We start from the raw sequence: 109,863 nt of genomic DNA, 5'->3' as shown, positions 1-109,863 counted from the left end.
CATGATTTACGGCGCATGTACCGCCCTTGTTTTGGTCTTTCTCCTGTGCGCCACAAATCACGCTTGACGCCCCAGTACCGCTCCTGCGCGTCCCCCCTTCCGCGAGTAAGCCCAGTGCGTGATCACAGTGGTCTGCCCGTCCGCGCGTTCCGAGACGGCTTCACAAGGCCGGGAACCCCGGTCCGAAAGGTCACCCGTGGGTGAGTGGGTGAGGGGCGTCAGAGTGGGCGGGTGCTTCTGGGCGGGCGCTCCCGCACCAGAAGCAGGCGGCTTGGGGCAGGGTGCCGCCTATCGGGCGACGCTCGTGGAGGGGGTGTGCAGGGTCGTCCCCGGAAGAGCCGGCGGTAAGACCGGGGTGATCAGTGCAAGCGGGCCGGTTTCCGCCGGCTCTGAGGAGTCGAGCCCGGAGGACCCCCGGGCCGCCATGACACAAGCACTCCCGCCCCGTACCCGCGCCCCGGAGGGGAGCAAACGGAACAAGACCCCGAGGCACCGCAAGGCGCCGAAGGCGCCTGAAAGCCCGCATCCCGGGCAACCCGAACAACACAGGGCACGAGGCGCACAAGAAGAGCCCCACACCCCGGGACCCCGAACGACATGGGAAACGACAACTCACCGCCCACGCACCGACCCGCACCCGCGAACGAGAGCAAGCAAATTCAGCCCCGCCGGCGTTTGAGGCGCCGGGCCCGGAGTGGGTCCAACACTCTGGGACCTACTCGGGCAGCGGACCGCTTCCGCTGGTCATAGGGGTTCCAGCATGGCAACGGCCACTCTCACCGGGTCCCACAGGAATTCGTCGGTCCCTACAGACCGCATGAAGACAATCACTCAGTCGGGTGTGTGCCCGTGCCATGGTCTGCCTCAGGTGGACCTCTTGCTCAGGAAGTCGAAGATCGTCCGCGAGGGTGAGCGCGCTCTCTCGATCCGTGCCCAGGAGGACCGGGGCCGGGCGTGGGCCGGTGAGAACGGGTACTGCGTGCGGAAGGTGTGGCGGGAGAACCTGTCTGCCTGGTCGGATGTTCAGCGGCCCCGGTATGACGCTGCCATGGCGGCGGTGCTGGACGGAGAGGTACCCGCGCTCTGGGTATATGCACTCGACCGGTTCTCCCGCAAGGGCGCCGAAGCGGTCGTACCGATCCTCGGTAAGGCCCGTGTGATTTTCGACTATGAGCGCCTGGACAGCATGGATGAGCGGGACCGGCGGTGGATCATCGACCGGGCCGAGAACGCGCGGGAGTATTCCACACGCCTGAGCTACAACGTGCGCAGCACGAAAGCCAAGCAGCGCAATGAGGGTAAGTGGCTGTCCAAGGCTCCGTTCGGCCTGGTCGCCGACCCGCAGACCCGGAAGCTGATACCCGACACCACCCCGTACATGTGCGTGGTCGCCGAACGGCGCGAGGTCACCCCGTGGGAAATCATCCGGCGGGTGTTCAAGGAGATCAGCGAGGGTGTCTCGTCGCGCGCGTTGTGCCGCAAGTTCAACGGGGAGGGTTTGCGTACCGGTACCGGTGTGCTGTGGCGGGCGGACGCGATCAGGGCCATCATCGTCCACCCCGTGTACGAGGGGTGGCTCACGCACTCGCCCGGGGGCAAGAACCAGAAAGCCCGCGTGCCGTATCTGAATGAGCGGGGCGAGCGGGTGCGGGTGGTCACGGCCGACGTGCTGCCGCAGATGATCCCCGCCGATCTCGCCGCCCGCGCGCGCCGTGTCCTGTCCGGCAACCAGACGATCAGCCTGATACCCGGCAAGGGCCGCGCCACCCATGCGCTCACCGGGCGGATGCGGTGCGCCACGTGTGGGAGCGCCATGATCCTCGGCGGACCCTCGTACACGTGCTCACGGCGCGGTGACGGCCCCGCAGCGTGCCCCAGTCCCGCGACCGTCACCCGCAAAGCGATCGAACAGTACGCGGTCCAGTCGTGGTCCACACGGCTCCATGCCGCTGACGATCACGACCCGCTGCTGATCGCCGTGGCCGAACGGTGGCAGGCACTCAAGCGTCCGAAGGAGACACAGGAAATCCAGGACGCACGGGCCGAACTGAAAGCCGCGAACGCCCAACTCGACAAGTTCATGACCGATGACGCGACCGACTTCTACACGGGCCGTTCAGCACGCTTCCGCATCCCCCACAAAGTCGCTGCGGAGGCCCGCGTCGACACGGCGGAAGCACGGCTGACAGAGCTGGTCGGCGAGAGCGGCAGCGCAGACATCACGTTCCTGATCGAGGGACAGGGTGAGGAAGCGTGGCACGCCGCCGACCCCGTGATGAAACGCGATCTCATCGGGCTCGCCATCGACACCGTGACCGTCACCCGGGCACCGGGGAAGGGCTGCCGCTTCAACGGCGACGCACGCGTGTCCATCACATGGGCCACCCCGGAGAATGCGGAGCCCGACTCAGACGACTACGACCGGGCGGCATAGCGCCGATACGATCGCCCGTAGTCCGTGCCGACATGGGTGCACGGGTCAGGTGCGGTCCCCGGTGACGGGGCGCAGTACGGCCGTGCCGCCCTTACAGCCCCGGTTGGTCCCCGCGATCGTCCGGGGCTTTCACATGCCCGCACAGGGGCCCTCGGAGTGTCCCCGGACCCCGCTCGCCGGCCCGTGGGGGCGAGGCAGCCCGACCAGCGAGGGGCAAGGGTGTCGAGGGTGACGACTTTGACTCTTTTTCAGGTTTGTATAGAAAACCCTAAGGAAAACTGAGATCGCCGTTTACCCGTCACCCCGTCACCCCCGGGGAATCTGCTGGTCCCTACTACTCCCACACCAGAGAGTGAGTACGACCCGCCAACCCGGCCCCAGAAGCGGTGCGGGAATCTGCTGGTCCCTACTACTCCTACACAGAGACACGGGTTTACTGCACACCCGCCCTACAGAGAGACACGGTGGTCTGAGCATCCCAGCCTTGCCGTTGCACCACGCACCCAACCGGGTCGGCCTGGAGAGCGCCGACGGCTTCCCGGTCGCACGGGGCTGTTCCTGATGACACTCGCCGGTCCGACCGGTCTGAAGCTCCACAGCGGGAGGGGTCGGCGGGCCGAGGGATGACGGGATGACGTTTTGGTACTTGTTTTTGATTACACAAAAAAATAGGGAGAAACCACAGAAGCACCTTCGTTCGTCATCCCGCCACGGTCGGGGTGGGGCGGGTCATCAGCGGCCCCTACAGAACCCCGGGGCCGCAACGGTTCTCCGGTACAGGGCCCTGGTCATTACCGGCCCCTACAACGTATCGAGACCGGAATTACCGCACGGTGGTCCGAGTGCCCGGTTCTCGACACCAGCTCTGTCCGCGCAGCACGCACCCAACCGGGTGGCCGCAGTGGTCATGGGGCAGAGCCTGAGCGACTTCATGAGCCACGTAGCTTTCCCATGGGCTGTGAGCGTTCTTGATCCTTTCGAACACTAGGAGGTGATCCCTTGCCCCGTAGGCCCCGCCGACCGTGCACTATCCCCGGGTGCCCGGAGTTGCCCCCCCGGGGTGGTCGGTGCCCCGCTCATGAGCGTGAGGCAACACGGCTCCGGGAGACACCGGGAACGAGTGCGTACGGGCCGCAGTGGCCCGGGGTCCGCAGGAGATACCTGTACGCGAACCCGTGGTGCGTGCTCTGCGGTACCGCTGCGACCGTGGCCGACCATCACCCGGTGAGCCGGCGAGAGCTGGTGGCACGGGGCAAGTCGAACCCGGACGCACCGAAGCATCTACGGCCCTTGTGCACGGTGTGCCACAACCGCGAGACGGCTCGGCATCAGCCCGGTGGGTTCGCCGCTGAACGGCGCTCTCAGCGTGAGGCAAACGAGGTTCCGCCGTTCTGACGCGGTGCCCCCGGGCGGGGTCCCCCTGCCCCTCCCGAGACCGCACGGCAGGGAGGCAAAGAACTCGCGTCGGAGCTGACGCCGTTTTTGGCGACCCCGAAAGATCAGAAAGCGAGGCTGAATGGCCGACAGATACAGACCCAAACCCGCTATCCAGCGTGCACGCGAAGGAAACCCGCCGAAAGGGATCATCACCGAAGGGGTGGTTGTTCCCCGCGCGATCCTCGCTGAACCGAACTGGGTTGAGGTCTTCCGATTCTCGCCCGACCCCGATGTTGAATCGGCAAACGTCCGATGCCGGGATGTTGCCTCGCAGGAGTGACGGCGCATCGTTCCTGTGCTCGAAGTGGCGGCCGGTATCGGCGACGTGAACCACACCACCGTGAAAGATCTCTGTGTCTGCGTCGCGCGCATCGACCAGGCGGAGCGGGACCTTTCCGAGCGTGGACTGATGGTGACCGCTGAACGCGGAACGGTGAAAAACGGGGCCGCGACCATCGCAGCGCAATACCGCACACAACTGGCCCGCTACATCAGGGAACTAGGACTGTCGCCGAGTTCCCGGGCCGCCATCACCGTGCCGGAATTCGATGACGATGATGACGTCTTCGACTAAATGGGCAGTGAAACCAATTGAAGGGAATCCGACTATGGCCGTAACTCTTATTGAATCCGCCAAGCTCACGCAGGACGAATTGCAGAGAGGAGTGATTGAGACATTTATTCAGGAGTCCCCGATTCTTGACCGACTCCCGCTGATTGGTTTCGAAGGATCCGCCTATGCCTACGGCGAGGAGTCCACACTCCCCGGAGTATCCTTCCGCGCAGTGAATGAGCCTTACCCGGAGAGTACAGGTACGGTGAATCAGCGCATCGAGACGCTTGCGATTCTCGGTGGAGATTCCGATGTGGACCGCTTCATTGTCAAGACGCGCGGGAACTTGAACGATCAGCGCGCGATTCATTCGGCGATGAAAATCAAGGCTGCCTCAATCCATTTCTCTGACCAGTTCTTCAATGGTGACACACTGGTCAATTCGAAGGGATTCGACGGTCTCCGAAAGCGCCTCACCGGCCGTCAGGTCATCGAAGCGAACGGGGTGGGCCCCATCGCGAACGGTCATCAATTCTTTGACGCGCTGGACAAGTTGGCCGCTTCGGTACGTGGCATCAACGGCTCGAATGGCGCGCTCTACATGAATACCCAGCTTATCGCCGCGATCCGTTCCGGCTTCAGGCGTCTGGGTGGTAGCGAATTGCTCATGAGTGAAATTCTGGGCAAGTCTACGACTCTCTGGAACGGTATTCCACTGCTTGACGCCGGACAGAAACTGGACGGCACCGACGTGCTGCCACTCGCCACAGGTTCCAACGGGAAGGAAACCGGAGAAATTTACGCGGTGCGCTTCGGGAACTCGGAAGCGGACGCTGCTGTCTCCGGCCTCACGAACGGTGGAATCCAGGCAACCGACCTCCGCGAGGCGCACGACAAGCCCGTCTACCGAACCCGCATCGAGTTCTATTGCGGTATCGCCATATTCGGCGGAAGGGCCGCTGCCTGCCTGAGGGGCGTACTGAACGGCTGACACAGGATCACAGAACCCCCGCGCTCGTCACTCAAATTGGGTGGCGGGTGCGGGCATTTTCGATTTCGGGCCCAAGTATGAATACACGCATACACGCTCGACCATCTCACACTGGAGTTCCGCGCTCCCAGATCTCCTCGGCGCTACTCACGAACTGATCATACAAACCGCGTTCACCCATTCGCCTCAAATGAAACATCGGAGAGTCATGGCCGACAACCGATGCCAGATGTGGAGTCACAAGCGCTTCTGCATCCATGCGGAAAACGCTGAGAGAAACGTGGTTCGTAGCGTCTTGATCCGCGCAGTAGCGTGCTTCAATCTGAGGGATTTCGGCCAGCTTTCGAAGGTTCCCCAACGTGATCTTAATCCGCGTGGACACGGGGAATGAGCTGTCTTCCACTTCCTCCCTCATTCGCGTAATAGGGCTTTCCGGATTTCCAACCAGAAATCGGATTCGACATCCGGAGCGAGCTTTATGCTGCAACGTTTCGGAGAGTTTCGGTTGCTCGGTCCAAAGGAAGTAGTTCGTGTATCCAGCGAAGAACAGGTCATGGCGCGCGCGGTCAATAAGAGTGGTCCAAACCGAATTGGGACACGACGACCTGAAAGGGTAAGCCGAAACAATCTCGCGATCCGGGCCTGCTTTCATTGCCTGCCTTATTGATGTAGGCCAAAGCATCTCAACGGTTACCCCCAATTCTTCCGCCACCCGCACCGCCGTTCGCGTGTGCGGTTTACGTCCTTCATTTGCAACCCATCGTTCCACGGTCTCGCGCGATACCCCAACGCGGGCGCCCAGTTGGCGCGGCGTTAATCCTGCATCGCGTATAGCACGCTCAAGATCTCTATTCAAGAGTTGAACCTCCGACGTTTCGACCACTTCAACCTTAAGGGACGAGACGGCTCAGATGTCTGTGCGGCGGCACTTACCAGCCTGTGTGCAGGGCTGTTGGGTTGGCTGCGTGCGGCGGAGTAGCCGACAGAGAAGGGACTAGGGCGACGAATCATGATCAGTAAGACCCGATATCACGGCGCCGATGAGACACACATTGTCACCTGGTTACGAACACCAGCAGTTACCTGGAGCATCACGCGTACGCGGCGCATCCTGACTATCCGGGCTGGTGAGAACCGGAGACGGCCCCAGTTGCCCTTCCGTGGAGTCCTGTGGTCGCTGACACCTGAGGGTCACGGACGCCGTGCACTCCGGTCCGAGTTACGGCGGCTGGAGTCGGATCCTGAGTTCGCGTCGCGGTGGCGTGCGGAGGTGGCTGCCGGGTGGCGACAAGTCCTGTTCGAGCGCGCGTTGGACGGTCTGCTGCGTGGTCCTGGTGGGGAGGGTTCTCTGTGACCGGGCTGGCCGGGGCGGACCACGGGTACCGGTGCGACGTGATCGCCGAGGGTGTTGTGTACGGCGGTCGGGAATGTGTGCCGTTCCTTCTGGGAACGTTCACCACCATCTCGCCGAGGCTCGCACTGCGCTGGATGCGCGGGCAGGCGCTGCGGGTCGCGGACGGGCTGGATCCCGGACCCGGTTCCGCCACCAGGGCGCGGAAGGCACCAGCGGCGGGGAATCGTCCGGATGGGCCCACCCGGCTGCGTGACTGGTCCCGGGGCGCCGAGGATGTGGCCTTGCGCCTCCAACTCAAGGACGGCGTACCGGTGACGTTCACCGTGGACGACGGCCCGAACGGACGCTTCACCCTCGCTGTTTGGCCTGTGGCCATGCGGGCGGAGCCGGACCCGATACCCGCCGGCTGCCCCGCAACGGCAGGCGCGGCGCTGTGATCACACCCGCCGCACGGCCCGATGACCGGGATGCCACAAGGCGGAGCGTCGCGCTTGCACCCGCCGTGTGCGCGAAGGCGGGCTGAGGGATGCGAGGCACGTACGCCAAGCACCATCTGCATGCGGTCAGCAGAGACAGCCGGGGGTTTATCAACGGGATGGACTGCCCGCACATCCTGTGCGGACGCCCCGCGACCGTCACCGGAAACCGGATCGACGAGCACAACGATCACATGACACAGGCCCGGTGCGCCCTGTCCGGCGCCGAAGTACTCGACACGGCAGGCGACAAGCTCCGCACCGCCCGCGCATGACCACAATTTCCGTCACCGGCCGGGGACCTCCCGAGACCACCCGGTACCCATCACGGCCGGATGCCCAACCGGTGACGGACCGCCCGCCCCCGCACCGACAGCAGCGAGCAGGGTCGGGCCCCCCGGCCCCAACCGGGCCATGGGGTGCAAGGAACGGCGCGGGGACCGAATCCCCGCTGTTCGCAGAGAATGGGATCGTGTCATGACCGAACGACTGGATTTCGAGTTCACCCGGGTGGCTGCCTGCCGTGACCCGAAGGTGAACAACTGCCCGGAGGTGGCGATCAACGTGCCTGGCGTCGTCGCATTCCGCGACAGCGAGCGACCGGACACCGTCGTTACGATGACATCCGACCAGTGGACCACCCTCACTGACGCCGTGAAGGCCGGAGAGTTCGACCTGAGCGCCTGAAAGCAGGCCCGATGGAATGCCCTCGCTGTATGAACGACTGCATCACGGATCCTGAAAGCGGAGTCCGCTGGTGCGCATGGTGCGGGGATTTCATCGGGCTCAAGCCCCCCGAGTGCCGTGGTCTGTGGTGGTGGCGACAGCCGTCAACCCGCGCTCCGTACCGGCCACGGAAGCACTGAACGGGGAACGCCAAGGCTCCGCCCATCTGCCCATCCGAGGTGGGCGGGGCTACCCGTCGCCCTGGCCGCCATCCGTGGACCGGTCCCGGACGAACGAGCCCATGCCGGGAGTGGTGACGATCAGCCCTTCCTCCCGCAGTGCGGCTGTCGCCTTGCGGACTGTCGTCCGGGCCACTCCGAACTCAGTCTCCATCTGCACTTCTGAAACGAGATGCCGCGCGGGGTACTGCCCGCTGACGATGCGCTGTCTGATCACGTCCGCGATCTGCTGCCACTTGGGTCGGGTGGGATCGAACTCCATCACCATCGCAACGTATACATCGCCACACACCAGCACATAGACATACCTGTATACCCCTGTACATAGACAGGTGCCTATGTGTGCCCCTACCTTCGGAAACAACAACGCCCCGACAGACCGATTAGGCCCGGTCCATCGGGGCTCGCCGAGACAGCTTTCTGAGGAGCTGAACCGACATGCGCGACCTTATCGCGTGCGCCCTTACATGGGTGCTGAACCTCTTCCCGTGGACCCGCCGGCCCGAACCCGGACGGCACACCGCCCATTACCTCACGGCACACCCGCAGACCGAGTGCCCCGTGTCGCCGTGGTCCCGCCCGTGGGCCGGGCCGACAAAGGAACAGGCAGCCGCTCGCTTCCGGCAGGAAGCCGAAGACACCCTGAAACTCCGGGTCGTCCAGCAGCATCGCCGCCGCGCTCTCTACTACGCCACCCACGGAATCGACTACCCGTACATCGCCACCACGCGCGTGCACCAGGCACACGGGGCGGTGTCCGCATGACCTACGAATGGATGCGGGAGCACGCCCCGGAGCCGTTCAGCGCCGTGTGCGTCCACTGCGGGCAGAAGTCGTCCGGAGCCGTGGTGGTCGGCCACGTGGACCGCCCGAGCGGCCCCCCGGTGACCCTGTACGCGTGCCCCGACGATGCCGTGCGGTACGACGCAGGACCAAGCCCGTTCGACATGATCCTGTAGCCCAGACAGCAACCAGCCCCGCCCGGAACCTCTCTCCGGGCGGGGCTTTTCTATGCATACCTACTGATTTTTGAGCTACCAGAGTGTAGGGTCCACCGGGGCGGAGCCCCGGAAAGACATCCGCACCCCGGGCGCCCAGAACAACACAGGCGACGATGCGACACCGCCCCCACACCGACCCGCACCCGCGAACGAGGGCGAGCAAATTCAGCCTCGCTGGGGGTACCTCCCAGGCGAAGCCCTGGGGGAGATTGAGGCGCCGGGGCCGGGGCGGAGCCCCGGAAAAGCACCCGCACCACGGGCAAGGGCGCACAAGACTCCGCCCCGCCGGAGGCAGCCGCGCCGGGGCCGGGGCGGAGCCCCGGAAAGGCACCCGCACCCCCGGGCGAGGGCGCACAACACCCCGCCCCGCCGGAGGCAGCCGCGCTGGCTACTGGTCCGAGGAGAAGCGGACAGAGGACGGCGGCAAGTGCGCACCGCACCAGACGCGCGCCCCGTGGAGGAGCTCATTGTCCGCGCCCACCACCGCACCGTCACCGATCACCGCGCCGTCGAGGTGGACCCGGGCACCCACCCGGGCGCCCTCGCCGACGAGGGAGGCGGAGATCACCGCGCTCTCCTCGATCACCGCACCCGCGAGGATCACGCTGCCGTCGATCCGCGCGCCGGAGGCGACCGACGCGCCGGCGCCGACCACCGTGCCGCCGGAGAGCTTGGCGTCGGGGGCGACGGACGCGGAGTCGAGGACCAGCCGGTCGCCTCGGCGGCCGGGTACGGCCGGTGAGGGCGCACGGCCGAGGACGAGGTCGGCGGAGCCCCGGACGAACGCCTGGGGGGTGCCGAGGTCGAGCCAGTAGGTGGAGTCGACCATGCCCTGGAGGTGCGCCCCGGAGGCGAGCAGTTCGGGGAAGGTCTCGCGTTCGACGGAGACCGGCCGCCCGGCCGGAATCGTGTCGATGACGGAGCGGCGGAACACATACGCGCCCGCGTTGATCTGGTTGGTGACGATCTCCTCGGGCGTCTGGGGCTTCTCCAGGAAGGCCGTCACCCGCCCGTTCCCGTCCGTGGGCACCAGGCCGAAGGCGCGCGGGTCGGGGACCCGGGTGAGGTGGAGGGAGACGTCCGCGCCGGAGTCCCGGTGGGTGGCGATCAGGGCCTCGATGTCGAGGCCGGTGAGGATGTCGCCGTTGAAGACGAGGACCGGGTCCTCGGGGCCGGACCTGAGCCGGGCGGCGACGTTGCGGATGGCGCCGCCCGTGCCGAGGGGTTCCTTCTCGGTGACGTACTCCAGGCTGAGGCCGAGCGACGAGCCGTCGCCGAAGTGCGGCTCGAAGACCTCCGCCAGATAGGAGGTGGCGAGCACGATGTGCTCCACACCCGCCGCGCGTGCCCGCGCCAGCTGGTGCGTGAGGAAGGGGACTCCCGCCGCCGGCACCATCGGCTTCGGCGTGTTGACGGTGAGCGGGCGCAGCCGCGTTCCCTTGCCACCGACCAGGAGGATCGCTTCTGTCACCTTGTCGTCTCTGCTTCCTGTTGAGCCGGACCCGGCGGAGCTGGTCATTCGTTCGAGATCGGCCAGTTTATGCAGTGGAGTCGGAGTCGTGTCCCCTTCTCAGCTCCGTCCCTGCAATTTCGCCGATGCCGTGCGGGTGCTGCCGAGGGTGTTGTAAAGGCGCGTACCGGGGCAGTCGGTGAGGAATCCGTCGCGGTGTCCGGAGATGACCTGGAAGCTGACCTTCCGGCCCTTGGCGTACTTGCCGCTTCCCCCGGACGTCAGGGTGACCTTGCCTTTCGGGTTGCGCTTGAAGAGGCCGAGTTTCCAGGCGGTGAGCTTGGCGACCGCGGTCACGGCCGCCGCGGGGGGTTTGGTGGTGCTGTACGTGCCGAGAACGGCGATTCCCATGGTGTTGGTGTTGAAACCCAGGGTGTGCGCGCCCCGTACCGCCTTGGTGACCCCGCCGGCCCGGCCCTCGTAGACGTTTCCGCACTTGTCGACGGCGAAGTTGTAGCCGATGTCCCGCCAGCCACTGCTCACCACGTGGTAGCGGTAGATACTGCGCAGGACGGAGGGCGCCTGCTTACAGGTGTAGCTGTTGCCGGTGGCGCTGTGGTGGACGAAGGCGGCCTTGACCGTCGTCGAGTAGACGAAGCCCTTCTCGCGGAGCGATTCGCTGGCGCCCCAGCCCTTGCGGGTGACGATTTTCGGCCGGGGACCGATGTACGGCTTCGCGGCGGCCTGGGCGGGTACGGCCTCGGGGGCGATCGGGGCGGGCTTGGCGGCCGGTGCCTTGGGGCCGGCGACGGTTCCCATGGGGCCGGTGACGCTGAATCCCGGCACTCCGGGGGGCAGCGGGCCGGTGACGGTGCCGATTCCCGGTGCGGCGGCGGTGACGGCCGGGGCCTCGCCGGGGTCGACGAGTTCCAGCCGCAGCCCCTGGGGCAGCGGTACGGGTCCGGTGTCCGTGCCGGCCCTCACGCGCACCTCGACGCCGTTCGACGGGCCGACCCAGAGGGGGGCGGTGGAGCCGCGCGCGGCGCGGTTCTCCGCGGTGCCGGGGTCGGCGCCGTGTTCGTGGTTGTGGGTCTCGATGCTCCGCCAGCGGGACCAGGCGCCGGTGGCGATGGACCGGGTGCGGACCTGGGCGGTGCCGTGCAGTTCGGCGCGAGCGTCGTCCCAGACGACGCCGACCAGGGAGAAGGGGCTGACCCTGGGGTGGCTCAGGCGGCGTTCGGTGTCGGGTGCGGCCGAGCGGGTCATGGGGTCGGCGGGGGCCAGCGGGAGCGACCGGGTGGAGCCGGGGATGTCCGGCTCCGGTACGCGCGGCGCGGCGGCCGCGCCGGAGGTCAGGAGGGCCGGGAGTACGAGCGCGGCGGAGACCGCGACGCCGAGGGGGGAAGTCAGGTATCCACGCATGGGGAAAATCCTGGTGCCGGCACCCGGATGGCGCCTGCCGGGAAACTGACGCCGTATCGGGCCGACCGGAGGACCCCGGCACCGGAACAACGGCCCCCGCGGGCGGCGTGGCGCGTAGGGTGACGCGGGTGAACGCCAGCGACCTCACCCCTGCCGACCTGCTGCGATCCGCGCTCGCCGCGGACCCCGCGCGTCCCTTGGTCACTTTTTACGACGACGCCACCGGTGAGCGCGTCGAATTGTCCGTGGCCACCTTCGCCAATTGGGTGGCCAAGACGGCGAATCTGCTCCAGGGCGATCTCGCGGCCGGTCCGGGTGACCGGCTCGCGCTGCTGCTGCCCGCGCACTGGCAGAGCGCGGTCTGGCTGCTCGCCTGTTCCTCGGCCGGGGTGACCGCGGCGCCGGGCGGCGACCCCGCCTCGGCGGATCTGGTGGTGAGCGGCCCCGACACCCTGGAGGAGGCGCGGGCCTGCCGGGGTGAGCGGGTGGCGCTGGCCCTGCGTCCGCTGGGCGGGCGTTTCCCGCAGCCGCCCGCCGGTTTCGCGGACTACGCGGTGGAGGTGCCGTCGCAGGGTGACCGTTTCGCCCCGTACGCACCGGTCGATCCCGCCGCCCCCGCGCTGGTGGCGGGCGGTCTGGAGCTGAGCGGCGCGGAGTTGGTGGAGCGTGCCCGCTCGGACGCGGCCGGCCTGGGCCTGACCGCCGGGTCGCGGCTGCTCTCGGGGCTCGGCTACGACTCCTGGGAGGGGCTGTCGGCGGGTCTGTTCGCACCGCTCGCGGTCGGTGGTTCGGTGGTGCTGTGCCGGAACACGGATCAGCTCGGCGCCGAGGGGCTCCGCAAGCGGGTCGAGAGCGAGCGGGTCACCCACACCGTGCGGTAGCCGCCGGCGGGGCGGCCCCGGGAGGATCCCCTCCGGCCGGAAACGACCCCGCCGCCACCGCCCGCTGATATCACCGGAGAAGGCGGTGCGGCCTCGCGGGACGGCCGATGGAGTCCACCCGTGTGGCCCACAGCAGGGCCGAGCCCCCCGGCTCGGGCCCCAACTCCGGTGGATGATCGGCGAAACGCATGTTTCAACGCACAACCATGCGCGATGTTCAGCCGTCTAGTCCTGAGATCGGCGGTCCAGCGCGCCGCCGACGCCATATGAGGATGGACGCAGACGTGACCGAGAGTGCGGGGACCCCGGCCGGGCCGGACGGCCCGGACGAGGACGAGCGCGCGAACGACGCCGGGGCCGGTTCCGGTTCCGGCTCTGCGGCCGGTACCGGGCACGCACCGGACACTTCCGGCACATCAAATGTATCCGGCGGAAAAGACCCGGATGACCCGTCTTCCGGCTCCGAGAAGGAGGGGGAGAAGAGCGGGACGGCCCCGGACGCGGAAGCGGACCCGGAAACCCCCGCGGAGTCCGGCACGGAGGCGGAAACCCCCGCGGAAGCGGAGCCCGGCACCGAGCCCGACGAGGTCAAGACCGCCGCGTCCGTCACCGCCGAGCCGCACCCGGCTCCCGCCCCGGCCGCCTCCCCCGCCCCGCCCCGCCGCAAGCGCCACTGGGTGCGGTGGGCCGCGCTCGGCACCTCCGTGGTGGTGCTCGCCGCGTCGGGGGTCGCCTGGTGGGCGTACCAGAAGCTGAACGCCAACATCACGACCGACACCACCACCGCCGCCGAACTCCGCACCCATGAGCGGGAACGGCCCAGGCCCATCGTGCTGAACGCGCAGAACATCCTGCTCATCGGCTCCGACACCCGCTCGGGCAAGGGCAACCGCAAGTACGGCCGGGACGACGGCGGCAGCCAGCGTTCGGACACCACGATCCTGCTCCATGTGGCCGCGGACCGGAAAAGCGCCACCGCGATGTCCATCCCGCGCGATCTGATGGCCGAGATCCCGTCCTGCCGCGCCTCGGACGGCTCCCGCACCAGCGCACGGTTCGCCCAGTTCAACTCCGCCTTCCAGCTCGGCGGCGCCGCCTGTGCGATCCGTACCGTCGAGAAGATGACCGGGGTCCGCGTCGACCACCACATCGTGGTGGACTTCCGGGGCTTCAAGAAGATGGTGGACGCGGTCGGCGGCGTGGAGATCTGCCTCAAGAAGCCGATAGACGACCCCGACGCCAAGCTGAAGCTCCCGGCGGGCAGGCAGAAGCTCGACGGCGAGCAGGCGCTCGGCTATGTCCGGGCCCGCAAGACCCTCGGGGACGGCAGCGACACCGACCGGATGGCCCGCCAGCAGCAGTTCATGGGCGCCCTGGTGAAGAAGGTGCAGAGCAATGGCGTACTGCTCAATTTCCCCCGGCTCTACCGGCTGCTGGACGCCGCGACCAAGTCGCTGACCACCGATCCCGGGCTGGACTCGCTCCAGGACCTGACCGAGCTGGTGCGCTCGCTCGGCTCCGTGCCGACCGAGAAGGTGCAGTTCCTGACGGTGCCGAGGCAGCCGTACGCCGCCGACCGGAACCGGGACGAACTGGTGCAGCCCGATGCCGGACAGCTCTTCGCGCAACTGCGCGCGGACGATCCCATCACGGTCCTGCCGGACAGCTCCCGCGACTCCTCCGGGGAGAGCGACGAGCCCGACGGCGCCGAGCCGTCGGGGGCCGCCTCGGCGAGTCCGACCTTCCCCGGCACCAACGCGGCGGTGGGCACATGCAAGTGAAGAGGTAAAGCACTGGCCAAGGTCTGGTCCGCGCCCCATGCGGATTGGGTGGATTGCCCGGTTGTCGGCGACGTGGAATATGTCACGTGCGTCGCCGCGTCTTGAACCGGGCGGATAGTGTGACGCGATCCGGTACTCCGGCCCCGCGTCACATCACTGCGGGAATGAGATACCGAGCGCCCGTCGGGGGAGGCGCTTCGCGTGGCAGCGACGGAGGATTCAGACAACCGTGGATGCGCAGAGCCGTGGGCGGGCGGACGATGTCGACCCCGCCGACCAGTGGGTGCTCAACCCGCAGACCGGCAATTACGAATTGCGACTGGACCAACCCGCAGCGCAGCCGGGGCCATCCGTCGCCACTCCCTCCGGTGCGCGGGCCCCGGGTCCGCGCAGTGCGCCGGAGGGCCGGCGCGCGGAGACGCCGGGGCGCGATGTGCCCCCGCAGCGCTCGCGCCGTTCCGGCGGCAGGGGTACGGGCCACTCCGGCGACGCCCCCGGCGGCGGGCCGCCGCCCGCCGCGGGCCGCCGCAAGCGCAGGCCCGAGAAGAAGTCGGGCAAGAAGAAGGTCCTGATCTGGACCGGCGGTGTGCTCGGCTTCGCGCTGGTGGCCGGCTCGGTGGGCGTCTACATGGCCTACGACAAGCTGAACTCCAACCTCAACACGGTCGACGTCAAGGGCGCGGGAACCGGCGGCTTCAGCAAGGACAAGGCCGTCAACATCCTGGTCATCGGCACCGACAAGCGGACCGGCAAGGGCAATGAGAAGTACGGCGACCGCAACAGCCCCGGACATGCCGACACCACGATCCTCTTCCATGTGTCGAAGGACCGGACGAACGCCACCGCGCTCTCCATCCCCCGGGATCTGATCACCGACATTCCCGAGTGCGAGACCAGCGCGGACGGCGGCAAGACCATTCCGGGCAACCGGGGCGTGCGGTTCAACGAGAGCCTCGGCCAGCAGGGCCGCGATCCCGGCTGCACCATGCGCACGGTCAAGGAGCTGACCGGACTCACCGTGGACCACTTCATGATGGCCGACTTCAACGCCGTCAAGACGATGACCACGGCGGTCGGCGGGGTCGAGGTCTGCCTCGACAAGGACATAAACGACGTGGACTCCAAGCTCGATCTACCCAAGGGCACCCATGTGCTGGAGGGCGAGCAGGCGCTGGCCTTCGTCCGCACCCGGCACTCGGTGGGCCATGGCGGCGATCTGAGCAGGATCGAGATCCAGCAGCAGTTCCTCAGCTCGATGATCCGGAAGATGAAGTCCGGGGACACCCTGACCAGCCCCGCCAAGCTGTGGGATCTGGCGGAGGCGGCCACCAAGGCGCTCACCGTCGACACCGGCATAGGCAGCATCAACAAGCTCAAGGACCTGGCCCTGGAGCTGGCGAAGGTCAATCCGAAGAACATCACCTTCCTGACCGTGCCGGTGGTGGACAACACCGACAAGGCGACCGTGCTCCTCAATGAGAGCCAGGCCCGGCCGCTCTTCTCGATGATCCAGAACGACATCTCGCTGACCGAGGTGGAGCAGAAGGAGAAGGACGCCAAGAAGCGGCAGCAGGGGCTGCTGAAGGGCGCGCGCGCCGATGCGGCCGACATCCGGGTGAAGATCTTCAACGGCAGTGACACCCAGGGCGTCGCCCTGGCCACCCTGAACTGGCTCCAGAATCAGCAGGGCGTACCGAAGTCGAGCAATGAGGGCAACGCCCCGCAGAAGCTCCCGAAGACCACGCTGGAGTACGCGCCCAACCAGGCCGACCAGGCCCGCAAGCTGGCGGATCTGATGGGCCTGCCGGCCGCCGCGATGAAGCAGGGCACGGCCGACGCCGAGGGACTTGAGGCGATGACGCTGACCCTCGGTTCCGATTTCAAGGGCGCGGGGGTGCCCATCACCGGACCGGCGAAGGCGCCGGCCGGAGTGAAGCAGGTCGAAGCAGACAAAAAGGTATGCGCCAAGTGACCCGGCCCGGTCCGGCCGTCCGGCGTGCCTGACAGGGGGAATTGACGGTGGCACGGAACACTTCACGGGGGAGGCGGACACCGGACGGGGTCTCTGCCGGCCGCGAGCCGGACCGGCACGACGGCAGGGGCCGGCACGGCGGTACGGACCGGCACGGCGGTACGGACCGGGCGGCGGACGCGGCCCATCCGGACGACGACGCGGCACGGGTGCCCCGGCAGCGCCGGAGCCGGGGCGGCCCGCCCGGGGACGGCCCCGCGCGCGAGGGCGGCCGGGCCGCCGCGCGCACCGGCCGGCGGCGCACCAAGGGCAAGCGCAAGGTGCTGCGGTGGAGTGCCGCCGTGCTCTCGGTGCTCATACTCGGGACGGCCGGCGCCGGATATCTGTACTACGAGCATCTGAACGGCAAGCTCAAGCGGGAGGATCTGACCCTCGGCCGGAAGATGGCCGAGCACAAGCCCAACGCCAAGGGCCAGACCCCGCTCAACATCCTGGTCATCGGATCCGACGCCCGGGACTCCAAGGCGAACCAGAAGCTCGGCGGGGCGAAGGAGACCTTCGGCGGCAAACCGCTGGCCGATGTGCAGATGCTGCTCCACATCTCGGCCGACCGCTCCAACATCTCCGCGGTGAGCATGCCGCGCGACACCATGCTGAAGATCCCGGAGTGCACGGACCCGAAGACCGGGAAGGTGCACCCCGCGTCCGAGCTGGCGCAGACCAATGAGTCCCTGGGGCGCGGCGGGCCGGGGTGCACGGTCGCCACCTGGCATGAGCTCACCGGGATCACCATCGACCACTTCATGATGATCGATTTCGCCGGTGTGGTCTCCATGGCGGACGCCATCGGCGGTGTCCCGGTCTGTGTCACGGACAATGTCCACTCCCTCAACTCCAAGGGCGAGGGGTCGAACCTGAAGCTGCGGAAGGGCACGACGCCGGTCAAGGGCGAGCAGGCGCTTCAGTGGCTCCGCACCCGGTACGGCTTCGAGGACGGCACCGATCTCGCCCGCGCCCGCGGCCAGCACATGTACATGAACTCGATGGTGCGCCAGCTGCGGAAGAAGGCGACCCTCAGCAACCCCAACGAGCTGCGCAAGCTGGCGACCGCCGCGATCGACTCGCTCACCGTGGACAAGGGCATCGACCTCCCCCGGCTCTACGAGCTGGGCGAGGAGCTCAAGAATGTCCCGGCCGACCGGGTCACCATGACGACGATGCCGAATGTGTACTCCACCCGGCCGGGGCTGACCAGCAAGGTCGAGCCCATGCCGGGCAAGGCGGAGAAGGTCTTCCGGATGATCCGCGAGGACATCGCGCTGGACGGCAAGGGCAAGCCGAAGAAGAAGGCCGCCCCCAAGGTGTCGGACGACCCGGCGGCGGCGCCCGCCGAGATCGCCGTACAGGTGCGCAACGGCACGGCCGGCGACGGCGTGGCCGCCGAGCGCGGCCGGGCCGGCGCGGTCGCCGGAGTGCTTCGGGGCAAGGGCTTCGCCCAGGCCGTCGCGGACACCTCCGCCACCCCGTCGGCCAAGACGGCGATACGTTTCTCCAGTCCCGAACTGGAGGGTGACGCCCAAGCCGTGGCCACGTCCCTCGGCATTCCGTTCTCGGCCGTGAAGCAGTCCGCCGAGGTCACCGGGGTCACCCTGATCGTGGGCGCCGACTGGCGGCGGGGCGACACCTTCCCCAAGCCGCCGAAGGACGACGACACCACGCCGAAGGACGCGAACCCGCTGAACGGCGCGAGCGTCCCCTGCATGAAGGTGCAGCCCGAGTTCATCTGGTAGCCGGACCGCCCCCGGCGGACGGTACGCCGACGGGGCCCGGGAAGGTGATTCCCGGGCCCCGTCGGCGTATGGACGTCCGGAGCGGTCAGGCCGAGGCGGTCGTCACCGGCGGGCGGCGGCTGGCGATGACCTTCCGCGCCAGCGAGCGCGGGCTGGTGAGGAAGCCGAAGCCCCACGACATGTGCATGGTGGCCAGCGCCACCGGGATCCGGACCCGGGCCCTCAGCGGCAGTCCCCGGCCCGCCGGGACCGAGCCCGCCGTGATCGCCGCCAGATAACCGCCGGGGATCACCAGCGCCCAGGGGGTGACCAGGGCGCCCGCGATCAGGCCCGCCACGATCGCGCAGAGCGCGACCGGCGCGGCGAGATACCGCGGATTGATCGAGCCCCGGTGGTAGCGGGCGACCACATGACGCCAGCGGCCGTAGTCCTTGTACTGCTTGGCCAGCGCCCGCACCGAGGGCCGGGGCCGGTACTGGACCCGCAGCTCGGGCGAGAACCAGATCAGCCCGCCGGCCTCGCGGATCCGGAAATTCAGCTCCCAGTCCTGGGCGCGGATGAACTCCACGTTGTAGCCGCCCTGGAGCTCCAGCGCCTCGCGCCGGAAGACACCCAGATAGACGGTCTCGGCGGCGCCCGCCGCCCCGCCCGTGTGGAAGGCGGCGTTGCCCACGCCGATTCTGGAGGTCATCGCGGCGGCGACGGCGTGCTCCCAGTCCGTCTCGCCCTCGGCGTGCATGATGCCGCCGACATTCTGCGCGCCGGTCTCGCCCAGGAGGCGGACGGCGGTGGCGATGTAGTTCGCCGAGAGCATCCCGTGACCGTCGACGCGTACCACGATCGGGTGACGCGACGCCTTGATGGCGGCATTGAGCGCGGCGGGGGTGCGGCCGGTGGGATTGGGCACGGTGTGGACCCGGGGGTCCTCGCGCACCAGTTCGGCGGCGATCTCGTCGGTGCGGTCCGTGGACGGGCCGAGCGCGATCACCACCTCCATTTCGCCGTCGTACTCCTGATCGAGGATGTGACGGACCGAGTTGCGCAGATGCCGCTCCTCATTGAGGACCGGCATGATCACGGAGACAGGGGGCATGGCGTTCATCGGTCGCCACGTTACCGCGAATGGGGGATATGGACGCGCGGCGGCCGGTCGGCGGCACCGGCCGCCGATCGTATGGGCCTACGGTGTGCTCGTTCCCCCGTCCGCCGTACCGCTTTCCGCCGTACCTGTGTCCGCCGTACCGCCGTTCCCGTGTGCCGGCCCGCCGGCCGCCTCCGTACGCCGGCGGCGGGCGGGACATCGGGCCGGCCGCTCCCGTACCCCGTCCGTCCCTCGCCGCCCGCGGAGGTGCCCCGTCGTGTCCACGCCGCCCCGCTCCCCCCGTCCGCCCCGGCCCCGCCCCGGACCGCGGACCAGACGGCCCGTGGTCACCCGGCCCCGGTGGGGAATGCGGCTGGCGACCGGTCTCTCCGTCCTGGTGCTCGGCGCGGGCGCGATCGGCCACGCGACACTGACCAGCCTGGACACCGAGATCCGGCGGGTGGACCCGTTCAAGGACATGAAGAACCGGCCGGAGGCCGGGCACGGGACGAATCTGCTGCTCGTGGGCACCGACGGCCGGGAGCGGATCGGGCCGGAGGAGAAGCGGAAATACCGGCTCGGCGGCGCCCCCTGTCACTGCACCGACACGATCATGCTGGTGCACATCTCGCGCGACCGGGACCGGGCGAGCGTGGTGAGCCTGCCCCGCGACAGCTGGGCGGAGCTCCCGGAGCACACCGACCGCAACACCGGCGAACGGCACCGCCCGCACCCGGTGAAGCTGAACGCGGCGTACGCGGAGGGCGGCCCGGCGCTCACCGTCCGCACCGTGGAACAGATGACCGAGGTGAAGATCGATCACTATCTGGAGGTCGACTTCACCAGCTTCATGAAGACGGTGGACGCGATCGGCGGGGTGGAGATCTGCACCACCGAGCGGATGAAGGACCGCTACACCGGTCTGGATCTGCCCGCCGGCACCCATGAGCTGGACGGCGGGCAGGCGCTCCAGTACGTCCGCTCCCGCCATGTGGACGTGGCGTCCGACCTGGGCAGGATGCAGCGCCAGCAGCGATTCCTCGCCGCGCTCATCAAGAAGGCGACCAGCGGCGGGACGCTGCTCAACCCGGTGAAATTCCAGGCGGTCGGCCGGGCCATGCTCTCCTCGGTCCGGGCCGACGCGGGCTTCGGCGCGGACGAGATCCTGGCGCTCGGCCGGGCGATGCGCGGCTTCTCGGCGGCGTCCTCGGAATTCGCCTCGGTGCCGGTCGTGGCGATGGGCCCGGTCAAGGGCATCGGATCGGCGGTGAAGTGGGACGCCGAGAAGGCGCGGCGGCTCTTCCGGATGATCCGCGAGGACCGGCCGCTGGCGGCGGCCGGCCCGCGGCGGGCGAAGGCGAAGCTGGTGGAGGTCTCCCCGCAGCAGATCCGGGTGCAGGTCTACAACGGCACCGCGGAGCCCGGACTCGGCCGGAAGGTCGACGCGGCGCTGCGGGCGACCGGTTTCGACACCACCCGTGCCCCGCTGAACGCCCTGAGCGGGCCGAGCCCCCGGCCGGTGGAATCAACCCTGGTCTCGTACGACCCCCGCTGGGACCGCTCGGCCCGCTCGCTGGCGGCGGCCCTGCCCGGCTGTGTGCTGCGGCCGGTGGCGGGCCAGGGCAGGACGCTGCGGGTGACGGCGGGTACCGGATACGACGGAGTGGTGCCGGTCCGGGCCCAGGACGCCTATCAGGGGGAATTCGGCGCGGTCACCGGGGATCAGGTGACCTGCCCCTGAGCGGCCGGGCCCGGCGCCGGGGAGCGGATCAGTCCAGGCCCTCGGCGGCGCGCTTCTCGCGCAGCTCCATGATCGCGCGGCGGCGGGCCAGCCGGTGGGTGCGCCGGATCTGGGCCTCCTGGTAGCGCCGCTGGTCCCGCTCGCTCTCGGGTATCACCTGCGGTACGGGGCGGGGCGTGCCCTCACCGTCCACCGCGGCGAAGACGAGATAGGCCGAGCCGACCTGCTGGGCCGGGGTCGATTCGTTCCAGCGCTCGGCGAGCACCCGCACGCCGACCTCCATCGACGATCGCCCGGTCCAGTTGACCTGCGCCTTCACATGGACCAGATCGCCCACGCGGACCGGCTCCAGAAAGACCATCTCGTCCATGGAGGCGGTGACGGCGGGTCCGCCGGAGTGCCGGCCGGCGACCGCGCCCGCCGCGTCGTCCACCAGTTTCATGATCACGCCGCCGTGCACGGTGCCGAGGAGATTGGTGTCGCTCCCCGTCATGATGTGGCTGAGAGTGGTGCGGGAGGCGGAGGTGGGCTTTCCCGGGATCGCCGGGTCCGGCCGCTGAGGCTGATCTGTCATGCTCCCCAGCGTAGGCGGGCGCGGGCACCCGCCCCGGGTCCCGGCCCCGCCCCGGTGACCTGCCGGAGGTGCTTCCGGGGCATTGCATCAGCTTGGCAACAGGCCCGCCCCGATTCCCCACCCGCCCTGTCGGGGCGCGGGTGTGACCCGGCACACTTGCGCTCATGAACGATTGGCCCGAACGATACGGACGCGGCAGCCGGGGCTCGGAGCCCGAGGGCGCCCGCGGGATGCGTCATGTGCAGCGGCCGCCGGTTCCGCAGCAGCAGTCGCAGGGGTACGAGGACAGCTACGCCACCGCTCCGTACGACAGCGGCTACAACACCGGCCAGGTCTACGGAGCGCCCTCCGGCGGGCAGGGCGGGCAGCCGCCCCACAGCGGCCAGGGCGGCTATCCCCCGCCGCCGCCCGCGGGCCCGCCGCGCGGGGCGCCCGACTGGCGCCGCCGGATAAAGATCGGTTCGATCGTGCTGGTGGGGGCGCTGCTGGTGACCTCCGTATCCACCTATTTCTGGGCCGACGGCAAGGTCCGGCGCGAGGTCGATCTCTCCAAGGTGATCGAGCGGCCCGGCGAGGACGACTGCACCACCTATCTGATCGTCGGCTCCGACAGCCGCGAGGGCATGTCCTCCGACGAGAAGAAGCGGCTGCGCACCGGCTCCGCCGAGGGCAAGCGCACCGACTCGATGATGATCCTCGCCGACTGCTCCGGCGGGACCACGATGATCTCGCTGCCGCGCGACTCGGATGTGGAGATCCCCTCCTTCAAGGGCTCGGAGTCCGGGAAGCTCTTCCCGGCCGCCGGCCGCCGGGTGAAGCTCAACGCGGCGTACGCGGAGGACGGCCCCGAGCTGCTGGTGCGCACCGTCGAGCACAACACGCATCTGCGGATCGACCACTACGCGGAGATCGGCTTCGCCGGCTTCGCGAGCATCGTGGACGCCATCGGCGGCGTGGAGATGGACATCCCCAAGGCGTTCAAGGACAAGAAGTCGGGTGCCGACTTCACCGCGGGCAAGCAGACCCTCGACGGCGAGCAGGCGCTGGCGTTCGTCCGGACCCGGTACGCCTTCGGCGAGGGCGACCTCGCCCGCACCAAGAACCAGCAGAAGTTCCTCTCGGCGCTGGCGAGCCAGACGGCGACGCCGGGCACGGTGCTCAATCCCTTCAAGCTCTATCCGGTGATGGGCGCGGGGCTGGACACCCTGATCGTGGACAAGGACATGTCCCTGTGGGATCTGAGCCAGATGTTCTTCGCCATGAAGGGGGTCACCGGCGGTGACGGGAAGTCGATGAACATCCCGATCTCGGGCAGCCGGGGCGGCAATCTGGTCTGGGACAAGACGAAGGTCGCGGAGATCGTGAAGCAGATCCGCAATGACGAGAAGGTGACGGTGCCGGGCAACTGACCCGCCCCGGACCCACGAGGCGACGGGCCCGCCCCCTCCTTTGTCACGGAGGGGGCGGGCCCGTCGTTTCTGCCCGGCTACGGCAGATTGCGCGCCATCACGATCCGCTGGATCTGGTTGGTGCCCTCGTAGATCTGGGTGATCTTGGCGTCGCGCATCATGCGCTCCACCGGGTAGTCGCGGGTGTAGCCGTAGCCGCCGAGGAGCTGTACGGCGTCGGTGGTGACCTCCATCGCCACATCGGAGGCGAAGCACTTGGCCGCCGCTCCGAAGAAGGTCAGATCGCCCTCGACCCGCTCCGACTTCGCGGCGGCGGCGTAGGTGAGCTGGCGGGCCGCCTCCAGCTTCATCGCCATGTCGGCGAGCATGAACTGCACGCCCTGGAAGTCCGCGACCGGCTTGCCGAACTGCTTGCGCTCCCGGACATACCCCTTGGCGTAGTCCAGCGCGCCCTGGGCGATGCCGATGGCCTGGGCGGCGATGGTGATCCGGGTGTGGTCCAGGGTCTTCATGGCGGTGGCGAAGCCGGTGCCCTCCGCGCCGATCATGCGGTCGGCGGGGATGCGGACCCGGTCGAGGTAGACCTCGCGGGTCGGGGAGCCCTTGACGCCGAGCTTCTTCTCCGGGGCGCCGAAGGAGACGCCCTCATCGGACTTCTCCACCACGAAGGCGGAGATCCCCCTGGTGCGCTTCTCCGGGTCGGTGACGGCGAGCACGGTGTAGTACTCGGAGACCCCGGCGTTGGTGATCCACCGCTTCACGCCGTTGAGGATCCAGTGGTCGCCGTCGCGCACGGCCCTGGTCCTCATGCCGGCCGCGTCCGAGCCCGCGTCCGGCTCGGAGAGGCAGTACGAGAACATCGCGTCGCCCTGGGCGAGCGGGCCCAGATACTTCCGCTTCAGCTCCTCGGAGCCGGAGAGGATCACCGGGAGCGAGCCGAGCTTGTTGACGGCCGGGATCAGGGAGGAGGAGGCGCAGACCCGGGCGACCTCCTCGATCACGATCACGGTGGCGAGCGCGTCGGCGCCCGCGCCGCCGTAGGACTCGGGGACATGGACGGCGTGCAGATCGCCGGCGACCAGGGCGTCCAGCGCCTCCTGCGGGAAGCGGGCCTCCTCGTCGACCGCGGCGGCGAACGGAGCGATCTTCGCCTCGGAGAGGGAGCGGACCACGTCGCGGAGCGCGTCGTGCTCCTCGGACAGGCGGTACAGATCAAATCCCGCGTTACCGGGATTTCCGGACTTTCCGGCCACGTTCTCACTCCCCAAGTGTGCTAACTACCGTTAAGTAACCAACTGTAGAGGGCGGATCGCTCCGAGGTATACGTGAGCTTGGCGACAGCGGTAAACGTGCCCCGCCGAGGGCCCGGATATGCTCGTCGGGCCTCTCCCCTGACCTCACTGGAGCACCGTATGGCCCTCAGGATCACCGTGATCGGCACCGGCTACCTCGGCGCGACCCATGCAGCGGCCATGGCGGAGCTCGGGTTCGAGGTGCTGGGACTCGATGTCGTGCCCGAGAAGATCGAGACGCTCTCGGCGGGCCGGGTGCCGATGTACGAGCCGGGCCTGGAGGAACTGCTGGCGAAGCATGTCGCGGGGATCGAGGGGTCCAGCGGACGGCTGCGCTTCACCACCTCCTGGGAGGAGGTCGCGGAGTTCGGCGATGTCCACTTCGTCTGTGTGAACACCCCGCAGAAGCACGGCGAGTACGCCTGTGACATGTCCTTCGTCGACGCCGCCTTCGGCTCGCTGGCCCCGCTGCTGACCCGCCCGGCGCTGGTCGTCGGCAAGTCGACGGTCCCGGTGGGCAGCGCGGCCCGGCTGGCCCGGCTGCTCGACGAGGAGGCGCCCGGCGAGGTCGAGCTGGCCTGGAATCCGGAGTTCCTGCGCGAGGGCTTCGCCGTGGGCGACACCCTGCACCCCGACCGGATCGTGGTGGGTGTGGCGAGCGAGCGGGCCGAGAAGGTGCTCCGCGAGGTCTACGCGACCCCGATCGCGGAAGGGTCGCCCTTCGTGGTGACCGACTTCCCGACGGCGGAGCTGGTGAAGACCTCCGCGAACTCCTTCCTCGCCACCAAGATCTCCTTCATCAACGCCATGGCCGAGGTCTGCGAGGCCGCCGACGGCGATGTGGTGAAGCTGGCGGAGGCGATCGGCCACGACGAGCGGATCGGCTCGAAGTTCCTGCGCGCCGGCATCGGCTTCGGCGGCGGCTGTCTGCCGAAGGACATCCGCGCCTTCATGGCCCGCGCCGGCGAGCTGGGCGCCGACCAGGCGCTGACCTTTCTGCGCGAGGTCGACTCGATCAACATGCGCCGCCGCGGCCACATGGTCGAGCTGGCCCGGGAGGCCGTGGGCGGCACCTCCTTCCTCGGCAAGCGGGTCGCGGTGCTGGGCGCCACCTTCAAGCCGGACTCCGACGACGTGCGGGACTCCCCCGCGCTCAATGTCGCCGGCCAGATCCACCTCCAGGGCGGCCAGGTCACCGTCCACGACCCCAAGGGCATCGAGAACGCCCGCAGGCTCTTCCCCACGCTGGCGTACGCCGAGACGGCCCTGGAGACGGTCCGGGGCGCCGATGTGGTGCTCCATCTGACCGAGTGGCGCGAATACCGCGAGCTGGACCCGGCGGAGCTGGGCGGGGTCGTCTCCCACCGCATAGTGCTGGACGGCCGGAACGCGCTGGACCCGGCGAAGTGGCGCGAGGCGGGCTGGACGTTCCGGGCGATGGGGCGGCCGAGGGCGTAGGGCTTCGGGGGCGGGGCGCGGGCCGGACGGCGGCGCGCACCCCGCCCCGCCGGTTCAGCCGTCGAGCTCGGCCAGGGTCGCGTTCGACGGGCCGCGCCGGGCACGCTCATCGTTCGCGACCGATTCGGCGTCGCGGAGCACCCGTACCGCGTTGGACCAGGTGAGCTTGGCCAGATCGGCCTCCGACCAGCCGCGGTGGAGCAGTTCGGCGATCAGGTTGGGATAGCCCGCCACATCCTCCAGCCCCGCCGGGGTGAAGGCGGTGCCGTCGAAGTCGCCGCCGATGCCGATGTGATCGACGCCCGCGACCTCCCGCATGTGGTCGAGATGGTCGGCGACCGTGGCCGCGGTGGCGATCGGACGCGGATTCGCCTCCTCGAAGGCGGCGTGCAGCTTCATCGCCTCCGGGGAGAGATCCAGGTGGTGGAAGCCGTGCCGGCGCAGATTCTCGTCCGCCGCCATGGTCCACTGGACCGCTTCCGGGAGGATGAACTTCGGCACGAAGGTGGCCATCGCGACTCCGCCGTTGGCGGGCAGCGACGCCAGGACGTCGTCCGGGATATTACGGACGTGATCGCAGACCGCCCGCGCCGAGGAGTGCGAGAAGATCACCGGGGCGCTGCTCGCCGCGATGGCGTCGCGCATGGTGGACGGCGCGACATGGGAGAGGTCGACCAGCATGCCGAGCCGGTTCATCTCCCGTACGACCTCGCGGCCGAAGGCCGTCAGACCGCCGGCGCTCGGCTCGTCGGTCGCCGAGTCGGCCCAGGGGACGTTGTCGTTGTGGGTGAGCGTCATATAGCGCACCCCCAGCTCGTACAGGGCCCGCAGGGTCGCCAGTGAGCTGTTGATGGAGTGGCCGCCCTCGGCCCCCATCAGCGAGGCGATCCGGCCCTCGGCGCGGGCCGCCTCCATGTCGTCGGCGGTCAGGGCCGGCGCCAGCTCGGCGGGGTAGCGGGCCAGCAGCTGGCGCACTCCGTCGATCTGCTCCAGGGTCGCGCTGACCGCGTCGTCGCCGGCCATTCCGCAGCGTACGTAGACGGACCAGAACTGCGCGCCGACCCCGCCCGCGCGCAGCCGGGGGAGGTCGGTGTGGAGCCGTCCGCTCTGGTCGCCGGAGACATCGAGGCGGTCCAGGTCGTAGCGGACGTTCTCGCGCAGGGCCCAGGGAAGGTCGTTGTGGCCGTCGACCACGGGGTGGGCGGCGAGGATTTCCCTCGCCCGGTCCAGATGCCGGGAAGCAGATTCCATGGCGGGTTACTTCCCGAAGCCGAAGGAGCCCGCACCCTCGACCTTGGCCCGAAGCCGCTTGCCCTTGTCCGTCGCCTGCTCATTGAGCTCATGCTGGAACTCGCGCATCCGGTTCAGCAGCTCCGGATCCCGGGTCGCCAGAATGCGGGCCGCCAGCAGACCGGCGTTGCGGGCACCCGCCACCGAGACCGTCGCCACCGGCACACCGGCCGGCATCTGGACGATGGAGAGCAGCGAGTCCATGCCGTCCAGATACTTCAGCGGCACCGGGACACCGATCACCGGCAGCGGGGTGACGGAGGCGAGCATGCCCGGCAGATGGGCGGCCCCGCCGGCGCCGGCGATGATCGCCCTGAGGCCGCGCCCGTCCGCGCTCTCCCCGTACGCGATCATCTCGCGCGGCATCCGGTGCGCGGAGACCACATCGACCTCGAAGGGGATCTCGAACTCGGCGAGGGCCTGCGCGGCGGCCTCCATCACCGGCCAGTCGGAGTCGGAACCCATGACAATGCCAACAAGCGGGGTGGTGCTGGTCATTCGGTGATCGTCCCTCTGAGGTAGTCGGCCGCGTGGCGGGCGCGCTCACGGACATCCGCGAGATCATCACCATAGGTGTTGACATGACCCACCTTGCGGCCCGGTTTCACGTCCTTGCCGTACATATGGATCTTCAACTGCGGGTCCCGTGCCATGCAATGCAGATACGCCGCGTACATGTCGGGATAATCGCCGCCCAGCACATTGCACATGACCGTCCACGGCGCCCGCGGGCGGGGATCGCCGAGCGGGAGGTCCAGCACCGCCCGCACATGGTTGGCGAACTGCGAGGTGATCGCGCCGTCCTGGGTCCAGTGACCGGAGTTGTGCGGGCGCATCGCCAGCTCATTGACGAGGATCCGGCCGTCGGCGGTCTCGAAGAGCTCCACGGCGAGATGGCCGACCACGCCCAGCTCGGCCGCGATCCGCAGGGCGAGCTGCTGGGCGGCGCCCGCCGCCGCCTCGTCCAGACCGGGGGCCGGCGCGATCACCGTGTCGCAGACGCCGTCGACCTGGCGGGACTCCACCACGGGGTAGGCGACGGCCTGGCCGTGCGGGGAGCGCACGATGTTCGCCGCCAGCTCGCGGACGAACTCCACCTTCTCCTCGGCGAGGACCGGCACACCCGCGCGGAACGGCTCCGCCGCGTCCGCCTCGGAGCGGACGAACCACACGCCCTTGCCGTCGTAACCGCCGCGCACGGTCTTGAGGATGACCGGGAAGCCCCCGGCCTCCTCGGCGAACGCCGTCACATCGGCCGGGTCGCTCACCAGCCGGTGCCTCGGGCAGGGGGCGCCGAGCTCGGTCAGCCGGGCCCGCATCACCCCCTTGTCCTGCGCGTGGATCAGCGCGTCCGGCCCCGGGCGGACGGGAATGCCGTCCGCCTCCAGGGCGCGCAGATGCTCGACGGGGACATGCTCGTGATCGAAAGTGATCACATCGCACCCCCGCGCGAACGCACGCAGCGTGTCCAGATCGCGATAGTCCCCGATCACGACATCGCTCACCACTTGGGCGGCGGAGTCCTGGGGAGTGTCGCTGAGGAGCTTGAAACGAATGCCGAGGGGGATGCCCGCCTCGTGGGTCATACGGGCGAGCTGACCGCCGCCGACCATGCCGACTACCGGGAACGTCACGCTCCCAGGGTATCGGGCGCGCGCCCGGAGGCCCTTCCCGGGCGGGCCGGGGCGCCGTACGGGACCGGCCGGGGCCGCTCCGGCTCGCCACACCATCACCGCCGTCCCCGGGCAAGGGGGCGTACCGCTGGTTAGCATGGCTGGGTTGCCGATGCCGATCTGATGGGGCTGGACTCTCACTATGAGTGAACGAGGCGGAGCGCTGCGCGGGCAGCTCGACCAGCTCATGCGCGAAGTCGCCAAGTTCGGGGCGGTGGGAGGCGCGGGTGTGATCGTCAACCTCGCCGTCTTCAATGTCGTGCGCGCCACCACCGAGCTGCCCGTGGTGCGGGCCTCCCTGGTGGCCAACGCCGTCGCCATCCTCTTCAACTACCTCGGTTACCGCTACTTCACCTACCGTGACCGCGACAAGAGCGGGCGGACCCGGGAGCTCTCGCTCTTCCTGCTCTTCAGCGTGGTCGGCATGGTGATCGAGAACGGCATCCTGTACGCGGCGACCTACGGCTTCGGCTGGGACAGCACGCTCCAGAGCAACTTCTTCAAGTTCTTCGGCATCGGCGTCGCGACGCTCTTCCGTTTCTGGTCCTACCGGACATGGGTCTTCCGCGCGATGCCCGCGCGGGAGGCCGTACAGACCGCGGAATCGTTCCTGGCGCAGGACGAGAAGGGTGTACGCGCACCCCGGCCGGACGCGGTGGGTCCGCGGCACTGACCATCCCGGCTACCGGACCGTCGGCGGTTCCTCCCGGCGCTCGCGCGCGGCGCGGCTCAGGAAGAGCGCGAACACCGGGGGGTGCTGCTGGAGCAGCTCCAGCCGGCCGCCGTCCGCCTCGGCCAGATCCCGGGCCACGGCCAGGCCGATACCGGTGGAATTGCGCCCGCTGATGCTCCGCTCGAAGATCCGCGCGCCGAGATCGGCGGGCACTCCGGGGCCCTCGTCGGTCACCTCGATCACCGCCTGATTGCCGGTGACCCGGGTGCGGACCGCGACGGTGCCGCCGCCGTGCATCAGCGAGTTCTCGATCAGCGCGGCCAGCACCTGGGCGACCGCGCCCGGGGTGCCGACCGCCCGCATCCCCTGCCGCCCGGACGCCACGAGCGCCCGGCCGTGGCTGCGGTAGGCGGTCCGCCACTCCGCCATCTGCTGCTTCACCACCTCGTCCAGGTCGAAGACGATCGCGGAGCCGGTGCGCGGATCGCGTGAATTGGTGAGCAGCCGCTCCACCACGTCGGTGAGCCGCTCGACCTGGGCCAGCGCGATGTTCGCCTCCTCCTTCACCGTCTCCGGGTCGTCGGTCGCGCAGATCTCCTCCAGCCGCATGGAGAGCGCGGTCAGCGGGGTGCGGAGCTGGTGCGAGGCGTCGGCGGCGAGCCGCCGCTCGGCGGTGAGCATCCGCGCGACCCGGTCCGCGCTGGCGTCCAGCACATCGGCCACCCGGTCCAGCTCGGGCACGCCGTAGCGGCGGTGGCGGGGCCGGGGGTCGCCCGAGCCGAGCCGCTCGGCGGTCTCGGCGAGATCGGTGAGCGGCGACCCGAGCCGGTTCGCCTGCCGGACGGCGAGCAGCACGGCGGCGATGACCGCGATGACCGCGACGCCGCCGATGATCAGCAGGCTCTCCCCGACCTCCCGGGTGATCAGGGAGCCCGGCTCCTCGACCACCACGGTCACCTGCGCCTTCCCGGTGGCCTCCCCCTTGATCGCGCCACTGCCCGGCCGCTTGCCGATCTCGATGGGCTGCCGCCCCGGGATCTCGATCCGCGCGTACTGGGGGCCGCCGCCGTTGTGCTCGGCGAGCTTCTCGGCGGTGATCGCCTCGCCGTTGCCGAGCAGGACCTCCACGGAGCTGGCGAGCTGTACGGCGCTGGCCTTGACGGTCTCCTCGGCGCTCTGGGTGATGGTGCGGGTCTCGACGATGACGAGGGACACGCCGAAGACGGCGATGACGACCAGGACGACGGCGAGAGTGGAGTTGATGAGTCGTCGACGCACGTGCCCTCCGGGCGGGGGTGGGGTTTCCGGCGCGCCGAGCCTATGCGGGTCGGGGCACCTGCGGGCGCCCTTGCCCGTGGTGCGGGTGTCTTTCCGGGGCTCCGCCCCGGCCCCCGCGCCAGGGTGACCAGAAACCCCGCCCCGTCAGCTTTTTTCGAAGCGGAAACCAACACCCCGCACCGTCGCGATATACCGCGGGTTCGCCGCGTCATCCCCCAACTTCTTCCGCAGCCAGGAAATGTGCATGTCCAGCGTCTTCGTCGAGGACCACCACGTCGTGTCCCACACCTCCCGCATCAGCTGATCGCGGGTGACCACCCGCCCCGCGTCCCTGACCAGCACCCGCAGCAGGTCGAATTCCTTCGCCGTGAGCTGGAGCTCCTCCTCGCCCATCCAGGCGCGGTGGGATTCCACGTCGATGCGGACGCCGTGTGTCGCCGGCGCGGGCGCGGGCTCGGTCGCGCCGCGGCGGAGGAGGGCGCGGACGCGGGCGAGGAGCTCCGCGAGGCGGAAGGGCTTGGTGACGTAGTCGTCCGCGCCGGCGTCCAGGCCGACCACCGTGTCGACCTCGTCGGCGCGGGCGGTGAGGACGAGGATCGGGACGGTGTGCCCCTCCGCGCGGAGGCGTCTCGCGACTTCGAGGCCGTCCATGCCGGGGAGGCCGAGATCGAGTACGACCAGATCGACGCCGCCCGCGAGACCCGCGTCGAGCGCGGCCGGGCCGTCCTCGCGCACCTCGACCTCGTACCCTTCCCGGCGCAGCGCGCGGGCGAGCGGTTCGGAGATGGATGCGTCGTCCTCGGCGAGCAGTACACGCGTCATGCAGTGATGGTAGTCCGCGAGAGGTAGGCATCGGGGCGTGATCCACAAGCCCTGCGGGTCCCACAGTCAAAGAGGCGTACGACCTTCGATTCAGGGCACGCGGTTCCCTGGCTGCCTGTGATCCATATCTCAAGTCCTTCCATATCCGACAGTGTCATGTCGTATGGTGTCGAGTACGCCTGTAGCACTACACGGAGACCTTTGGCCTGCCGCGCATGCGATGAGCAGTGAGAGCAGCAGCGGTGGCGTGCCAGGGGTCTCTTGTGTGTGCGGGGCCGGAGCGTCCGGTCCCCCCATCGACAGTGAATGACCTGTGGGCCGGGCCCCGGACGCGATGAAGCGGCCGGGGCGTGGATCCCGGTGCGGTCTTGTTCCCTCGTCCCGGCAGTGCCGGGACGGGCCTCCCGGGCGTGAGGTGGGGCAGTTCCCGCGCCGGTGCCGGTCACCCCCACCGGGCGCTCAACCGCTCATCACGCGGTGCGTCCCGACAAGCAAGGATCGACCATGGCGTCAAGCCTGACGAAGGACTCCACGGGCCGCCCGGCCGGTGAGAGGACCTTCTTCGGCCACCCCAGCGGACTGGCCTTCCTCTTCATGACCGAGATGTGGGAGCGGTACAGCTTCTACGGCATGCGGGCCCTGCTGGTCCTGTACTTGTCCACGGAAGTGGCCAAGGGCGGGCTCGGCATCGATTACGCGACGGCGGTGGCGATCTACTCGGTCTACAACGCCATGGTCTATCTGCTCGCCCTTCCGGGCGGATGGCTCGGCGACCGGGTGTGGGGCGCGCGCAAGGCGACCGCGATAGCCGGCGTGATCATCATGGCCGGCCACTTCATGCTCGCCGTTCCGGCGGACTGGATGTTCTTCATCGGTCTGGCGGTCGTGGCGGCGGGTTCGGGTCTGCTGAAGGCCAACATCTCCACGATGGTGGGCCAGCTCTACAAGGACCCGAACGACCCGCGCCGCGACGGCGGCTTCACGGTCTTCTACATGGGCATCAACATCGGCGCCTTCGCGGCTCCGCTGACGATCGGCACCGTGGGCCAGCAGGTCGACTGGCATCTGGCCTTCGCGATGTCCGGTGTCGGCATGGCGATCGGTCTGCTCTTCTTCTTCCTGGGCTTCCGCCACCTGAGCGAGGAGTCCAGCAAGGTCCACACCCCGCTGCCCGCCGCCGAGCGCGACGCGCTGATCCGCAAGGCTCTGTTCTGGCTGGCCGTCACCGGTGTCGCGTACGCGATCGTCGGCCTGTCGGGTGTGTTCACCAAGCAGTGGGTGCTGACGCCGCTGTCGATCCTCGGTGTGGCGGTGCCGGCCTGGTACCTGTTCAAGATCCGCCGGGACAAGGACCTGACGCCGGTCGAGCGCTCCCGGATGTCCGGCTACAGCTGGTTCTTCGTCGCCGCCGTCGCGTTCTGGGCGATCTACGACCAGGGCGGCTCGGTGCTCTCGCTCTTCGCGAACGACCACACCAACGGGGTGGTGTTCGGGTGGACGTTCCCGACCACCTGGTACCAGTCGCTGAACCCGCTCTTCGTGATGGCGCTCGCACCGCTCTTCGCGATGGCCTGGGTGGCGCTCTCCCGGCGGAACCGGGAGCCGAGCACCCTGTCGAAGTTCTCGCTGGCGCTGGTCGTCATCGGTCTGTCGTTCTTCGTGATGACCGCGGCGCAGGGCATTGTCGAGGGCGGCTCGAAGGTCTCCCCGATGTGGCTGGTCAGCGTGTACTTCATCATGACCTTCGGTGAGCTCTGCCTCTCCCCGGTCGGGCTGTCGCTGACGACCAAGCTGGCCCCGAAGAAGTACTCCTCGCAGATGCTGGGCATCTGGTTCCTCGCGATCTCCGCGGGCAGCTCGATGATCGCTCTGCTCCAGGCGGTGGGCACGCCGTCGAACTCCCCGCTGTGGTTCGCCTCGCAGGGAGCGATAGCGGTCATCGCCGGTGTCGCGATCTTCATGTTCCGCCGGAAGGTGAAGCCCCTCATGGGCGGCGTGAACTGACCCGCGGCACTCCCGCACGACACGGGCCGTGCCCGCCGGACCTCCGGCGGGCACGGCCCGTTCGCGTGCGCCGGAGCGGGGGCGGGGCGGACCGGGGCCCGGCCGGTGCGCCGAGGGGGCCGTACGGAAACGGCCCGCACCCCGCCGGTCGCGGCGGGGTGCGGGCACGGGAGAAGCGCGGGGTGGCTACACGGGGGCGGCGAGCTCCGCCCAGACCGTCTTGCCGGGGGCGCCGGGCACCCGGGTGACGCCCCAGTCGACACAGAGCCGCTGGACGATGAACATGCCGTGGCCGCCGGGGCGCCCGGCGCGGTGGGGGGTGCGGGGTGCGGGCTGGCCGGCGCCCCGGTCGGTGACCTCCAGGCGCAGTACCCTGCCGTCGCAGCCGACCCTCAGCTCCTCCGGGCCCTCCGCGTGCAGACAGGCGTTGGTGACCAGCTCGGAGACGACCAGGAGGACGTCCTCGGCGGCGGCCCGGCGGTCGGCGGTGGCGGCGGGCAGCCAGCCCCAGTCGTGGAGCGCCTGGCGGGTGAAGTCCCGGGCGAGCGGCACGATGCCGCTGGCGCTGCCCAGGGCAAGGCTGCGCACCGGCCCGCCGGGCACCCCCGATGCCAGGGGGCCCCCGGGTGGAACGACGTCGACGACGTCGTTCGGCTCGGGGCCGAGATCGCCCGACTTCTGTGGCCGGGTGGTGCTCATCAGCGCCTCACCTCACCGATTCACCGGTTCACCATTGCTGTCACTGTCGTGTGCCGGCGCCTGTTGCCGCGCCGGCGGCTCCAACGCCACTGCTCGTCCTTCAGCGTGCCGGTCCACCGCCCGGAGGAGATGGGGACACAGGAGTTCTCCTGCCCTGACACGTGGTGACAACACTCACTTCGCCCACAGCAGAGCGGCTCCGCCGTCCTCAGGGACGGCCGGTCAGCCGGAAAGGGCTTCCTCAAGGGTCCGGTGGACGGTGAAGACCGCCTCGGCCCCGGTGATCTCCAGCACCCTCGCCACCACGGGCTGCATCGCGGCCAAATGGACCTCTCCCCCGGCCGCTTCCGCCTTCAGCCGGGCGGCGAGCAGCACATTGAGCCCGGTCGAGTCGCAGAACTCCAGCCCGGAGCAGTCAACGACCAGACGCGAGCGCCCCTGCGCGAGCGCTTCGTCCAGGGGTGCGCTCAGCAGCCCGGCCGTGTGGTGATCGAGCTCACCCATCGGCCTGACGACTTCACTCCGACCCTCGGTCCGAACCTCGACCTGAAGGCGGCCCCGGTTCGCGCTGCCGACCGTCCCGCGGTCCATGCCCGTTCCTCTTCATTCGCCGTGTCCTGCGCGTGGTGTGGGGATGGGGCGGATTCCGCCGCGATCCCCACGGTGACTTGCGTCGAACATTACGCCTTCGATAGAGGGGCGGCCAGCAGAACTACCCAATAAAACAGACATATAGGGTAATTGACACTTGCGGTGGCGCGGTTGGAGCGGGTAGGTCTGGAGAGGACACGGAAAGCACACCCCAATCTCCCGACCGGCTTCGGAGGCGCCGCTCACCGCAGAGCACACACGGGCATCGGCAGCCATATGCCGAAAACGATGGAGGAGACGCATGTCACCCCGCCTGGACCACACCCCCACCGCCCCTATGTCCCGGCACCCGCATCCCGGCCACGACGCCGGCCGCGAGAACGGCCCCGCCGACCGCCGCGCGGCCGATCACACGAAACCGGAGGACGACTCCGGAGAACCCGCCGGACAACTCGCGGAGGACACCCCGGAGGACCTTCCCGAGCGGCTTCCCGAAGACCTTCCCGGATCCGGACGGAGCGGCGACATCGCCCCCGCCGACGCCCGCGCCCTGTCGAGGACACTCTTCGCCCGGCTCGAACTCCTCGAAGAGGGCACCCCCGAGTACGCGTATGTCCGCAACACCCTGGTCGAACTCAATCTCGCCCTGGTCAGATTCGCCGCCGCGCGCTTCCGCTCCCGCAGCGAGCCGATGGAGGACATCATCCAGGTCGGCACCATCGGCCTGATCAAGGCCATCAACCGGTTCGAGCCGGGGCGCGGACTGGAATTCCCCACCTTCGCTCTGCCGACCGTGGTCGGCGAGATCAAGCGCTTCTTCCGCGACACCAGCTGGTCGGTCCGGGTCCCCCGCAGGCTCCAGGAGCTCCGCCTCGCCCTGGCCCGCGCCGGCGACGATCTCTCCCAGCGGCTCGACCGCTCCCCCACCGTCGCCGAACTCGCCGCCCATCTGGGCATCGACGAGGACGAGGTGGTGGAGGGCATGGCCGCGAGCAACGCGTACACCGCGGGCTCCCTCGACGCCCGGCCCCCGGGCGGCGGGGAGAGCGGCGACGATCTGGGCAACACCCTGGCGGAGCGGCTCGGGCAGGAGGACCCCGCCCTGGAGGGTGTGGAGTACCTGGAGTCCCTGAAGCCGCTGATGGCAAGTCTTCCGCCACGGGACCGTAAAATTCTCGCCCTCCGTTTCGTGGCCGACATGACCCAGTCGGACATCGGGGAGGAGCTGGGAATCTCGCAGATGCAGGTCTCCCGGCTGCTCTCGCGCACCCTGATCAAGCTGCGGAAAGGTCTCACCTCTCCGGAGTGAGACGGCGGCGCGCGGGCCGGGCCGGCCCGTGCTTCTCCGGGGCTCCCTCCCGTGCCGGAGGGGGCCCCGGAACGCTGTTGACGGGCCGATTCGGGTGGTCCACATTGAGCGCGGGGCAACCGGGGGGACAAAATGGCTCGTGGGGAGGGCTGCCCGTCCGCGTACACGGCATCGGAAGAACTGTTGCGCCGGCGCCCGGGCAGAGAATTTCTGTATGTACCGTCATGCCGTCCGGGGCTCCTCGCGGCCCCGCGCCACCGGTGTCCGCCGGGTGGGCGCATGCTGATGCCACCGGTCCGCGGCCGTGCCCTCCTCCGCGCGCTGCCCACCGCCGGGGCCGGCGGAGGCGGTTTCCGCACGGCCGCCGGCCCGCCGCCGCAGGGAGGAGCGGAGATCCGCCGGCCGAAGCGGCCGGGCGGGGCACGTCCGCGGCGCCCCGGGACGCCGCGATGCGAGACGGCCGCCCCGGACGGAACCGGAGCACATACCTCCGCGTCGTACGGAACCGGACCGGAATCCCGGCCCGGCATCCCCCCGAACCCGACAGGCGAACCAACCACCTTGCGCATCCGCACCCTGCCAGGACACCCGGCCGGCGGCACAGAGACGGGCACCCGGAGCGGGGCGGCCCGCCACACGGGGCGGGAGCGGTGACGGACACCACGCGGCTGCGGAAACTGCCCGACCCGCACGGAGAGGACCCGCCGGCGGATCCGGACACCGCGGACACGGCGGCACCGGACGCCGACGAGGCGGAGCACGGCGGCGACTCCATGTTCCGCAACGCCTATGCCCTGATGCTCTCCACGGGTGTCTCCGCCGCGCTCGGCCTCGGTTTCTGGCTGGTCGCCGCCCGCTACTACAGCAAGGACGCCGTCGGCGAGGGCTCCGCCGCCATCGCCGCGATGCGGCTGATCGCCTCGCTCACCGCGACCACGATGATCGGCGCCGTGGTCCGGTATGTGCCCCGGGCCGGCCGGGCCACCGGCCCGCTGGTCTGGCGGACCTATCTGGTGAGCTCCGCCGTGGTCTGTGTGGCCTCGGTGGTCTTCCTCTTCACGCTCGATCTGTGGGGCTCGTCGTACGCCCCGCTCCAAGGGCTGTGGCCGGGGCTGTTCTTCATCGCCGCCTGTGTCGGCTGGGCGCTGCTCACCCTCCAGGACGGGGTGCTGACCGGTCTGCGCCGGGCCTTCTGGGTGCCGGTGGGCAATGCCGTCTTCTCCATAGGCAAGCTGATCCTGCTGGCCGCCTTCGCGACCGCCCTGCCGGTCCTCGGCATCTTCGTCTCCTGGGCCGCCGCGATGGTCCTGTCCGTGCTGCCGCTGGCCTGGCTGATCTTCCGGAAGCTGATCCCCGGCCAGGCCGCCGCCGACCGGGACCGCGAGCCGCCCCGGATGAAGGAGATCGGCCGGTTCCTCGCGGGGGACTCGGTCGGCGCGCTCTTCTCCCTGGCGATGATCAATCTGCTGCCGGTGATGGTCGCCGTCCACTTCGACGCCGAGCACAACGGCTACTTCTACATCGCGTACACCGTCGGCGGCACGATGGAGTTCATGGCCATCAACATGGCCTCCTCGCTGACCGCGCACGCCTCGCACAGCCCGGAGTCGCTGGCCGCGGGGGTGCGCGGCGCGCTGCGGCGGATGGCGGTGCTGCTGATCCCCGTGGTGCTGATCCTGGTGGTCTTCGCCCCGCTGATCCTGGCCCCGTTCGGTGCCGCGTACGCCGAGAACGGCACCACCGTGCTCCGGCTGCTGGCCGCCGCCGCACTGCCCCGGGTCGCCGTCGAGCTCTACATCGGGGTGCTCCGGGTCCAGGGCCGCACCGGCATGCTCGCCCTGCTCCAGGGCGGGATGTGCCTACTGGTGCTGGGCAGCGCGCCGGTCCTGCTCTCCGCCACCGGGATCGCCGGTGCGGGGTGGGCGATGCTCGGCTCGATGACGCTGATGGCGCTGGTCGCCGCGCCCGGTCTGCGGGCCGCCCTCTCCACCCGCGAGCAGCAGCCGTCCAGGCTGGCCAGCAAGCTGCTGCGGGGCCGCCGCAGCGAGGACGAGTACGGCACCAACTGGGCCCGCAAGGCCGCCGAACGCCAGGCGAAGGTGGAGGAGTACGCCCAGGAGTACGGCGAGGACTGGGCCCGCCAGACCGCGTATCTGCGCGGGGCGCACGACGACGCCACCCCGGCCTTCGGCATCCCGATGTACGTGCCGACCAGCCGGGCCGCCGAGCGGGCCGAGCAGGCGGAGCGGGCCCGGCAGCGGGCCGCCGCCGAGGAGTCCGCCTCGGTCGAGGGGCGGATAGCGCTCACCCTCTGGCTGCTGCTGGGGCTGGCCGCCGTGCTCTTCTGGCTGCCGCTGGCGTACGCGCCCGACATCCCGTTCTTCACCCTCTCCGGCGCCGAGCTGATGCGGGCGCTGCCGCCGGTCACCGTCACCGCCGGGGTGCTGCTGATCGTGGTGCAGTCCGCCGCGCTGTCGCTGCTGCGCCCGCGCCCGGCGCTGCTGGGCGCGGGCACGGTGGTCACCTTCGCCGCGCTGCACACCGCCCCGGCCGCGCTGGGCTGGGAACCGGAGCCGGTGAGCGGCGCGTGGTACGAGGCGCTGGCCGGCTTCCTCGCCTCCGCCGGCGGCCTGGACGGCGTCGAGCTGCCGCTGCGCTGGCTGCCCGCGGTCTGCCAGCTCTTCGCGCTCGCCTCGGTGCTGCCGATCGTCCGGGCGCTGCGGCTGCCGGTGCCGGCGCAGTGGGGTCTGATCTGGCTGCTGGCGGTCTGCGGCTGGGCGCTCCAGCGCCCGCTGGCGCCGTACGCGCTCTCGCTGCAATTGGGCCTCGCCGGTGTGGCACTGGCACTCGTCCTGATACGCATGGCGCGTACCGCGTCGTCGAAGAACTGAGCTACCTGGGGTGAAGCGTGCAACCACCATCCGCTGATTCCGGGAGATCCGGCGCGCCCCCCGGAGCGGACGGGCCGAAGGAGCCGGGCCGGCGCACCGTGCCGGAGCCCGGGGTCGATCAGCCCACCGTGACGCTCTCCGTCGCCGAACTCCGCGCGGCGGAGGCGAGGCGGGCCGCCGCCGCGGGCTCCGCCGGGCCGGCCGGCGAAACGGGACCGGCCGGCGGGACGGCACGCGACGGCGGGACGGGACGGGCCGCCGAGCCCGGCCGGCCCGGCGGACGGCGCCGGCGGGCCCCCGGACCGGGTGGACCGGGTGAGGCGGAAGCCGCGGGGGACACCGGCGCCGCGCCGGTGACCGGCACCGGTCCGGCCGCGGGCAGGCGTTCCCGGCGCCGGGGTCCGGCCGCCGATGAGCAGGCCCCCGGCGGACCGATATCCGGCGGCGCGACCGCGCCCGCCGCCCCCGCTGTGCCCGACCAGGCCACCATGGGGCTCTCGGTCGCCGCCCTGCGCGCCTCGGCGGGACGTACCGGGACGCCCGCGGCCGGCTCCGTGCGCGCCGCGCCCGTTCCCGTAACGGATCAGGCCACCATGAGCCTCTCCGTCGCCGCGGGCCGTGACGGCGCCGCGGGCCGTGACGGCGGCCGTGACAGCCGGTCCACGCTGGTGAAGCTCGCGGCGCCGCTCGCCGCCGCCATGGTGCTCTGGGCGATCGGCGTCGCCCTCACCGACCCGTCGGATCTGGGCGACTACGGACTGGTCGCCGAGCTCCCGGTCTTCTTCTGGCTGGGACTGGTCACCCTCGCGGTCGGCTTCTGGTTCTGTGTCCGCGACCCCGCGCGCAGCAACTGGTGGCCCTTCGCCTACACCGCCGGTCTGCTCGTCATGGAGCGCGCCACCCAGGCGGTCGTCTACCCCACCCCGCTCTACGCCTGGGGCTGGAAGCACGACGCGGTCATCGAGCATCTGATCGACGCGGGCCGGCTCCAGCGCGGGGCCGAGCTGGGCGATATGGCGGTCTACGACCAGTGGCCCGGATTCTTCGCCGCGCAGGCCGCGTTCGTACGGCTCACCGGGGTGGAGAACGCGCTGGCGTTCATGTCCTGGTGGCCGCTCTTCTCCAGTCTGCTGCTGCTGGGGCCGCTGCTGCTGATCTACCGCACCTTCACCCAGGACCGGCGGCTGATCTGGACCGCCGTCTGGCTCTTCTATGTCGCCAACTGGGTCGGCCAGGACTACTTCTCCCCCCAGTCGCTGGCGCTCGCCCTCTATGTCGGGGTGATCGCGGTCGCCCTGCGCCGGGCCGAGCGCCGGACGCCGGGCCGGCGCTCCCGGCAGCTCGTGTGGACCGCGCTGCTGGTGCCGCTGATCGCGGCCGTGGTCATCTCGCACCAGCTCACCCCGGTGATGCTGACGGTGGCCCTGGCATCGCTCTGTCTGATGCGGCGCTACCGGGACTGGACCCTGGTGATCGTGCTGCTGCTGGTCTTCGCCTCGTGGAATCTGACCGCGTCGCTGCCGTTCCTCAGGGAAGCGGTGCCCGACATGATCGATTCCTTCGGCAAGGTGGCGAGCAATCTGGAGCGGGGGTACGGGTCGAAGCCGACCGGCTCCGCCGTGCTGCTGATGTCCTGGTGCTCCCGGCTGCTGTCGGCGGCCATCGTGGTGCTGGCCTTCGTCGGGGTGCTGCGCGGCGGACGGCTGCTGCGCCACCGCGCCCGGCCGCTGCTGCTGCTCGCCGGGGTGCCGCCGCTGATGGCCATCGCCAATGGGTACGGCAGCGAAATGATCTTCCGGGTGCTGATGTTCATGCTGCCCGCGCTGGCCTTCTTCGCCGCCGCCGCGCTGCTCCCGGCGGCCCGCCCGCTGGGCGCCGAGCCCGGCGGCCGGGGAGCGCCCCGGCCCGCGAAGGGCATCCGGTACGCGGTGGTGCCCACGGTGGTGCTGACGGCCATGACACTGCTGTTCGTGCCCAGCTACTCGGGCAAGGACCGGCTGAGCTACTTCCCGCCGGAGGAGGTCGCCCTGGTCCAGAAGCTCTTCGACCGGGCCCCCGAGGGGTCCCTGGTGGTGGCGGCGCACCGGAACTACCCGCTCGCGTACGCCTCGTACTGGGATGTCGACCACTACTGGTTCCTGGACGACGCCAAGGTCCATGTCGAGAAGATCGTGAAGGACCCGGCGGGCACCCTGGCGAGCGACATGGGCGGGGTGAAGGCGCCCGGCGAGGCGTATCTGCTGCTCACCCAGGGCCAGATCGCCCAGTCCGAGATGAACGGCATGCTCACCGGCGACCAGCTCCGCGGGATCGAGCGCTCGGTGGCGGCGTCCCCGCTCTTCGAGCGGATCGGCCGCAACAGCGCCGGGGTGGTCTACCGGCTGAAGAAGCCGCCGGGGAGCGGGAAGCCGGCGGAGGAGCCCGGGAAAACCGAGAAGAAGTCCGGGGAGAAGACCCCGGACGGCGAGACTCCGGACGGCAAGACTCCGGACAGCAAGGCTTCCGGCGGGGAGCGGGCGGAGAGAAAGCACTCGCGGCCGGAGAACCCCGCCGCCGGGAACCACACCAGCGACTCCGCGGGGAGGACGGCATGAAACAGCTGCTCACGACATACCGGGCACACATCATCCGGACCCTGCCGCCCGTCGCGGGCCTGATCGCCATGGCCGCCACCGCGCTGCCCGCCGCGTCCGTCTTCCGCTTCGTGCCCGTCGCGCTCTTCCTGCTCGCCGGGCCCGGGGCGGCGATCCTGCGGGTCTGCACCCCCGCCCTCAACCGCCGCCGCGCCGTCGGCCCGGCGGAGAGCTGGGACAGCGGCTTCGAGCGCGACTCGGACCGGATCGAGCAGGTGGTGATCGTCGTCCTGCTGAGCATGAGCAGCGCCGTCATCTGCGCCACCGGGCTGATCGCCGCCGAGCAGTTCAGCGGCCTGCGGGTGCTCGCCCTGCTCACCGTCCTCACCATGCTCGCCGCCTGCTGTCCGCAGCTGCCGGCCGGCAAGCACCGACTGCCGGCCACCACCGCGCCGTCCAGGAAAGGCTGATCCCCGTGGAGCACCCCGAAGGCACCGGCACCCCCGGGGCACCGGCCGGATCCGCCCCGCGGCGCGGCCGGCGCCGGCTGCTGGCGGTCACCGCCGCCGTCGTGGGCGCGCTGATAGCGGGCACCCTCGCCTTCCGCGCGGCCGTGGCGCCGGACCCCGGCGCCGCGGACTCCCGGACCGCGAAGAGCGATCCGAAGTGCCGTCCGGGCCCGCTGCTGGTGCCCACGTGCGGTGCCTGGTTCGGCGCGTACGTCCGGCACGAGAAGCCGGATCTGGAGGAGAAGGTCCTCGCCTACGAGAAGCGCATCGGGCGGAAGCTCGACATCGTCTACGCGTACCACGACATGTCCGACAACATCGAGGGCACTCTCCTGACCGACCAGGAGCGCAGGGTCGGCGAGGAGCGGATGCTGCTGCTCTCCTGGGAGAGCAAGTGGTGGGGCGGGACGGCGAAGCAGCAGCCGAAGTGGCCGCAGATCGCCTCCGGCGCGCTCGACCGGACCGTGATCGACGTCCAGGCGAAGCGGATCAAGGCGTACAAGAAGCCGGTCTTCCTCTCCTTCGACCTGGAGATGGACACCCGGGTCCCGGCCGAGGGCACCCCCGCCGAATTCGTCGCCGCCTGGCGGCACATCCACGACCGGTTCGCCGAGCTCGGGGTCGACAACGCCGTCTGGACCTGGACCATCACCGGCTATCCGGGCTACAACAAGCTCTTCCCCAAGCTCTACCCGGGTGACCGCTATGTCGACTGGATCGCCTACAACCAGTACAACTACTACCGCTGCCACAAGGCGCCCTGGATCTCCTTCGAGGAGACCCAGACCGAGCCGCACCGGTGGATCCGCGAGAACATCTCCGACACCAAGCCGCTGATGCTCTCGGAGTTCGGCAGCGCCGACGATCCGACCCGGCCCGGCCGGCAGGCCGAGTGGTACGCCGAGGTGCCCCGGGTGGTGAAGAAGCTCGACGGGGTCAAGGCCGCGCTCCAGTGGAACTGGCGCGACCCCGGGCCCGGGTGCGATCTCTCGCTGGCGCGGGACTCCTCCTGGAAGAGCCTGCGCGAGGCGGTCGCCGACCCGTACTTCAACCAGCGCCGCCCCTGGTGAGCCCCGCCGGCGTGCCCCGTCAGCCGGCGAAGACCCGGCCCCGCACCAGCGCGCGGGTCCGCCGGTACAGCCGCCATCCGGCGGTGGCGGGTGAGTCGCGGAACGGCGCCACCCGCGCGCCGCGCCCGTCCAGCCACTCCTCCACGTCCCGCAGGGTGTGGGTACGGCGCAGGATGAGCCGGGAGATCCGGTACATCTCGTCCGACTGCGAGGTGAGCGCATGCCGGACCGCGACCGCCGAGGCGTATCCCTCGCGCAGCGCCGCCTTCCGCACCCCCCGGCTGTTGTAGCCGTGCGGATAGGCGAGATGCGCCACCTCGTGGCCGAGCAGATCCTCCAGGACCGCCTTCGGCTCGGCGAGTTCCCGGCGGAGCGCGGCGGCGGGGAGGGTGTCCAGCTGGGCATGGGTGACCGTGTGGGTGCCGACCTCCATCCCGTACTGCTCCAGCAGCGGCACCTGGGAGAGGGTCATCATCGGGGCCGGGGGCAGCAGGCTGCGCAGCCCCGGGGTGATGGCGCCGGTGGTGAGATACGCGGTCGACGGCAGCGAGCGGACCGCCAGCGCCTCCGCGGTCGGGCCGGGCAGATCGGCGAATCCGTCGTCGAAGGTCAGCACCACCGGCCGGGGGGGCAGTTCGCCGCCGCCCCGGAGGGCGGCGACGAGCCCGGAGACCGTCACGGGGGTGCGCCCGCTCGCCACCACGGCGTCGAGCTGGGCGAGAAAGTCCTTCGGGGTGACCGTGAACTCGGCGATCCACTCCGGCGGATCGTCCATGACGGCGTGGTAGAGCAGTACGGGAATGGGGGGCTCCGCTGCCCCTCCGCCATCGTGCATGCCGATCCCTCTTACGCGTCCGTGCGGCCGGCCCACGGCGGCCGTACGCCGCGGACCCGGCGGCGTGCCTTGGCGTACCCGATCGGTCCGGCCAGCATTCCCCGGCGCTCCAGGCGGGAGAGATGGCGCGGCCACGGGTAGTCCTGTGCTCCGTGTGCCCCGGGTACGGCCGTCTCCGCTGAGTCCCGGTGAGCCGTGATGCTACGGGCATATGCCAAACCGCGGGGCAGCTTCCGCAGCAGGGAGGGCAGCAGCGCGGGGCGGCGGACCAGTACGGCGGTCAGATAGGCGGTGAGCCCGGCGCCGTAGCCGTACGCCTGGTTCCGCAGATCCTGCCAGGTCTCCCGGTGGTGGTGCCAGACCAGCGCCTCGGGGGTGTAGCGCAGCCGGTGGCCCGCGGCGAGCACCCGGACGAAGGCGTAGAGGTCGTCGCCGCCGCGCGCGGGGGTGCCGGTGCCGGTGGCGGGGTCGAAGCCGCCCGCGTCGCGGAGCACACCGGCCCGGAAGGCCATGTTGGCGCCGGAGCCGAAACTGCCCGCGGTGAAGGGGAAGAGCGGTTCGCCGGCGGGCGGGGCGGCCGGGTCCCAGGTGCGGGGCGCGAAGCCCTTGGCGAAGCCGCCGTGGCTCTCCAGCAGGATCTGGGCGGGGGTGCCGAGGACCGCGGGGAGGATGAGTCCGGTGGTGCAGCCGAGACCGGGGTCGGCCGAGAAGGGCTCGGTGAGCGCGGTCAGCCAGTGCGGGTCGGCGATCACATCGTCGTCGGTGAAGGCGATGATCTCGCCGTCGGCCACCGCGACGCCCCGGTTGTGGGCGATGGCCAGACCGGGGACGTCCTCGCGGGCGTACCGCACCCGGCCCGGGTACTTCCCCTCGACCAGTTCCCTGGTGGCGGCGGTGAGGGGGGCGTTGTCCACGACCACGACCTCGAAGTCGGGGTGGTCCTGGGCGAGGACCGAGTCGAGGGCGCGGGCGAGCTGGTCGGCGCGCTCCCGGGTGGCGATGACCACGCTGGTGCGCGGCGGGCGGCCGAACCCGGGCCCGGGGGGCTCGGGGGCGGACCGGGCCAGCAGCGCGCGGGCCTCGGCGGCGACGGCGTCGGCGGCGTTCTTGCCGGGCGGGATCCGGCAGACGACGGTGGCGACGGGCCGGCCGCGCAGCCGCACCAGCGTGTAGACCTCGCCGCCGCCGATCTCCACCCCGGGCACCGTCGCGGGCCCGAACCCGAGGACGGTGCCCTCGGGCCCGTCCAGATCGAGCTGGGCGACCTGAAGGGGCGGGATGCTGGGTGGGTTCTCCATGGCGGTTCCTTGTTCGGTGGGGAGGGTCGGCGCGCGCGGTCGAGGGTGTGCGGCGCGATCACGGATACGGGGGCGGGGTGCCGGACCGCGGCGGTACGCGGGTGAGCGGGACCCGGGTACGGCGGACGGCGGCGGGGCGGGCGGGAGACGTCCTCGGACAGGACCCGGACGGGGATCAGTCGCCGCGGAGCCTGCCCACGCGGTTCAGGGTCCGCCGGCCGTACTCGGCGAGTCCGGGCCGGCTGCGGACGAAGTGCTGGGCGCGCCGGGAGGGCTCACGGCTCACCCAGTACAGCGCGGCACCGGCGCCGGGGCGGACCGAGGAGCCCTCGTGGACACTGAGCCGCCCGGTCTTGAGCGAGTCCTTGTACTCGGCGGCGCCCCGGCCCATGTCGAGCATCCCGATGCCCTCGGCGGCGGCGGCCCGCGCCATCCGCAGATGGAGTATCAGCCCCGGCGAGTACTTCGCGTACGCGGGGTCGTACGCGGGGAACCAGCAGGCGAGCACGGTCGGCGAGCGGAGGCCGAAGTGGGCGGCGACGGGGCGCCCGGCGGCGTAGAGCACGGAGAGCACACCGGAGCAGCCGGGGGTGCGGGACTCGTGGAGCAGCCGGACCAGGGTGGTGATCCACTCCTTGGCGAAGCGGTCGCGGCGGCCGGTGCGGCGGTACTGCGCGGACTTCCACTCCATGAGGGTGCGCAGGGCGGCGGGGTCGCGCTCGTCGAAGACGAAGCTCACCTCGCCGGCCTGTCTGCCGAGTCTGCGCTCCTTGGCGAGGGTGGTCCGGAGGAATTTGGGCGACTCGGCGCGCAGGGCTTCCTCGTACGCCTCGTATCCGCCGGCGACCTCGATCACCGGGGACTCGAACTCCTCGGCCGCCTCGGGGGTGAAGAGTTCCTGTCCGGCTTCGAGATTGTCGAATTCCCAGGCGGAGAGCGAGCAGGCGCGGAGCAGTTCCCGGGCGGTGATGTCCAGGCCGGGGCGGATCACGGCGCCCTGGCAGTCGGAGACCCCGAGCCCGATGGCCCGGCCCTGCCCGAGCGGGCCGCGCTCGAAGGGGAAGAATCCGGCCCGCTCGCCGTCCTGGTGCAGTACCGCGACCCGGGCGGCGGGGCGGACCCGGCCCACCGTGAGGGTGAACTCCGGTTCCATGAAGGGGCTGGCGGGGACGTCGGCGCCGGCCCGGAGTTCGCGCCAGGAGCGGATGTCCCGCTCGTCCAGCTCACCGGGTCTGACCACCCGGACGTGTACGTCTCCGCCGCCGGGGTGCGCGTCCCCGTTCTGGGCACCGCAGTGTTTGTCGCCGCTCAATTCGACCCCCCGGTCGTCCCCCGGGACCTGCCCGGCCTTCCTCTTCACCCGGGCGGGTCCGGTTTCCGTGCTTCCCCGGAGAGGACGGTACCGGCCGAAATCGCGACAGGGTAGGGAAGCCCGTGCTTCCTGTGGCGAATTCGTGGAGCTATGGGGGACGAGATGCTGGTGTTGTTGATGTTACGCGTGAGGCATAGCACGAATCCGGCATCGGTGCAGCATCAATCTGATGTGAGTTGGCCAACTAATATTCGAACGCGCTCTGTTGATCGTAGGATTCCAACTGCTCTCGAACCCGTGCGGGAGTCCGGTGTGTCCTGGTAGGACTCAGTCCTCGTGAAAGGCTCGGTCTTCGTGGTCGTGGTCTATGTCGTGGTCTCCAGAGACGGCAGGTCGAGAGGGCCGACCGGGCCCGGGCGGTCGCGCGAACCGGGCGCGTCCGGCCCGCCACTGGGCGATTCGAGCGATTCCTCCCGCCCGCCCCGGCCCTTCGCCCGCCGCGCGGCGCACCGCACGGGAACACCGTGCTGACCCGGAGAAGGGCCCGGGGCCGGGCCGCCCCTCCCCGTGAGGAGACCCGCGAGGAGCCCGGCGCGGAGACCCGTGAGGAGCCCCGCCCGGGGGCCGGTGGAGAGTCCCGGGGAGAGCCCCGCGGCCCCTCCCTCTGGTGGCCGTCGGCGGCCTCCGCCGCCATCGCCGGGGCCGCCGTCCTCGCCGACCACCAGACCCGGGCCGGCTGGCGGCAGATCCTCGCCTGGGCCTGCGCCGCCGTCGCCGTACTCGCCATCGCCTGGTCACTCGCCCTCGCCCGCCGGCTGCGCGCCACCCGCGCCCGGTCCGAGAGACACCGCCGCACCGCCGAGGCGCGCGCCGCCGAGGTGGACCGGCTGGTCTCCGTACGGCTGCCGGCCATCGCCGGGCGTCTGCGCGCCGGAAAGCGGCTGGAGGGAGTTCCCGGACCGCTCGCGCCGGCCGCCGACACCGGCGCCGAGTTCGCCGGGGCACTGGCCGCCGTGGTGACCGCGCTCGGCTCGGACGACGCGGTGCGCCGGGAGCGCGCCCTGCGCGACTCCGTCCAGGCCGCCTTCGAATCGGTCGCCCGCAATATGCATGCCATGGCCACGGTCCAGCAGCAGGTGCTCGACCGGGTCGAGCAGACCATCGAGAACCCCCGGCTGATGGCCGAGGTGATGAAGGCCGACCACGCGGCGGCGCAGATGACCCGCAAGGCGCAGACCCTGCTGGTGATGTGCGGCATCTGGCCCGCCCGCCGGGAGACCCGGCCGGTCTCGCTCTACGACTGCGTGCGCGGGGCCCAGTCCCGGATCGTGGAGTTCAACCGGGTCGAGGTGCACGGCGGCCAGACGCTGTACGTGGTGCCGCCCGCCGTCGAGGGCCTGATGCACGCCATCGCCGAACTGCTGGAGAACGCCACGGTGTTCTCGCCCTCCCGGACCAAGGTCATGGTGACCGTGCGCGAGGTCGGGGCCGGCGCGGTGGTGGAGATCGACGACGCCGGGCTCGGCATGCCGCCGGATGTGCTGCGCCAGTCCACCGCGCGGCTCCGCGACGAGCTGGACCTGGCGGAGCTGGGCGCGGTGCCCCGGCTGGGGCTGTCCTGTGTCGGCCGCTGGACCCGGGAGCTCGGCTTCAGTGTGGAGCTGACGGGCGCCTCGGCGTACGGCGGCACCCGGGCGGTGACCTTTGTGCCCTACCGGCTGCTGACCGAGCCGCTGTCGCACTTCGCCGCCGGGCACGGGGAGATACCGAGGCGCCGGCCCCGGGAGCGGGCCGAACCCCCTGCGCAGCAGGAACGCCCGGAGCCGCGGGGCCGCCACAGCCGTACCGCACCGGCCCGCCGGACCCCGGCACCCGCTCCGGCGCCCGCGCCCGCTCCGTACGAGAACGGCGCCGGCGACACCGGCGACGGCTACGGGGGCTCGGCGCGGCACCGCGCCGGACACTCCCCGCGGATCCCGGCGGGGCGGCCGGAACCCTCCGGGACGCCCGGCGGATCCGGCACCGCGCCGTACGGAACACCCCCCGGCCCGGCGGGCGCCGGCGGCTACCGGGGCACCGGGCCGGCCGTCCCCCCGGACGCCCCGCAGCACTCGGCCGCCCACCGCGAACCGGCGCGCCCCTTCGACGCGTACGGCGCGGCACAGCACCCCTCGGCCCCGCAGGACGACCGGGCTCGGGAGAGCGGGGCGCCGGGGGCGCTGCCGCGCAGACGGAGCCGGCGGGGGGCCGCCGTGGAGGCCGCCGCCCAGCAGGCGCTCCAGCCGGCGCCGCCGGCCGCGCCCGTGCTCCCCGCCGGCCGGCCGGAGTGGACTCCGGAGGCGGCGCGGGCGTCCATCACCAGTGTGGTGACCGGCTCCCGCCGGGGCCGCGCGGCGGTGGCGGGAGCCGGCTCCGGCCCCGCGCCCGGCACCGGAGCCGATCCAGGACCCGGCGGTGTCACCCGTGCCGATCCCGGACCCGGCGGTGTCACCCGTGCCGGCACCGGGTCCGCCGCGCCGGCCGGCGGCTCACGCCCGGTCCACCCGCAGGCCCACCCCCACCCGCACCACACCGCTCCCGAGAATCCCCCTCGCCCCACGCACCCCACCGATTCCGATCTGCACCATGGAGGCCGGCCGTGACCGGGACCATCACCAGACTTCCCGACCTGGGCTGGATGCTCCGCCCGCTGACCGAGATCCCCGGTGTCCGCCACGCCGTGGTCGTCTCCGAGGACGGTCTGCGGCTCGGCCACGCCTCCGCGGAGAAACTCACCGGTCCCGTCGCCGCGCTCAGCGTCGCCGAGGCCGAGGCCCTCTCCGCCGCCTGCGCGGCCATGACCATGACCGGACGCTCCACCGCGGCGCTGCTCTTCGGCCGGGGCGCGGGCGTGCGCCAGCTGATGCTGGAGTCGGAGCACGGCTTCGTGCTCTTCACCCACGCCGGCATCGGCGCACAGCTGGGCGTGGCCACCGACACGGACGCCGATGTCGGCCTGGTCGCCCAGCAGATGCAGCTGCTGGTGGCGAAGATCGGCGCACACCTGAGCAGCCAGCCCCGGGATCCGGTGACCGATTCCTCATGACCGACAGTCCGGAGGATCGGACCCCATCGGCGGTACGCCCGTACGTGATCACCAGGGGACGCTCGGACACCGGCAAGGAGCCGCTGGCCTGGGAGACCCTGGTGATGGCGACGGACGCGGCGTTTCCGCCGTCCCTTCAGCCGGAACACCACAGGATCCTGACCCACTGTCAGGGTCTGCTGTCGGTTGCCGAGGTCGCCGCGCATCTCGGGCAGCCGCCCTCCGTCGTACAAGTGCTGCTGTCCGACCTCGTCGAGTGGGGGCTGATCGTGATCCGCCCGCCCATTCCGCCGGCCGGACACACCGATGTGACCATGCTCAGAAAGGTCCTCCATGGCCTCGAAAGCCGTCTCTGACGCCCCGGACGGGGCGTCGGGACAACCGGGCCCGCACCGAGCGCCGGGCCCGCGCTCCGGCGGCGGGAGCGCGCCGCCGGACCCCCTCCCGGGTCCCCTCCCGCCCGCGCTGCCGGGGCCGCTCCCGGCCGAGCGCCCCGCCCCGGCGCCCGGCGCCGGATCCGCGCCGGTGCCCGTCACCGTGACCGGCCCGGGCGCGGGCACCGTGAGCGGCACCGGCACGGGATCGGGCCTCCAGCCCGGCAAATACGTCAGCGGTACGGTCGCGGGCGCGGCGAAGCTGCTGATCGTCGGCCCGCTGGGGGTCGGCAAGACCACCCTCATCGGCACCGTCTCGGAGATCAAACCGCTCTCCACCGAGGCGATGATGACGCAGGCGGGCGCACGGGTGGACACCGTCGCCGACAGCGGGAAGACCACCACCACGGTGGCCCTGGACTTCGGCCGGATCACCATCGACGGCGCGCTGGTGCTCTATCTCTTCGGCACCCCGGGCCAGCAGCGTTTCCTTCCCGCCTGGCGGGATCTCGCCAGAGGGGCGCTGGGGGCGCTGGCCCTGGTGGACACCCGGGATCTCGCGGCCTCCTTCGACGCGCTGGGCAATCTGGAGGATCTGGGGCTGCCGTTCGCGGTGGCGGTCAATGTCTTCCCGGGGAGCCCGGGATACGCGGAGGAGGAGCTGCGGGCCGCGCTCGATCTGCTCCCCCGGACCCCGCTGGTGACGTGTGACGCCCGGGATCTGCGCTCCTCCGTGCGGGCGCTGATCGCCCTGCTCGGCCATCTGATCGACAGCGCGGAGGAGCCGGGAGCGCCCGCGCCCGCCGCCGGGGAGTCGCCATGACCGTCCAGCACTCCCCCACGGGCCGCTGTCCCTCCCCCGCGGCCCTCTACGGCCCGGATCTCGACGGCGACGCGATGCCCGCCTTCTACGAGCGGCTGCGCCGCGCGCACGGCCCGGTGGCCCCGGTGGCGATAGCCCCCGGGGTGAGCGCCTGGCTGGTGATCGGCCACCGCGAGCTGCTCCGGCTGACCCGGGACGAGCAGGACTTCTCCCACGATCCGCGCCGCTGGTCGCTGCTGCGCGAGGGCCGGGTGGCCCCGAACGCCCCGATCATGCCCATCGTCGGCTGGCGCCCGGCGCTGCTGTACGCGGACGGGCAGCAGCACCGCCGGATGCGCACCGCCGTCTCCGACGCGCTCGACCGGATCAACGGCCATGAACTGCGCCGTACGGTACGGGCCGCGGCCGAGCGGCTGATCGGGTCCTTCGCCGCCCGGCGCGGGGCCGATCTCGTGTCGGAGTACGCCCGCAGGCTGCCGGTGCAGGTCATCACCGGTCTGCTCGGGCTCGCGGAGGGCACCGGGGAGCAGCTGGCCCGGGCCATCGCGGGTCTGGTCGCCGCCAGCGCGGACTCGGTGGAGGCGGGGAAGCGGATGGACGCGATCCTGCGGGAGCTGATCGCCGGGAAGCGGAGCCGGCCCGGCGAGGACATCACCTCGGCGCTGCTGCACCATCCGGCCGCCCTGACCGACGAGGAGGTGCTGCACAACCTGGTGGTCATGTTCGTGGCCGGCCAGCAGACCACGGTCAACTGGATCTCCACCACCCTGCGGGTCCTCCTCTGCGACCCGGCCTTCCGCTCCTCCCTCTCGGTCGGCCATCTCTCCGTGGACGACGCGCTCGACCTGGTGCTGTGGCGCCATCCGCCGACCCAGAACTTCCCGGCCCGGTACGCCACCCGCGATCTGGACTTCGGCGGACAGCGGGTCCGGGCCGGGGACATGCTGCTGCTCGGCCTGGCGGCGGCCAACCAGGACCCGGAGGTACTGCCGGACGACGGCACCCCGGTCATCGGCAACCGCTCCCATCTCGCCTTCGGCGCCGGTCCGCATGCCTGCCCGGCGCAGGACCCGGCGCGGCTGATCACCCGTACCGCCGTGGACACCATCCGGCACCGGCTGCCCGATCTGGAGCTGGCGGTGCCGGAGTCCGAGCTCTCGTGGATCAAATCGCCGTGGAGCAAGGGCCTCGCCGCGCTGCCGGTGCGTTTCACGGAACCCCAGCTGCCGTACGCGACGGAGGCGTGAGCACGAGGCGCGCACGAGGAACGGCGGCACCAGACCTTTCCCCTGTCAGGAGAAGCCGATGAACACCTCGCACGACCCGCAGGCTCCCGCGGCACCCCACCGGCTGGACCGCGCGGGCGGCTGCCCGCATGCGGACAATGCCCGGCTGCTCGCGGCCGGTTCCGTGGCCGATGTCGTACTCCCCGGCGAGGTCCCCGGGATGGTGGTGCTGGGGCAGGAGGCGCTCAGGGAGTTCCTCGCCCACCCCGATGTCGCGAAGGACGCGGTCCACTTCACCGCATTGCGGGAGGGCCGGATCCCGGCGGGCTGGCCGCTGGCGACCTTCGCCACGGTGCGGGGGATGACCACGGCCGACGGCGACGATCACCGGCGGCTGCGGTCACCGGTGGCGAAGGCGTTCACGGCCCGCCGGGTGGCGGAGCTGCGGCCCCGGGTGGAGGCGTGCACCGACCGGCTGCTGGACGGGCTGGCGGCGGCGGCCGACGCCGGCGGCGGGGTCGCCGAGCTGCGCCGGCACTTCGCGATGCCGCTGCCGATGGGGGTCATCTCCGAACTCCTGGGCGTGGCCGAGGAGCACCGGGAGCGGCTGCACGAGCTCACCGAGCGGGTGGTGGACACCACACTCGGCCCGGCGCGGGTGATAGCGGCCAACAAGGAGATGGCGGAGTTACTGGAGAAGGTCGCCGCGGCCCGGGCGGCGGACCCCGGCGACGATCTGATCAGCGCGCTGATCGCGGCCCGCGACGAGGACGGCGGCCGGCTCGGCGAACAGGAGCTGACCGGCACCCTGATCCTGCTGATCATCGCGGGCCACGAGACGACGCTCAATCTGATCAGCAACGCGGTGCGGGCCCTGTGCACCCACCGCGACCAGCTCGAACTGATCCGCTCGGGCCGGGCGGAGTGGGCCGACGCGGTGGAGGAGACGCTGCGCTGGGACAGCCCGGTCAGCTACTTCCCGTTCCGCTACCCGGTGCGGGACATCACCCTCGACGGCACGGTGATCCCGAAGGGCACCCCGGTGCTGGCCGGATACTCGGCGGCGGGCCGCGATCCGGCCGCCCACGGCCCGGACGCCGGCCGCTTCGACATCACCCGCCGGGCGGGGGCCCGGCATCTCTCCCTGGGGCACGGCGCGCACTTCTGTCCGGGGGCGCCGCTGGCCCGGATGGAGGCGGCGGTCGCCCTGGAACGGCTCTTCGGCCGCTTCCCCGCGCTGGACCTGGCGGTCCCGGAGGCGGAGCTGGTCCGGCACCGGAGCTTTGTCGGCAACAGCGTGGACGAGCTGCCGGTGCGCCTGGAGCCGTGACACCTCCGGCGGGGCGCGGGCGGCGGGCTGGGTACGCTGAAGGGGTACCCGGCGCCCGCGCGGCGCACCCCGCTCCGGTCCTCCGCCGGCCTCGTGACACAAGGACCGGTATGCCGACCGCCCGATGGGAAGCGCTGCGCCGCGCCCGCCCCGCGCTCCTCGTCTATGTCTCCATACGCGCCCTCGGGCTGGCGGTGCTCTTCCTGTGGGCGCATCTCGCCGGCCGGGACGCGTGGCAGCTCCTCTCGGAGCGGTGGGACTCCCTCTGGTACGTCCGCGTCGTCGAACACGGCTATGACTTCACCCTGACCGCGCCCGACGGCCGGGTCCTCTCCGACATGGCCTTCTTTCCGCTGCTGCCCTGGCTGGAGGAGGGCCTGTCGGCCGTCACCCCGCTGACCCCGCCCGCCGCGGGCCTGGCCGTCAGCGCGGTGGCCTCGGTGGCGGCGGCCTGGGGGATCTTCCTGCTGGTCGCCGAGGTCTGCGGGGACGACCGCCCGGCCCTGTTCACCGTCGCGGCCTGGGCGGCGCTGCCGGTCGGCATCGTGCAGTCGATGGCGTACAGCGAATCGCTCTTCGTGGCGCTGTCGGCGTGGTCGCTGTACGCGGTCGTCCGCCGGCACTGGCTCTGGGCGGGGATCCTGGCCTCCCTCGCGGGCCTGACCCGCCCGGTGGGGCTGGCGGTCGCGGCGGCGCTCTGGCTGGCGGCGCTCACGGCGTGGCGCCGGGGCGGCGACCGCCGGCGGATGGCCGCGGGGATGGTGATCGCGCCGCTGGGCGCGGCGGGCTACATCCTCTGGGTGGGCGGGCAGGTCGGCGGGGTCTTCGGCTATCTCGATGTGCAGGGCGCCTGGGGCAATGGCTTCGACGGCGGGGCGGCCTTCGCCCGCTTCATCGGGGAGCTGCTGTTCAGCCCGGCCTTCGCCGCCGGGGCCGGGCTGCTGGCCGGTGTGGTCCTGATCGCCTGGCTCTTCGGGCGGGGAGTCCGCCAGGGCCAGCCGCCTGCGCTGCTCGCCTACACCGCGATCGTGGTCGTACTGGCCCTGGGCGCCTCGGGTTACTTCGGCTCGAAGCCCCGGCTGCTGATGCCCGCCTTCCCGCTGCTGATCCCGGCGGCGCTGGCACTGGCGCGGGCGCGGCCGGGGGTCGCCTGGACGGTGATCGGCGCGGCGTCGGCGGTGGCGGCGGTGTACGGGGCGTTCTGGCTGCACGGCTCGGGGCCGCCGTAGCGGATACGCCCCCGGGGACGCGGCTCCCGGAGGCGTGCGCCCGCCCGCGAGGCGGGGCGCGCCGGGTCCGTGCCGGAGATCGTCCCCGTACCGGACGTACTCGGGCGATTCGCCAACGCCGGGGCGCCGCGACGGCCGCCGGCACCGCGGGGCGCAGGCCCCGGGGGCGCGTCCGGCGACCGGCGGCGCCCGCCCGCGCCGGGCCCTCCCGCGCCGGAGGCGGTGGGCGCGCTAGCGGAGCTTGCGTCCCCGCCGCCAGACGTCCGTCACCAGCGGCACCCCGGGCCGGTAGGCCAGATGCACATGGCTGGGCGCGTCGAGCAGGGCGATGTCGGCGCGGGACCCGGGGGTGATGCGCCCGATGTCGGTGCGCCGGAGGGCCGCGGCGCCGCCCGCCGTGGCGGACCAGACCGCCTCGTCCGGTGTCATCCGCATGTCGCGCACGGCGAGCGCGATGCAGAAAGGCATGGACGAGGTGAACGAGGACCCGGGGTTGCAGTCGGTGGAGAGCGCCACGGTCACCCCGGCGTCGAGCAGCCGCCGGGCGTCGGGCCACTCGGCCCGGGTGGAGAATTCGGCCCCGGGCAGCAGGGTCGCGACGGTGCTGCCGCTCGCGAGGGCGTCGACGTCCGCGTCCGTGAGGTGGGTGCAGTGGTCGGCGCTGGCGGCCTCCAGCTCCACGGCGAGCCGCACGCCGGGGCCGTACGTCAGCTGGTTGGCGTGCACGCGCGGGATGAGCCCCTTCGCCCGGCCGGCCAGCAGCACGGCCCGCGCCTGGTCCGCGTCGAAGGCGCCCTTCTCGCAGAAGACATCGACCCAGCGGGCGTGCGGGGCGCAGGCGTCCAGCATCTCGCCGGTGACCAGTTCGACATAGCCCGCCGGGTCGCCGTCGTACTCGGGCGGCACGATGTGCGCCCCGAGATAGGTCACCTCCTCGGTGTGGCGCGCGGCGATCTCCAGCGCCCGGGCCTCGTCGCGGACGGTGAGGCCGTACCCCGACTTGGTCTCGAAGGTGGTGGTGCCCTGCCGCAGCGCCTCGTCGAGATGGCGCACCAGATTGGCCTCCAGCGCGGCATCGGAGGCGTCCCGGGTGGCGGCGACGGTGGTCCGGATCCCGCCCGCGGCGTACGGCTGTCCGGACATCCGCGCGCTGAACTCCCGCGTCCGGTCCCCGGCGAAGACCAGATGCGAGTGCGAGTCCACGAATCCGGGGACGGCGGACCGCCCGCGCGCGTCGTGCACCGCGTCCGCCTCGGGCGCCCGGCCGGCGGGCCCCGTCCAGGCGACGTGTCCGCCGTCGATGACGACGGCCGCGTTCTCGATCAGCCCGAGCGGTGAGCCGTCGCCCCGGCCGGGGTCGTTGGTGACAAGAGTGCTGATGTTGGTGATGAGGGTGGTGGTCATGGGGTCCTCCCGGCGGGGGTGCGATGTCCCCTCCCGCCACTTCCCGGTGCACATCGGTGGGCGCTTCGGAGGGTAGCGACCCGGTCCGGGGGAGATCGCACCGGATGCCGGTACGGAGCGGGGCGCGGCGGTCCCGCTCCGGCCGGCCGGTGTCACCGGGGCGTCGGCCGGGACCAGTCCGCCAGGCCGGCGGGTTCCCGCACCGAGACGCCCATGGGCCGGTCGTCGCCGACCGGGAGGGAGTGGTCGCGCAGGGCCCAGAGAGGTCCGGCGAGGGCGAGGACCGCGAGGGCCACGAAGGCCAGCGCGCCGCTCTCGAACCGATGGTCACCACAGTCGAGTTGTCGGGGCATGAGAACTCCTCTCGGGTGATGATCGCGCCCCCTCCCGCCGGTGGGCGGAAGGGGGCGCGACCTGGGGGTGGCCCCGGGTCTGTGCCGCCCCTGGCGCGGTCAGTCCCCCGGGGCCGTTCCCGGCCGCGGAGCGTGATGAGCGGTGGCCGCGGCCGGGAGTCTCTTCCGTCCGGTGGCTCAGGTCGCCCGGCGCAGGGCCTCGGCGATCTGTTCCACGGCGTCGGGGCGGAGCATCCCGAGATGCACATAGGGCGTTCCGGCCCCGGTGACGACCGGGCTGATGGAGCGGCAGTCCCGCTCGGGAACACCGAGGTCGGCGAGCGCCTCCCGCAGCGCCTCGGCCGCGTCACCGGCCGCCGACCGCTCGTCGCGCCAGTTCTGCATGTCCATCACCCCCGGCCCTTCCCGGCGAGCCGGCCGTGCCCCCGCTCGATCAGGGCGCTGACCGCGCCCGTGTCGCAGAGAACGGCCGGGTACGTCATCGGCACGCACCAGTGCAGACCCGTGTGCCCGGTCAGATCCGGCCTCGGCACACCCACCCAGGCCCCGCGGCCCAGCCGGCGCACCAGGCCGGAGGGCCACATACCGGTGGAACCCGGCGGCAGCAGCGCGTAATACCAGTGCCCGGTGTCGCAGATCACCGGACCGGCCAGCCCGCCCGTCAGCCATGCGGCGACCCCGTCGTGAACACTGTCACCGACCACCGCATGCACCAGCTCGCCCGAGATGCGGACGGCGTCGAACCGCACGCCCGCCGGCAGCATCGCGAACGAGCCCGACCGCCACTCCCCCCACGCGACACGCGGATCCGCGAGGGATTCCGCGAGCCATTCACCCATCGCGCTGTCGGTTATGGTCGTCATCGCAGCTCCAAGACGCCCGTGGAAGCGATACCGGCCCCACCACACCGAGGGGACTCGGTCCGGCTCGCTCTCTCCACGACCACGGTAGGCGCACTCAGAGTCACACCCCAGTGACACACTGTCCCACTTTGTGGATCAGGTGGGGCGCTGCGTCCTACCTCATCAGGCCCAATCGGTCGGCAAGTCCCAGTACGGCCGTGTCGCGGCGGGGGGCGCGCTCGCTCAGTTCGGCGACGAGCCGCCGCGAGGTGGAGTGGTAGCGCATCCACTCCGGCGCGCTGTCCTCGGCCCGCAGCAGGGCGCGTTCGGCCATGCGGTCCTTGCCGAGGTCGGTGTAGGCGAGGGCGCGGTCGACATGGAATCGCGCCTGCCAGGTGGGCGGCAGCGAGGCGAGATCCGGGATGGAGCGCGCGGCCCGGACCGCGTCGGGCGCCCGCTCCATCTCCACCAGGAAATTGACCTCGGCCACGCCGGTGTTGGTCGGGCCGAAGGGAGTGGCGTAGATCAGCAGGTCGCGGCCCATCATCTGGGCCGCCCCCTTGGCTCTTCTGAGCAGCTCCTCCACCATGCCGTGCTTCTCCTGCCGCACGGCGGCGGCGGCGGCCCGGAGCAGCAGAATGCCCCAGAGCGCGAGATCCTCGGCGTCCGACCGGAAGCCCGGTTCGATCTCCTCGGCGCGGGCCAGGGCGATGCGTTCCGCGTCGGCCAGCCGCCCCTGCTTGGTGAGCACCCAGGCCAGCGTGGAAGCGGAGAGCGTCACCAGGTTGGGATCGTCGCTCTCCCGCACGGCGGCCATGCCCCGCTCCAGGGCGGTGAAGGCGGCGTCCTCCTTGCCGAGCGCGGTCAGGGTGGTCGCCGCCACCTGATAGGCGACGGCCAGCACCGAGTGGGCCGCGGCTCTCTCGGCACCCGTGAAGGCGTGCGCGGCGGATCTCGCGTCCCGGATCAGCTGCGGCAGCAGGACCCCGATCTCCCCCAGCCGCCCCTCGCGTCTGATGCTCTCGGTGGAGTTGAGCGCCGCCCGCAACTCCCGGATGGTGGGCGGGTCCTCCGGGTCCGACTCGCCGCCCAGGATGTCGGCGACGGGCGAGACCGCCTGACGGAGAGCCAGTATCGACGGCCGCCCGCTCCCCGCCGCGCCCGGCACCTCGAAGGTGTTCGGCTGGCCGACGAGATGGCTGGGCTCGGTGTCCAGCGCGCGGGCCATGGCATTGATGCTGGAGAGCCGGGCGGTCTTGCGCCGTCCCTGCTCCAGTTTGCGGACCACGTCCACGGACAGGTCGGAACGCTCGGCCAGTTGCTCCTGGGTCATGCCTCGACGGCGGCGGAGCAACGCGATCCGGTCGCCCATTCCCGATTCATAAGCGTTCACAGCCAGCCACCCCGGGGGAAGAGGATCGAGTCTCCACCGTACGCCTGGGCTGGAGGTCACCACATTCGGTCTACTGCCAATATTCGGGCCCCAGTTGGCTATTCCCGGGCGACCCCGGTGGATCCTCACCCATCCTGATGAAGCACCGGACCGCTCCCTCCCGCGCCGCGCGCCCCACCCGCCCTGGCGCACTCCCGCACGCCCCGCGCGCACCCCTTGGACCGGGGCCGTCACCGCGAGGCGGGCACGGGGCCGGGCAGGCGGGTGTCGAGCGCGGTGGGCAGATGATCGGACGCGGCGCGCGTGTCCGGGGTGTCATGAGTCCAGTAGGCATCGGCGGGAAGGCCGCGGACCAGGATGTGGTCCAGGCGCAGGGGTACGGGCTCGTTGGCGTACGCGTATCCGACTGTGGCCGCCCGCTCCTGCCCCGTACGGGCCCGGGGGTCGGTCCAGCCGGAGTTGATCAGCGCGTGGAAAGCCCGGCGATCGGTGGCACCGAAGATTCCGTCCGGAGCGATGTACCGGTACCGGGAGTGGAGATGGCGCGCCACGAGAGAGTCCCAGTCGGGTTCGGTGTCGTGGATGCCAAAGCAGTTGAGGTCGCCGAGGAGGAGTGCGCGGCCGGGGGTGCCGGGGAAGTGTCCGGCGTAGTCGGTGAGGTGGCGGGCTTCGCGGAGGCGGGTTTCGCCGTCGGTGTGGGTGAGGTGGGTGGCGAGGGCGAGGAAGTCCCGGCTGTCGTCGTTCGCGTCGGCGTCGGCGGGTCGCAGCCGGGCCCGGATGAGGGCGTGCCGGAAGACCCGCTCGCCGATGTTCCGGCGCCCGATGAGCCGGAGCCTTGTGGGGCGGTGGAGGAGGGCGGTGAAGTTGCGCCCGTCGCCGACATGGGAGTGGGCCGTCATGGCGCACGCCATCCCCAGTTGGTGGCAGAGCCGCAGCAGCCGCCGCTCGTCCTGCTCGTCCCAGTGCGTGCACTCCTGAAGAGCCAGAATGTCCGGACGCAGTCCGGCGAGGATCACCGCCTGCGCCCACAGGCGTTCCTCCGAACCACCGTCCAGACCGCCATCACGGAGATTCCAGGTCACAGCCCGCAGGAACTGATGCTGTACGGGCACTGGCTACTCCTCGCCGGAATTCCGCTCGGCCACGCGCTGGTCCTGTGCGGTGGGCCCCGGCGACCGGCCATCACCGATCGGGACGACGTGGTCCCGCAGGGCCCAGAGGGGCCCGACGAGTCCGAGCACCGTGCGGGTGACAGGAACGAGCGAGCTGGTGCCGTGCTTCCGCTGTTCGGCCATGAGGGCACTCCTGATTCGGTGTGGTTCCCGCATCAGCGGGGTGTTCGCACGCAGGCGACGTGCAGATGTGGCTTGACGTCACTGCCGTGCAGGAGCCTGACCGGCTCTCCGGCCGGATCGGCCCACGGCGGCGTGTCCCAGCGGGTCCCCTGCGAAGGAGGCAGGGCAACCCATTGCTCGGGCCCGGTCCGGACATCCACAGCAGCAGCGGATCGGATCGTCAGCGCATGACGCCCCGTACCGGGAAGCACCAGAAGAGCTGCGGCCGCCTTCCCGAACAACAGACAGGGCACCGGTACAGGAGCTTCGGCGTCGAGCCTGACCATGGCGGTCATGCACACTGCCCTGGGCATCACGAGTGCGTCGAAGACCACTGTGGACGCGATGAGTCCCGCGCCCGGCTCGTTCTGGATCGCCTCGGCAACACCCTTGGGGAACGAACTCGCACCCAGAATCGGATGGGCACCAGGGAAGGGACAGCCGGATTCCCCACAGGTGCACCCGGCCCGGGGCCGGTAGCGGTGACCAATGGTCAACGGCCACTTGAGGGTCTGGGTGTAAACACGCGCAGCGGTTTGCGGATCGCGGACGTTGATCGGCTCCATTGCCGGCCCCTTTGTGATCGCTCGTGTACATCGGGTGACTTCCGAGCGTGGGGCAAGGGGTTCAGCGCAGCCCCAATTTTTTCCAGGGGTGTTCCGCGGAGCGCCTCAGTGAACCAGCTCCATACTCCTGACCAGGTACGACAGCGTCGACGCCTGTGACGGCACACCAACACGTGCCATGTCCGCCACTGCCGCCCGGGCCATGGGATCTCCGAAGACATACTGAGGCGCGCCGGCTGCCGCAGTGCGCAGCTTCAGCACAGCGGCGCCATTGCGCCCCATGCGGTGCAGCGCGCGTGCCTCGTCGATCGCATAGTGCGTCCGACGCTCCTTGCTCGGCACCGTGGCGACGTTCACCTCCGGGACCGTGGTGAGTCCGGCCTCGGGCTGGTCGACCTCCACCCCCACTTCGGCCGCATGCACTGCCACCGTGCCCCGGCCGAACACGGTCTGCGCCTCCAGGTCGTAGAAGTCGGGACCGAGCCGATCCGCGTCCTCAAGCGCCGCACCGATACGGGCCCAAGCGCTCGGACCCTGGGCGGCCCGGGCATGAGCGACAGCGCAGCGCAGATGCAGAGCTCCACGCAGCGATACTGCCTCCGGCTGCGGTTGCGACGCGGCGGCCAGTGACTCCAGATCGCGCAGTGCCGCCTCGGCGACGACCACGGTCTCCGACAGCGACGCCTGGTGGAGCAGTGCTCCACAGCGGTCCCACGCTACGGCGGCTTTGGTGATCGGATCGTCCAGTTCGGTTGCCGCGCCTGCGGCCACTTCGGCGGCGGACCACGCCAGATCCGGGTAGCCGAAAGCGTTCAAACACATGCGTGCCGTGCGGGCGGCGTCGACCATCAGTCGCAGTGCCTCTTCACGGGTACCGCCCTCGGCGAACAGAAGGGCAGTGTTCAAGTCCTCGATCATGTTCGGCAGCAGAGTCGCGAGCCGGGGCAGATTGGCGGCCTGCCGAGCCCGGTTCGTCTCCCATGACTTCGCGTGTATCGAAGCCAGTTCCGGAAGGGCACCCTGTGGTGCCAGCCCGGGATGGCCGGAGAGAATCAACCCCGCTCGGCGCAACCCGGCACGCAGGGCCGGCACATGGGCATGGGCGATTGCCCCGCTGTGGTGTTGAAGCCGATAGGGCTGGCCAAGAAGCCAGACGACATCCACGTCGCATTGGTCCGCGACCGCTGTGATGACCGAATAGCGGTCGAGTGGCTGACGGCCGGACTCGACATTGGCCATCCAGGACTCGGTGCGTCCGAGGAAATCGGCGAGCTGCACTTGCGACAGCCCGGCGGCATTCCGGGCGATACGCACGCGGGTACCGATGTGTTCATGGGCAGGAAGAGACATGGCGGAAAGCTCCGTTCTGACCTGGACTCTCAGAACGTACCCCCACCCCGGGCAACACGTACCGCCATTCACCCTCGGCGCTCAGCGTCATGCGCACACCGCCTCGGCACTCACGCCCGGAGCTACGCCGCAGCGGCCGGCACATACACATCGCCCGCCCACAACAGCCGCCACAGGGGCGTGCACGTCATCATGCGCGCCTTGGGCGGGCTCACTCACGCCGGGCCGGCAGAGGCGGGCGCCGGGAACTGTCCGCCCTATGGTGTGAAGCGGCAGGGGCCCGCCGACAGCAGGAGGAGATCGGATGCCCGGGAAAGAACATCACCTGACCATGTATATGACCGGCGGCCCGGTGCGGGTACCCGGCACGATCCGCGGAGTCCGGGAGGCTCTGCCCGAAGAGGTTCGCGCCGCGTTCACCGCGGAGATCGAGGATGCTCCGGCCGAGGAGCTCCGCACAGTTCTCGTCCGGTGGGCGATGAACATTCCCACCGAGCACGACGCGGCGGAAGAGGCCGTGATCGAACGTGTCCGCGCCGGCGACTTCACCGGCGTCACCTTCGCAGAAGACCTCGAAGACCTCGGAGACGACGAGTACCGGAGCGCCGGATGAGCTACCGCGTCGTCTACACGGACATGGCCGAGGCGGGGCGGGCATCGCTCTCGCCCATGGACCGCAAGGTGTTCGACACCAGAGTCGCCGCCATCGCCCGTGACCCGTACGGCTGCGGATCAAGCACAGTCGGAACCTCCCGGGACCGGCGGGACGCCGCGATCGGCAGCATCGCGATCATCCGCTACGAGGTCAGTCCCCGCGTGGTCACCGTCACCATCCTGCGCGTCGTCTGACCTTCCGGCTCTCCGGCACAACAAGCGGCCCTGTCCCGCCGGGCGCGCGGCCGGGCGGGACAGGGCACGGGACGAACAGGCTCCGGAGGTCAGTTCACCAGGGAGAAGCCGAAGTACGAAAGACCCGCGACGCCGCCCACCGTGCGGGCGTTGAAGGAGCTCGCGCCGGCCGCCGTGACGCCGCTCGACGTGGACTTGAAGCGCCAGACGGCGCCCGCGCCCTTGTCCTCGGCGTACGCGCCGACGACCAGTTCGGCGCGGCGGTCGTTGTCGCTGTCCACCAGCTTGACCGCGGCGCCGAAGTGGTCCTCGGTCTCGTCGGTGCCGGGGACACCGGGGGTGGACTGGGTGAGGACCTTGGCGCCGGTGCCGGTCAGGCCCTTGGCCGAGCCGCGCAGGACGGTGACCGCGCCGGTCCGGCGCTTCGAGCCGGTCATCTCGCCGGGGGCGCCGACGGCGACATCCGCGTAACCGTCGCCGTTGGTGTCGCCGGCCGAGAGGGACCAGCCGAAGCGGTCGTTGGCCTTCGCGGTGCCGGGGATTCCGGCGGTGTTCTGGTTGATGTGGGTCTTGGCGCGGGTGCTCAGGCCGTTCTTGGCGCCATGGGTGACGATGATGCCGCCGCCGGGGGCGCCGAAGGGCTCGTCCGCGGACTTCTCCATGAAGTTGCCGGTGATGACATCGCCGAAGCCGTCCTTGTCGATGTCCCCGATGGCGGCCTCGTAGCCGCCGGGCAGCGTGCCGGTCTTCCGGACCGTGTTCTTGGGGCCGGCCGACAGAAGCGTTCCGCCGCCGGGGCCGAAGGCGACCAGTTCCCTGCCGGGACGGCCGTCGACGTCCCCGGCGACCAGGTACTCCGCGTTCAGGCCCTTGCGGTCGAGGATGTCGAGATCCTGGCGGCCGGCGGGGACACCCTTGCGGCTGATCGGGCCCTTGAAGACATGGAGGCCGTCGACCACCATGTTGATCGCGGCCAGATCGGGCTTGCCGTCGCCGGTGAAGTCGCCGACGGCGACGTCCCAGCCGAGTTCGTTGTGGTGCTCGGGCAGGTGCGCGGAGATGTCGGCGCCGCTGGTGAGGCCCTTGGCGCTGCCCCACAGGATGGTGACGGAGCCGTAATCGTCGGTCTTGCCGACCCGGTCGGCGTGGACGCCGACCACCAGGTCGGTGTAGCCGTCGGCGTCGACGTCGCCCGCGGTGAGGCGGTCGCCGAAGTAGTCGCCGGCCTCGGCGACACCGGGGACGCCCGGGGTGTTCTGGTGGATCAGGGCGCGCTTGGCGGTGCTCAGACCCGACTTGGTGCCGTAGACGATGGAGATGGCGCCCGCGCCGGTCTTCCCGCCGACCTCGGCGATGGGGGCGGCGATCGCGACATCGCGGAAGCCGTCACCGTTGAAGTCGCCCGGGAGGCCGGAGGGCGCGGCCGCCGCGGGAGCCGCCGTCGCGACGACGAGCAGGCCGCCGGTGACCACGGCCGCGGTCGTCGCCGCGACAGCGGTACGAAGAGTCTTGTGCAAGAGGATTCCCCACTCGAACGGTGCGCTCCCCGCGCACCTCAAACGGATCCGCGTACGCGGATCGCGTCATCGTCGCACCGGATTCGAACAGGTTCAACTTACATATACCGGCTCTCGCCGACCGGCCCGGCTCACTCCCGCAGTGCCGCCACCGCCGCCGCCAGGTCGCCCGCCGGGTCCGCGATCAGGGTGTGCGCGCCGTCGCGGACGACCCGGCGGCCCGCCACCACCACCTCGCGGACGTCCGCCGCCGAGGCGGCGAAGACCGCCGTCTCCGCGGCCAGTCGGGGCACCGGGCCCGCCGTGCGCACGGAGGTCAGCGAGACCGTGGTGAAGTCGGCGGGGGCGCCGGGCTCCAGGATGCCCGCCCCGGGGCGGCCGAGTGCGGCATGGCCGTCGGCGGAGGCCGCGCGGAGCAGGGCGGCGGCCGTCCAGTGGCCCCGGACCCGGGTGCGGAGGCGTTCGTTCAGCTCCATCGCGCGGGCCTCCTCCAGGAGGTCGATCACCGCATGGCTGTCGCTGCCGAGCGAGAGCGGCGATCCGGCGCGCTGGAGCTCCCGTGCCGGCCCGATGCCGTCCGCCAGGTCGCGTTCGGTCGTCGGGCACATGCAGACCCCGGCGCCGGAGCGGCCGAGCAGGGCGATGTCCCCGTCGGTCGGATGGGTGGCGTGGACGGCCGTCACGGTCGGCTTCCAGAAGCCGGCGCTCTCCAGCAGCCCGGCCGGGGTGCGGCCGTGGACGGCGAGGCACGCGGTGTTCTCGGCGGGCTGTTCGGAGAGATGGACATGGACCGGTACGCCGTCGGTGCGGGCCGCGAAGTCCGCGAGGACGTCCTCGGCGGAGAGGGCCCGCACGGAGTGGACCGCCGCCCCGATGACGGCGTGCGCCGCGGGCTTCAGCCGGGACCAGCGGTCGTGCCAGCCGTCGAGGGTGCCGTCGCCGAAGCGCAGCTGCGGGCCCTTCAGCGGCTGGTGGCCTTCGGGGGTCAGCCCGCCGTGGAGATAGACCGTGTCGAGGAGGGTGATCCGGATGCCCGCCTCGGCCGCCGCCGCGATCAGGGCCTCGCCCATGGCGTTGGGGTCGGCGTACCGGGTGCCGCCCGGCGCGTGGTGGAGGTAGTGGAACTCGCCGACGGCGGTGATCCCGGCGAGCGCCATCTCCGCGTACACCGCGCGGGCGAGGGCGTGATACGTGTCCGGGGTGAGCCGGGAGGCCACCGCGTACATCGTCTCGCGCCAGGTCCAGAAGGTGCCGCTGCCGACCTGGACGGTGCCGCGCAGGGCCCGGTGGAAGGCGTGGGAGTGGGTGTTGGCGAGGCCGGGGAGGGTGACGCCGCGCAGGATCTCGGCGCCCGGCGGCGGGGCCGGGACTCCGGTGCGGACGGCCGCGATCCGGCCGTCGCCGCCGACGTCCAGGACCACGCCGGGCTCGGTGCGGTCGCCGAGATGGGCGTGTTCGGCCCAGTACGCGGTCGTCAGCGGCATGCCAGCCCTTCCAGTACGGCGGCGAGCGCGCGGACCCCCGCCACGCAGTCGTCCTCGGCGGCGAATTCGGCCGGGGAGTGCGAGATACCGGTGGGGTTCCGCACGAAGAGCATCGCGGTGGGGACGGCGGTGGAGAGGATGCCCGCGTCATGGCCCGCGCCGGTGCCGAGGACCGGGGCGGGGGCGGGGAGCCGGGCGGCCAGGATGCCGGCGATCTCGTCGCGCAGGACGTGGTCGAACTCGACGACCGGGGTGAAGGATTCGCGTACGACGGAGAGATCGAGGCCGTCGCGCCGGGCGCACTCCTTCGCGGCCTGTTCGATCGCGGCGACGACGGTGTCCAGGCCGGCCTGGTCGGGGGCGCGGGAGTCCAGCCAGGAGCGGATCAGGGAGGGGATCGCGTTGACGCCGTTCGGTTCGACGGCGATCTTGCCGAAGGTGGCGACCGCGCCGGCCGCCTCGGCCTCCCGCCGGGCGGCGAGGACGGTCTCGGCGTAACCGAGCATGGGATCGCGGCGGTCGGCGAGCCGGGTGGTGCCCGCGTGGTTGGCCTCGCCCCGGAAGTCGAACCGCCAGCGGCCGTGCGGCCAGATCGCCGAGGCGATGCCGACGGGGTCGCCGGTCAGATCGAGGGCGCGGCCCTGTTCGACATGGAGTTCGACATAGGCGCCGATACGGGCGAGGCGTTCCGGGTCGGGGCCGATGGCGGAGGGGTCGTGTCCCGCCTCCTCCATGGCCCGCGGGAGGCTGATCCCGTCGGCGTCGGTCAGTGCGTGGGCCGCCTCGCGGCTGAGCACTCCGGCGGTGAGGCGGGAGCCGACGCAGGCCAGGCCGAAGCGGGCGCCCTCCTCGTCGCCGAAGTTGGTGATGGCGAGGGGGCGGGTGAATCGCGCCCCCTCGCGGCGGAGCTCGTCGAGGGCGGCGAAGGCGGAGACGACACCGAGGGGGCCGTCGAAGGCGCCGCCGTCGGGGACCGAGTCCAGATGGGAGCCGGTGACGACGGCGTCGCCCTGTGCCGGGTCGCCGAGCCAGGCCCACTGGTTGCCGTTGCGGTCGGTCTCGTACGCCAGACCGCGCGCCTCGGCCTGTTCCCGGAACCAGGTGCGGCAGTCGGCGTCGGCGCCGGTCCAGGCATGGCGGCGGTATCCGCCGGTGGCGGCCGCCCGCCCGATGGGGCGGAGATCGGCCCACATCCGGTGGAAGGAGTCCCCCTCGGCGGGCGATGTCATGATTCCTCCCGCATCGGCACGCGTACGCCCTTGTCCTCGGCGACCGACTCGGCGATGTCGTACCCGGCGTCGACATGGCGGATCACGCCCATGCCGGGGTCGTTGGTGAGCACCCGGCGGATCTTCTCGCCGGCCAGGGGGGTGCCGTCGGCGACCGTCACCTGTCCCGCGTGGATGGAGCGGCCCATGCCCACTCCCCCGCCGTGGTGGATGGAGACCCAGGATGCCCCGGACGCCACATTCACCATGGCATTGAGCAGCGGCCAGTCGGCGATGGCGTCGGATCCGTCGAGCATCGCCTCCGTCTCGCGGTACGGGGACGCCACCGAGCCGCAGTCCAGATGGTCCCGGCCGATGGCGAGGGGGGCGGCGAGCTCGCCGCTCGCCACCATGTCGTTGAAACGCTCCCCGGCCCGGTCGCGTTCCCCGTAGCCCAGCCAGCAGATGCGGGCGGGCAGGCCCTGGAAGTGGACGCGTTCGCCGGCCAGGCTGATCCAGCGGCGCAGGGATTCGTTCTCGGGGAAGAGTTCGAGCATCGCGCGGTCGGTTCTGGCGATGTCGGCCGGGTCGCCGGAGAGCGCCGCCCAGCGGAAGGGCCCCTTCCCCTCGCAGAAGAGGGGGCGGATGTAGGCGGGTACGAAGCCGGGGAAGTCGAACGCCCGGTCGTAGCCGGCGGTCCTGGCCTCGCCCCGGATGGAGTTGCCGTAGTCGAAGACCTCCGCGCCCGCGTCCTGGAAGCCGACCATGGCCTCCACATGACGGGCCATCGACTCGCGGGCCCGCTGGGTGAAGTCGGCGGGCTTCTCGGCCGCGAAGGAGGCCATCTCGTCGAAGTCCACGCCGGCGGGGAGGTAGGCGAGCGGGTCGTGGGCCGAGGTCTGGTCGGTGACGATGTCGATCGGCGCGCCCATGGCGAGGAGCTCGGGCAGCAGCTCGGAGGCGTTGCCGAGGACGCCGATGGAGAGCGGGCGCCGGGCGTCGCGGGCCTCGGTCGCCAGCCGGAGGGCGTGGTCGACGGAGTCGGCGCGGACATCGAGATAGCGGTGCTCGATCCGGCGCTCGATGGCGCGCGGATCGCAGTCGACACAGATCGCCACGCCGTCGTTCATGGTGACGGCGAGCGGCTGGGCGCCGCCCATGCCGCCGAGTCCGGCGGTGAGGGTGATGGTGCCGGCGAGGGTGCCGCCGAACCTCTTCGCGGCGACGGCGGCGAAGGTCTCATAGGTGCCCTGGAGGATGCCCTGGGTGCCGATGTAGATCCAGGATCCGGCGGTCATCTGGCCGTACATGGTGAGTCCGAGGGCTTCGAGCCGCCGGAACTCCTCCCAGTTCGCCCAGTCCCCGACCAGGTTGGAGTTGGCGATCAGGACGCGCGGGGCCCATTCATGCGTCTGCATCACGCCGACGGGGCGGCCGGACTGGACGAGCATCGTCTCGTCCTGCTTCAGCGTCCGCAGGGTGCGCTCCATGGCGTCGAAGGAGCGCCAGTCACGGGCGGCCTTGCCGGTGCCGCCGTAGACGACCAGCTTGTCGGGGTGTTCGGCGACCTCGGGGTCGAGGTTGTTGCGGAGCATGCGCAGGGCGGCCTCCTGCTGCCATCCCAGGGTGCTCAGTTCCGTACCGCGCGGCGCCCTGACGGGACGGGGGCCCGACGGTCCCGGTGTTCCTGGCAGTCCTGGCATGTGAGGGCCTCCTCGCGGCGCTCACACGGCGGTGCGCCGTGTGGATGGATGGGTCTGGTGAGACGCGCGATATCAGGGGATGCCGGGGATTACGGGTGGTGAAGGACGGCAGCCGCTTCCGGTGCCATCCTGTTGATATCGCTATTCACATCCTGGCTACATGAATACTCCTAGTCAACAGGTGCGCCGCGCACACCCCGGATGATTGGCTGGCGGCATGACTGCCGACCGACGCGATCAAGCCGTACGAGCCGCTCTCGCCCAGGGGCTCCTCACCGAGGACCAGCCCGTGGCCGCCCTGCTGGACGTGGCCGGGATCCGCGCCTCCGCCCGGGCTCTGCGGGCCGCGTTCGCCGCCGTCACCGATGCGCCGGTGCTGCATGCCTTCGCCGTCAAGGCGGCGCCGCTGGTGCCCGTCGTCGCCCTGCTGAACGAGGAGGGCATCGGCGCGGAGGTCGCCAGCCCCGGCGAACTGGCACTGGCGCGCGCGGCGGGCGTGCGCCCCGGGGACACCGTCCTCGACTCCCCGGCCAAGACCCGGGCGGAGCTGGCGGAGGCGCTGGAGCTGGGCATCGCCGTCAATGCCGACAACCCACAGGAACTGGCCCGTCTCGACGCCCTGAGGGCGGCCGCGGACAACCCGTCCGCGCCCATCGGGATACGGGTGAACGCGCAGGTGGGAGGCGGCACCATCGGTGCGCTGTCGACGGCGACCGCCACCTCGAAATTCGGGATCGCGCTCCGTGACGAGGGCGCGCGCCGGGCGGTCGTGCGGATGTGTCTGGACCGGCCCTGGGTGACCCGGCTGCACACCCACTCCGGCTCCCAGGGCATACCCCTGGAGCGGATGATCGAGGGGATCCGGGAGGTGTACGGACTCGCCGAGGAGATCAACGCGGCGGCCGGGCGCCGGCAGATCGACACCATCGACATCGGCGGCGGACTGCCCGTGAACTTCGCCTCCGACGACCACACCCCGAGCTTCGCGGAGTACGCGGCGCTGCTGAGGATGCGGGTCCCGGGACTGCTCGACGGGCGGTACGGGCTGGTGACCGAGTTCGGCCGGTCGCTGCTGGCGAAGAACGGACTGATTCTGGCCAGGGTCGAGTACACCAAGGTCTCCGGCGGACGGCCGATCGCGGTGACCCACGCGGGGGTGCAGGTCGCCACGCGCACCGTCTACGACCCGGCCTCGTGGCCGCTGCGGATCGCCGCGTACGACGGGAAGGGCCTGCCCAAGGCGGGCGAGCCGGTGGTGCAGGACGTGGCGGGGCCGGCCTGCTTCGCGGGCGATCTGCTCGCCGAGGGGCGGGCGCTGCCGCCGCTGGAGCCGGGTGACGTGGTGGCGGCGCTGGACACCGGGGCGTACTACTTCTCCAACCACTACGGGTACAACAGCCTGCCCCGGCCGGGGGTGTACGGCTTCTCGTCGCCGGCGGGCGAGGGCGCGGCGGACGGGCGGGAGGAGACGGTGTTCGCCCCGGTGCGGGCTCCGCAGACCGTGGCCGAGATCGTCGCGGAGTCGGGCGGGGAGCTGGCCGGCGCGCTGCTGCGGGGGGAGTGAGCGGGCCGTGAGCGCGCCCCGGAGGACCGCCGTCCGGCGGCCTTCCGGGGCGATGGGCGGCCTTCCGGGAGCGATTGTCAGAGCCTGCTGCTTCCCTTGAACCATGGCGAACACAAGTGTGGTGGTCGAGCGCCGGATCGCGGCTCCGGCGGACCGGGTGTGGCGCGCGCTCACGGATCTGGAGCGCGCGCCGGCCGTGCTGAGCGGGGTGGACTCGGTCGAAGTGCTCTCCGACGGCCCGTTCGGGGTGGGCACCCGATGGCGTGAGACACGGCGGATGATGGGCCGGGCGGCGACCGAGGAGATCCAGGTGACGGCCGCCGAGCCGCCGCTGCGCTATGTGGCGGAGGCCGATTCCCGGGGCGCCCACTACATCTCCGAGTTCGTGCTGACCGAGACCGGCCCGTCGACCACGGATGTGCGGATGACCTTCTCCGCCCTCCCGCCCGAGGGGCTCGTCCCCGGGCTGCTCGCCAGGCTCTTCGGCGGGCTCGGTGCCCGGATGGTGGCCAGGACCATCGCCGCTGATCTGGCCGATGTGGCGGCGGCGGTGGAGGCCGGGGAGTAAGGGCGGCCCCGGGGGGGCGGGATGCGGGGATCAGGCTGCGGGAGGGGGCGGGATGCCGGGTCAGGATGCCGGGGTCGCCGGCCTGGGGAAGATCAGTCCGCGCAGGTCCTCGATCTGCTTCGGGGTGGCGACCAGGTCCAGGGTGTCGAAGGAGAGATCCCATCCGGTCCGGCCCCGGCCGTCCCGGGTGAAGCGCTCGACGATGCCGAAGCTCACCTCGCGCCCGTCCGAGCGGACGATGGCGTGCCCCACCCACTCCCGGTGGGTCGTGCGGCCCTCGCGCACGGTGTTCCCCGGCTCCAGCTCCAGGTCACGGACCTTTCCGAACAGCTTGCCGAGATAGGCGCGGGCCGCCTCGGGGCCCTTCAGCCCCTTGGCCGCGCCGGGGCCGGTCAGCTCGGTCAGCCGGTTCACGCCGTCCACGAGCGCGTCGATGTCCTGGGTGTTCCAGGCCCGCTTCCGCTCCCGGACACTCTGCTCCGGGCGGGCCGGACCCGGGCCGGCCGAGGTGTTCCGGTCCGGACCGGCGAAGAGGTCGGGCAGCTTCGGGTCCAGCGGGCGGAAGAGATCGGTCTGGTCCCAGAACCGGCGGCCCTGCTGGACCTGCGCGCCGCTGAGCTCCAGCCGGTGCATGGTCACATAGTCGACCGCGACCGGCAGCCCCGGCCCCACCGGGTCCACGATGCCGGTGTTGCGGGCCTTGACGAAGGCCACCCGGCCATCCGGGGAGGCGGACACCGAGAGCGGCTCGAAGCGGTACTTCTCCACCCGCTTCACGACATTGGTGATCTGCGCCTCGATGATCTCGCGGCCGATCGGCTCCGCCAGACCGGTGTCCATCAGCGTGCCGGTGGGCGTGAACAGAGCCATGTACTTCGGGATGTCGGCCGGTGCCTCGCCCCAGGCGCAGTACGCCCTGAGGAACGCCCGCACCTTCGGGTGCAGGGCGCCATGGGCGGAGTGTTCCGGCGCCGGGGCCGTCGCGACGGACGCGCAGAGCGACGGCTGCGCGGACGCCGAGGCGGTACCCGAACCGATGGGCAGCAGAGCGGCGGCGGTCGCGACGACGATCAGGGGGCGGATGCGCTGCACGGCGTACTCCGGATCTCTTCGAACGAGTCTGTTCCGGGGGGCTGTTCGCCTCCCTGCCCAGGAGTCTGCCGGGGGCGTCCCGGGGGCGCGATTACGTGCGGGGTAATGCCGCCGGGGCAGTGCGTCCCGCCGGGCGCGCGGCCGGACCGGTGGGCGGCAACGGCCCGCCGGCACGCGGAATGGACGCATTTCCCGCACATTCGTCCAGGCATCACCGCTCATCGCCGGGGCAGTCCTCCTCCCACACCGCATCCGCACGGACTCTTGGGAGAGCCTCACTTGACCAGCCCGTCCACCGCCCCCTCCGCACCCGAGCCGTCCGGATCGTCCGCGTCGTCCGTACCGCCGTCGTCGCCCGTACCGCCGTCGTCATCCGTGCCACCGGGGGCTGCCGCACCGCCCGGGGCTGCCGCACCGCCCGGGGCTGCCGCACCGCCCGGGGCTTCCGCACCGCCGGGGGCTTCCGCACCGCCCGGCGGCGAAGGGCCGCTCAAGAGAGCCATCGGGCCCAAGCTGCTGATCCTCTTCGTCATCGGCGACATCCTCGGCACCGGCATCTACGCCACCACCGGCAAGGTCGCGGGCAAGGCCGGCGGCGCGCTCTGGCTCCCGTTCCTCATCGGATTCATCGTCGCCCTGCTGACCGCCGCGTCCTATGTGGAGCTGGTCGGCAAGTACCCCAAGGCGGCCGGGGCCGCGCTCTACACCCAGAAGGCGTTCAAGGTCCCCTTCCTCACCTTCATCGTCGCCTTCATGGTGATGTGCTCCGGGCTCTCCTCCGCGAGCGCCGCCGCCCGGGCCTTCAGCGGCGACTACTTCCAGGAGTTCACCGACGCGGTCCCCGCCACCCTGATCGCGATTCTCTTCATCCTGGCCCTGGCCGCGCTCAATCTGCGCGGGGTCTCCGAGTCCGTGAAGACCAATGTGGTCCTCACCATCGTGGAGCTCACCGGTCTGGCGATCATTCTCGCGATCGGCGCGTGGGCGGTCCTCTCCGGCGGCGGCGAGCCCTCCCGGCTCACCGACCTCGAGTCGAGCGGTACCGGATACGCCCTGGTCACCAGCATGCTCGGGGCCACCGCACTCGGCTTCTTCGCCTTTGTCGGCTTCGAGGACTCGGTCAACATGGCCGAGGAGACCAAGGACCCGGTCCGCACCTTCCCCCGGGCCATCTTCATCGGAGTCGCGGTCACCGGCACCATCTATGTCCTGGTGGCGCTGGTCTCCTCGCTCCTCGTCGACCACCGGACCCTGGAGCGGTCCAGCGGACCGCTGCTGGAGGTGGTGAAGGCGGGCGGTGTCGGCTTCCCGCCCGAACTCTTCGCCCTGATCGCCCTCTTCGCGGTCACCAACTCCGCGCTGATCAACATCATGATGGCCTCGCGGCTCTGCTACGGCATGGCGAACGAACGCATTCTGCCGAAGGTGATGGGACGCGTCCTGCCCGGCCGGCGCACCCCCGTCGTCGGCATCGTCTTCGTCTCGGCGCTCGCGATCGGGCTGGTCACCACCGGCGAGATCGAAGGGCTCGGCGACACCACCGCCTTCCTGCTGCTCTGCGTCTTCGCCATCGTCAACATCGCCGTACTGGTCCTGCGCCGCGACCCGGTGGGCCATGCCCACTTCCGTACGCCGACGGCCCTTCCGGTGCTCGGCGCGATCACCGCACTCGTCCTGGCGAGTCCGCTCGCCGACCGGGACGCCGAGGTCTACATCCGCGCCGGGGTGCTGATCGCCATCGGCATCGGGCTCTGGGTCGTCAACAGGGCGGTGCTGAGGGCACGCGGGGAGGACACGGCCTGACCTCGGGCGGGGGAGCGGGGAGGGGTCCGGCGGGCGGCCCGGCCGGCGGCCGGCGCGGGGTCGGTGGGCGGACCCTATCGGGGCCGGGGCATGTTCCGTTGGAAAATGCCAGAAGTCTCATCACTCCCAGCCACACCACCTAGCCTTTCCGTCACCGACGACCGCACACCAGTGCGTGGGAACACCAGGGCGGAAAGGGGGCCCGCATGCCCGGAATCGACGAGTCTCTGCTGGAGGCCATGCTGGTGCCCGGAGCGCGCGGCGCGGCGCTGGTGGACTGGGTCAGCGGGCTCGCGCTCGGCACCATCGGCGAGGCACCCGGCGGGGACCACGAGGCCGGTGCCGCCGAGCTCGCCGAGCTGGCCCGGATGACGGGTGAGTACACCGCCTTCGCCGCGACGGGCGGAGCGAGCGGGACGGCCGGAGCCGGCGGGACGCGCGGAGCCGGCGGGACGGGCGGGACGGCTCCCGAGGACGCGGGGGTTCCCGAGGACCTCATCGTCACCACCCCCACCTGCTACCACCTGGTCCGTTTCCTCGGCCCGGTGCTCGACGGCGGAGTCGTCCTCCATCTCTGGCTCGACCGCGACCTCGGCAATCTCGCCCTGGCCCGGATGCGGATGCGCGACCTCGCCGGGCGGCTGGTGCTCTGATGGCGACCGCCCTCTCCCCCTTGCTCACCCGGCTCACGGAGGAGCGGGCCACCGGTGTGCTGATCCGCGAGCACGGCGCGCTCTATCTCACGGACGGCCGGGTCGTCCACGCCGAGTCACCCGCGGCGCCCGGACTCGAAGCGCTGCTCGCCGCGCGAGGAGCGGCGGAGGCCGGCGCGCCCGCCGGTCCGGCCCCCGGCCCCCCGCACACCGGCCGGGTGATGAGCGCCGGCGGCGGACGGCTGGAGATCCTGCGGCTGACCGCGCTGTTCGACGCGGCCTACTTCGCGCTCGCCCCCGCCGACGGGCCGACCCGCTTCCGCTCCGGCGCCGCCCACTGGCGGGTCCCGGTGCGGCCGGTGGAGCCCCGGGCGGTGGAACGCGAGGCACTGCGGCGCGGCAGGCTGCTCCAGGCGCTCTGGCCGCATCCGGCGGTCGACACCGCCCCGGTGCGGTGCCGTCCCCGTCCGGAGGGCCGGGCGGTCACCGCCCGCCGCCGGTCGCTGCTGGCGCTGGCCGATGGCGTACGGACCCCGGCCGCGATCGCCCACGCGCTGGGGCGGCCCGGGTTCCACACCCTGATCGAGGTGCGGCGGCTGGCCGCCGAGGGGTTCATCGACACCCCGGCGAGCGCCCGGGTCGCGCCGGTTCCGCTGCCGGCGTTCCCGCCCGAGGGCGCGGAGGGCCCGGGGTCCCCGGCCGTACCCGGACCGGCGGAAGGACCGGAGCGGCGGAACGGGGGCGGACGGGCCCGGCCGTGGGGCGCCTTCACCGCACCCGACACCGCGCTGCTCCGGCGGATCCGTGACGCGCTGGAGGGCCCCGGGTGAGTGCGCACCCGCCGCCGCGCCCCGCGCCGGGACCCGCCCGTACGGCGGGAGACGGCCGTACGCCGGGATCCGGCCCCCCATCAGAAGGCGCGCGGGCAGCCCGCGCGCCGGGCAGGAGAGAGCCGATGACCAGCGAGGCGGATGTATTCGCCGAAGTCCTCACCGAACTGAGACGGCTGCGGGCCCGCATGCCGCAGCTGACCGGCGCGGTCGCCGCGAGCGTGGACGGTCTGGTCCTCGCCTCCGACACGGGCATGAGCATGGGCGGCGCGGGCCCGGCGGCCGGACGGGGCGACGGTACGGAAGGTACGGAACCGGGTCCCGGTACCGGCCCGGATCCGGGTGCCGCCGGCCGGAGTCCGGGCCGGGGCTGGTACACGGACGCCGCGCGCGCCCCGTCCGCCCGTACGGCCCGCGTCCCCGGCACGGGCCCGGGCTCGGGCTCGGGCTCGGGCTCCGGCGAGGCGGCCGGAGCGGACGACTCCCGTCCCGGCGCCGAGAGTCTCGCCGCGCTGACGGCGGTCGCGCTCGGGGTCGCCGTCCGGCTCACCGAGACCACCGGACAGGGCGGCCTGTGCGAGCTGCTGGTCCGGGGCGAGCACGGCTGTGTCGCGGTGTACGGGGCGGGCTCGGCCGCCGTGCTCACCCTGCTCGCCGGACCCCGGGTGAATGTCGGACGGCTGCATCTGGAGGGCCGCCGCTCCGGCGCGCTCATCGGCGAACTGGTCGACGGCGCTCTGAAACGTCCCGGGACCGCCCCCGGCCCCTCCCCCGCACCACCCGTTCAGGAATGACCAGCACCCAGGAAAGGGAACCCTCATGCCCGGCACCGAACACGCCCTGAAGCAAGCCACCACTCTCATCGAGGGCGCCATCGGCGCCGCACTCGTCGACTACACCAGCGGCATGGCCCTCGGCACCATCGGCGGCGGCAAGGATCTGGATCTGGCCGTGGCCGCCGCGGGCAACACCGATGTGGTGCGCGCCAAGGTGCGCACCATGGAACAGCTCGGCCTCAAGGACTCGATCGAGGACATCCTGATCACCCTGGGCAGCCAGTACCACCTGATCCGGCTGCTGAAGGGGCGGGGCGCCGACGGGCTCTTCCTCTATCTGGCGCTCGACAAGGAGCGGGCCAATCTCGCGATGGCCCGCCATCAGCTGCGCCGGATAGAGAGCGAACTGGAGGTCTGAGCCGGCCCGGACGCGGACGCCGCCGGGCCCGGGTCCGCGTCCCCGTTCCGCTTCCCCGTTCGCTTCCCCCGTCAGGACCGGCGGCGCCGTGCCCCGCCGGGTGCGGCGTCCCCGGCCGCGATCCCGGTGGTCCGGTACTCCCCGGCCCGCTTCCCCGCCGCTCCCCCGGCCATCCGGTCCACCGGCAGCCAGTACAGCCGCTCCCCGGCGTGCTCCAGCCGGCCGATCCAGACCGCCTTGGCCCACAGGCCGGCCCCGGCGCCCGCGAGCGCCAGGCCGGCGGCGCCCGGCAGGGCGAATGAGGAGGCGATGGAGACGAGCGCGGCGAGCAGCATCGGCAGGCGGCGGGCGCGCCGCCGGACCCGCAGGGTCACCCGCCGGTCCTGGAGCCGGTCGGTGCGCCCGGCGCGGCCGGCCGCCTCCGCGTACCGCCGGTAGCGGCCCCGGTGGACGAATGCGGTGACGGCCGCGGTGACCAGGAAGAGCGCCGCACCGGTCAGCAGTCCGATGCGGCGGCCGGTGAGCCCGGGCAGCAGCGCGCCGATCGCCGCCGTGACCAGCCCCAGCCACCACAGGGGTGCCGCTCTCGCCCGTACCACCACGGCCACTCTGGCCAGCGACTCCGTACCGCGTCCCACCTCTGTGCTCCCTCCGTGTGCCCCATGGTTTTCCGGCAGGGAGGATAGCCGCGGTTTCTGAGTGCCGGCTGAGTGCCGGCCGAGTGCCGGGGACGGTTCCTGGACGGGTTCGGGGACGGTTCATGAACGGGTTCGGGGAGGGCCGGGGTCCGGTCCTCGCCGGCTCACTCGGCGAAGAGCCCCCGCGCCGCCGCCCGGGTGTCGAACTCCTCCAGCCGGGCCTGCGCGTCGGGGAGTTCGTCGCACATCGCCTCCAGCAGCACCCGGCCCAGCAGCATCGGCCCGCACGGGGTGTCGAAGGCGAGCCCGGTGCCGACGGCGGCCGGGATCAGCAGGTCGCTGTGGCCCGCGACCGGGGCGAAGGCCGAGTCCGCGACCGTCACCACCGTCAGCCCGGCCGAGCGGGCGTACGCCAGGGTCTCCACCACTTCCTTCGGGTGCCGGGGCAGGGCGAAGCAGAGCAGCGCGGTCGCACCCGCCCGGCGGGCGGCGTCGATCCGGTCGGGGAGCAGGGTGCCGCCCTCGTCGAGGAGCCGGACATCCGGGTGGACCTTGGCGGCGAAGTAGGCGAAGCCGCGGGCCTGGGCTCCGGCCGCGCGCAGGCCGAGGACCGGCAGCGGCCGGGAGGCGGCGAGGAGCCGGCCGGCCTGTTCCACGGGTGCCGGGTCGGCGAGGAGTTCGGCGAGCCGGCGCAGATTCTCGATCTCGGCGTGCACCGCCTGCTGGTACTCGTTGGGGGTGTCCTCGCCGGTCTCCGGGCTCTCCGGGGGAGCGAGCTCGCGCAGATGCTTGCGCAGGGCGGGATAGCCGTCGAAGCCGAGGGCGACCGCGAACCGGGTCACGGACGGCTGGCTGACCCCGGCGACCTCGGCCAGCTCCACACTGGACAGAAACGGCACATCGGCGGCGCGGCGCACCATCGTATGGGCGATCCGCCGCTGGGTGGGGGTGAGCCGGTGGCCCTCGAAGAGCTGTTGCAGCCGCGCGGCAGGGCTGGAGCTCATGCCGTCCCCCTCGGATATTCAGTCGCCAAGAACTCTGCATGACAGTATGCAGCGGGTTGGCGGACCCGTGCCCGCCGGGTACGGGCGGCGCCGCGGCCCAGCAGGCCGTACGGGTGGAAAGAGGGGGGCTTTCCCCAGTGACCGCCCGGTGCCCGTCCTCGTACTGTCACCCGCATGGAAGCCCGCGATCCCGAGTTGAAGAAAGAGCTGGACGCCACTCTGCACGCCCGGAAAGAACTGGGCGACGAGTACGAGTCCGCGCTCATCGAGTCCTTCCTGGAGAAGGTGGAGAACCGGCTGGACGGCACGGTGGACCGCCGGGTGCGCCGTCAGCTCGCCGAGCGGCAGATGGTGGTGGCCCGGGGCACCCGCCCGCCGCAGGAGCTGTCCGATCCCAATTTCGGCGAGCGCTTCGGCTTCGGCATCGTCTCGCTGATCCTCGCCGTGCCGCTCTCCGCGATCGGCGCGGTCAACGCCGATCTGCCGGGGCTGGTCGTCGTCTGGGCCGGAATCGTCGGAGTGAACGCGGTCCACTCGGGGATCGGCTTCTCCTGGCTGCGGCGGGGCGGCCGGGCGAAGCCGGAGGACCGCTGGGAGGACTGACCGCGCCGGGCCGGATCGCGCGGGCACCCGATCGCACGGGGAGGACCGGGGGAGAGACCTGAGGAAACCGGCCGGCCGCGAGGGCCGGGGAGAAGGGTGACGCGGGGACCGCCGCACCCCCGGCCGCCGGCCGGAGGGCGGGACGACGGCGGTCCCCGCGTGGGACACGGTCCCGGGTCAGGGCCGGTCGCCGCGTCCTGGCGTCATGGGTCCGGGAGCCGCTCCGGATGTCCAGGACGCCGTTCGTGGATGCCGGCCGGTCCCCTTCCGGAGCGCCTGCCGACATCCACCACTGTGCCCGACGAGTGTTAAGCGAGTGCTGCGCGGACATGTCGCGCACGTACCGTTCGCGAGAATGCGGCGGACGGCGCGGCGGCGGGCACGGGAGCCGGCGGGCTACAGACCCGCGCCGCCCGCCCCGCCCTTGCCGCCCGCGAGGAAGGCCAGCAGGTCCTGGCGGCTGATCACACCGGTGGGCTTCCCCTCCACCAGCACGATCGCCGCGTCGGCCGTGTCCCCGAGCACCGCCATCAGGTCCGACACCGGCTCACCGGAGCCGACCTGCGGAAGCGGCGGGCTCATGTGCTTCTCCAGCGGGTCCTCCAGCGTCGCGCGCTGGGTGTAGAGCGCGGCGAGGAGCTCCCGCTCCACCACCGAGCCGATGACCTCGGCGGCCATCACATCAGGGTGACCCGCGCCCGGCTTCACGATCGGCATCTGGGAGACGGCGTACTCGCGCAGCACCTCGATGGCCTCGCCCACCGTCTCCTCGGGGTGCATGTGCACCAGGCTCGGGATCTCCCCGCCCTCCTTGTGGCGGAGCACGTCCCCGACCGATGCGGCGGGTCCGGACTCCTCCAGGAAGCCGTAGTCCGCCATCCACTCGTCGTTGAAGATCTTGGAGAGATAGCCGCGCCCGCTGTCCGGGAGCAGGACGACCACCACATCGTCGGGGCCGAGCCCCTCCGCCACCCGCAGCGCCGCGACCACGGCCATTCCGCAGGAGCCGCCGACCAGCAGTCCCTCCTCCTTGGCGAGGCGGCGGGTCATCTGGAAGGAGTCCTTGTCCGAGACGGCGACGATCTCGTCGGTCACCGTCCGGTCGTAGGCGGTCGGCCAGAAGTCCTCGCCGACGCCCTCCACCAGATAGGGCCGCCCGGAGCCGCCGCTGTAGACGGAGCCCTCCGGGTCGGCGCCGATGATCCGCACACCGCCGTCGCTGACCTCCTTGAGATAGCGCCCGGTGCCGGAAATCGTGCCGCCGGTGCCCACACCCGCGACGAAATGGGTGATCTTTCCCTCGGTCTGTTCCCAGAGTTCGGGACCGGTCGTCTCATAGTGCGAGCGGGGGTTGTTCGGGTTCGAGTACTGGTCGGGCTTCCAGGCATCGGGGATCTCGCGCACCAGACGGTCCGAGACGTTGTAGTACGAATCCGGGTGCTCGGGGTCCACGGCGGTGGGGCAGACGACGACCTCGGCACCGTACGCCCGGAGCACATTGATCTTGTCCGTGGAGACCTTGTCCGGGCAGACGAAGACGCACTTGTAGCCCTTCTGCTGGGCCACGATCGCCAGCCCCACACCGGTGTTGCCGCTGGTGGGCTCCACGATCGTGCCGCCGGGGCGGAGCGCTCCGCTCTCCTCGGCCGCCTCGATCATGCGCAGCGCGATGCGGTCCTTCACCGAACCGCCGGGGTTGAAGTACTCCACCTTGGCCAGCACGGTCGCCTGGATGCCTTCGGTGACGCTGTTCAGTTTCAGCAGCGGCGTATTGCCGACGAGACTGATCATCGAGTGATGAATGCGCACAATGTGTCTCCGGGATCTCCGTAGTGAATGCGGTCAGAGTATGCCGACCGGGGCGGGATTGGGCGACCGCGGCTACGGGGCAGTTAGCAGGTGAGGAGAGGAGGGCCGGACGGTGTCGAGAGCGAGAGTGGCACGGCGCATCGCGGCGGGCGCGGCCTACGGCGGCGGAGGCATCGGCCTGCTCGGCGCGGCGACCGTGGGCCTGGTGCTCGCGGAGGTGCAGCTGGCGAAACGGTCCGTGGGCGGGGGCACCGCACCCGTACCGCCGAGGGGTGACGGGCTCTACGGGCTGGCCTTCGGGCGCACCGATCCGCTGCTCCTCGGGATGCTGGGCGACTCCACCGCGGCGGGCCAGGGCGTGCGGCGGGCCGGGCAGACGCCGGGGGCGCTGCTGGCGTCGGGGCTGGCGGCGGTGGCCGAGCGCCCGGTGGAGGTCTGCAATGTGGCTCTCCCGGGGGCCCGGTCGGACGATCTGGAACGCCAGGTCACGCTGTTGCTCGCGGACACCTCGCGGATGCCGGACATCTGCGTGATCATGATCGGCGCCAACGATGTCACCCACCGGATGCCGCCCACCCAGTCCGTGCGCCATCTCTCCTCGGCGGTGCGGCGGCTGCGCACGGCGGGCGCCGAGGTGGTCGTGGGCACCTGCCCGGACCTGGGGACGATCGAGCCGGTGTACCAGCCGCTGCGGTGGCTGGCCCGGCGGGTGTCGCGCCAGCTCGCGGCGGCGCAGACGATCGGGGTGATCGAGCAGGGCGGGCGCACGGTCTCGCTGGGCGATCTGCTGAGCCCGGAGTTCGCGGCCAACCCGAGGGAGATGTTCGCCGCCGACAACTACCACCCGTCGGCCGAGGGGTACGCCACGGCGGCGATGGCGATGCTGCCGACGGTGTGCGCGGCCCTGGGGGCGTGGCCGGAGTCGGACCACCCCGAGGCGGCGCGGGACGAGGGAATGCTGCCGGTGGCACAGGCGGCGGTCACGGCGGCCCGGGAGGCGGGCACCGAGGTCACCGGCGCCCGCGCGCCCTGGGCACTGCTGAAGCACCGCCGGCGCAGGCGGCTGCCCGCCTCGGCGCACCCCGCCGAACCGGCGACGGACGAGGCGGACCCGGGCGAGGGCCCGGACGCGCCGGGCGCGGGGGGCTCCGGAGCGGACGGCCGCCCGGCGGCGTCACCCGCCACGGGGGCGAGGCCGCGCTGAGGGCGCGCGTACGGAGGACGGGCGCGCGCCGAGGATGCGCGTACGGGAGACGCCACGACGGCGGGGCCGGGCCCGGGAGGAGCGGGGCGCGGCCCTTCGCGCGCCCGCCGGCCCGAAGGGCCCCGGCTCCGGCTCCGCCCCGGCCCCCGGCTCCGGCGCACTCCGGCCCACTCCGGCCCACTCCGAAAAAGTGAGCGCTCGCTTAGAATTGAGTCGCTCGTCACACGCGGATACCCGTGACCGCGTCCCTACCTCGCGGTAACTTCCCAACCGGTCCACTCTCTCGCCCTCATGGAGCCGTGATGCCCGAAGCCGTGATCGTGTCCACCGCCCGCTCCCCCATCGGCCGGGCCTTCAAGGGCTCCCTGAAGGATCTGCGCGCGGACGATCTCACCGCGACCGTCATCGAGGCGGCCCTCGCCAAGCTTCCCGGCCTGGACCCCCGGGACATCGACGATCTGATGCTCGGCTGCGGCCTCCCGGGCGGCGAGCAGGGATTCAACCTCGGCCGGATCGTCGCCGTGCGGCTGGGGATGGACCATCTCCCCGGGTGCACGATCACCCGCTACTGTTCCTCGTCGCTCCAGACCTCGCGGATGGCGCTGCACGCCATCAAGGCCGGTGAGGGCGATGTCTTCATCTCCGCCGGCGTGGAGATGGTCTCGCGCTTCACCCGGGGCTCGTCCGACAGCCACCCGGACACACAGAACCCGCTCTTCGCCGGCGCCGGGGCCCGTACCGCGAAGGCCGCCGAGGGCGGCGCCGACTCCTGGCACGACTCGCGCGAGGACGGCGAGCTGCCCGACGCGTACATCGCGATGGGCCAGACCGCCGAGAACCTCGCCCGGCTGAAGGGTGTGACCCGGCGCGACATGGACGAGTTCGGCGTCCGCTCGCAGAACCTCGCCGAGGAAGCCATCCGCAACGGCTTCTGGGAGCGCGAGATCACCCCGGTCACCACCCCGGACGGCACCGTGGTCAGCAAGGACGACGGCCCCCGGGCGGGGGTGACGCTGGAGGGCGTCGAGGGACTGAAGCCCGTCTTCCGCCCCGACGGGCTGATCACCGCCGGCAACTGCTGCCCGCTGAACGACGGCGCCGCCGCACTGGTGATCATGAGCGACACCAAGGCCCGCGAGCTGGGCCTGACCCCGCTGGCCCGGATCGTCTCCACCGGCGTCTCGGCCCTCTCCCCGGAGATCATGGGCTACGGCCCGGTCGCCGCCTCGCAGCAGGCGCTCACCAGGGCGGGCCTGACGATCGGCGACATCGACCTCGTGGAGATCAATGAGGCGTTCGCGGCGCAGGTGATCCCCTCCTACCGGGACCTCGGCATCGACATCGACCGGCTGAACGTCAACGGCGGCGCGATCGCGGTCGGCCACCCGTACGGCATGACCGGCGCGCGGATCACGACGACCCTGATCAACAGCCTGCAGTTCCACGACAAGCAGTTCGGCCTGGAGACGATGTGCGTGGGCGGGGGACAGGGAATGGCGATGGTCATCGAGCGGCTGAGCTGAGGCGCAGTGGAGGGTAGGGGTCGTCCGAGGAACGAGGACGGCACCTGCCCGCAACGAAGCCGAGGCTCAACGCGACCAGCCCACACCGAGCGGCTGAGCTGAGGCGCAGTGGAGGGTAGGGGTCGTCCGAGGAACGAGGACGGCACCTGCCCGCAACGAAGCCGAAGCACAACGCGACCGCTTGAGCCGAGCCCGGCTCCACGCGCTCACGATCACAGCGCGACCGCACCGCGCTGAAATGTGCGACAGATGCCGTGCGCCTCTCCCCCGGGGCGCGCGGCATCGCCGCACCACCGCGCACCCGGCCGGAGGCCACCCCGCGGGCGGGTGTGCCGAGTCGTGACCGAATATGCCCCAGGATGTGATCCAGCCCTCAAGTAAGCGGTATCACCGCAGGTCAAAGCGGTTGCCAGGTAAACGCCAGGCCAAAAGTCCTGTCCATTTCGTGACGTATTGCACTGACAGGGGACGTGGGCTCATCGCAAGCTGATGTTAGGAAGTCGGGGGTGTCGACGAAACCGGGAGTACGTCAGTGAGCGCCATGTCTCTTGCCCTGCTGCTGACCACGGCCGCCGCGACGGCGGTGGGCACCGCCGCCCTGTACGCCGTCCACGGCCTCCGCAGGCAGGTCACAGCCCTGCACACCGAACTCTCCGCGGCCGTCGAGGCAGGTGCGGGACCGGTCGCCGCGGTGCCCCACCAGGCCCGGCCGACCCCCGCCGCCGAGATACGCACGGCCGTCGCCGAGGCGCTCGCCGAGGAACGCGAGCGGGAGCTGGCCGACGCGCGGGCGTTCTGGGCCGCGCAGGAGACCCGGGACGCCGCCGACGCCACCGCGCGGCTCGGCGGGGAGCCGCCGCTGCATCTGCTGGGCGGCGTGGGCGCGGCCGAGGAGGAGCTGCCGTTCTATGTGCCGCGGCAGAGCGATTTCGCCGGGCTGGAGGCGATCGACCTGGAGGCCGTGGAGGCGTTCGAGGAGCTCGCCGATCTCCCCGAGGCGACCGAGTTCGCCGAGGACTCCCCGGAGCTGGCCGCGGCCCGGCGCCGGCACCCCTCGCACCCGGACTTCGTGCCGGTGCAGTCCCCGCTGATCACCGACCACGAGCGGACCGTGTCCCGGCTGGAGGAGCTGGCCGAGGCGCGCACCGCGCTGGCGGATGTGCGGCCCGGACCGCTCGGCACGCTCGATGTCTATGTCTTCGCGGACGGTACGACCCTGTGCCTGACGCCCGGCCACCGCGAGACGGCGGAGCGGCTGGGGCAGGCGCTGCGCGCCGGTGACACTCCCGTACTGCTGGGCGGATCGAGCATTTCGGGCGCGTACGCCCTGACCTTCGTCTGTGGTGACGAGACGGTGTATCTGCTCGCGGACCGGGTCATCACCTCGCTCTGAGCGCCGAGCGCCGAGCCGTGAGCCGCTGAGCTCCCGAGCCGCCCGGCCCCGAGCCGCCCGCACGGCTACAGACCGGAGCGCTCCACCGCGGCGCGTACCAATTCCACGGCCTCGTCCACCTCCGCCGCACGGCGGGGCGGGGCCGTTCTCAGTGCTTCGGCGATATCCGCTCCGGCCACGGAGAGTTGGTCGGCGACCGCGAACACCCCGGCGTCGGGCATGATCACCGGCGTCCGGTCCGGGTTCTCCAGGAGCTGGGCACGGCGTGCCAATTCCCTGGCCAGGGCGAGTGCCCCGGCGGCCGCGCCGCGTTCGAGGCGGCTCTGCGGGGCGGCCCGCAGCCGGTCGGCGAAACGGTCCACGGCGGCGGTCAGTTCGGTCGTATCGAGCACGGGACGACCCTACGCACACCCCCGGGAGTGTTGCCAACGCGCCCGGCCTCAGGCACGGTGGCGGGAAGGAGCACACGCGCGACGCGTCCGGAGGCGCCGATGTCCCAAGTCTTCTCCGAAGAGACCCATCGAAATCTGCTCTCCCGAATCCCCCAACGCACCGGTCGTGAGATCTCCGACTGGCTCCGCACGGTCGAGAACGGTCCGTCTCTCTTCCGTTTCGAGGAGAAGGTCAGCTGGCTCCGCAGTGAGCACGAGCTGTCGTACGGCCACGCCAAGGCGATCATCCACGAATACGACCTGAGGCGAGCGGCCCGCAAGCTGCTCTAGCCCCGCCCGCCGAACGGGCACAGCCGCGGGCCGCGGGCTCTCCGACCCGAGCCGTGCGACCGCGAGCGCCGGCCCCGCCGGGGCCGTCCCCCGATCTCTCCCCCGAACCCCACCTGACCACGACGGAAGCCGAAGGGCCCGCAGGCTGCTGCCTGCGGGCCCTTCGGCGTGTGCGTCACGCCTCACCGCTCACGCGGGGGAGTGTGAGCGGCGTGCTAGTCGTTTCCGGAGATGATCGACAGCACTCGCAGCATTTCCAGGTAGATCCACACCAGGGTCAGGGTGAGGCCGAAGGCCGCCAGCCAGGACTCCTCGCGCGGAGCACCGTAGGTGAGTCCGTCCTCGACCTGCTTGAAGTCGAGGGCGAGGAAGCAGGCGCCCAGGATGATGCCGATGACACCGAAGAGGATGCCGAGGCCACCGCTGCGGAAGCCGAGACCGTCGCCTCCGCCGATGGCGGCGAAGAGCAGGTTGACCAGCATCAGCAGCAGGAAGCCGACCGCCGCGGCCATGACGAAGCCGTAGAAGCGGCGGTTGACCCGGATCCAGCGCATCTTGTAGGCGATGAGCACGCCGGCGAAGACCGCCATGGTGCCCAGGACCGCCTGCGGGACGACACCGGCACTGATGTGGGTGCTGACCGCGCTGGAGATCACTCCGAGGAAGACACCCTCGAAGGCGGCGTACGCCAGGATCAGCGCGGGGACGGGCTTGCTCTTGAACGCCTGGACCAGCGACAGGACCATGGCCACCAGGGCGGCGCCGATGGCGATGCCGTAGGACTTGCCGACGTTGTCCGTGTCGACCGGCAGCAGGAACCAGGCGAGCGCGGCGGTCAGAACGACGGTGCCGAGCGTCATCGCGGTGCGCGCGACGACATCGTCGATCGTCATCACCCGGCGGGCGGGTGCCTGGGTGCCCTCGGCGAGCTGGGCCTCGGGTGCGTAAGGGTTGGTCGCGTACGGGTTACCGGTGCCGGTGCCGCCCTGGGCGTACGGGTTGCCTGCGACGGGGCCCCCGGCCTGCGGCTGCGCGTTGAAGCCCGCATAGCCGTTGTCGCGGCTGAACCCCCGTCGCGAGAAGACCGGGTTACTGCTCCTCATCTCACTCCTCCATGGCCGCACTGCGCGGCCTTGCGTCAAGAGTAATGCGGGAGCAAATAAAGCACCCTAGTGCCAGGGGAGGATCTTTCCGGATCGTGACCCTTCCCACGGTCTTGTTCCCATCGTTCCCCGCGTCCGGGCGGCCCGCGTCCGTTCCGCCATCCGCGCGGGGGCGGGCGCGTCGGCGGGAGGCGCCGACGGGAGGCGCCGACGGGAGGGCGGCGCCGGGATCACGACCGCGGCCCGATCAGGGTCCGGCGGAATCCGGTGGGAAAGGTTCCGTATAGGGGTGTGCAAGGTGGGGCAGAAGTGCGAGCATGTGCGCCAGTGGCGGTCAAGTATTCAACCACTATGAGTCGACGGCCGGGCTACAGAGAGTGCCCGGAGCCGGACTCGAACCTGATCTGCCGAATCCTTTGACCTGCGAATACGCCCTGACCTGCGGTGCAGATCAGGGCTTCAGTCTGTCTCGGCCGGTCTTGGCCGGTTTCAGGGGGGGGCCGTGTTCCCGGCGGGAACACCAATTCTCACGCAACGTGAGCAGCAGATCCTGACGGAAACTCGCCGCCTACCCGACCTCTCGGTTGTTGTTACGCGAACCGGATCCACCACGGTGTCGTGGCGGTAGCCGGTCGCCCAACTGCCTGAACACCTCGTCCTGCACGCGCGCAGGTAGGCCCGCGATGATGGTGAGGATCGCGTCCACCCGCTCGTCCTGGCCGGGAGCGGGTTCGCCCGGCGCTCCAACGTCGAGCGGCACCGGATCGCGGCCGGCCTGAACCGCATCGACACCGCCGGGCTCCCATCTCAGTGCTTGGTCGATGCCCCGCTTCGTCAGCGCGCTGGCCGTGACCTCGCCCTTGCGGATCGCCCGCAGTGCCTCGTACGAGACCTTTGCCGCCACCGCGACCTCTCGCCACGTGAGCCCAAGGTCCACGCGACGCTCATCCATCACGCGATCCAGTCGCGTCGGCTCCGGCATCGTTTTACCCCTTCATGGATCCGCCACCCTGACGCAGATTAACGCAACATGCCGCAACTGCGCTTAGGGGTGCCTCACTTCGAGCCATGGAGCCACAGGACACCACAGACCTGTTGCCTACTTGCGCCAAGCTGCGTTAATCTGCGCCGCATGGCACAGATGCACGCAGGCATAGTTCGAACGCGTCGCGTTGGAATGGGCCTGACCCTGGTCGACCTCGCCGAGAGGTGTCGGTCGGAGGGGGTACCGGTCCACCACGCGCACCTGAGCAAAGTTGAGCGAGGGATCCACCCGCCAGGGCCGCATCTCAGGGCCGTCCTGGCCCGGGTGCTGAGTATCACGCCGCATGAGGCCGACGCCTCATCACAGCCACATGTCTGTGAGGCACGCGAGTGAGTATCCAGAACTACAACGTGGCCGAGGCCGCGGAGATGCTGCGGTGCAAGCCCTCCTTCCTGGAGGAAAACCTAAAACGGTTCCCCCACCAGAGGCTGGGGCGATCCGTGGCATTCGACGAGACCGAGCTGACCGCGATCAAGAACATGTGTCGCGTCCTCCCGGTTGAAAACGCCACCCCCGCAGATTCCACACCTGAACTCACCTTGGCGACCATCCAGCCGAAACAGCGTCGCAGCCGCACGGGCTGAGCGGGGCCACCCGGGCCGGGCATGGTCCGGGCGCCCCTCCGTATCGCCCATCCCTATCCGATCGGCACACGATCAGCAGAGGAGGGGACCCATGTCCCCATCATCCCATCCCGCACTCCCCGCTCCGCCGCCTCCGGCGACGGTCGTTCTGTCCGACGGCGCCCTGCGCCTGTCCGGCTGGACTCTCACCGAACTGGAGCCCGACTACTACGGCAGGGTGTTCATGCGCCTGGCCGGCCAGGTGGCCGAGGCCCCGAGGGTCGGCCAGACCACGAACCACATGGCCGACGCGCGCCTGCCCGGCCTCGTGAGCCCGGCCCCGATCAACGTCCAGGTCGCAGTACACGCGGCCGGGGATCACTGGACGGTGGAGATCGAATGGCTCCCCGCCCCGCCCGTGACGGTGTTCACCAGGACGTATTCGGTGAACGGCGCGCCCGTGGATCTCACCGTGCCGCAGGTCGACGCTGTCGGCCGGGAGTGGCAGTGGACCGGGGGAGCCGACGAACGCGGGGTGCCGGTGATGGCCGACGAGACGCTGTCTCTGTGCGCCCTGGATGAGCTGCATGAACTGCGTGGGCCGCTGATCCCGGCGCCCCGCCCGCCCCGGCCCTCGGCCGGGACCGGCGCCGCTCAGGTGACACCGCCCGCCGATCCGCCGGCCCCCGCGTCCGCGCGCGTGCACGTGCCGTCGCTGTACGCGCGGTCGCTCGCCCGTCTCGGCCGGGGCGGTGCCCGATGACCCTGGATCTGAGCGTTGCTGGTGTGCAGGGGACCTACCTGGGCTGGGACCTCCCCGCACACCGCGCGGGGTGCGAGCGCACGGAGTGGACCGTGGATCTCCGTACGGAGCACGGCGCCTACCGGCACCCCATCCAGGGCCGCCCGCATGACTGCCCGAACGAGCACTGCGACCACAGCACCACACTCACGCGCGTGGTGGTCCGTCTCCTGTGCGCGGACTGCGGCACGGTGGAGACGATTGACGCCGCCGACCCGCTCCGGGAGCGGACCACCACGGCCCGTGGCGGGTACGGCATGAACCCGCGCCCGATGTACGGCCTGTACCTGTACCCGGGTGCCCCCTGGCTCGACTTCGGCCGCCGGGGCACCCCCACCCCCCATGACTACCTGGTCACGACCACGATCGTGGACCGCCTTGAAGCTGAACACGTGGTCGGGCAGATCACGCAGGCCCTCGGGAAGCGGGGCGCGGTGCGGTGGTCCGCGACCGCGCTGCCCCGGCCGGACGGCCCGATCCTGGGGCACGGAGCGCTGCGGTGGTCCGCGCTCCGGGAGGGGATCTCCTCGGTCGGGTCGGCCGCGAAGTGGATCCGCCGCCAGGTCGACGCCGCGGCGGGCGGTGACACCGCATGACCACCCCGCCCACGGCCACGCCGCCGTACGACGAGCAGCTGCTGTCCTTCCTGCGCCAGTCGGTTGCCGATTTCCAGTGGATGCCGGGTGCCGGGACTCGGCCCCGCCCGCTGGACCCCGAAAGCCTGGTGAAGCATCTGGCGCGCGCGCTTTCCGGCCGCCCGGCGGTGGTGTTCCGCGCGGAGCACCACGGTTTCCCCGTCGGCCGGTACAAAACCCGCGCGGCCGCGCAGGCGCACATCGAGCACCTGCTGATCCGCGATGGCGGGGAGTCGGTGCGGGAGCGGATCGTGTGGTCCGCCCCGCCCTCGGAGGATGAGGCGGTGCCGGTCTGGGACGTGTCCCTGCGGAACGCTGCCGGGTCTCCGGTCCCGACCGGCCACATGGTCCTCGCCATCCCCGTGGACGCGGAGTTTGTCCCGGACACGGACCCCATTCCGGTCCCGGTGCCGTTCGTGCTGACGGAGTATGCCGGTGCCGTGCTGGCGGGGAAGGACACCCGCGCGTCGGGCGAGTCCACCCCGCCCGCGCCGGCGCAGGTGTTCCTCGTCGGGCATATCGCGGATGAGATCCCGGTCCAGTACGGGACGGAGGCCGAGGCCCGCGCGCACGCGGAGACTGCCGCGTCCGCCGCGTACCCGGACACCACGGCGGTGCTGTGGAACTGGGTCGGCTGTGACGGCGGACTCAGCGAGCTGGTGTCCACGGCCGACGGTGGACCGGAGCGGTCCACCGGATACGTCGTGGTCACGAAAACCCACACGGACTCCGAGCCGGGACGGGACGGTGCCTGGTAATGGCCGTGGCCGCTCTTCTCCTTGTTCTGATGGGGGCCGCCGGATGGGCCACTGTGTCCGGCGCGGACCCCGTAGCGGTGACCGGGGTGGTTGTCTCCGTCCCCGTCATCCTCTGGGCACTGGCCGCCGGATGCGCCCGGGCCACCCGGTGGGACCCTTGCGCCGCCGCCGGGCGCGCCCGGGCCTGGATTGCCGCCCGGTGGTGGGTGCTGGTCCCGCCGCGCCCCTACCGGCCGCGTCGTCTCTCGGCGCTGCGCCGCAGGCCGCTGTGATGGCCGGCTGGATGCCCTGGCTGGTGATCAGTCAGTGGGCCACCGGGCTCATCGTCCACGCCATCGCCGTCGTCCTGGCCGTGGTGCTCCTCGGCCGGTGGGCCGGGCGCGCGGCCGCCGCCGTGTGGCGCAGGTGCGGGCGCACTCCGGCCCCGCCGGGCCACCGGGCGGACGACGCACCCGGCGCCCGGGCCGTCTGAGCTGCCGGTGGGCGGGCGATGACACCCCCATCCCTCTCCCGCCCACCGGCCACCCCTACTTCCTCTTTTCCTGCCTGTCTGGAGTTCCGAATGCAGCCCAAGACCCTCGCCCGCCCGTGGCATGTCACCCTGACCGACTCCGCCCGCGCCCTCGGGGAGAGCGCGGAGGAGTACCGCCGGGCCATTCAGGCCGGGGTGGTCCTTCAGCTGTCCGTTTCCCCGCTCCTGCGGAACGTGATCACGGGCCAGGCCGGGGCGCTGCAGGCCAACGGCCGCCCCCACCCGTTCCATCCTCACGAGCAGTCGATTTTCCGTCTGGACCGGGCGTACGGACAGCAGACCGGCGAGATCCGCGGGTGGTATGCCGATGCGGCGCTCCTCTACGCCTCCGGTGTGGCGTGGGCGATCCGCGAGGTACAGGCCGGCCGGACACCGGACGTCGTCTGTTTCCCCACGGACCCGGCCGGGCACCGTGTGGAACACGACCGGATGGACGTGGACCCGGGGCGGGCGAGCACCGCTCCGCTGATCGCCGCGGCCTATCAGCGGCTGACGGCCTGCACGGACGCTGCCGGTGTGATGCTGCCCCACTGGCAGCGGGAGGGTCTGGCCGGTCGTCAGGCCCGTGACAGGAACGCCGGGCTCAACATGGCCGGAGATATCGCGGATGCCGCGTACGCCTACGGCCGCACGATCGAGGGCCTGCTCCGCTCCGTGATCCGGGACGCCAACGCGGCCGCGGCCGCCCCGGCGCCGGCCCCGGCCGGGGAGTCCGGCTGATGGGCGGGTCTGCGGCGGGCCGGTCCGCCTCGCCCGCTCAGTACACGTGGAACCGCGGCATGGCGGGCCGGGCCCGGCCCGGGCAGCCCGTACAGGGCCCGGGCGGGTGCGACACCCCCGGGTGCGGCAGTCCGGCGACGCGCCGGGAGCGGCCCGCCGGATGGGTACGGACCCGCGTGTACGGATCGACGGAGCCCGCCACCGACTGGTGTTCCGGCCAGTGCGCGCACCACGGCATCGCGCTTGCGGAGCTCCGTGTCACCCGGCCCGCCCCGGACCCGGGCCCGTGATCCGGCGGCCCGCCCCGACCCCGTCCCGGGGCGGGCCGCCATGACCAGCCCTGGCCGGTGGCCACCCCGCGACGCGTTCTTCGGCCTGTACATCGACGCCGGTCACAGCCTCCGGGGCGGTGTCTGGCTGCGGCCGCCGCACGCGGAGCTGATCTGCCGCGCCGGATGCGAGCACTACGCCTCCGGCGCGGCCGAGGTGATCCGGTTCCTGGCCACCCTGCACACCCTGCACGACCCGCCCCCGCCGGGGGCAGCACATGAGAGGACCCCCGATGGCCCCTGACTCGCTCACTCCGCCCCCTTCGGTTTTGCAGCCCTGCTCCCCGGAGCCCTGGCACTACCTGGATGTGTCCGGGGATCAGCTCTGGATCAGCGGCAACGTGAGCCCTCCCGGGCCGGTGCTGGTGGTCCAGGCCGAGCAGGACCGTCACGACCCGGAGACCGGGGAGGACCGGACCGAGGACGCGACGGTGCACGTCCGCCTGGACGACGTGGCCGAGCTGGTGGACGCGATCCACGCCGCCGCCGCACACACGGGCGGCAGCAGCTCGTTCTTCCTGCCCACCGTGACCTACACCTCCCCTCCGTGGCGGTTCCAGTGCGCCGGGATCACCGTCTCGCCCCACTCCGGCCGCCGGGTGGCGATCGGGTGGGCCACACTCGGCTCCGGGGCGCCCTTCCTTCAGACGATGCCGGAGGAGGAGTGGGCACGCGGCTGGACCCGGGTCCCGGCGGACACGGCGCCCGAGGGCGGTGTGTCCCGGTGACCCGGCGGCCGACACCGCTGGACATGGCGAACCGGCGCAACCCCGCCCCTGCCCCCGCCCCGGCTCCCGTGCGGCGTACACCGCCCCGCGGCCGTGTCCGTGTCCCGGCCCCGGCCGACATAGTGCGGACCACCCTCGGGGCCGTGGTTCCGGCCGGCCCCGCATGGCCCGACATTCACGGCGGCGGTCTGCCGTTCCGCCAGGTGTGGGAGCGCGGCATCACCCGCACCCCGCTCACCGCCCACACCCGCCTCGTCGCCCTGGCCCTGGCCACGCACGCGGACTACACCACCGGCACCATCCCGGAGCCGGTGCAGCCCTACCTGGACGGTCTGTCGGCGGCGACCGGCCTGGAGGCTGGCCGCGTCGTGGTCGCCCTCAACGTCCTCCAGGCCCGGATGTGGATCCGCCGCACCCACCGTGAGGAACGCCCGTACGAACAGACCGTCCTGGAGCTCACGGTGCCCGCGCCGCTCCTCCCGGCGCTCTGCCGGCCGTCCGCGCGCGAGATGACCCTCACCGCCCGCCGGGCCGGGGCCGATACCCCGCCCGCCACCGCCTGACCCGCCCCCCCTTTACAGAGAGAGGTTGTCCCGTATGTCCGCCGCCGCAGCACTCGCCGCCCCTGTGGCCGGCGTGCGCCCGGGCGGCGGACTGCGGTACAACCAGCCCCGGCGCCGCAGCGCCCAGACCGTGTGGGTTCCGGAGCAGATCTACCGCGGCGCGCACTACTGCGACGAGGCCGTTGCCGTCTACATCAAGGTCGCCGCGCTGGATGCCCGCCGGTCCTGGCTGTACGCCCGTCCCGACGAGCCGCCGTGCACCGCCTCGGTCGCCGAGCTCGCCGGGATGCTGGGCATGTCCGTGTCCGCGGTCGAGCGCGGCCTGCGTCCGCTCAACGGACCGGCGCCGGACGGCGGTATGTCGTGGATCAGCACCCGGCGCCGTACCCACCGCGGGGGTCTCGGCCGCACCGCGGAACGCCGCGCCCGCCTGACCACCACGGCGGAGCCCGGGATAGAGGTGCCCGTGCGGCTGGCGGACGCGCTCCCGGTGCGCCGTCTGCGCGCGTGGCTGCACCTCGCCCGCGCCACTGACCTGCGCATACCCGTGACCGCGGCCGAGCTCGCGGGGGAGCTGCGCCACCACACCGGGAAGCGCGCCGGGGAAACGCTCTCCGCCCGGGCCGGGCTGCGGCTGATGGACGACCTGGAGGCGGGCGGCTGGATCGCCCTTGACCGGCGCGCCGGCTACCAGGGCCGCCACCTCGTCACCGTGAACCGCACCCCGTTGCGCACCGCCGGGGCGCCCGCGGCCGCCTCGCCCGGTCCGGTCATTCATGACGGGTCCGGCCCGGCCGATCATGACGGTTCCCTCACGTCTAAGGAAGACACCAGCTCTCCCACTGACGGGGTTTCGCGGGGGGTTGATTCTGGATCCCGCCGTAGGCGTCTGCGGGTGGTAGAGGGTGCACAGCCTGTGGATAACCCGGTTCCGGGCACGTTCCGCGCCGCGGGTGGCCGGGGCACAGGCGGCGGCTACAGCCGGAGCCCGCAGGACGGTTCCGGTGCGACGCTGACCGCCCGTGAGTGGGAACTCCTCGGCCCGGTACGGCATCTGCTGTCCGGCGCGACCGGGTGGGAGACCGCCCGGATCCAGACGGAGATCCGCCGACAGCTGGCGGCCGGCGCCGGGGCGCGGCGCATCACGCAGCGCCTGCAGCGCCGGTACGCCGCCCTGCACATCGGCGAGATTCATGACCCGGTCCGGTGGGTTCTGGGCGTCGGTCTTCCCCGGGTGCCCCGCACGTGGCGGGGCTGCGGTCTGGACGTGTGTGAGGACGGGACGATCTGGCACACCGGCCATGAGTGCGGCGTGTGCGCGGATATCGCGGCCGCCGCCCGTGCCGCGGCCGCGCGGGATTCCGCCGGCGACACCCCGCCCGAGCCCGAGCTCGACCCCGCACCCGAACCGGCCGCGCCGGAGCCGGAGCGGATGTTCGTCGCCGTGCCGCCGGACGCGGCGGCCGGGCCGGAGCCGCCGCCGCTCACCCGCCGGGAGCGCCTGGCCCTGCGGGAGCACGCCACCCCGGCCGAGGTGCGGGCCGCGATCCGCCAGTGGGGCCGGTCCGCCGCCGGACACCTCTACGGCCTGACACGCACCGCTGCCGCCATCACCGCCATGGAGAACGGAGAACACGATGCTGAGTGAGTACGACGTCGTCGCGTGCCGACGGTGCCGGGCACCGATCTGGTGGGCCGTCACGGCCGCCAAACACCGCCAGGCCGTGAACGCGGTCCCGGTGGACGCGGAGCCGGACCCGGCCGGGCGTCTGGCGCTGTACCGGGACGACACCGGCCGCCTCCGGGTCCGCACCCTCACAAAGGAGCGGGCGGAGCTCGAACACGCCGAGGTCCGGGGCATGGCACACGCCGCCACCTGCGGCCGGCCCACGGCCCCGGTCGCGGTCGCGGAGCCGGAGCCGGAGGCGGCGGCCTCGGCCGGGCGCCTGGTCCCGGACTACATCGTGGACATCCCGATCCGCTGGCACAGGTAGGAGTTCGAGTGACGCCCCGCGTGTTGCTGCCCACCGGACCCGGTGCCGTGCCGGACGCGATCGCCGCCGTCATCGCCGCGGCCGCGGAGACCGCGTGGGCCGAGCGACCCCCGGCCGCACCCGAGCCGGACGCCGCGTACTGGACCGCCGTCGGCCACGCCGTGCTCCCGGAGCTGCGCCGGGCCGGATGGCGCATCACCCCACCACCACCGCGTGAGGAGAACCCGATATGAGCACGCCGCCCGACGATGGTGTGCCCGACGGCTACTTCGCCATCCTGGATCCGGCCGACCCCGCCGTGATGACGTACTGGCGCGTCACCGCCGGACGCGTCACGCCCTGGCCGAGGAAGGCATGGTGGGGCCCCGCCCGGCCCCTGAAGCGCGATGCTCCGGCCGGCATGGAGGAGCGCATCGCGTGGATGCGGTCCTGGCAGACCGCCTACCGGGCATGGGCCGCGACCGTCCACCAGCTGCTCGCCGCGGACCCGGGTCCGGCGCGGCGCCGGTTCGCGGAGCTGACGACCCGCTGCTGCGACTGCGGCCGTGTCCTGCACGACGAGACGTCCAAGACCCTCGGCATCGGCCCGGACTGCCGCGACGGGATCAGCCCCGCCGCACTCGCCGCGCTTTTCGCCCCGGCGGTGTCCGCCGCCCACGCCGCGCAGGCCGACACCCCTGTGACCCGTACGGAGAGTTCCCGATGACCGGACTGCCGCTCTGCCCCGGGTGCCGCACCCGTACGCGCCGGCCCGGCGCCTATCTGTGCTCCCCGTGCTGGGGCGCTCTCTCCCCGGCCGCCCGCGGTCGTTTGTCCGAGCGCGGCCCGCGGGCCCTGGCACGCCTGAGGGCTCTTCATGCCGCCCTGGTCGACGGCGTCGCCCTGGGACAGATCCGGATCCGCCCGTGACGATCCTGCGCACCGTGCTGTGTGACCGGGCCTGGCGCTACGGCTCCTGCGGCGCCCGGCACGTCACCGCCGCCCCGACCGACGCCGAGGCCCTGGCCGAGGCCGCCGCCCGCGGATGGGCGGTCGGCACCGGCCCTGGTGCTCTGTGCCCGGTCCACTCCGGCCGCACCCCCACCCGGCCCGCTCCCGTCCGCCCCTCCGAAAGGGCTCACCGTGATTGACCGTGTTGATCTTCTGTTCACGGCCGGGTGCTTCGCCGTCGGCTTCCTCGGCTCCTGGACGGGTGACCGCGCGGCGCGGCACCGGCCCGCCCGGACACAGGACTGTCCCTCCGGGGAGTGCGGCGACCGGACCGTGTTCCCCATCGGCGGCCGGTCGGCCGAGTGCGTGCTGCGCTCCCGGCACCCGGGCTCCCATGCGGACGGGCGCGGCAACACCTGGACCCGCATCACCACCGGCGCCGCCCCCGCCCGGTGGGCCATCTGCCTCGCGTGCGGGGCCTGTGTGCCGTCCACGCACATCGACAAGCACCACCAGCGGGAGCACGGCCCGGGGGCCGGCTGGTGACCGCCGCCCGCTCCCCGCCGCCGCGCGGACCTGAACACCCTCCCCACCACACAGATCGCATTCCACCTCTGCCGAAAGGTCCCCATGTCCTTCACACGCCTGACTGATCTGAACAGGGTCCTGAACCGGGCCGCCCGCGCCGTAGCGGTCATGTACGCGGCCGTCGCGGTCCTGTGCGCCGTACAGGCCGTTCCCCTTTTCCGCAGCGGTGACGGCGCCGGCTGGCCGTGGCTGGTAGCGGCCCTGGGCTGGTCCCTGGGCGGCGGGATGTGGGCCGCGTCCAGCTTCCGGACGGGGGCCGGGAGATGACCGTGGACACTGTGCTGGCGTGCCTGGGCGCGTCCGTCCTCGTCGGCATCCTCGCGGGCCGGGCCGGCGCCATGTGGGCCATCCGGTCCTCCGACCGCCGGCGGGCGCTGCGCGAGGAGCGGGCGGCCCGCCCCTACCCCGGCCGGACCTGGGCGCAGGACACCGCGGCGATCGCCGCGGCGACGCTCGACTCCCCTTGCTGTGAGCGGTGGTGGGTTTCCGTGGGCGCCGAACACCACCCCGAGTGCCGGTCCGCTCCGCGCCGCAGGGACCACGGTCATGGGTGAGCAGACGGTGTTCCACCGGGCCGACGGAGTGACCCTGTACGCGGCGGACTGCATGGATGTGCTGCCGACGCTGCCGGACGCGTCCGTCACGGCGGTCGTCACCGATCCGCCGTACGAACTCCGCTTCATGGGCAACGCCTGGGACTCCACCGGCATCGCCTACGACCCGCGGGTGTGGGCGCAGTGCCTGCGCGTCCTCACCCCGGGCGGGCACCTCGCCGCGTTCGGGGCCGCCCGTACGTACCACCGGATGACGGTCGCGATCGAAGACGCCGGGTTCGAGATCCGCGACGGTCTGATGTGGCTGTACGGGGGCGGGTTCCCGAAATCGGTGGACGTCTCGCGGGCGATCGACAAGCGGGCCGGCGCCCGCCGCGCGCAGGTCCCCACAGCGGGCGGCCTTCACAGGAACCGGACGCTGAACGCGCCGGGGGCCGGATGGGCGAAGCTGGGCGCGGCGGAGCCGGAGATGGACGGCCCGGACCCGGTGACCGGTGACGCGGCGCGGTGGCAGGGGTGGGGAACCGCCCTGAAGCCAGGCCATGAGCCGATCGTCCTGGCCCGCAAGCCGTTCCCGGGCGCGGTCGCCGCCACCGTTTTGGAACACGGCACCGGCGCCCTGAACGTGGACGCGTGCCGGGTGGGTACGGAGTCGCGGGTACTGGCCGCGGGCCAAGGCCACGCCCCGGGCGGAGTGGGCCTGAACATGTCCGTGCAGGGCCGGCCCGGCCGGGCGGAGGCGAAAACGGTGACCGGCCGGTGGCCGCCGAATGTGGTCCTGTCACACTCGCCGCTCCTCGATGAGTGGGGGGATCCGGTCGGGGACGCCTGCGCGGCCGGGTGTGTGCCCGGGTGCCCGGTCGCGGCCCTGGACGGCCAGAGCTCCGCACGGCCCGCCGGCGGCGAGCCGCGCGTGATCGTGAATCAAGCCTCGGGCGCGGACCGCGCGGGCAACCGGGGTGCGGCCTGGGGCACGGAGTCCCGTCCGGCCGGTTCCGTGACCGGGGTCGACCGGAGGGACGGCGGCGGACCATCGCGGTTCTTCCCCAACTTCCGGTATGAGGGAAAGGCGCCCGCTCGGGAGCGTCCGCGGCTTCCGGACGGCACGGCGCACCCCACGGTGAAACCCCTTGAGCTGATGCGGTGGCTGGTCCGCCTGATCGCCCCGCCCGGCGGCACCGTCCTGGACCCGTTCGCCGGGTCCGGGACGACGCTCCAGGCGTGCCTCAGTGAAGGCTTCGACGTGATCGGGATCGAGCGGCATGGGCCGTTCGCGGACCTGTGCCGAGTCCGCCTGGAGCGGCCCATCGCCCCCGTCATCGGCGGCACCTGACCCGGACAGCACGAAGGGGCGCCCCTACCGTCTGGCCAGACCGGGACGCCCCACGCGGTGTGATCACCCTACGCACCTCAGGAGACACCCGCCATGAGCAACAACACCGTCACCACCACGGCGGCCGCCGATCTGCAGCACGTCATCCACGCGTGGCCGCTGCTGCGCGCGCTCCTGGACACGTCCGGCCCGGACACGTGGCCGCCGCAGCGCGCGGGGGCCGAGTACCTGCGCGCCCTGGACCGGCAGGACGCCGCCGACGCCGCGGCCGGGGCACTCCACCCGCAGACGCTGACGACCGGCCGCCACGAGAACGGATCCATCGCGTACTGGTGCGCGTTCTGCGAGCACCACGGCGGCGGGGCGCACACGCACCCGGTGCGCCCGGACCGCGACCCGGACCAGCTGGGCGAGCGGCCGGCGCCGATCCGGCTCCATGTCCACGACACCATGCGCACCATCGACATCGGCCTGTCCCGGTGCGCCGGCGACATTGCCGCCGTCTCGCAGCGCCCCCCGTCCATGGTGCTGGTCCCGCCCGTGCCGGGCTGGTCCGCCGCCGAGGTCCGCCACCAGGGCGAGATGATGGCCGCCCGGGACGCGGCGGACCCGTCCCGGTGGCGCGGCGGGATCCGCCCCGCCCCGGACGCCGCCGCGTGGCTCCTCGCCCGCGTGTACGAGCACCCGGGGCCGTTCCGGCCGCTCGACGACGACCAGCTGCTGCGCGTCGCCCGCCACGCCCAGGACGCCCGGCAGCGCATCGACCGGATGACCGGGTCCGCGGTACGGTCCGCGCTCATGGACGGCCGCCCGTGCCCGTGGTGCGCCGGAGATCTGTGGATGCACGTCACCCCGACGGAGACGAGCGTCACCTGCGCGGCCGTCCCCGGCACCTGCGCCGCGCCGGTGGGGTACGACGCGGACCGGCACGCCCGTGTCTGGTCCACCCCGGCCGAGCTCGCCGCCCTGGAGCGCGCCCTGTCCGCGGCCGAGGCCGCCCGCCGGGAGGAGCGGGACCGGGTCCGCACGGCGGAGGCACGCCGCCTGGTGCGGGCCGCGGAGAGGGAACGGCGTGCCCGGGCGTAGGCGCCCGCGCGCGCCGGCCTGCTACGGCTCCGGGTCCGGGTCCGGGTCCGGGCCGGGGTCCAGATCGGTGCGGCGGCCCTGCGTGATCCCGGCCTGGCGGGCCGCCCAATACGCGTCGAACCACGCGACGGGATACCGGGGCCGGGACGACCCGGGTTTGAACACCGGCTGTGGCCACCTTTGGCCGGGATTGGCCGCCAGGCGGTGGATGAGTGTCCGTGACCGGCCGGCGCGGCGCGCGAGCTCCGGAATGGTCGCCGTCTCGGGCTCCTCCGCGGCCGCCGCCGGGTCGTTCGGTTCGGTCATGACGCGATCCTCTCCCGAAGTGTGGACAATGTCCACACTTCATGGTTACGGTCGTACAGCAGCACAGAGCCCCGGCGGGAGCGGCTACTCCCACCGGGGCGAGACCCCTCCCGCTACGACACGACAAGGGGCCCGCCATGGAGCCTACCGACCCGCAGTCCACCCCCTCGTCCGCCGCCATCGCCGCCGAACAGGCACCCGCGCTCCTCGCCGCGATCCGCCTGCGCCTCACCACCACCCGGCCCCACCGGCAGATGACCGACGACCGACGGCGCGCGCTCGCCCTCACCTACGCCACCGACGCCGCCGGATACCTCACCAACGCGTCCGCCGCACTCGAACGCGCTCTCCTCGCCGCCATGCCGCCCGTCCAGCACAACACCCCGATCACCCGCGCCGCGTACGCCAAGACCATCCACACCACCGGAGCCTGACCCATCCCACCCCGGCCGGGCCCGCTCCCACACCGCGGGCCCGGCCCCCTACCGGAGGCACCCGTGCTCCGCCAGCACCTCACCGCCTGGGCCGTCCACTACCCCTGGCACACCGCCGCCCTCACCGCCGGCGCCCTGGTCCTCACCGCCACCGTGCTCTGGTGGGCCATCCACACCATCCGTACCTGGACCTGGCCCCCCGGCTCCGTCCTCACCGCCGCCGCCGGCGCCGCCGTCTGCACCCTCTACAGCGGCGACACCTCATGGCGATTCGCCGAAACCGGCCTCGGCATGATCAACACCACCGAACGCATCACCATGTTCGCGGCCGGCGAGCTCGCGCTCCTCGCCTGCGCCGTCATGGCCCGCGCCACCAAACGCGCCACCACCACCGAAACCACGGCCGGCTCCCCCGGAGTCCCCGGAGTCCTCGTCTGGATCATCACCGCCGTCCAGGTCATCCCCTGCTACGCCACCTCGGGCATCCTCGGCGGCACCGTCCGCGCCACCTTCGGGCCCGTCATGGCCGCACTGCTGTGGCACCTCGCCATGGGCCTGGAAATCCGTGTCAGCCGACCCGCCGCCCTCTCCACCGGCCTGGCCGCCGTCCTCGCCCGCGAACTCCGCCAACGACTCCTCTCACACCTCGGTATCGCCGCCCCCGACCGCACCGCCGCCCAGATCACCCGCGACCGCGCCACCGCCCGCGCCGTACGCCTCGCCGCCCGCCCCCGCCTCCACACCTGGGGCCAGCAGCGCCTGGCCGCCGCCGTCACCCGCTCCGGCGCCGCCACCAACCCCGCCCAACGCCACCAACTGCTCCAGGAACTTGCCGCCCGCCGCTCCGCACCCCAGCTCGCGACCATCGCCCTCCCCTCCCCCTGGACCGCGCCCGACCCCGCCCCGGACCACTCCGGAACGCTCCTCGCCACCGCCGGCGCCCACCTGCGCACCCTCCACCCCATGGACGCCATCACGCACGTACACGCGTCCCAACCAACCGCCACCCCAGAGGAGATCGCCTCCATCACCACCGCCCACGGCGTACCCGTATCCCCGACGCAAGTCGGTATCGCGCTCCGCGCCACCACACGGACCGACACCACCACGGCGACCCCCGACGACTTCGCCGAACTCCTGAACCGCGCACGCGACCTTCCCAACCCCACCATCCGCACCCTGCGCAGCACCCTGCGCATCGGACAGCGCAAAGCCGAGGCCATCCGCGACGCACTGAACACGCCCGCCCCGGACCCCGACCCCATCCGCGAAACCGGCCATCAGCTCACCCTCACAGACGGGACCATCACCCCATGAACACACCCTCGTTCCCCACGGACGTACCGCACGCCGCCTACGCAAAAGCGATCATGACCGCTCTGGGCAACCTGGCCGACCCGGACAGCTGGGCCGAATTCTCCTCCGACAACGGCGAGGTGATGCTCATGGAAATCGTCATCACCATCGACCCCGCCCGCGCCGCCGCCGCAGGCTGGCACCACGGACTCATCCTCATCTGGGACCAGACCATGGGATGGGAATGGGCCTACAAGACGGCACAGGACGGCCGGAACAGCGAACCGCGGGTCCTGGTGTACGGCCCCCCGGTCATCGACCCCGTCCACATCCGCGACGCCGTCGACATGCTCCTCTCCTCCGGGGGCGAACGGATCCCCACCGGCAAAGGCCCGCGGCAGGGACTCACCGCCACCCTGACTCCCGCACTGATCAAGGCCATGGAAGACGGTGACATCGACCGCCAGGCCGCGCTCGACCTGGCCGTCTACGCCACCCCCTGACCAGCCCCACCACCCTGTCCGCAGCCCGGCGAGTTGACGGCCGGCGGACAGGTGTCGCATCCTGGGGTCCGACCGGCGTGCCCGGAAACAGACGTCAGACGAAAGGCCCCCTCACCACGAGGGGGCCTTTCGCCGTTCCCGGCCCGCCCCACCACTCCGCCGGCCCGGGAGGCCCCGTGCACCTGCACATCACCCACGGAACCCGTTCCGTCACCATCACCACCGACCACCACGAGAACCGTGACCAGCTGGGCGCGTACGCACTCCGGCTCCTCTACGCCACCCCGGAAACCCCCGCCACGGACACCACCAACGCCCAGGCCCCGCAGGATCCCGCCCTGGACACCCTGGAGTCCACACCGGTCTGGCTGACGGCCGATGACGTGCACCGGACGCAGACACAGCAGGACATGAGAGAGAGCGCGTACGCGGCGCTCATCCGGGAACTGCTGCCGCCTCCGGTGGCCACCGCCCCGGCTGACGTCCTCCCGGCGGACACTCCCCGCCCGCCGCAGGCACCCGCGCCGATCTGGTGACCCGCCACCCCGCCTGGAGCCGACCGTGCGTCTCTACCTGACCGACGGCACCCGCACCGTTGACATCCGCGCCCACGACCGCACCCCCCTCGCCGACCTGGAGAGCACGGCCCACCGCCTTCTCACCGCGCTCCGCCCCGACCCGGACGAACCGCCGAACCCGATCGGATTCGCCGGCGCCCGCAGGATCGTTGACCTGTACTCGGGTGTCAGCCTGAGCAGCGACACCGAACGCGCTCCCGACCCGGACGACGAGTACGACCCGGACGACGACGAGTGAGCGGCGGATGGGAGGGCAGCAACAGGCGGGCCGAGCTCCCTCCGAACTGGTACAGCGAGATCCGCCCGGAAGTCCTCCGCCGCGACCGGCGCCGATGCCAGTGGCCGCAGCCCGCCGGCGGAATCTGCGGAGCACACGCCAACCAGGTGGACCACATCGGCGACGGCGACGACCACCGCCCCGCCAACCTCCAGGCCCTGTGCGAGACATGCCACCGCCGCAAAACCTCGGCTCAGGGCAACACGGCCCGGTGGGCGGAGCGCGCCCGGCGCCCTCCGGAACGTCATCCCGGATTCATCGACCCGCCCTGAACATCCCGCCCGGCGCCCGGCAAGGGGGTGGGGGAGGACTCCCTCCCCCACCCCCTTGCCTGCCCGGGAGGTGCTGCGGGCCGCAACTTGTACGGGTCTGGGGATTTCAGCCCCGGGGACCGTCCTGGGCGCCCCTGAGGCCGCCCACGGGGCATTCGCCAGGGTGATTCGGTCCCCCGGAGGCAATGCCCGCCAGAATGCCACCGAATGCCCCACCCAATGCGCCGAATGCAGCGAATGTGCAGGTCAGAGCCCTGTAACCGTTACATCTGCGGTATCATGGGGGCATGACGACGCGCACCTGCGAGCACTGCACCGGCCCCATGCCGCTCATGGCGCGCGCCCATGCCCGGTACTGCTCCGGGAAATGCCGCGTCGCCGCCCACCGGAGGCGCCGGACCATTCCCGCGGAGCTCACCGCCCGCCCGCGGTGGATCCGCCACACCGCCCGCAAGGTCCCGCTCACCGTGGCCGGCGCTCCGGCGAGTGTCACCGACCCGGCCCACTGGTCCCGCCGGCGGGACGCCGCGGCGAGCACCGCCGGCGCCGGGGCCGGGTTCGTCCTGAACGGCGACGGCATCATCTGCATCGACCTGGATCACGCGCTCGACACCGACGGGTCCCCGCTGCCGTGGGCGCAGAACATCCTCACCGCGGCGGCCGGCACCTGGGTTGAGGTGTCCCGGTCCGGCCGCGGACTCCACATCTGGGGCCACGGAACCCTCCCCGGCGGCGACGGCCGCCGCATCCCGGTCGGCACCGGCTCCGCGGAGCTGTACGCCACCGGCCGCTACATCGCCGTCACCGGGCGCACGTTCGGCGACACGCCGACCCGCCTCGGCGACGTGCAACCCCTCATTGACGCACTGCTGTAGACGCCCGACACGGGCGCGCGGCAGCGCACCCGACACGGGAGACACAGCAATGACCCGAATCCAGATACTCGAACTCCCCCAGGGCGACAACGACGACCGGCCCCCGTTCGTCCTCGTCGTGGACGACTACACCCCCACCCGCCACGTCACCGCGGCGGGGCAGCACCTGCGCCTCCGCGACGACCTGAATGCCGTCGCACGACAGATCGGCGCGGCAGGCGTCCTGACATTCGCTGAGATGGTGGAGATCCCCGCGAACGAAGTGCCGGTGGGGCCCGACGGGTACCCGGTCCGGCTCGCGGTGGAATGGGACCTCGGAGACCTCGGGTCCCAGGTGGAGGCGCAGACACGCGAGGCACGCGCCCGTGAGCGCACGGCCGACCGCGTCCGCGAGGAACTGCACTTTCAGGGGCACCAGTTCGGCGGGCCCGGGTTCACCGATCCGATGCGGTGCTCTGTCTGCCACGTTGACCAGACGCGGTGGATGCGCCTCGCCAGCACGTACTCCCCGTGCCCCGGTGTACCGCAGGACTACGTGTACGACGAGGCCGAGGACCACCCGCTCATGGTGCAGGCGGTGCGCGATCGTCTGTTCAACGGCCACCGGTTCGGCGAGCCGGGGTTCAGCGATCCGGCGCGGTGCTCCCGATGCCACACCGCCCGGCGCACTCCGGAGCTCCCCCACACGTACGCGATGCCGTGCCCCGGTGTACCGCAGGATCAGGAGGAAGACCAGGCGGCCATGGCCCAGGCTTTCAGCGACCGCCTGTTCAACGGCCACAGCTTCTCCGGGACGCCGCTCCGGTGCTCCCGCTGCCAAACCGACAAGAGCGACGCGGAGAGGTCGTCCGGAACGTACTTCCTGTGCCCCGCTGCCCCGCAAGCCATTCTCGACCACGTTTTCAAGGCGCACAGCTTCGGTGGGCCCGGATTCCGTGACCCGATCAGGTGCTCACGCTGCCACACCGCCCGGCGTACTCCGGAACTGCTGCACACGTACGCGCCGTGCCCGGGTGTGCCGCCGGTGACCGGCTGATGGCCGGGACACGGTCCGCCCTGCGCAGGATCGCGGTCCGGCTCGGGTTGTGGTGGTTCCGGCGGCCCGCTCTTGTACGGGGCGTGGGCCTGCGGACCGAGGGGGACTCGATCGTCGTCTCCGTACGCCGCGGTGGTGAGTGGCGGGACGTGATCACGGAGCCGTGGACGATCCGCGCCGACGACGGCTCGATCGGGCACAGCGTGACGGCCGGAGGGATCCGGGCCCTGACCCGGGAAGGGGTGATCTGACATGGCGGGTATGGGGCCGGCGCCGAAACCGGAGGGGAGACGCGCGCGCCGGAACAAGGACACGGTGCCGCAAACGATTCTCCGGTGGGAGCAGGCCGATGCGCCGGAGCTCCCGGACTTCCGGATCGAGCGGGACGGTGAGCTGGTCGACTACATATGGCCGGAGCGCACCCGGGAGTGGTGGGCCGTGTGGGCCGAGTCTCCGCAGGCGGAGCATTTCGGCACAACGGATTGGCAAGTTCTGATGGAAACCGCGCTGGTGCACGCGCGGCTGTGGAGCGGTGACCTCACGGTTGCGGCCGAGCTCCGCCTGAGGGTGGCGGCGTTCGGCGCGACCCCGGCCGACCGGGCCCGGCTGCGGATGGTGTTCGCGGAGGCGGACGGCCTGGACGGCGGGCGGGGAGCCTCCGGCGCGCCGACGGCCCGGGAGGTGTACGGGAATCTCCGGATGATGCCCGGCGGGGGCGGGGGTGGGGCGCGTGATGCCGCCGCGGGGTCCTGAGCACGGTGAGCGGCCCGCCCTGGGGCGGTCCGTCCTGGGGCGGTCCGTCCTGGACTGGATGCGGGCGCACCTCGCCCCGCCCGGCCAGGACGCGCCCGGGCCGTTCGCCCTGACAGAGGAGCAGACCCGGTTCCTGCTGGCGCACTTCGAGCCGGACCCGGTCACCGGGCGCCGGATCATCCGGCGCGTTGTTCTCGCCCGTCCGCGCGGATGGGCGATGCCCGCCGGCGGGGGCGGCGGTCAGGAACGAGGCGGAGGGGCGTAGCACCCCATCGGCGCCCGGGGTCCGCGCGGTGAGCGGGCCCGGCGCGGGAGTGGGGGCGCGTGATGCCGTGGCGGGGTCCTGAGTACGAGGGTGAGCGGCCCACCCTGGGGTGGTACGTCCTGGACTGGATGCGCGTCTATCTGGCGCAGCCCGGCCGGGACGACTACGCGCCGTTCACGCCGACACACGAGCAGGCCGAGTTCCTGCTCGGGTACTACGAACTGGATCCGGTCACCGGTCACCGGATCATCCGGCGCGGTGTCCTGTCCCGTCCCCGAGGGTGGGGGAAGTCGCCGTTCGTGGCGGCGATCGCGCTCGCGGAGGCGTGCGCCGATGTGGTAGCGGACGGATGGGACGCGGACGGGGAACCCGTCGGCCGGCCGTGGTCCTCCCGCCTCACCCCGAAAGTCAGGATCGCGGCGACCACGGAGGCGCAGACCTCCAACACGTGGCATCCGCTCCTGGAGATGGCCAAGGGCGGCTCCCTGGCCGGGGAGTACGGCCTGGAGGTGCTGGACACGGTGATCTATCTCCCCCGGGGAGAGATCACCGCCATCACCAGCTCCGGCGACTCGATCAAGGGCGACCCGGCCGTGTTCGCGTCGCTGGATCAGACGGAGACCTGGCGCGACGGCAACGGCGGCACAAGGCTCGCCAAAACCTTGCGGTTCAACGCGGGCAAGCTCGGCGGGTCGCTGATCGAGACACCGAACGCCTACACCCCGGGCGAGGAGTCGGTGGCGGAGCGGTCCGCGGCCGCGTACCTGGCGATCCGGGAGGGCCGCTCCCGCGCGACCGGCATCCTGGTGGACCACCGCGAGGCGCCCGGGACGACGGACCTGGACGACGAGGCGTCGCTGATCGCCGGGCTGCGGTACGCGTACGGATGCTCCTCCGGGCACCCCGACGGCTGCGTACTGCACACCCCGCCGTGCGCGCCGGGCTGGTCCCCCATCGGCCGCCTGGCCGCCGATTTCGCCGACACGTCCAACGAAGTCCAGGATCTGCGGGCCGACTACCTCAACCAGATCACTCACGCGGCTGACGCATGGCTGGCGCAGCCGGAAGTGCGTGCGGTCATCTCCGGTGCGCGGCCGCAGCCCGGTGACCGCATCACCCTCGGCTTCGACGGCTCCCGGAAGCGGGAGCGCGGCATCACGGACGCCACCGCGCTCATCGGGTGCCGCCTGAGCGACGGTCTCCTGTTCACCATCCGGGTGTGGGAGGCACCGGACGGCAAAGCGGGTGAGAAGTGGGCGGTTCCGGTCCTGGAGGTGCTGGCCGAGGTCGCCTCCGCGTTCGCCACGTACGACGTCGTCGGGTTCTACGCCGACCCCGCCAAATGGGAGTCCCACATCGCGGACTGGGAGGCGACATACGGGCCGCGGCTCAAGGTGAAATCCAGCCGTCAGCACCCGGTCGAGTGGTGGATGACCGGCGGCCGCGCCGTCCTGATCGTCCGCACACTCAAGGCGTTCCACACCGCCCTGGTGGAGCGGGAACTCACGCTGGACGGGTCGGCGGTCCTGATCCGGCATCTGTGCAACGCACGCCGCCGTGAGACCCGGTCCGGGCTGCAGATCATGAAGGCCACCCCCGACTCCCCGCACAAGATCGATGCGGCCGTCGCCGCGGTGCTGGCGTGGCAGTGCCGGCGGGACGCCATCGCCCAGGGCGTGGCCGTGGTGGAGGAGCCGATGGCCGGGTTCACATTCTGAGAAGGGAGGGGAGGGGCCGTGCTGGATGAGACACCCGAGGCCGACAACCCCGATTACTGGCTGCTCAGGCTCGGCCGGGCCAAACGGAAACGCAACGGGCAGCACGCGCAGTGGTGGTCCTACTACAAGGGTGTGCCGCCGCTGCCCGCGCTCCCGAAGAACGCGCAGGAAGGGTTCATGGAGTTTCAGCGCAAGGCACGCACGAACGTCGCCGCGCTGATCGCCAACTCCTCCGTGCACCGGATCACCGCGCTCGGGGTGCTGGACGCGAACGGGAACCCGGACGATGTGGCGATGCGGTGGTGGCAGCACAACCGGCTCGACTCCCGGCAGAAACTGCTGTGGCGCCTGGCCATGTCACTCGGCACCGGCTACATGATGGTCGGACCCCACCCCACCCGCCGCGAGGAGAACGGCCGGCCCTCCCCGCTGATCACGGTGGAACACCCCCGGGACTGCATCCTGGAGACCGACCCGGAGACCGGTGAGCCGCGGGTGGGCCTCAAGACGAAATTCGACGAGATCAGCGGGTACGGGTTCGCCCGGATCCTGTACGACGACACGTCGTACCCGTACCGGACGGTGAGGCCGGTCGGGTCGGGTGCTCTGTCGTGGGGCCCGGACAACTGGCAGTACATCGGCCCGGGGGACAACGGCGAACCGCATGATCTGCGCCGGATGCCCATGGTCGAGTTCGCGCGGATGCCCGACCTGGGCGAGGAGCCCGAGCCGGAGTTCGCCGGCGTCATGGATGTGCAGGACCGCATCAATCTGGGCGTCCTCAACCGCATGGCCGCCAGCAGGTACAGCGGGTTCCGCCAGAAGTGGATCAAGGGTCACAAGTTCGCCAAAAGGACCAACCCGGTCACGGGGGCGATCGAGCTGTTGGAACAGCCGTTCATCCCGTCCCCGTCCGCGGTGTGGGCGAGCGAGGGAGAGAACGCCCAGTTCGGGCAGCTGGACGCCACCGACCTGACCGGCTTCCTGAAGGAACACGCCTCCGATGTGCGAGACGCCCTGATCCTGTCCCAGACCCCCGCGTACTACTACGCCGGCGACCTGATCAACATCGGCATGGACACCATCGGGGCGCTGGACATCCTGCACGTGGCCAAATGCCGCGAGCACATCACCACCTTCGGAGAGTCCACGGAGGCGGTACTGGAACTCGCCGCCGCGCAGGCCGGTGTGCCCGAGGACTACTCCCTGGCCGAGGTGCGGTGGGCCGACCCGGCCCACATCAGCCTTGCCGTCAAGGCCGACGCCGCCACGAAACTCGGCTCCGTCGGATACCCGCTCGAAGTGATCGCGGAGAAGATGGGCGAAAGCCCGGCCATGGTCCGCCGCATCACCGCGGCTGCGGCCGCGCGGGACCTCATGGCGGCCGCGGTCCTCCCCACACCCGGAACCACCGGGGCAGGCACAGGCGTCCCGGCGGGCACCGGGAACACCGGTGGCTGAGGCATTCCAGGCCGCCCTCACCGACCGGTACACCACTCTCACGCAGCTGCTGCGCGAGCGGCTGATGGCATTTGTGCAGGCCGCGTTCACGGGCATGGCCGCGTACCGTGACGCGGACGCCGCGGCGTTCACCGCCCAGGTGCTTCCCGTGGTCCTCGGCGCACAGTCGCAGATGGGCGCGCTCACCGACGCCTACCTCACCGCCATGGTCGCGGACATGCTCGGCACGCCCGTTCCGGCGGCCGGAGTGGTGCTGCCCGAGGCGCTCCGCGGCACCCCGCCGCAGGAGGTGTACGGGCGGCCGTTCGTCACCGTCCGCGCCGCCAT

At 71.6% G+C, this 109,863-nt stretch carries 115 protein-coding genes and 1 pseudogene (1 of these 116 running past the window's edge); 78 read left to right on the top strand and 38 right to left on the bottom strand.

What is annotated here, in order from left to right:
* Positions 1–868: 868 nt before the first annotated feature.
* From AAFN69_RS21515 to AAFN69_RS21505, 3 genes are all read left to right on the top strand, one after another.
* Complete coding sequence (locus AAFN69_RS21515; RefSeq protein ID WP_347730246.1) at positions 869–2,434, top strand: recombinase family protein; 1,566 nt, start codon at positions 869–871, stop codon at positions 2,432–2,434.
* A 1,723-nt stretch (positions 2,435–4,157) separates the two neighbouring features.
* Positions 4,158–4,445 (top strand): P27 family phage terminase small subunit, encoded by a 288-nt coding sequence (locus AAFN69_RS21510; RefSeq protein ID WP_347730267.1) that lies wholly within the window; start codon positions 4,158–4,160, stop codon positions 4,443–4,445.
* A 34-nt stretch (positions 4,446–4,479) separates the two neighbouring features.
* Positions 4,480–5,415 carry a major capsid protein gene (locus AAFN69_RS21505; protein ID WP_347730245.1) on the top strand — a complete coding sequence of 312 codons (936 nt, stop codon included), beginning with the start codon at positions 4,480–4,482 and terminating at the stop codon, positions 5,413–5,415.
* Between the two features lie 106 nt (positions 5,416–5,521).
* Here AAFN69_RS21505 and AAFN69_RS21500 read toward each other — a convergent pair whose 3' ends face one another.
* Entirely contained in the window at positions 5,522–6,298 is a 777-nt protein-coding gene (locus tag AAFN69_RS21500) for a helix-turn-helix transcriptional regulator (RefSeq protein WP_347730244.1), read from the bottom strand.
* Positions 6,299–6,846: 548 nt separating this feature from the next.
* On the opposite strand from AAFN69_RS21500, the gene AAFN69_RS21495 reads away from it, so the two are divergent.
* From AAFN69_RS21495 to AAFN69_RS21485, 3 genes are all read left to right on the top strand, one after another.
* On the top strand, positions 6,847–7,206 hold the full coding sequence (locus AAFN69_RS21495; protein ID WP_347730243.1) for a hypothetical protein: 360 nt from the start codon (positions 6,847–6,849) through the stop codon (positions 7,204–7,206).
* Positions 7,207–7,295: 89 nt separating this feature from the next.
* Positions 7,296–7,520 (top strand): hypothetical protein, encoded by a 225-nt coding sequence (locus AAFN69_RS21490; RefSeq protein ID WP_347730241.1) that lies wholly within the window; start codon positions 7,296–7,298, stop codon positions 7,518–7,520.
* A 202-nt stretch (positions 7,521–7,722) separates the two neighbouring features.
* Positions 7,723–7,932, top strand: coding sequence for a DUF397 domain-containing protein (locus AAFN69_RS21485; protein WP_347730240.1), 210 nt, complete (start codon positions 7,723–7,725; stop codon positions 7,930–7,932).
* 228 nt (positions 7,933–8,160) lie between these two features.
* Here AAFN69_RS21485 and AAFN69_RS21480 read toward each other — a convergent pair whose 3' ends face one another.
* Positions 8,161–8,415, bottom strand: coding sequence for a GntR family transcriptional regulator (locus tag AAFN69_RS21480; RefSeq protein WP_347730239.1), 255 nt, complete (start codon positions 8,413–8,415; stop codon positions 8,161–8,163).
* Positions 8,416–8,588: 173 nt separating this feature from the next.
* Between AAFN69_RS21480 and AAFN69_RS21475 the strand changes: the two genes are divergently transcribed.
* Both AAFN69_RS21475 and AAFN69_RS21470 read left to right on the top strand, forming a co-directional pair.
* Positions 8,589–8,915 (top strand): hypothetical protein, encoded by a 327-nt coding sequence (locus tag AAFN69_RS21475; protein WP_347730238.1) that lies wholly within the window; start codon positions 8,589–8,591, stop codon positions 8,913–8,915.
* A complete protein-coding gene (locus AAFN69_RS21470; RefSeq protein ID WP_347730237.1) occupies positions 8,912–9,109 on the top strand; it encodes a hypothetical protein in 198 nt (65 codons plus the stop codon). The genes AAFN69_RS21475 and AAFN69_RS21470 overlap by 4 nt, the downstream gene beginning before the upstream one ends.
* Before the next feature lie 430 nt (positions 9,110–9,539).
* Here the strand turns inward: AAFN69_RS21470 and AAFN69_RS21465 are convergent, their stop codons facing one another.
* Both AAFN69_RS21465 and AAFN69_RS21460 read right to left on the bottom strand, forming a co-directional pair.
* The gene (locus AAFN69_RS21465; protein WP_347730236.1) at positions 9,540–10,670 is read right to left on the bottom strand and encodes an NDP-sugar synthase; all 1,131 of its coding nucleotides are present in this window, start codon (positions 10,668–10,670) and stop codon (positions 9,540–9,542) included.
* Positions 10,671–10,721: 51 nt separating this feature from the next.
* Positions 10,722–12,023 carry a peptidoglycan recognition protein gene (locus AAFN69_RS21460; protein WP_347730235.1) on the bottom strand — a complete coding sequence of 434 codons (1,302 nt, stop codon included), beginning with the start codon at positions 12,021–12,023 and terminating at the stop codon, positions 10,722–10,724.
* A gap of 128 nt (positions 12,024–12,151) precedes the next feature.
* On the opposite strand from AAFN69_RS21460, the gene AAFN69_RS21455 reads away from it, so the two are divergent.
* From AAFN69_RS21455 to AAFN69_RS21440, 4 genes are all read left to right on the top strand, one after another.
* Positions 12,152–12,904: a TIGR03089 family protein gene (locus tag AAFN69_RS21455; protein ID WP_347730234.1), complete on the top strand. Its 753-nt coding sequence runs from the start codon at positions 12,152–12,154 to the stop codon at positions 12,902–12,904.
* A 272-nt stretch (positions 12,905–13,176) separates the two neighbouring features.
* Positions 13,177–14,685 carry an LCP family protein gene (locus AAFN69_RS21450; protein ID WP_347730233.1) on the top strand — a complete coding sequence of 503 codons (1,509 nt, stop codon included), beginning with the start codon at positions 13,177–13,179 and terminating at the stop codon, positions 14,683–14,685.
* Positions 14,686–14,914: 229 nt separating this feature from the next.
* Positions 14,915–16,657 carry an LCP family protein gene (locus tag AAFN69_RS21445; protein WP_347730232.1) on the top strand — a complete coding sequence of 581 codons (1,743 nt, stop codon included), beginning with the start codon at positions 14,915–14,917 and terminating at the stop codon, positions 16,655–16,657.
* A 47-nt stretch (positions 16,658–16,704) separates the two neighbouring features.
* A complete protein-coding gene (locus AAFN69_RS21440; protein ID WP_347730231.1) occupies positions 16,705–18,447 on the top strand; it encodes an LCP family protein in 1,743 nt (580 codons plus the stop codon).
* A gap of 85 nt (positions 18,448–18,532) precedes the next feature.
* Here the strand turns inward: AAFN69_RS21440 and AAFN69_RS21435 are convergent, their stop codons facing one another.
* Complete coding sequence (locus AAFN69_RS21435) at positions 18,533–19,549, bottom strand: glycosyltransferase family 2 protein (protein WP_347730230.1); 1,017 nt, start codon at positions 19,547–19,549, stop codon at positions 18,533–18,535.
* A gap of 346 nt (positions 19,550–19,895) precedes the next feature.
* Here AAFN69_RS21435 and AAFN69_RS21430 point away from each other — a divergent pair, with 346 nt between their 5' ends.
* Entirely contained in the window at positions 19,896–21,269 is a 1,374-nt protein-coding gene (locus AAFN69_RS21430) for an LCP family protein (protein ID WP_347730229.1), read from the top strand.
* A 28-nt stretch (positions 21,270–21,297) separates the two neighbouring features.
* Here AAFN69_RS21430 and AAFN69_RS21425 read toward each other — a convergent pair whose 3' ends face one another.
* Entirely contained in the window at positions 21,298–21,843 is a 546-nt protein-coding gene (locus AAFN69_RS21425; RefSeq protein ID WP_347730228.1) for an acyl-CoA thioesterase, read from the bottom strand.
* Between the two features lie 230 nt (positions 21,844–22,073).
* Here AAFN69_RS21425 and AAFN69_RS21420 point away from each other — a divergent pair, with 230 nt between their 5' ends.
* Complete coding sequence (locus AAFN69_RS21420; protein ID WP_347730266.1) at positions 22,074–23,252, top strand: LCP family protein; 1,179 nt, start codon at positions 22,074–22,076, stop codon at positions 23,250–23,252.
* A 77-nt stretch (positions 23,253–23,329) separates the two neighbouring features.
* On the opposite strand, the gene AAFN69_RS21415 is transcribed toward AAFN69_RS21420, so the two are convergent.
* On the bottom strand, positions 23,330–24,505 hold the full coding sequence (locus AAFN69_RS21415; protein WP_347730227.1) for an acyl-CoA dehydrogenase family protein: 1,176 nt from the start codon (positions 24,503–24,505) through the stop codon (positions 23,330–23,332).
* A 159-nt stretch (positions 24,506–24,664) separates the two neighbouring features.
* Here AAFN69_RS21415 and AAFN69_RS21410 point away from each other — a divergent pair, with 159 nt between their 5' ends.
* Entirely contained in the window at positions 24,665–26,002 is a 1,338-nt protein-coding gene (locus AAFN69_RS21410) for a UDP-glucose/GDP-mannose dehydrogenase family protein (protein WP_347730226.1), read from the top strand.
* 54 nt (positions 26,003–26,056) lie between these two features.
* On the opposite strand, the gene AAFN69_RS21405 is transcribed toward AAFN69_RS21410, so the two are convergent.
* From AAFN69_RS21405 to AAFN69_RS21395, 3 genes are read right to left on the bottom strand one after another with little or no spacing between them, the layout of a single operon-like run.
* On the bottom strand, positions 26,057–27,253 hold the full coding sequence (locus AAFN69_RS21405; RefSeq protein ID WP_347730224.1) for a dipeptidase: 1,197 nt from the start codon (positions 27,251–27,253) through the stop codon (positions 26,057–26,059).
* A 6-nt stretch (positions 27,254–27,259) separates the two neighbouring features.
* A complete protein-coding gene (purE, locus tag AAFN69_RS21400) occupies positions 27,260–27,790 on the bottom strand; it encodes a 5-(carboxyamino)imidazole ribonucleotide mutase (protein WP_347730223.1) in 531 nt (176 codons plus the stop codon).
* Positions 27,787–28,926 (bottom strand): 5-(carboxyamino)imidazole ribonucleotide synthase, encoded by a 1,140-nt coding sequence (locus tag AAFN69_RS21395; protein WP_347730221.1) that lies wholly within the window; start codon positions 28,924–28,926, stop codon positions 27,787–27,789. Before AAFN69_RS21395 ends, purE begins: the two co-directional genes overlap by 4 nt.
* A 181-nt stretch (positions 28,927–29,107) precedes the next feature.
* On the opposite strand from AAFN69_RS21395, the gene AAFN69_RS21390 reads away from it, so the two are divergent.
* Positions 29,108–29,638 (top strand): GtrA family protein, encoded by a 531-nt coding sequence (locus AAFN69_RS21390; protein WP_347730220.1) that lies wholly within the window; start codon positions 29,108–29,110, stop codon positions 29,636–29,638.
* A gap of 9 nt (positions 29,639–29,647) precedes the next feature.
* Here the strand turns inward: AAFN69_RS21390 and AAFN69_RS21385 are convergent, their stop codons facing one another.
* Both AAFN69_RS21385 and AAFN69_RS21380 read right to left on the bottom strand, forming a co-directional pair.
* The gene (locus AAFN69_RS21385) at positions 29,648–30,916 is read right to left on the bottom strand and encodes an ATP-binding protein (RefSeq protein ID WP_347730219.1); all 1,269 of its coding nucleotides are present in this window, start codon (positions 30,914–30,916) and stop codon (positions 29,648–29,650) included.
* A gap of 144 nt (positions 30,917–31,060) precedes the next feature.
* On the bottom strand, positions 31,061–31,738 hold the full coding sequence (locus AAFN69_RS21380) for a response regulator transcription factor (RefSeq protein ID WP_347730218.1): 678 nt from the start codon (positions 31,736–31,738) through the stop codon (positions 31,061–31,063).
* A 504-nt stretch (positions 31,739–32,242) separates the two neighbouring features.
* Here AAFN69_RS21380 and AAFN69_RS21375 point away from each other — a divergent pair.
* On the top strand, positions 32,243–33,742 hold the full coding sequence (locus AAFN69_RS21375) for an oligopeptide:H+ symporter (protein WP_347730217.1): 1,500 nt from the start codon (positions 32,243–32,245) through the stop codon (positions 33,740–33,742).
* Positions 33,743–33,928: 186 nt separating this feature from the next.
* On the opposite strand, the gene AAFN69_RS21370 is transcribed toward AAFN69_RS21375, so the two are convergent.
* Together AAFN69_RS21370 and AAFN69_RS21365 are read right to left on the bottom strand one after the other, a co-directional pair.
* A complete protein-coding gene (locus AAFN69_RS21370) occupies positions 33,929–34,441 on the bottom strand; it encodes an ATP-binding protein (protein WP_347730216.1) in 513 nt (170 codons plus the stop codon).
* A gap of 222 nt (positions 34,442–34,663) precedes the next feature.
* On the bottom strand, positions 34,664–35,032 hold the full coding sequence (locus AAFN69_RS21365; RefSeq protein ID WP_347730215.1) for an STAS domain-containing protein: 369 nt from the start codon (positions 35,030–35,032) through the stop codon (positions 34,664–34,666).
* 301 nt (positions 35,033–35,333) lie between these two features.
* Here AAFN69_RS21365 and AAFN69_RS21360 point away from each other — a divergent pair, with 301 nt between their 5' ends.
* The 5 genes from AAFN69_RS21360 to AAFN69_RS21340 all read left to right on the top strand — a co-directional run bounded on the left by AAFN69_RS21360 (position 35,334) and on the right by AAFN69_RS21340 (position 43,384).
* Positions 35,334–36,341, top strand: a complete 1,008-nt coding sequence (locus tag AAFN69_RS21360) for a SigB/SigF/SigG family RNA polymerase sigma factor (protein ID WP_347730214.1) — start codon at positions 35,334–35,336, stop codon at positions 36,339–36,341.
* Between the two features lie 650 nt (positions 36,342–36,991).
* The gene (locus tag AAFN69_RS21355; protein ID WP_347730213.1) at positions 36,992–39,232 is read left to right on the top strand and encodes a lipopolysaccharide biosynthesis protein; all 2,241 of its coding nucleotides are present in this window, start codon (positions 36,992–36,994) and stop codon (positions 39,230–39,232) included.
* A gap of 128 nt (positions 39,233–39,360) precedes the next feature.
* Positions 39,361–41,826 (top strand): glycosyltransferase, encoded by a 2,466-nt coding sequence (locus tag AAFN69_RS21350; RefSeq protein WP_347730212.1) that lies wholly within the window; start codon positions 39,361–39,363, stop codon positions 41,824–41,826.
* Positions 41,823–42,275: a hypothetical protein gene (locus AAFN69_RS21345; protein ID WP_347730211.1), complete on the top strand. Its 453-nt coding sequence runs from the start codon at positions 41,823–41,825 to the stop codon at positions 42,273–42,275. The genes AAFN69_RS21350 and AAFN69_RS21345 overlap by 4 nt, the downstream gene beginning before the upstream one ends.
* A 5-nt stretch (positions 42,276–42,280) precedes the next feature.
* The gene (locus tag AAFN69_RS21340) at positions 42,281–43,384 is read left to right on the top strand and encodes a hypothetical protein (RefSeq protein WP_347730210.1); all 1,104 of its coding nucleotides are present in this window, start codon (positions 42,281–42,283) and stop codon (positions 43,382–43,384) included.
* A 19-nt stretch (positions 43,385–43,403) separates the two neighbouring features.
* Here AAFN69_RS21340 and AAFN69_RS21335 read toward each other — a convergent pair whose 3' ends face one another.
* The 3 genes from AAFN69_RS21335 to AAFN69_RS21325 all read right to left on the bottom strand — a co-directional run bounded on the left by AAFN69_RS21335 (position 43,404) and on the right by AAFN69_RS21325 (position 46,757).
* Entirely contained in the window at positions 43,404–44,219 is an 816-nt protein-coding gene (locus AAFN69_RS21335; RefSeq protein ID WP_347730209.1) for a polysaccharide deacetylase family protein, read from the bottom strand.
* 11 nt (positions 44,220–44,230) lie between these two features.
* A complete protein-coding gene (locus AAFN69_RS21330) occupies positions 44,231–45,517 on the bottom strand; it encodes a glycosyltransferase (RefSeq protein WP_347730208.1) in 1,287 nt (428 codons plus the stop codon).
* A gap of 175 nt (positions 45,518–45,692) precedes the next feature.
* Positions 45,693–46,757, bottom strand: coding sequence for a GNAT family N-acetyltransferase (locus AAFN69_RS21325; protein ID WP_347730265.1), 1,065 nt, complete (start codon positions 46,755–46,757; stop codon positions 45,693–45,695).
* Between the two features lie 818 nt (positions 46,758–47,575).
* Between AAFN69_RS21325 and AAFN69_RS21320 the strand changes: the two are divergent.
* From AAFN69_RS21320 to AAFN69_RS21290, 7 genes and pseudogenes are all read left to right on the top strand, one after another.
* Positions 47,576–48,565, top strand: a pseudogene (locus tag AAFN69_RS21320) (ATP-binding protein); the annotation flags it as partial.
* Positions 48,566–49,467: 902 nt separating this feature from the next.
* Positions 49,468–49,914, top strand: coding sequence for a roadblock/LC7 domain-containing protein (locus tag AAFN69_RS21315; protein WP_347730207.1), 447 nt, complete (start codon positions 49,468–49,470; stop codon positions 49,912–49,914).
* Positions 49,911–50,270 carry a DUF742 domain-containing protein gene (locus AAFN69_RS21310; RefSeq protein ID WP_347730206.1) on the top strand — a complete coding sequence of 120 codons (360 nt, stop codon included), beginning with the start codon at positions 49,911–49,913 and terminating at the stop codon, positions 50,268–50,270. The genes AAFN69_RS21315 and AAFN69_RS21310 overlap by 4 nt, the downstream gene beginning before the upstream one ends.
* 280 nt (positions 50,271–50,550) lie before the next feature.
* The gene (locus tag AAFN69_RS21305) at positions 50,551–51,111 is read left to right on the top strand and encodes an ATP/GTP-binding protein (RefSeq protein WP_347730264.1); all 561 of its coding nucleotides are present in this window, start codon (positions 50,551–50,553) and stop codon (positions 51,109–51,111) included.
* Positions 51,108–52,358, top strand: coding sequence for a cytochrome P450 (locus AAFN69_RS21300; protein WP_347730205.1), 1,251 nt, complete (start codon positions 51,108–51,110; stop codon positions 52,356–52,358). Before AAFN69_RS21305 ends, AAFN69_RS21300 begins: the two co-directional genes overlap by 4 nt.
* 58 nt (positions 52,359–52,416) lie before the next feature.
* Positions 52,417–53,667, top strand: a complete 1,251-nt coding sequence (locus AAFN69_RS21295; protein ID WP_347730204.1) for a cytochrome P450 — start codon at positions 52,417–52,419, stop codon at positions 53,665–53,667.
* 110 nt (positions 53,668–53,777) lie between these two features.
* Positions 53,778–54,896: a hypothetical protein gene (locus AAFN69_RS21290; RefSeq protein WP_347730203.1), complete on the top strand. Its 1,119-nt coding sequence runs from the start codon at positions 53,778–53,780 to the stop codon at positions 54,894–54,896.
* Between the two features lie 231 nt (positions 54,897–55,127).
* Here AAFN69_RS21290 and hutI read toward each other — a convergent pair whose 3' ends face one another.
* From hutI to AAFN69_RS21245, 9 genes are all read right to left on the bottom strand, one after another.
* The gene (gene hutI / locus AAFN69_RS21285; protein WP_347730202.1) at positions 55,128–56,300 is read right to left on the bottom strand and encodes an imidazolonepropionase; all 1,173 of its coding nucleotides are present in this window, start codon (positions 56,298–56,300) and stop codon (positions 55,128–55,130) included.
* A 152-nt stretch (positions 56,301–56,452) separates the two neighbouring features.
* Positions 56,453–56,653, bottom strand: a complete 201-nt coding sequence (locus AAFN69_RS21280) for a hypothetical protein (protein WP_347730201.1) — start codon at positions 56,651–56,653, stop codon at positions 56,453–56,455.
* 177 nt (positions 56,654–56,830) lie between these two features.
* The gene (locus AAFN69_RS21275) at positions 56,831–57,043 is read right to left on the bottom strand and encodes a hypothetical protein (RefSeq protein ID WP_347730200.1); all 213 of its coding nucleotides are present in this window, start codon (positions 57,041–57,043) and stop codon (positions 56,831–56,833) included.
* Positions 57,043–57,516, bottom strand: coding sequence for a hypothetical protein (locus AAFN69_RS21270; RefSeq protein WP_347730199.1), 474 nt, complete (start codon positions 57,514–57,516; stop codon positions 57,043–57,045). Before AAFN69_RS21270 ends, AAFN69_RS21275 begins: the two co-directional genes overlap by 1 nt.
* 154 nt (positions 57,517–57,670) lie before the next feature.
* Positions 57,671–58,867 (bottom strand): helix-turn-helix transcriptional regulator, encoded by a 1,197-nt coding sequence (locus AAFN69_RS21265; RefSeq protein ID WP_347730198.1) that lies wholly within the window; start codon positions 58,865–58,867, stop codon positions 57,671–57,673.
* Between the two features lie 251 nt (positions 58,868–59,118).
* The gene (locus AAFN69_RS21260; protein ID WP_347730197.1) at positions 59,119–60,000 is read right to left on the bottom strand and encodes an endonuclease/exonuclease/phosphatase family protein; all 882 of its coding nucleotides are present in this window, start codon (positions 59,998–60,000) and stop codon (positions 59,119–59,121) included.
* A 3-nt stretch (positions 60,001–60,003) separates the two neighbouring features.
* Positions 60,004–60,183 (bottom strand): hypothetical protein, encoded by a 180-nt coding sequence (locus AAFN69_RS21255; protein ID WP_347730196.1) that lies wholly within the window; start codon positions 60,181–60,183, stop codon positions 60,004–60,006.
* A gap of 32 nt (positions 60,184–60,215) precedes the next feature.
* Complete coding sequence (locus tag AAFN69_RS21250) at positions 60,216–60,788, bottom strand: hypothetical protein (protein ID WP_347730195.1); 573 nt, start codon at positions 60,786–60,788, stop codon at positions 60,216–60,218.
* A 105-nt stretch (positions 60,789–60,893) separates the two neighbouring features.
* Positions 60,894–62,138, bottom strand: coding sequence for a helix-turn-helix domain-containing protein (locus AAFN69_RS21245; protein ID WP_347730194.1), 1,245 nt, complete (start codon positions 62,136–62,138; stop codon positions 60,894–60,896).
* Positions 62,139–62,442: 304 nt separating this feature from the next.
* Here AAFN69_RS21245 and AAFN69_RS21240 point away from each other — a divergent pair, with 304 nt between their 5' ends.
* Together AAFN69_RS21240 and AAFN69_RS21235 are read left to right on the top strand one after the other, a co-directional pair.
* Positions 62,443–62,751, top strand: coding sequence for a hypothetical protein (locus AAFN69_RS21240; RefSeq protein WP_347730193.1), 309 nt, complete (start codon positions 62,443–62,445; stop codon positions 62,749–62,751).
* On the top strand, positions 62,748–62,987 hold the full coding sequence (locus AAFN69_RS21235; protein WP_347730192.1) for a hypothetical protein: 240 nt from the start codon (positions 62,748–62,750) through the stop codon (positions 62,985–62,987). The genes AAFN69_RS21240 and AAFN69_RS21235 overlap by 4 nt, the downstream gene beginning before the upstream one ends.
* Before the next feature lie 89 nt (positions 62,988–63,076).
* On the opposite strand, the gene AAFN69_RS21230 is transcribed toward AAFN69_RS21235, so the two are convergent.
* The 4 genes from AAFN69_RS21230 to hutU form a co-directional block, all read right to left on the bottom strand.
* Positions 63,077–64,504, bottom strand: coding sequence for an FG-GAP-like repeat-containing protein (locus tag AAFN69_RS21230; RefSeq protein WP_347730191.1), 1,428 nt, complete (start codon positions 64,502–64,504; stop codon positions 63,077–63,079).
* A gap of 131 nt (positions 64,505–64,635) precedes the next feature.
* Entirely contained in the window at positions 64,636–65,988 is a 1,353-nt protein-coding gene (locus AAFN69_RS21225; RefSeq protein ID WP_347730190.1) for a formimidoylglutamate deiminase, read from the bottom strand.
* Complete coding sequence (locus AAFN69_RS21220) at positions 65,979–67,217, bottom strand: allantoate amidohydrolase (protein ID WP_347730189.1); 1,239 nt, start codon at positions 67,215–67,217, stop codon at positions 65,979–65,981. Before AAFN69_RS21220 ends, AAFN69_RS21225 begins: the two co-directional genes overlap by 10 nt.
* The gene (hutU, locus tag AAFN69_RS21215) at positions 67,214–68,899 is read right to left on the bottom strand and encodes a urocanate hydratase (RefSeq protein WP_347730188.1); all 1,686 of its coding nucleotides are present in this window, start codon (positions 68,897–68,899) and stop codon (positions 67,214–67,216) included. Before hutU ends, AAFN69_RS21220 begins: the two co-directional genes overlap by 4 nt.
* Before the next feature lie 217 nt (positions 68,900–69,116).
* Between hutU and AAFN69_RS21210 the strand changes: the two genes are divergently transcribed.
* Together AAFN69_RS21210 and AAFN69_RS21205 are read left to right on the top strand one after the other, a co-directional pair.
* Positions 69,117–70,463 carry a diaminopimelate decarboxylase gene (locus tag AAFN69_RS21210; protein WP_347730187.1) on the top strand — a complete coding sequence of 449 codons (1,347 nt, stop codon included), beginning with the start codon at positions 69,117–69,119 and terminating at the stop codon, positions 70,461–70,463.
* Positions 70,464–70,566: 103 nt separating this feature from the next.
* Complete coding sequence (locus tag AAFN69_RS21205) at positions 70,567–71,031, top strand: SRPBCC family protein (RefSeq protein ID WP_347730186.1); 465 nt, start codon at positions 70,567–70,569, stop codon at positions 71,029–71,031.
* 60 nt (positions 71,032–71,091) lie between these two features.
* Here AAFN69_RS21205 and AAFN69_RS21200 read toward each other — a convergent pair whose 3' ends face one another.
* A complete protein-coding gene (locus AAFN69_RS21200; RefSeq protein ID WP_347730185.1) occupies positions 71,092–72,123 on the bottom strand; it encodes a nuclear transport factor 2 family protein in 1,032 nt (343 codons plus the stop codon).
* A 501-nt stretch (positions 72,124–72,624) separates the two neighbouring features.
* Here AAFN69_RS21200 and AAFN69_RS21195 point away from each other — a divergent pair.
* The 5 genes from AAFN69_RS21195 (at position 72,625) to AAFN69_RS21175 (ending at position 76,603) form a co-directional block, all read left to right on the top strand.
* On the top strand, positions 72,625–73,926 hold the full coding sequence (locus AAFN69_RS21195) for an APC family permease (protein WP_347730263.1): 1,302 nt from the start codon (positions 72,625–72,627) through the stop codon (positions 73,924–73,926).
* Positions 73,927–74,132: 206 nt separating this feature from the next.
* Positions 74,133–74,579 carry a hypothetical protein gene (locus tag AAFN69_RS21190; RefSeq protein WP_347730184.1) on the top strand — a complete coding sequence of 149 codons (447 nt, stop codon included), beginning with the start codon at positions 74,133–74,135 and terminating at the stop codon, positions 74,577–74,579.
* Complete coding sequence (locus tag AAFN69_RS21185) at positions 74,579–75,409, top strand: transcriptional regulator (protein ID WP_347730183.1); 831 nt, start codon at positions 74,579–74,581, stop codon at positions 75,407–75,409. The genes AAFN69_RS21190 and AAFN69_RS21185 overlap by 1 nt, the downstream gene beginning before the upstream one ends.
* A gap of 125 nt (positions 75,410–75,534) precedes the next feature.
* Positions 75,535–76,203: a roadblock/LC7 domain-containing protein gene (locus tag AAFN69_RS21180; protein ID WP_347730182.1), complete on the top strand. Its 669-nt coding sequence runs from the start codon at positions 75,535–75,537 to the stop codon at positions 76,201–76,203.
* 25 nt (positions 76,204–76,228) lie between these two features.
* On the top strand, positions 76,229–76,603 hold the full coding sequence (locus AAFN69_RS21175; RefSeq protein ID WP_347730181.1) for a hypothetical protein: 375 nt from the start codon (positions 76,229–76,231) through the stop codon (positions 76,601–76,603).
* Positions 76,604–76,674: 71 nt separating this feature from the next.
* On the opposite strand, the gene AAFN69_RS21170 is transcribed toward AAFN69_RS21175, so the two are convergent.
* Both AAFN69_RS21170 and AAFN69_RS21165 read right to left on the bottom strand, forming a co-directional pair.
* A complete protein-coding gene (locus tag AAFN69_RS21170; protein ID WP_347730180.1) occupies positions 76,675–77,241 on the bottom strand; it encodes a hypothetical protein in 567 nt (188 codons plus the stop codon).
* Positions 77,242–77,405: 164 nt separating this feature from the next.
* On the bottom strand, positions 77,406–78,245 hold the full coding sequence (locus AAFN69_RS21165; protein ID WP_347730179.1) for a MurR/RpiR family transcriptional regulator: 840 nt from the start codon (positions 78,243–78,245) through the stop codon (positions 77,406–77,408).
* Positions 78,246–78,419: 174 nt separating this feature from the next.
* Between AAFN69_RS21165 and AAFN69_RS21160 the strand changes: the two genes are divergently transcribed.
* Positions 78,420–78,848 carry a hypothetical protein gene (locus AAFN69_RS21160; protein ID WP_347730178.1) on the top strand — a complete coding sequence of 143 codons (429 nt, stop codon included), beginning with the start codon at positions 78,420–78,422 and terminating at the stop codon, positions 78,846–78,848.
* Between the two features lie 396 nt (positions 78,849–79,244).
* Here AAFN69_RS21160 and AAFN69_RS21155 read toward each other — a convergent pair whose 3' ends face one another.
* Positions 79,245–80,657: a cystathionine beta-synthase gene (locus AAFN69_RS21155; protein WP_347730177.1), complete on the bottom strand. Its 1,413-nt coding sequence runs from the start codon at positions 80,655–80,657 to the stop codon at positions 79,245–79,247.
* Between the two features lie 112 nt (positions 80,658–80,769).
* Between AAFN69_RS21155 and AAFN69_RS21150 the strand changes: the two genes are divergently transcribed.
* The 3 genes from AAFN69_RS21150 to AAFN69_RS21140 all read left to right on the top strand — a co-directional run bounded on the left by AAFN69_RS21150 (position 80,770) and on the right by AAFN69_RS21140 (position 84,777).
* On the top strand, positions 80,770–81,861 hold the full coding sequence (locus AAFN69_RS21150; protein WP_347730176.1) for an SGNH/GDSL hydrolase family protein: 1,092 nt from the start codon (positions 80,770–80,772) through the stop codon (positions 81,859–81,861).
* A 302-nt stretch (positions 81,862–82,163) separates the two neighbouring features.
* Positions 82,164–83,384: an acetyl-CoA C-acetyltransferase gene (locus tag AAFN69_RS21145; protein WP_347730175.1), complete on the top strand. Its 1,221-nt coding sequence runs from the start codon at positions 82,164–82,166 to the stop codon at positions 83,382–83,384.
* A 541-nt stretch (positions 83,385–83,925) separates the two neighbouring features.
* The gene (locus AAFN69_RS21140; RefSeq protein ID WP_347730174.1) at positions 83,926–84,777 is read left to right on the top strand and encodes a hypothetical protein; all 852 of its coding nucleotides are present in this window, start codon (positions 83,926–83,928) and stop codon (positions 84,775–84,777) included.
* A 65-nt stretch (positions 84,778–84,842) separates the two neighbouring features.
* On the opposite strand, the gene AAFN69_RS21135 is transcribed toward AAFN69_RS21140, so the two are convergent.
* Complete coding sequence (locus AAFN69_RS21135; RefSeq protein ID WP_347730173.1) at positions 84,843–85,169, bottom strand: hypothetical protein; 327 nt, start codon at positions 85,167–85,169, stop codon at positions 84,843–84,845.
* A gap of 99 nt (positions 85,170–85,268) precedes the next feature.
* Here AAFN69_RS21135 and AAFN69_RS21130 point away from each other — a divergent pair, with 99 nt between their 5' ends.
* The gene (locus AAFN69_RS21130; protein WP_347730172.1) at positions 85,269–85,499 is read left to right on the top strand and encodes a DUF4287 domain-containing protein; all 231 of its coding nucleotides are present in this window, start codon (positions 85,269–85,271) and stop codon (positions 85,497–85,499) included.
* Positions 85,500–85,714: 215 nt separating this feature from the next.
* Here AAFN69_RS21130 and AAFN69_RS21125 read toward each other — a convergent pair whose 3' ends face one another.
* Together AAFN69_RS21125 and AAFN69_RS21120 are read right to left on the bottom strand one after the other, a co-directional pair.
* Positions 85,715–86,602, bottom strand: coding sequence for a Bax inhibitor-1/YccA family protein (locus AAFN69_RS21125; protein ID WP_347730171.1), 888 nt, complete (start codon positions 86,600–86,602; stop codon positions 85,715–85,717).
* A gap of 568 nt (positions 86,603–87,170) precedes the next feature.
* Positions 87,171–87,584, bottom strand: coding sequence for a hypothetical protein (locus tag AAFN69_RS21120; protein ID WP_347730170.1), 414 nt, complete (start codon positions 87,582–87,584; stop codon positions 87,171–87,173).
* A gap of 392 nt (positions 87,585–87,976) precedes the next feature.
* On the opposite strand from AAFN69_RS21120, the gene AAFN69_RS21115 reads away from it, so the two are divergent.
* From AAFN69_RS21115 to AAFN69_RS21015, 21 genes are all read left to right on the top strand, one after another.
* The gene (locus AAFN69_RS21115; RefSeq protein ID WP_347730169.1) at positions 87,977–88,231 is read left to right on the top strand and encodes a hypothetical protein; all 255 of its coding nucleotides are present in this window, start codon (positions 87,977–87,979) and stop codon (positions 88,229–88,231) included.
* A 91-nt stretch (positions 88,232–88,322) separates the two neighbouring features.
* A complete protein-coding gene (locus AAFN69_RS21110; RefSeq protein ID WP_347730168.1) occupies positions 88,323–88,973 on the top strand; it encodes a phiSA1p31-related protein in 651 nt (216 codons plus the stop codon).
* A complete protein-coding gene (locus AAFN69_RS21105; RefSeq protein WP_347730167.1) occupies positions 88,970–89,608 on the top strand; it encodes a hypothetical protein in 639 nt (212 codons plus the stop codon). The genes AAFN69_RS21110 and AAFN69_RS21105 overlap by 4 nt, the downstream gene beginning before the upstream one ends.
* Positions 89,605–90,405 carry a hypothetical protein gene (locus AAFN69_RS21100; RefSeq protein WP_347730166.1) on the top strand — a complete coding sequence of 267 codons (801 nt, stop codon included), beginning with the start codon at positions 89,605–89,607 and terminating at the stop codon, positions 90,403–90,405. The genes AAFN69_RS21105 and AAFN69_RS21100 overlap by 4 nt, the downstream gene beginning before the upstream one ends.
* 77 nt (positions 90,406–90,482) lie before the next feature.
* Positions 90,483–90,677 (top strand): hypothetical protein, encoded by a 195-nt coding sequence (locus AAFN69_RS21095; protein WP_347730165.1) that lies wholly within the window; start codon positions 90,483–90,485, stop codon positions 90,675–90,677.
* Positions 90,677–90,877, top strand: a complete 201-nt coding sequence (locus tag AAFN69_RS21090; protein WP_347730164.1) for a hypothetical protein — start codon at positions 90,677–90,679, stop codon at positions 90,875–90,877. Before AAFN69_RS21095 ends, AAFN69_RS21090 begins: the two co-directional genes overlap by 1 nt.
* Positions 90,878–90,967: 90 nt before the next feature.
* The gene (locus AAFN69_RS21085; protein WP_347730163.1) at positions 90,968–91,657 is read left to right on the top strand and encodes a hypothetical protein; all 690 of its coding nucleotides are present in this window, start codon (positions 90,968–90,970) and stop codon (positions 91,655–91,657) included.
* A gap of 330 nt (positions 91,658–91,987) precedes the next feature.
* On the top strand, positions 91,988–92,230 hold the full coding sequence (locus AAFN69_RS21080; RefSeq protein ID WP_347730162.1) for a hypothetical protein: 243 nt from the start codon (positions 91,988–91,990) through the stop codon (positions 92,228–92,230).
* Positions 92,220–92,714: a hypothetical protein gene (locus tag AAFN69_RS21075; RefSeq protein WP_347730161.1), complete on the top strand. Its 495-nt coding sequence runs from the start codon at positions 92,220–92,222 to the stop codon at positions 92,712–92,714. The genes AAFN69_RS21080 and AAFN69_RS21075 overlap by 11 nt, the downstream gene beginning before the upstream one ends.
* 143 nt (positions 92,715–92,857) lie before the next feature.
* Positions 92,858–93,277: a hypothetical protein gene (locus tag AAFN69_RS21070; RefSeq protein ID WP_347730160.1), complete on the top strand. Its 420-nt coding sequence runs from the start codon at positions 92,858–92,860 to the stop codon at positions 93,275–93,277.
* Between the two features lie 34 nt (positions 93,278–93,311).
* Entirely contained in the window at positions 93,312–94,925 is a 1,614-nt protein-coding gene (locus tag AAFN69_RS21065) for a hypothetical protein (RefSeq protein WP_347730159.1), read from the top strand.
* The gene (locus AAFN69_RS21060; RefSeq protein ID WP_347730158.1) at positions 94,915–95,271 is read left to right on the top strand and encodes a hypothetical protein; all 357 of its coding nucleotides are present in this window, start codon (positions 94,915–94,917) and stop codon (positions 95,269–95,271) included. The genes AAFN69_RS21065 and AAFN69_RS21060 overlap by 11 nt, the downstream gene beginning before the upstream one ends.
* Before the next feature lie 8 nt (positions 95,272–95,279).
* Positions 95,280–95,504 carry a hypothetical protein gene (locus tag AAFN69_RS21055; protein WP_347730157.1) on the top strand — a complete coding sequence of 75 codons (225 nt, stop codon included), beginning with the start codon at positions 95,280–95,282 and terminating at the stop codon, positions 95,502–95,504.
* Positions 95,501–95,977 (top strand): DUF6011 domain-containing protein, encoded by a 477-nt coding sequence (locus tag AAFN69_RS21050; protein ID WP_347730156.1) that lies wholly within the window; start codon positions 95,501–95,503, stop codon positions 95,975–95,977. The genes AAFN69_RS21055 and AAFN69_RS21050 overlap by 4 nt, the downstream gene beginning before the upstream one ends.
* Complete coding sequence (locus AAFN69_RS21045; RefSeq protein WP_347730155.1) at positions 95,974–96,180, top strand: hypothetical protein; 207 nt, start codon at positions 95,974–95,976, stop codon at positions 96,178–96,180. Before AAFN69_RS21050 ends, AAFN69_RS21045 begins: the two co-directional genes overlap by 4 nt.
* Positions 96,177–96,401, top strand: a complete 225-nt coding sequence (locus AAFN69_RS21040) for a hypothetical protein (RefSeq protein ID WP_347730154.1) — start codon at positions 96,177–96,179, stop codon at positions 96,399–96,401. Before AAFN69_RS21045 ends, AAFN69_RS21040 begins: the two co-directional genes overlap by 4 nt.
* Positions 96,394–96,747: a hypothetical protein gene (locus tag AAFN69_RS21035; RefSeq protein ID WP_347730153.1), complete on the top strand. Its 354-nt coding sequence runs from the start codon at positions 96,394–96,396 to the stop codon at positions 96,745–96,747. The genes AAFN69_RS21040 and AAFN69_RS21035 overlap by 8 nt, the downstream gene beginning before the upstream one ends.
* A gap of 84 nt (positions 96,748–96,831) precedes the next feature.
* Positions 96,832–97,056 (top strand): hypothetical protein, encoded by a 225-nt coding sequence (locus AAFN69_RS21030; RefSeq protein ID WP_347730152.1) that lies wholly within the window; start codon positions 96,832–96,834, stop codon positions 97,054–97,056.
* A gap of 2 nt (positions 97,057–97,058) precedes the next feature.
* The gene (locus AAFN69_RS21025; protein ID WP_347730150.1) at positions 97,059–97,343 is read left to right on the top strand and encodes a hypothetical protein; all 285 of its coding nucleotides are present in this window, start codon (positions 97,059–97,061) and stop codon (positions 97,341–97,343) included.
* On the top strand, positions 97,336–98,676 hold the full coding sequence (locus tag AAFN69_RS21020) for a DNA methyltransferase (protein ID WP_347730149.1): 1,341 nt from the start codon (positions 97,336–97,338) through the stop codon (positions 98,674–98,676). Before AAFN69_RS21025 ends, AAFN69_RS21020 begins: the two co-directional genes overlap by 8 nt.
* Positions 98,677–98,769: 93 nt before the next feature.
* Positions 98,770–99,762, top strand: coding sequence for a hypothetical protein (locus AAFN69_RS21015; RefSeq protein WP_347730148.1), 993 nt, complete (start codon positions 98,770–98,772; stop codon positions 99,760–99,762).
* Positions 99,763–99,783: 21 nt separating this feature from the next.
* On the opposite strand, the gene AAFN69_RS21010 is transcribed toward AAFN69_RS21015, so the two are convergent.
* Positions 99,784–100,068 (bottom strand): hypothetical protein, encoded by a 285-nt coding sequence (locus tag AAFN69_RS21010; protein ID WP_347730147.1) that lies wholly within the window; start codon positions 100,066–100,068, stop codon positions 99,784–99,786.
* A 137-nt stretch (positions 100,069–100,205) separates the two neighbouring features.
* On the opposite strand from AAFN69_RS21010, the gene AAFN69_RS21005 reads away from it, so the two are divergent.
* The 14 genes from AAFN69_RS21005 to AAFN69_RS20940 form a co-directional block, all read left to right on the top strand.
* The gene (locus tag AAFN69_RS21005; protein ID WP_347730146.1) at positions 100,206–100,502 is read left to right on the top strand and encodes a hypothetical protein; all 297 of its coding nucleotides are present in this window, start codon (positions 100,206–100,208) and stop codon (positions 100,500–100,502) included.
* Positions 100,503–100,565: 63 nt separating this feature from the next.
* The gene (locus tag AAFN69_RS21000; RefSeq protein WP_347730145.1) at positions 100,566–101,819 is read left to right on the top strand and encodes a hypothetical protein; all 1,254 of its coding nucleotides are present in this window, start codon (positions 100,566–100,568) and stop codon (positions 101,817–101,819) included.
* A complete protein-coding gene (locus AAFN69_RS20995) occupies positions 101,816–102,301 on the top strand; it encodes a hypothetical protein (RefSeq protein WP_347730144.1) in 486 nt (161 codons plus the stop codon). Before AAFN69_RS21000 ends, AAFN69_RS20995 begins: the two co-directional genes overlap by 4 nt.
* 176 nt (positions 102,302–102,477) lie before the next feature.
* Entirely contained in the window at positions 102,478–102,837 is a 360-nt protein-coding gene (locus tag AAFN69_RS20990; RefSeq protein ID WP_347730143.1) for a hypothetical protein, read from the top strand.
* 25 nt (positions 102,838–102,862) lie between these two features.
* Positions 102,863–103,117 carry a hypothetical protein gene (locus AAFN69_RS20985; RefSeq protein ID WP_347730142.1) on the top strand — a complete coding sequence of 85 codons (255 nt, stop codon included), beginning with the start codon at positions 102,863–102,865 and terminating at the stop codon, positions 103,115–103,117.
* The gene (locus AAFN69_RS20980; RefSeq protein WP_347730141.1) at positions 103,114–103,428 is read left to right on the top strand and encodes an HNH endonuclease signature motif containing protein; all 315 of its coding nucleotides are present in this window, start codon (positions 103,114–103,116) and stop codon (positions 103,426–103,428) included. The genes AAFN69_RS20985 and AAFN69_RS20980 overlap by 4 nt, the downstream gene beginning before the upstream one ends.
* A gap of 287 nt (positions 103,429–103,715) precedes the next feature.
* Entirely contained in the window at positions 103,716–104,303 is a 588-nt protein-coding gene (locus AAFN69_RS20975; protein WP_347730140.1) for a DNA primase, read from the top strand.
* 49 nt (positions 104,304–104,352) lie between these two features.
* A complete protein-coding gene (locus AAFN69_RS20970; protein WP_347730139.1) occupies positions 104,353–105,339 on the top strand; it encodes a hypothetical protein in 987 nt (328 codons plus the stop codon).
* Positions 105,339–105,590, top strand: a complete 252-nt coding sequence (locus tag AAFN69_RS20965; protein WP_347730138.1) for a hypothetical protein — start codon at positions 105,339–105,341, stop codon at positions 105,588–105,590. The genes AAFN69_RS20970 and AAFN69_RS20965 overlap by 1 nt, the downstream gene beginning before the upstream one ends.
* 64 nt (positions 105,591–105,654) lie before the next feature.
* On the top strand, positions 105,655–106,092 hold the full coding sequence (locus AAFN69_RS20960) for a hypothetical protein (protein ID WP_347730137.1): 438 nt from the start codon (positions 105,655–105,657) through the stop codon (positions 106,090–106,092).
* On the top strand, positions 106,073–106,357 hold the full coding sequence (locus AAFN69_RS20955) for a hypothetical protein (protein ID WP_347730136.1): 285 nt from the start codon (positions 106,073–106,075) through the stop codon (positions 106,355–106,357). Before AAFN69_RS20960 ends, AAFN69_RS20955 begins: the two co-directional genes overlap by 20 nt.
* Before the next feature lie 62 nt (positions 106,358–106,419).
* Complete coding sequence (locus tag AAFN69_RS20950) at positions 106,420–108,075, top strand: terminase (RefSeq protein ID WP_347730135.1); 1,656 nt, start codon at positions 106,420–106,422, stop codon at positions 108,073–108,075.
* 18 nt (positions 108,076–108,093) lie between these two features.
* On the top strand, positions 108,094–109,536 hold the full coding sequence (locus AAFN69_RS20945) for a phage portal protein (RefSeq protein ID WP_347730134.1): 1,443 nt from the start codon (positions 108,094–108,096) through the stop codon (positions 109,534–109,536).
* Positions 109,529–109,863: the 5' end (the start) of a hypothetical protein gene (locus tag AAFN69_RS20940; protein WP_347730133.1), read on the top strand. 472 nt of this gene lie beyond the right edge of the window; the window shows 335 of its 807 coding nt (coding positions 1–335); the start codon lies at positions 109,529–109,531; its stop codon lies beyond the right edge, outside the window. The genes AAFN69_RS20945 and AAFN69_RS20940 overlap by 8 nt, the downstream gene beginning before the upstream one ends.

The organism is Streptomyces sp. CAU 1734, assembly GCF_039888735.1.
Lineage (GTDB): Bacteria > Actinomycetota > Actinomycetes > Streptomycetales > Streptomycetaceae > Streptomyces.
This window is presented reverse-complemented; position numbering and strand designations above follow the sequence as displayed.

Excerpts from the sequence above, each read along its gene's own strand:
- AAFN69_RS21505 (WP_347730245.1), top strand. The coding sequence starts at position 4,480 with ATGGCCGTAACTCTTATTGAATCCGCCAAGCTCACGCAGGACGAATTG.
- AAFN69_RS21490 (WP_347730241.1), top strand. The coding sequence starts at position 7,296 with ATGCGAGGCACGTACGCCAAGCACCATCTGCATGCGGTCAGCAGAGAC.
- AAFN69_RS21485 (WP_347730240.1), top strand. The coding sequence starts at position 7,723 with ATGACCGAACGACTGGATTTCGAGTTCACCCGGGTGGCTGCCTGCCGT.
- AAFN69_RS21475 (WP_347730238.1), top strand. The coding sequence starts at position 8,589 with ATGCGCGACCTTATCGCGTGCGCCCTTACATGGGTGCTGAACCTCTTC.
- AAFN69_RS21470 (WP_347730237.1), top strand. The coding sequence starts at position 8,912 with ATGACCTACGAATGGATGCGGGAGCACGCCCCGGAGCCGTTCAGCGCC.
- AAFN69_RS21465 (WP_347730236.1), bottom strand. The coding sequence starts at position 10,670 with ATGACCAGCTCCGCCGGGTCCGGCTCAACAGGAAGCAGAGACGACAAG.
- AAFN69_RS21460 (WP_347730235.1), bottom strand. The coding sequence starts at position 12,023 with ATGCGTGGATACCTGACTTCCCCCCTCGGCGTCGCGGTCTCCGCCGCG.
- AAFN69_RS21450 (WP_347730233.1), top strand. The coding sequence starts at position 13,177 with ATGGACGCAGACGTGACCGAGAGTGCGGGGACCCCGGCCGGGCCGGAC.
- AAFN69_RS21435 (WP_347730230.1), bottom strand. The coding sequence starts at position 19,549 with ATGAACGCCATGCCCCCTGTCTCCGTGATCATGCCGGTCCTCAATGAG.
- AAFN69_RS21430 (WP_347730229.1), top strand. The coding sequence starts at position 19,896 with ATGCGGCTGGCGACCGGTCTCTCCGTCCTGGTGCTCGGCGCGGGCGCG.
- AAFN69_RS21425 (WP_347730228.1), bottom strand. The coding sequence starts at position 21,843 with ATGACAGATCAGCCTCAGCGGCCGGACCCGGCGATCCCGGGAAAGCCC.
- AAFN69_RS21420 (WP_347730266.1), top strand. The coding sequence starts at position 22,074 with ATGCGTCATGTGCAGCGGCCGCCGGTTCCGCAGCAGCAGTCGCAGGGG.
- AAFN69_RS21410 (WP_347730226.1), top strand. The coding sequence starts at position 24,665 with ATGGCCCTCAGGATCACCGTGATCGGCACCGGCTACCTCGGCGCGACC.
- AAFN69_RS21405 (WP_347730224.1), bottom strand. The coding sequence starts at position 27,253 with ATGGAATCTGCTTCCCGGCATCTGGACCGGGCGAGGGAAATCCTCGCC.
- purE (WP_347730223.1), bottom strand. The coding sequence starts at position 27,790 with ATGACCAGCACCACCCCGCTTGTTGGCATTGTCATGGGTTCCGACTCC.
- AAFN69_RS21390 (WP_347730220.1), top strand. The coding sequence starts at position 29,108 with ATGAGTGAACGAGGCGGAGCGCTGCGCGGGCAGCTCGACCAGCTCATG.
- AAFN69_RS21380 (WP_347730218.1), bottom strand. The coding sequence starts at position 31,738 with ATGACGCGTGTACTGCTCGCCGAGGACGACGCATCCATCTCCGAACCG.
- AAFN69_RS21375 (WP_347730217.1), top strand. The coding sequence starts at position 32,243 with ATGGCGTCAAGCCTGACGAAGGACTCCACGGGCCGCCCGGCCGGTGAG.
- AAFN69_RS21370 (WP_347730216.1), bottom strand. The coding sequence starts at position 34,441 with ATGAGCACCACCCGGCCACAGAAGTCGGGCGATCTCGGCCCCGAGCCG.
- AAFN69_RS21365 (WP_347730215.1), bottom strand. The coding sequence starts at position 35,032 with ATGGACCGCGGGACGGTCGGCAGCGCGAACCGGGGCCGCCTTCAGGTC.
- AAFN69_RS21360 (WP_347730214.1), top strand. The coding sequence starts at position 35,334 with ATGTCACCCCGCCTGGACCACACCCCCACCGCCCCTATGTCCCGGCAC.
- AAFN69_RS21345 (WP_347730211.1), top strand. The coding sequence starts at position 41,823 with ATGAAACAGCTGCTCACGACATACCGGGCACACATCATCCGGACCCTG.
- AAFN69_RS21335 (WP_347730209.1), bottom strand. The coding sequence starts at position 44,219 with ATGCACGATGGCGGAGGGGCAGCGGAGCCCCCCATTCCCGTACTGCTC.
- AAFN69_RS21330 (WP_347730208.1), bottom strand. The coding sequence starts at position 45,517 with ATGGAGAACCCACCCAGCATCCCGCCCCTTCAGGTCGCCCAGCTCGAT.
- AAFN69_RS21310 (WP_347730206.1), top strand. The coding sequence starts at position 49,911 with ATGACCGACAGTCCGGAGGATCGGACCCCATCGGCGGTACGCCCGTAC.
- AAFN69_RS21300 (WP_347730205.1), top strand. The coding sequence starts at position 51,108 with ATGACCGTCCAGCACTCCCCCACGGGCCGCTGTCCCTCCCCCGCGGCC.
- AAFN69_RS21295 (WP_347730204.1), top strand. The coding sequence starts at position 52,417 with ATGAACACCTCGCACGACCCGCAGGCTCCCGCGGCACCCCACCGGCTG.
- AAFN69_RS21290 (WP_347730203.1), top strand. The coding sequence starts at position 53,778 with ATGCCGACCGCCCGATGGGAAGCGCTGCGCCGCGCCCGCCCCGCGCTC.
- hutI (WP_347730202.1), bottom strand. The coding sequence starts at position 56,300 with ATGACCACCACCCTCATCACCAACATCAGCACTCTTGTCACCAACGAC.
- AAFN69_RS21280 (WP_347730201.1), bottom strand. The coding sequence starts at position 56,653 with ATGCCCCGACAACTCGACTGTGGTGACCATCGGTTCGAGAGCGGCGCG.
- AAFN69_RS21275 (WP_347730200.1), bottom strand. The coding sequence starts at position 57,043 with ATGGACATGCAGAACTGGCGCGACGAGCGGTCGGCGGCCGGTGACGCG.
- AAFN69_RS21270 (WP_347730199.1), bottom strand. The coding sequence starts at position 57,516 with ATGACGACCATAACCGACAGCGCGATGGGTGAATGGCTCGCGGAATCC.
- AAFN69_RS21265 (WP_347730198.1), bottom strand. The coding sequence starts at position 58,867 with ATGGGCGACCGGATCGCGTTGCTCCGCCGCCGTCGAGGCATGACCCAG.
- AAFN69_RS21255 (WP_347730196.1), bottom strand. The coding sequence starts at position 60,183 with ATGGCCGAACAGCGGAAGCACGGCACCAGCTCGCTCGTTCCTGTCACC.
- AAFN69_RS21250 (WP_347730195.1), bottom strand. The coding sequence starts at position 60,788 with ATGGAGCCGATCAACGTCCGCGATCCGCAAACCGCTGCGCGTGTTTAC.
- AAFN69_RS21245 (WP_347730194.1), bottom strand. The coding sequence starts at position 62,138 with ATGTCTCTTCCTGCCCATGAACACATCGGTACCCGCGTGCGTATCGCC.
- AAFN69_RS21240 (WP_347730193.1), top strand. The coding sequence starts at position 62,443 with ATGCCCGGGAAAGAACATCACCTGACCATGTATATGACCGGCGGCCCG.
- AAFN69_RS21235 (WP_347730192.1), top strand. The coding sequence starts at position 62,748 with ATGAGCTACCGCGTCGTCTACACGGACATGGCCGAGGCGGGGCGGGCA.
- AAFN69_RS21225 (WP_347730190.1), bottom strand. The coding sequence starts at position 65,988 with ATGCCGCTGACGACCGCGTACTGGGCCGAACACGCCCATCTCGGCGAC.
- AAFN69_RS21220 (WP_347730189.1), bottom strand. The coding sequence starts at position 67,217 with ATGACATCGCCCGCCGAGGGGGACTCCTTCCACCGGATGTGGGCCGAT.
- hutU (WP_347730188.1), bottom strand. The coding sequence starts at position 68,899 with ATGCCAGGACTGCCAGGAACACCGGGACCGTCGGGCCCCCGTCCCGTC.
- AAFN69_RS21210 (WP_347730187.1), top strand. The coding sequence starts at position 69,117 with ATGACTGCCGACCGACGCGATCAAGCCGTACGAGCCGCTCTCGCCCAG.
- AAFN69_RS21205 (WP_347730186.1), top strand. The coding sequence starts at position 70,567 with ATGGCGAACACAAGTGTGGTGGTCGAGCGCCGGATCGCGGCTCCGGCG.
- AAFN69_RS21190 (WP_347730184.1), top strand. The coding sequence starts at position 74,133 with ATGCCCGGAATCGACGAGTCTCTGCTGGAGGCCATGCTGGTGCCCGGA.
- AAFN69_RS21185 (WP_347730183.1), top strand. The coding sequence starts at position 74,579 with ATGGCGACCGCCCTCTCCCCCTTGCTCACCCGGCTCACGGAGGAGCGG.
- AAFN69_RS21180 (WP_347730182.1), top strand. The coding sequence starts at position 75,535 with ATGACCAGCGAGGCGGATGTATTCGCCGAAGTCCTCACCGAACTGAGA.
- AAFN69_RS21175 (WP_347730181.1), top strand. The coding sequence starts at position 76,229 with ATGCCCGGCACCGAACACGCCCTGAAGCAAGCCACCACTCTCATCGAG.
- AAFN69_RS21165 (WP_347730179.1), bottom strand. The coding sequence starts at position 78,245 with ATGAGCTCCAGCCCTGCCGCGCGGCTGCAACAGCTCTTCGAGGGCCAC.
- AAFN69_RS21160 (WP_347730178.1), top strand. The coding sequence starts at position 78,420 with ATGGAAGCCCGCGATCCCGAGTTGAAGAAAGAGCTGGACGCCACTCTG.
- AAFN69_RS21145 (WP_347730175.1), top strand. The coding sequence starts at position 82,164 with ATGCCCGAAGCCGTGATCGTGTCCACCGCCCGCTCCCCCATCGGCCGG.
- AAFN69_RS21140 (WP_347730174.1), top strand. The coding sequence starts at position 83,926 with ATGTCTCTTGCCCTGCTGCTGACCACGGCCGCCGCGACGGCGGTGGGC.
- AAFN69_RS21130 (WP_347730172.1), top strand. The coding sequence starts at position 85,269 with ATGTCCCAAGTCTTCTCCGAAGAGACCCATCGAAATCTGCTCTCCCGA.
- AAFN69_RS21125 (WP_347730171.1), bottom strand. The coding sequence starts at position 86,602 with ATGAGGAGCAGTAACCCGGTCTTCTCGCGACGGGGGTTCAGCCGCGAC.
- AAFN69_RS21120 (WP_347730170.1), bottom strand. The coding sequence starts at position 87,584 with ATGCCGGAGCCGACGCGACTGGATCGCGTGATGGATGAGCGTCGCGTG.
- AAFN69_RS21110 (WP_347730168.1), top strand. The coding sequence starts at position 88,323 with ATGTCCCCATCATCCCATCCCGCACTCCCCGCTCCGCCGCCTCCGGCG.
- AAFN69_RS21105 (WP_347730167.1), top strand. The coding sequence starts at position 88,970 with ATGACCCTGGATCTGAGCGTTGCTGGTGTGCAGGGGACCTACCTGGGC.
- AAFN69_RS21100 (WP_347730166.1), top strand. The coding sequence starts at position 89,605 with ATGACCACCCCGCCCACGGCCACGCCGCCGTACGACGAGCAGCTGCTG.
- AAFN69_RS21090 (WP_347730164.1), top strand. The coding sequence starts at position 90,677 with ATGGCCGGCTGGATGCCCTGGCTGGTGATCAGTCAGTGGGCCACCGGG.
- AAFN69_RS21085 (WP_347730163.1), top strand. The coding sequence starts at position 90,968 with ATGCAGCCCAAGACCCTCGCCCGCCCGTGGCATGTCACCCTGACCGAC.
- AAFN69_RS21080 (WP_347730162.1), top strand. The coding sequence starts at position 91,988 with ATGACCAGCCCTGGCCGGTGGCCACCCCGCGACGCGTTCTTCGGCCTG.
- AAFN69_RS21075 (WP_347730161.1), top strand. The coding sequence starts at position 92,220 with ATGGCCCCTGACTCGCTCACTCCGCCCCCTTCGGTTTTGCAGCCCTGC.
- AAFN69_RS21065 (WP_347730159.1), top strand. The coding sequence starts at position 93,312 with ATGTCCGCCGCCGCAGCACTCGCCGCCCCTGTGGCCGGCGTGCGCCCG.
- AAFN69_RS21060 (WP_347730158.1), top strand. The coding sequence starts at position 94,915 with ATGCTGAGTGAGTACGACGTCGTCGCGTGCCGACGGTGCCGGGCACCG.
- AAFN69_RS21050 (WP_347730156.1), top strand. The coding sequence starts at position 95,501 with ATGAGCACGCCGCCCGACGATGGTGTGCCCGACGGCTACTTCGCCATC.
- AAFN69_RS21045 (WP_347730155.1), top strand. The coding sequence starts at position 95,974 with ATGACCGGACTGCCGCTCTGCCCCGGGTGCCGCACCCGTACGCGCCGG.
- AAFN69_RS21030 (WP_347730152.1), top strand. The coding sequence starts at position 96,832 with ATGTCCTTCACACGCCTGACTGATCTGAACAGGGTCCTGAACCGGGCC.
- AAFN69_RS21020 (WP_347730149.1), top strand. The coding sequence starts at position 97,336 with ATGGGTGAGCAGACGGTGTTCCACCGGGCCGACGGAGTGACCCTGTAC.
- AAFN69_RS21015 (WP_347730148.1), top strand. The coding sequence starts at position 98,770 with ATGAGCAACAACACCGTCACCACCACGGCGGCCGCCGATCTGCAGCAC.
- AAFN69_RS21010 (WP_347730147.1), bottom strand. The coding sequence starts at position 100,068 with ATGACCGAACCGAACGACCCGGCGGCGGCCGCGGAGGAGCCCGAGACG.
- AAFN69_RS21005 (WP_347730146.1), top strand. The coding sequence starts at position 100,206 with ATGGAGCCTACCGACCCGCAGTCCACCCCCTCGTCCGCCGCCATCGCC.
- AAFN69_RS20995 (WP_347730144.1), top strand. The coding sequence starts at position 101,816 with ATGAACACACCCTCGTTCCCCACGGACGTACCGCACGCCGCCTACGCA.
- AAFN69_RS20975 (WP_347730140.1), top strand. The coding sequence starts at position 103,716 with ATGACGACGCGCACCTGCGAGCACTGCACCGGCCCCATGCCGCTCATG.
- AAFN69_RS20970 (WP_347730139.1), top strand. The coding sequence starts at position 104,353 with ATGACCCGAATCCAGATACTCGAACTCCCCCAGGGCGACAACGACGAC.
- AAFN69_RS20965 (WP_347730138.1), top strand. The coding sequence starts at position 105,339 with ATGGCCGGGACACGGTCCGCCCTGCGCAGGATCGCGGTCCGGCTCGGG.
- AAFN69_RS20955 (WP_347730136.1), top strand. The coding sequence starts at position 106,073 with ATGCCGCCGCGGGGTCCTGAGCACGGTGAGCGGCCCGCCCTGGGGCGG.
- AAFN69_RS20950 (WP_347730135.1), top strand. The coding sequence starts at position 106,420 with ATGCCGTGGCGGGGTCCTGAGTACGAGGGTGAGCGGCCCACCCTGGGG.